107 protein-coding genes (2 of these 107 running past the window's edge) are annotated in these 115,343 nt (G+C 62.5%); 39 read left to right on the forward strand and 68 right to left on the reverse strand.

Annotation, left to right across the window (positions count from 1 at the left end; genetic code table 11):
• On the forward strand, positions 1-835 hold the 3' portion of the coding sequence (locus tag JQ627_RS01300; RefSeq protein ID WP_212482352.1) for a helix-turn-helix domain-containing protein. The gene continues 113 nt to the left of window position 1, outside the view; only the last 835 of its 948 coding nucleotides appear in the window; its start codon lies off the left edge, out of view; it ends in the stop codon at positions 833-835.
• 20 nt (positions 836-855) lie between these two features.
• On the opposite strand, the gene JQ627_RS01305 is transcribed toward JQ627_RS01300, so the two are convergent.
• From JQ627_RS01305 to JQ627_RS01325, 5 genes are all read right to left on the reverse strand, one after another.
• The gene (locus tag JQ627_RS01305; protein WP_212482353.1) at positions 856-1,434 is read right to left on the reverse strand and encodes a TIGR00645 family protein; all 579 of its coding nucleotides are present in this window, start codon (positions 1,432-1,434) and stop codon (positions 856-858) included.
• A 33-nt stretch (positions 1,435-1,467) separates the two neighbouring features.
• Complete coding sequence (locus JQ627_RS01310; RefSeq protein WP_212482354.1) at positions 1,468-2,103, reverse strand: TerC family protein; 636 nt, start codon at positions 2,101-2,103, stop codon at positions 1,468-1,470.
• Positions 2,100-2,462: a hypothetical protein gene (locus tag JQ627_RS01315; RefSeq protein ID WP_212482355.1), complete on the reverse strand. Its 363-nt coding sequence runs from the start codon at positions 2,460-2,462 to the stop codon at positions 2,100-2,102. The genes JQ627_RS01310 and JQ627_RS01315 overlap by 4 nt, the downstream gene beginning before the upstream one ends.
• A gap of 2 nt (positions 2,463-2,464) precedes the next feature.
• On the reverse strand, positions 2,465-2,938 hold the full coding sequence (locus JQ627_RS01320; protein ID WP_212482356.1) for a TerB family tellurite resistance protein: 474 nt from the start codon (positions 2,936-2,938) through the stop codon (positions 2,465-2,467).
• A gap of 402 nt (positions 2,939-3,340) precedes the next feature.
• Positions 3,341-3,721 (reverse strand): nuclear transport factor 2 family protein, encoded by a 381-nt coding sequence (locus JQ627_RS01325; protein ID WP_212482357.1) that lies wholly within the window; start codon positions 3,719-3,721, stop codon positions 3,341-3,343.
• Between the two features lie 177 nt (positions 3,722-3,898).
• Between JQ627_RS01325 and JQ627_RS01330 the strand changes: the two genes are divergently transcribed.
• From JQ627_RS01330 to JQ627_RS01345, 4 genes are all read left to right on the forward strand, one after another.
• Positions 3,899-5,656, forward strand: a complete 1,758-nt coding sequence (locus tag JQ627_RS01330) for an MOSC and FAD-binding oxidoreductase domain-containing protein (RefSeq protein ID WP_212482358.1) — start codon at positions 3,899-3,901, stop codon at positions 5,654-5,656.
• Between the two features lie 46 nt (positions 5,657-5,702).
• Positions 5,703-6,299: a redoxin domain-containing protein gene (locus tag JQ627_RS01335; RefSeq protein ID WP_212482359.1), complete on the forward strand. Its 597-nt coding sequence runs from the start codon at positions 5,703-5,705 to the stop codon at positions 6,297-6,299.
• Positions 6,300-6,350: 51 nt separating this feature from the next.
• On the forward strand, positions 6,351-7,817 hold the full coding sequence (locus JQ627_RS01340; RefSeq protein WP_212482360.1) for a PLP-dependent aminotransferase family protein: 1,467 nt from the start codon (positions 6,351-6,353) through the stop codon (positions 7,815-7,817).
• Between the two features lie 74 nt (positions 7,818-7,891).
• Entirely contained in the window at positions 7,892-8,521 is a 630-nt protein-coding gene (locus JQ627_RS01345) for an FMN-binding negative transcriptional regulator (RefSeq protein WP_212482361.1), read from the forward strand.
• Here the strand turns inward: JQ627_RS01345 and nhaA are convergent.
• Positions 8,518-9,753: a Na+/H+ antiporter NhaA gene (gene nhaA / locus JQ627_RS01350; protein WP_212482362.1), complete on the reverse strand. Its 1,236-nt coding sequence runs from the start codon at positions 9,751-9,753 to the stop codon at positions 8,518-8,520. The two genes, JQ627_RS01345 and nhaA, sit on opposite strands and share 4 nt — an antisense overlap.
• A 193-nt stretch (positions 9,754-9,946) precedes the next feature.
• Between nhaA and JQ627_RS01355 the strand changes: the two genes are divergently transcribed.
• From JQ627_RS01355 to JQ627_RS01370, 4 genes are all read left to right on the forward strand, one after another.
• Positions 9,947-10,774, forward strand: coding sequence for a class II glutamine amidotransferase (locus JQ627_RS01355; protein ID WP_212482363.1), 828 nt, complete (start codon positions 9,947-9,949; stop codon positions 10,772-10,774).
• Between the two features lie 19 nt (positions 10,775-10,793).
• Positions 10,794-12,020: a carboxylate-amine ligase gene (locus tag JQ627_RS01360; protein ID WP_212482364.1), complete on the forward strand. Its 1,227-nt coding sequence runs from the start codon at positions 10,794-10,796 to the stop codon at positions 12,018-12,020.
• Between the two features lie 110 nt (positions 12,021-12,130).
• The gene (locus JQ627_RS01365) at positions 12,131-12,268 is read left to right on the forward strand and encodes a hypothetical protein (RefSeq protein WP_249142816.1); all 138 of its coding nucleotides are present in this window, start codon (positions 12,131-12,133) and stop codon (positions 12,266-12,268) included.
• A gap of 346 nt (positions 12,269-12,614) precedes the next feature.
• Positions 12,615-13,754: a hypothetical protein gene (locus JQ627_RS01370; RefSeq protein WP_212482366.1), complete on the forward strand. Its 1,140-nt coding sequence runs from the start codon at positions 12,615-12,617 to the stop codon at positions 13,752-13,754.
• A 9-nt stretch (positions 13,755-13,763) separates the two neighbouring features.
• Here JQ627_RS01370 and gor read toward each other — a convergent pair whose 3' ends face one another.
• The 3 genes from gor to rpiA all read right to left on the reverse strand — a co-directional run bounded on the left by gor (position 13,764) and on the right by rpiA (position 16,563).
• Entirely contained in the window at positions 13,764-15,152 is a 1,389-nt protein-coding gene (gene gor, locus JQ627_RS01375; RefSeq protein WP_212482367.1) for a glutathione-disulfide reductase, read from the reverse strand.
• A gap of 131 nt (positions 15,153-15,283) precedes the next feature.
• The gene (locus JQ627_RS01380) at positions 15,284-15,835 is read right to left on the reverse strand and encodes a DUF2059 domain-containing protein (protein ID WP_212482368.1); all 552 of its coding nucleotides are present in this window, start codon (positions 15,833-15,835) and stop codon (positions 15,284-15,286) included.
• Between the two features lie 2 nt (positions 15,836-15,837).
• The gene (gene rpiA / locus JQ627_RS01385; RefSeq protein ID WP_212482369.1) at positions 15,838-16,563 is read right to left on the reverse strand and encodes a ribose-5-phosphate isomerase RpiA; all 726 of its coding nucleotides are present in this window, start codon (positions 16,561-16,563) and stop codon (positions 15,838-15,840) included.
• Positions 16,564-16,727: 164 nt separating this feature from the next.
• Here rpiA and JQ627_RS01390 point away from each other — a divergent pair, with 164 nt between their 5' ends.
• The 5 genes from JQ627_RS01390 (at position 16,728) to JQ627_RS01410 (ending at position 21,740) form a co-directional block, all read left to right on the forward strand.
• Entirely contained in the window at positions 16,728-17,402 is a 675-nt protein-coding gene (locus JQ627_RS01390) for an HAD-IA family hydrolase (RefSeq protein ID WP_212482370.1), read from the forward strand.
• Positions 17,403-17,555: 153 nt separating this feature from the next.
• On the forward strand, positions 17,556-18,032 hold the full coding sequence (locus JQ627_RS01395; protein ID WP_212483132.1) for a hypothetical protein: 477 nt from the start codon (positions 17,556-17,558) through the stop codon (positions 18,030-18,032).
• Between the two features lie 120 nt (positions 18,033-18,152).
• On the forward strand, positions 18,153-19,205 hold the full coding sequence (gene moaA / locus JQ627_RS01400; protein WP_212482371.1) for a GTP 3',8-cyclase MoaA: 1,053 nt from the start codon (positions 18,153-18,155) through the stop codon (positions 19,203-19,205).
• Between the two features lie 397 nt (positions 19,206-19,602).
• Entirely contained in the window at positions 19,603-20,142 is a 540-nt protein-coding gene (locus tag JQ627_RS01405; RefSeq protein WP_212482372.1) for a TRAP transporter small permease subunit, read from the forward strand.
• On the forward strand, positions 20,139-21,740 hold the full coding sequence (locus JQ627_RS01410; RefSeq protein WP_212482373.1) for a TRAP transporter large permease subunit: 1,602 nt from the start codon (positions 20,139-20,141) through the stop codon (positions 21,738-21,740). The genes JQ627_RS01405 and JQ627_RS01410 overlap by 4 nt, the downstream gene beginning before the upstream one ends.
• A gap of 200 nt (positions 21,741-21,940) precedes the next feature.
• On the opposite strand, the gene JQ627_RS01415 is transcribed toward JQ627_RS01410, so the two are convergent.
• A complete protein-coding gene (locus JQ627_RS01415) occupies positions 21,941-24,136 on the reverse strand; it encodes an autotransporter domain-containing protein (RefSeq protein ID WP_212482374.1) in 2,196 nt (731 codons plus the stop codon).
• Between the two features lie 468 nt (positions 24,137-24,604).
• On the opposite strand from JQ627_RS01415, the gene JQ627_RS01420 reads away from it, so the two are divergent.
• Positions 24,605-25,894, forward strand: a complete 1,290-nt coding sequence (locus JQ627_RS01420; protein ID WP_212482375.1) for a M20/M25/M40 family metallo-hydrolase — start codon at positions 24,605-24,607, stop codon at positions 25,892-25,894.
• Positions 25,895-25,898: 4 nt separating this feature from the next.
• Here JQ627_RS01420 and JQ627_RS01425 read toward each other — a convergent pair whose 3' ends face one another.
• The 4 genes from JQ627_RS01425 to JQ627_RS01440 form a co-directional block, all read right to left on the reverse strand.
• Positions 25,899-27,290: a HAMP domain-containing sensor histidine kinase gene (locus JQ627_RS01425; RefSeq protein ID WP_212482376.1), complete on the reverse strand. Its 1,392-nt coding sequence runs from the start codon at positions 27,288-27,290 to the stop codon at positions 25,899-25,901.
• A 1-nt stretch (position 27,291) separates the two neighbouring features.
• Positions 27,292-27,966 (reverse strand): response regulator transcription factor, encoded by a 675-nt coding sequence (locus JQ627_RS01430; protein WP_212482377.1) that lies wholly within the window; start codon positions 27,964-27,966, stop codon positions 27,292-27,294.
• Between the two features lie 179 nt (positions 27,967-28,145).
• A complete protein-coding gene (locus JQ627_RS01435) occupies positions 28,146-29,099 on the reverse strand; it encodes an ABC transporter substrate-binding protein (RefSeq protein ID WP_212482378.1) in 954 nt (317 codons plus the stop codon).
• A 132-nt stretch (positions 29,100-29,231) separates the two neighbouring features.
• Positions 29,232-30,995 carry a cache domain-containing protein gene (locus JQ627_RS01440; RefSeq protein WP_212482379.1) on the reverse strand — a complete coding sequence of 588 codons (1,764 nt, stop codon included), beginning with the start codon at positions 30,993-30,995 and terminating at the stop codon, positions 29,232-29,234.
• Positions 30,996-31,463: 468 nt separating this feature from the next.
• Here JQ627_RS01440 and JQ627_RS01445 point away from each other — a divergent pair, with 468 nt between their 5' ends.
• Positions 31,464-32,321 (forward strand): metal-dependent phosphohydrolase, encoded by an 858-nt coding sequence (locus JQ627_RS01445; RefSeq protein WP_212482380.1) that lies wholly within the window; start codon positions 31,464-31,466, stop codon positions 32,319-32,321.
• 103 nt (positions 32,322-32,424) lie between these two features.
• Here the strand turns inward: JQ627_RS01445 and JQ627_RS01450 are convergent, their stop codons facing one another.
• Positions 32,425-33,123 (reverse strand): GntR family transcriptional regulator, encoded by a 699-nt coding sequence (locus JQ627_RS01450; RefSeq protein ID WP_212482381.1) that lies wholly within the window; start codon positions 33,121-33,123, stop codon positions 32,425-32,427.
• A gap of 137 nt (positions 33,124-33,260) precedes the next feature.
• Here JQ627_RS01450 and JQ627_RS01455 point away from each other — a divergent pair, with 137 nt between their 5' ends.
• From JQ627_RS01455 to JQ627_RS01475, 5 genes are all read left to right on the forward strand, one after another.
• Positions 33,261-34,160, forward strand: coding sequence for a VOC family protein (locus JQ627_RS01455; RefSeq protein ID WP_212482382.1), 900 nt, complete (start codon positions 33,261-33,263; stop codon positions 34,158-34,160).
• A complete protein-coding gene (locus tag JQ627_RS01460) occupies positions 34,157-35,776 on the forward strand; it encodes a bifunctional 3-(3-hydroxy-phenyl)propionate/3-hydroxycinnamic acid hydroxylase (RefSeq protein WP_212482383.1) in 1,620 nt (539 codons plus the stop codon). Before JQ627_RS01455 ends, JQ627_RS01460 begins: the two co-directional genes overlap by 4 nt.
• A complete protein-coding gene (locus JQ627_RS01465) occupies positions 35,773-36,618 on the forward strand; it encodes a fumarylacetoacetate hydrolase family protein (RefSeq protein WP_212482384.1) in 846 nt (281 codons plus the stop codon). Before JQ627_RS01460 ends, JQ627_RS01465 begins: the two co-directional genes overlap by 4 nt.
• A gap of 203 nt (positions 36,619-36,821) precedes the next feature.
• On the forward strand, positions 36,822-37,799 hold the full coding sequence (locus JQ627_RS01470) for a tripartite tricarboxylate transporter substrate binding protein (RefSeq protein ID WP_212482385.1): 978 nt from the start codon (positions 36,822-36,824) through the stop codon (positions 37,797-37,799).
• Between the two features lie 174 nt (positions 37,800-37,973).
• Entirely contained in the window at positions 37,974-39,227 is a 1,254-nt protein-coding gene (locus JQ627_RS01475; protein ID WP_249142818.1) for an acyl-CoA dehydrogenase family protein, read from the forward strand.
• Between the two features lie 21 nt (positions 39,228-39,248).
• On the opposite strand, the gene JQ627_RS01480 is transcribed toward JQ627_RS01475, so the two are convergent.
• The 4 genes from JQ627_RS01480 to JQ627_RS01495 form a co-directional block, all read right to left on the reverse strand.
• Entirely contained in the window at positions 39,249-39,590 is a 342-nt protein-coding gene (locus tag JQ627_RS01480) for a hypothetical protein (RefSeq protein ID WP_212482386.1), read from the reverse strand.
• 372 nt (positions 39,591-39,962) lie between these two features.
• Positions 39,963-41,054, reverse strand: a complete 1,092-nt coding sequence (locus tag JQ627_RS01485) for a TRAP transporter substrate-binding protein (RefSeq protein WP_212482387.1) — start codon at positions 41,052-41,054, stop codon at positions 39,963-39,965.
• A 205-nt stretch (positions 41,055-41,259) separates the two neighbouring features.
• Complete coding sequence (locus JQ627_RS01490; protein WP_212482388.1) at positions 41,260-42,393, reverse strand: Mrp/NBP35 family ATP-binding protein; 1,134 nt, start codon at positions 42,391-42,393, stop codon at positions 41,260-41,262.
• Between the two features lie 90 nt (positions 42,394-42,483).
• Positions 42,484-42,921, reverse strand: a complete 438-nt coding sequence (locus JQ627_RS01495) for a VOC family protein (RefSeq protein WP_212482389.1) — start codon at positions 42,919-42,921, stop codon at positions 42,484-42,486.
• Positions 42,922-43,109: 188 nt separating this feature from the next.
• Here JQ627_RS01495 and JQ627_RS01500 point away from each other — a divergent pair, with 188 nt between their 5' ends.
• From JQ627_RS01500 to JQ627_RS01525, 6 genes are all read left to right on the forward strand, one after another.
• The gene (locus JQ627_RS01500; protein WP_212482390.1) at positions 43,110-43,982 is read left to right on the forward strand and encodes an NAD(P)-dependent oxidoreductase; all 873 of its coding nucleotides are present in this window, start codon (positions 43,110-43,112) and stop codon (positions 43,980-43,982) included.
• Positions 43,983-44,004: 22 nt separating this feature from the next.
• Positions 44,005-45,282 carry a sodium:proton antiporter NhaD gene (gene nhaD / locus JQ627_RS01505; RefSeq protein WP_212482391.1) on the forward strand — a complete coding sequence of 426 codons (1,278 nt, stop codon included), beginning with the start codon at positions 44,005-44,007 and terminating at the stop codon, positions 45,280-45,282.
• Positions 45,283-45,419: 137 nt separating this feature from the next.
• A complete protein-coding gene (locus JQ627_RS01510) occupies positions 45,420-47,015 on the forward strand; it encodes a HAMP domain-containing sensor histidine kinase (protein ID WP_212482392.1) in 1,596 nt (531 codons plus the stop codon).
• A gap of 44 nt (positions 47,016-47,059) precedes the next feature.
• Positions 47,060-47,263 (forward strand): DUF1289 domain-containing protein, encoded by a 204-nt coding sequence (locus JQ627_RS01515; RefSeq protein WP_212482393.1) that lies wholly within the window; start codon positions 47,060-47,062, stop codon positions 47,261-47,263.
• Positions 47,264-47,291: 28 nt separating this feature from the next.
• The gene (locus JQ627_RS01520; protein ID WP_212482394.1) at positions 47,292-47,846 is read left to right on the forward strand and encodes a TIGR02281 family clan AA aspartic protease; all 555 of its coding nucleotides are present in this window, start codon (positions 47,292-47,294) and stop codon (positions 47,844-47,846) included.
• 70 nt (positions 47,847-47,916) lie between these two features.
• Positions 47,917-48,309 (forward strand): hypothetical protein, encoded by a 393-nt coding sequence (locus tag JQ627_RS01525; protein ID WP_409363791.1) that lies wholly within the window; start codon positions 47,917-47,919, stop codon positions 48,307-48,309.
• Here the strand turns inward: JQ627_RS01525 and dusA are convergent.
• Positions 48,306-49,301, reverse strand: a complete 996-nt coding sequence (gene dusA, locus JQ627_RS01530) for a tRNA dihydrouridine(20/20a) synthase DusA (protein ID WP_212482395.1) — start codon at positions 49,299-49,301, stop codon at positions 48,306-48,308. The genes JQ627_RS01525 and dusA overlap by 4 nt on opposite strands.
• Before the next feature lie 131 nt (positions 49,302-49,432).
• On the opposite strand from dusA, the gene JQ627_RS01535 reads away from it, so the two are divergent.
• A complete protein-coding gene (locus JQ627_RS01535) occupies positions 49,433-49,723 on the forward strand; it encodes a hypothetical protein (protein ID WP_249142819.1) in 291 nt (96 codons plus the stop codon).
• Here JQ627_RS01535 and JQ627_RS39755 read toward each other — a convergent pair.
• From JQ627_RS39755 to JQ627_RS01565, 6 genes are read right to left on the reverse strand one after another with little or no spacing between them, the layout of a single operon-like run.
• Positions 49,701-50,027 (reverse strand): zinc-binding dehydrogenase, encoded by a 327-nt coding sequence (locus JQ627_RS39755; RefSeq protein WP_409363792.1) that lies wholly within the window; start codon positions 50,025-50,027, stop codon positions 49,701-49,703. The genes JQ627_RS01535 and JQ627_RS39755 overlap by 23 nt on opposite strands.
• 32 nt (positions 50,028-50,059) lie before the next feature.
• Positions 50,060-50,512 (reverse strand): hypothetical protein, encoded by a 453-nt coding sequence (locus tag JQ627_RS01545; protein ID WP_249142820.1) that lies wholly within the window; start codon positions 50,510-50,512, stop codon positions 50,060-50,062.
• A gap of 24 nt (positions 50,513-50,536) precedes the next feature.
• On the reverse strand, positions 50,537-51,346 hold the full coding sequence (locus JQ627_RS01550) for a carbohydrate ABC transporter permease (RefSeq protein ID WP_212482396.1): 810 nt from the start codon (positions 51,344-51,346) through the stop codon (positions 50,537-50,539).
• On the reverse strand, positions 51,343-52,263 hold the full coding sequence (locus JQ627_RS01555) for a carbohydrate ABC transporter permease (RefSeq protein ID WP_212482397.1): 921 nt from the start codon (positions 52,261-52,263) through the stop codon (positions 51,343-51,345). The genes JQ627_RS01550 and JQ627_RS01555 overlap by 4 nt, the downstream gene beginning before the upstream one ends.
• Positions 52,264-52,309: 46 nt before the next feature.
• The gene (locus JQ627_RS01560; RefSeq protein WP_249142821.1) at positions 52,310-53,587 is read right to left on the reverse strand and encodes an ABC transporter substrate-binding protein; all 1,278 of its coding nucleotides are present in this window, start codon (positions 53,585-53,587) and stop codon (positions 52,310-52,312) included.
• A gap of 38 nt (positions 53,588-53,625) precedes the next feature.
• A complete protein-coding gene (locus JQ627_RS01565; RefSeq protein ID WP_212482398.1) occupies positions 53,626-54,645 on the reverse strand; it encodes an ABC transporter ATP-binding protein in 1,020 nt (339 codons plus the stop codon).
• 251 nt (positions 54,646-54,896) lie between these two features.
• Between JQ627_RS01565 and JQ627_RS01570 the strand changes: the two genes are divergently transcribed.
• Complete coding sequence (locus JQ627_RS01570; RefSeq protein ID WP_212482399.1) at positions 54,897-55,679, forward strand: DeoR/GlpR family DNA-binding transcription regulator; 783 nt, start codon at positions 54,897-54,899, stop codon at positions 55,677-55,679.
• A gap of 206 nt (positions 55,680-55,885) precedes the next feature.
• Here JQ627_RS01570 and JQ627_RS01575 read toward each other — a convergent pair whose 3' ends face one another.
• Positions 55,886-57,187, reverse strand: a complete 1,302-nt coding sequence (locus tag JQ627_RS01575) for an ABC transporter substrate-binding protein (protein ID WP_212482400.1) — start codon at positions 57,185-57,187, stop codon at positions 55,886-55,888.
• A 101-nt stretch (positions 57,188-57,288) separates the two neighbouring features.
• On the opposite strand from JQ627_RS01575, the gene JQ627_RS01580 reads away from it, so the two are divergent.
• Positions 57,289-57,882: a MarR family winged helix-turn-helix transcriptional regulator gene (locus JQ627_RS01580; protein WP_212482401.1), complete on the forward strand. Its 594-nt coding sequence runs from the start codon at positions 57,289-57,291 to the stop codon at positions 57,880-57,882.
• Between the two features lie 18 nt (positions 57,883-57,900).
• Here JQ627_RS01580 and JQ627_RS01585 read toward each other — a convergent pair whose 3' ends face one another.
• The 3 genes from JQ627_RS01585 to JQ627_RS01595 all read right to left on the reverse strand — a co-directional run bounded on the left by JQ627_RS01585 (position 57,901) and on the right by JQ627_RS01595 (position 60,812).
• A complete protein-coding gene (locus tag JQ627_RS01585) occupies positions 57,901-59,124 on the reverse strand; it encodes an FAD-dependent oxidoreductase (protein ID WP_212482402.1) in 1,224 nt (407 codons plus the stop codon).
• A complete protein-coding gene (locus JQ627_RS01590; protein WP_212482403.1) occupies positions 59,121-59,477 on the reverse strand; it encodes a non-heme iron oxygenase ferredoxin subunit in 357 nt (118 codons plus the stop codon). Before JQ627_RS01590 ends, JQ627_RS01585 begins: the two co-directional genes overlap by 4 nt.
• 69 nt (positions 59,478-59,546) lie before the next feature.
• Positions 59,547-60,812 (reverse strand): Rieske 2Fe-2S domain-containing protein, encoded by a 1,266-nt coding sequence (locus JQ627_RS01595; RefSeq protein WP_212482404.1) that lies wholly within the window; start codon positions 60,810-60,812, stop codon positions 59,547-59,549.
• A gap of 59 nt (positions 60,813-60,871) precedes the next feature.
• Here JQ627_RS01595 and JQ627_RS01600 point away from each other — a divergent pair, with 59 nt between their 5' ends.
• Positions 60,872-61,750: an SDR family NAD(P)-dependent oxidoreductase gene (locus JQ627_RS01600; protein ID WP_212482405.1), complete on the forward strand. Its 879-nt coding sequence runs from the start codon at positions 60,872-60,874 to the stop codon at positions 61,748-61,750.
• Between the two features lie 20 nt (positions 61,751-61,770).
• Positions 61,771-62,280, forward strand: coding sequence for a cupin domain-containing protein (locus tag JQ627_RS01605; RefSeq protein WP_249142822.1), 510 nt, complete (start codon positions 61,771-61,773; stop codon positions 62,278-62,280).
• A 531-nt stretch (positions 62,281-62,811) separates the two neighbouring features.
• Here the strand turns inward: JQ627_RS01605 and JQ627_RS01610 are convergent.
• A complete protein-coding gene (locus tag JQ627_RS01610) occupies positions 62,812-64,281 on the reverse strand; it encodes a catalase (protein ID WP_409363797.1) in 1,470 nt (489 codons plus the stop codon).
• Positions 64,282-64,555: 274 nt separating this feature from the next.
• Between JQ627_RS01610 and JQ627_RS01615 the strand changes: the two genes are divergently transcribed.
• On the forward strand, positions 64,556-64,954 hold the full coding sequence (locus tag JQ627_RS01615) for a DUF3551 domain-containing protein (protein WP_212483136.1): 399 nt from the start codon (positions 64,556-64,558) through the stop codon (positions 64,952-64,954).
• A 44-nt stretch (positions 64,955-64,998) separates the two neighbouring features.
• Positions 64,999-65,808 carry a cyclase family protein gene (locus tag JQ627_RS01620; protein WP_212482407.1) on the forward strand — a complete coding sequence of 270 codons (810 nt, stop codon included), beginning with the start codon at positions 64,999-65,001 and terminating at the stop codon, positions 65,806-65,808.
• Positions 65,809-65,869: 61 nt separating this feature from the next.
• Here the strand turns inward: JQ627_RS01620 and JQ627_RS01625 are convergent, their stop codons facing one another.
• The 8 genes from JQ627_RS01625 to JQ627_RS01660 form a co-directional block, all read right to left on the reverse strand.
• Entirely contained in the window at positions 65,870-66,511 is a 642-nt protein-coding gene (locus JQ627_RS01625) for a hydrolase (protein ID WP_409363798.1), read from the reverse strand.
• A 179-nt stretch (positions 66,512-66,690) separates the two neighbouring features.
• On the reverse strand, positions 66,691-67,644 hold the full coding sequence (locus JQ627_RS01630; protein WP_212482409.1) for a cytochrome c: 954 nt from the start codon (positions 67,642-67,644) through the stop codon (positions 66,691-66,693).
• Positions 67,645-67,957: 313 nt separating this feature from the next.
• Entirely contained in the window at positions 67,958-69,205 is a 1,248-nt protein-coding gene (locus JQ627_RS01635) for a cytochrome c (protein ID WP_212482410.1), read from the reverse strand.
• Entirely contained in the window at positions 69,198-70,976 is a 1,779-nt protein-coding gene (locus tag JQ627_RS01640) for a GMC family oxidoreductase (protein ID WP_212482411.1), read from the reverse strand. The genes JQ627_RS01635 and JQ627_RS01640 overlap by 8 nt, the downstream gene beginning before the upstream one ends.
• A 1-nt stretch (position 70,977) precedes the next feature.
• Positions 70,978-71,757, reverse strand: coding sequence for a gluconate 2-dehydrogenase subunit 3 family protein (locus tag JQ627_RS01645; RefSeq protein WP_249142823.1), 780 nt, complete (start codon positions 71,755-71,757; stop codon positions 70,978-70,980).
• Positions 71,738-72,250, reverse strand: coding sequence for a Dps family protein (locus JQ627_RS01650; RefSeq protein WP_212482412.1), 513 nt, complete (start codon positions 72,248-72,250; stop codon positions 71,738-71,740). The genes JQ627_RS01645 and JQ627_RS01650 overlap by 20 nt, the downstream gene beginning before the upstream one ends.
• A gap of 75 nt (positions 72,251-72,325) precedes the next feature.
• Positions 72,326-73,408, reverse strand: a complete 1,083-nt coding sequence (locus tag JQ627_RS01655; RefSeq protein ID WP_212482413.1) for a LysR family transcriptional regulator — start codon at positions 73,406-73,408, stop codon at positions 72,326-72,328.
• Between the two features lie 304 nt (positions 73,409-73,712).
• Positions 73,713-76,706, reverse strand: a complete 2,994-nt coding sequence (locus tag JQ627_RS01660; RefSeq protein ID WP_212482414.1) for a winged helix-turn-helix domain-containing protein — start codon at positions 76,704-76,706, stop codon at positions 73,713-73,715.
• A 272-nt stretch (positions 76,707-76,978) separates the two neighbouring features.
• On the opposite strand from JQ627_RS01660, the gene JQ627_RS01665 reads away from it, so the two are divergent.
• Complete coding sequence (locus JQ627_RS01665) at positions 76,979-77,614, forward strand: HD domain-containing protein (RefSeq protein WP_212482415.1); 636 nt, start codon at positions 76,979-76,981, stop codon at positions 77,612-77,614.
• Here the strand turns inward: JQ627_RS01665 and JQ627_RS01670 are convergent.
• The 5 genes from JQ627_RS01670 to JQ627_RS01690 form a co-directional block, all read right to left on the reverse strand.
• Entirely contained in the window at positions 77,597-80,107 is a 2,511-nt protein-coding gene (locus JQ627_RS01670) for a two-component system VirA-like sensor kinase (RefSeq protein ID WP_212482416.1), read from the reverse strand. The two genes, JQ627_RS01665 and JQ627_RS01670, sit on opposite strands and share 18 nt — an antisense overlap.
• Positions 80,104-81,045, reverse strand: a complete 942-nt coding sequence (locus tag JQ627_RS01675; protein ID WP_212482417.1) for a cytochrome-c peroxidase — start codon at positions 81,043-81,045, stop codon at positions 80,104-80,106. Before JQ627_RS01675 ends, JQ627_RS01670 begins: the two co-directional genes overlap by 4 nt.
• A gap of 803 nt (positions 81,046-81,848) precedes the next feature.
• Positions 81,849-82,616, reverse strand: a complete 768-nt coding sequence (locus JQ627_RS01680; protein ID WP_212482418.1) for a response regulator — start codon at positions 82,614-82,616, stop codon at positions 81,849-81,851.
• Positions 82,617-82,906: 290 nt separating this feature from the next.
• A complete protein-coding gene (locus tag JQ627_RS01685) occupies positions 82,907-84,184 on the reverse strand; it encodes a thiamine pyrophosphate-binding protein (RefSeq protein ID WP_212482419.1) in 1,278 nt (425 codons plus the stop codon).
• Positions 84,185-84,191: 7 nt separating this feature from the next.
• Positions 84,192-84,380 carry a hypothetical protein gene (locus JQ627_RS01690; RefSeq protein WP_212483180.1) on the reverse strand — a complete coding sequence of 63 codons (189 nt, stop codon included), beginning with the start codon at positions 84,378-84,380 and terminating at the stop codon, positions 84,192-84,194.
• 326 nt (positions 84,381-84,706) lie between these two features.
• Between JQ627_RS01690 and JQ627_RS01695 the strand changes: the two genes are divergently transcribed.
• Positions 84,707-85,447, forward strand: a complete 741-nt coding sequence (locus JQ627_RS01695) for an SDR family oxidoreductase (protein WP_212482420.1) — start codon at positions 84,707-84,709, stop codon at positions 85,445-85,447.
• Between the two features lie 39 nt (positions 85,448-85,486).
• Here JQ627_RS01695 and JQ627_RS01700 read toward each other — a convergent pair whose 3' ends face one another.
• On the reverse strand, positions 85,487-86,239 hold the full coding sequence (locus tag JQ627_RS01700) for a sensor histidine kinase KdpD (protein ID WP_212482421.1): 753 nt from the start codon (positions 86,237-86,239) through the stop codon (positions 85,487-85,489).
• A 908-nt stretch (positions 86,240-87,147) separates the two neighbouring features.
• Here JQ627_RS01700 and JQ627_RS39580 point away from each other — a divergent pair.
• Positions 87,148-87,615, forward strand: a complete 468-nt coding sequence (locus tag JQ627_RS39580) for a hypothetical protein (protein WP_312015733.1) — start codon at positions 87,148-87,150, stop codon at positions 87,613-87,615.
• Positions 87,616-87,670: 55 nt separating this feature from the next.
• Here the strand turns inward: JQ627_RS39580 and JQ627_RS01710 are convergent, their stop codons facing one another.
• The 13 genes from JQ627_RS01710 to JQ627_RS01770 all read right to left on the reverse strand — a co-directional run bounded on the left by JQ627_RS01710 (position 87,671) and on the right by JQ627_RS01770 (position 103,447).
• Positions 87,671-90,451: a winged helix-turn-helix domain-containing protein gene (locus JQ627_RS01710; protein ID WP_312015730.1), complete on the reverse strand. Its 2,781-nt coding sequence runs from the start codon at positions 90,449-90,451 to the stop codon at positions 87,671-87,673.
• A 576-nt stretch (positions 90,452-91,027) separates the two neighbouring features.
• A complete protein-coding gene (locus tag JQ627_RS01715; protein WP_212482423.1) occupies positions 91,028-92,506 on the reverse strand; it encodes an aldehyde dehydrogenase in 1,479 nt (492 codons plus the stop codon).
• 88 nt (positions 92,507-92,594) lie between these two features.
• A complete protein-coding gene (locus JQ627_RS01720) occupies positions 92,595-93,398 on the reverse strand; it encodes an N-acyl homoserine lactonase family protein (RefSeq protein WP_212482424.1) in 804 nt (267 codons plus the stop codon).
• Positions 93,399-93,406: 8 nt separating this feature from the next.
• Positions 93,407-94,363 carry a tripartite tricarboxylate transporter substrate binding protein gene (locus tag JQ627_RS01725; protein WP_212482425.1) on the reverse strand — a complete coding sequence of 319 codons (957 nt, stop codon included), beginning with the start codon at positions 94,361-94,363 and terminating at the stop codon, positions 93,407-93,409.
• A gap of 108 nt (positions 94,364-94,471) precedes the next feature.
• Positions 94,472-95,359, reverse strand: coding sequence for an NAD(P)-dependent oxidoreductase (locus JQ627_RS01730; protein WP_212482426.1), 888 nt, complete (start codon positions 95,357-95,359; stop codon positions 94,472-94,474).
• A 35-nt stretch (positions 95,360-95,394) separates the two neighbouring features.
• Positions 95,395-96,102, reverse strand: coding sequence for an ABC transporter ATP-binding protein (locus JQ627_RS01735; RefSeq protein WP_212482427.1), 708 nt, complete (start codon positions 96,100-96,102; stop codon positions 95,395-95,397).
• Positions 96,095-96,856 carry an ABC transporter ATP-binding protein gene (locus tag JQ627_RS01740; RefSeq protein WP_212482428.1) on the reverse strand — a complete coding sequence of 254 codons (762 nt, stop codon included), beginning with the start codon at positions 96,854-96,856 and terminating at the stop codon, positions 96,095-96,097. Before JQ627_RS01740 ends, JQ627_RS01735 begins: the two co-directional genes overlap by 8 nt.
• Positions 96,853-97,839 carry a branched-chain amino acid ABC transporter permease gene (locus JQ627_RS01745; RefSeq protein ID WP_212482429.1) on the reverse strand — a complete coding sequence of 329 codons (987 nt, stop codon included), beginning with the start codon at positions 97,837-97,839 and terminating at the stop codon, positions 96,853-96,855. Before JQ627_RS01745 ends, JQ627_RS01740 begins: the two co-directional genes overlap by 4 nt.
• Complete coding sequence (locus JQ627_RS01750) at positions 97,836-98,705, reverse strand: branched-chain amino acid ABC transporter permease (protein ID WP_249142875.1); 870 nt, start codon at positions 98,703-98,705, stop codon at positions 97,836-97,838. The genes JQ627_RS01745 and JQ627_RS01750 overlap by 4 nt, the downstream gene beginning before the upstream one ends.
• 69 nt (positions 98,706-98,774) lie before the next feature.
• Positions 98,775-99,932 carry an ABC transporter substrate-binding protein gene (locus tag JQ627_RS01755; protein ID WP_212482431.1) on the reverse strand — a complete coding sequence of 386 codons (1,158 nt, stop codon included), beginning with the start codon at positions 99,930-99,932 and terminating at the stop codon, positions 98,775-98,777.
• 124 nt (positions 99,933-100,056) lie between these two features.
• On the reverse strand, positions 100,057-100,992 hold the full coding sequence (locus tag JQ627_RS01760) for an MmgE/PrpD family protein (RefSeq protein WP_212482432.1): 936 nt from the start codon (positions 100,990-100,992) through the stop codon (positions 100,057-100,059).
• A gap of 23 nt (positions 100,993-101,015) precedes the next feature.
• Complete coding sequence (gene tcuA / locus JQ627_RS01765) at positions 101,016-102,536, reverse strand: FAD-dependent tricarballylate dehydrogenase TcuA (RefSeq protein ID WP_212482433.1); 1,521 nt, start codon at positions 102,534-102,536, stop codon at positions 101,016-101,018.
• Between the two features lie 206 nt (positions 102,537-102,742).
• Positions 102,743-103,447, reverse strand: coding sequence for a GntR family transcriptional regulator (locus tag JQ627_RS01770; protein WP_212482434.1), 705 nt, complete (start codon positions 103,445-103,447; stop codon positions 102,743-102,745).
• A 205-nt stretch (positions 103,448-103,652) separates the two neighbouring features.
• Between JQ627_RS01770 and JQ627_RS01775 the strand changes: the two genes are divergently transcribed.
• Together JQ627_RS01775 and prpB are read left to right on the forward strand one after the other, a co-directional pair.
• Positions 103,653-104,831, forward strand: a complete 1,179-nt coding sequence (locus JQ627_RS01775) for a 2-methylaconitate cis-trans isomerase PrpF family protein (RefSeq protein ID WP_212482435.1) — start codon at positions 103,653-103,655, stop codon at positions 104,829-104,831.
• Positions 104,832-104,852: 21 nt separating this feature from the next.
• Positions 104,853-105,776 carry a methylisocitrate lyase gene (gene prpB / locus JQ627_RS01780; protein WP_212482436.1) on the forward strand — a complete coding sequence of 308 codons (924 nt, stop codon included), beginning with the start codon at positions 104,853-104,855 and terminating at the stop codon, positions 105,774-105,776.
• Positions 105,777-106,110: 334 nt separating this feature from the next.
• Here the strand turns inward: prpB and JQ627_RS39760 are convergent, their stop codons facing one another.
• From JQ627_RS39760 to JQ627_RS01830, 10 genes are all read right to left on the reverse strand, one after another.
• Positions 106,111-106,281, reverse strand: coding sequence for a hypothetical protein (locus tag JQ627_RS39760; RefSeq protein WP_409363799.1), 171 nt, complete (start codon positions 106,279-106,281; stop codon positions 106,111-106,113).
• Positions 106,282-106,415: 134 nt separating this feature from the next.
• Positions 106,416-107,819 carry an amidase gene (locus JQ627_RS01790; protein ID WP_212482438.1) on the reverse strand — a complete coding sequence of 468 codons (1,404 nt, stop codon included), beginning with the start codon at positions 107,817-107,819 and terminating at the stop codon, positions 106,416-106,418.
• A gap of 186 nt (positions 107,820-108,005) precedes the next feature.
• Positions 108,006-108,767, reverse strand: a complete 762-nt coding sequence (locus tag JQ627_RS01795; RefSeq protein WP_212482439.1) for an SDR family NAD(P)-dependent oxidoreductase — start codon at positions 108,765-108,767, stop codon at positions 108,006-108,008.
• Between the two features lie 47 nt (positions 108,768-108,814).
• The gene (locus tag JQ627_RS01800) at positions 108,815-109,540 is read right to left on the reverse strand and encodes an ABC transporter ATP-binding protein (RefSeq protein ID WP_212482440.1); all 726 of its coding nucleotides are present in this window, start codon (positions 109,538-109,540) and stop codon (positions 108,815-108,817) included.
• The gene (locus tag JQ627_RS01805; RefSeq protein WP_028158373.1) at positions 109,530-110,249 is read right to left on the reverse strand and encodes an ABC transporter ATP-binding protein; all 720 of its coding nucleotides are present in this window, start codon (positions 110,247-110,249) and stop codon (positions 109,530-109,532) included. Before JQ627_RS01805 ends, JQ627_RS01800 begins: the two co-directional genes overlap by 11 nt.
• 2 nt (positions 110,250-110,251) lie before the next feature.
• The gene (locus JQ627_RS01810) at positions 110,252-111,325 is read right to left on the reverse strand and encodes a branched-chain amino acid ABC transporter permease (protein ID WP_063982321.1); all 1,074 of its coding nucleotides are present in this window, start codon (positions 111,323-111,325) and stop codon (positions 110,252-110,254) included.
• Between the two features lie 12 nt (positions 111,326-111,337).
• Complete coding sequence (locus JQ627_RS01815) at positions 111,338-112,204, reverse strand: ABC transporter permease subunit (protein ID WP_028151201.1); 867 nt, start codon at positions 112,202-112,204, stop codon at positions 111,338-111,340.
• 98 nt (positions 112,205-112,302) lie between these two features.
• On the reverse strand, positions 112,303-113,520 hold the full coding sequence (locus tag JQ627_RS01820; protein ID WP_212483138.1) for an urea ABC transporter substrate-binding protein: 1,218 nt from the start codon (positions 113,518-113,520) through the stop codon (positions 112,303-112,305).
• 58 nt (positions 113,521-113,578) lie between these two features.
• Positions 113,579-114,577 carry an acetamidase/formamidase family protein gene (locus JQ627_RS01825; RefSeq protein WP_212482441.1) on the reverse strand — a complete coding sequence of 333 codons (999 nt, stop codon included), beginning with the start codon at positions 114,575-114,577 and terminating at the stop codon, positions 113,579-113,581.
• Positions 114,578-114,594: 17 nt separating this feature from the next.
• Positions 114,595-115,343, reverse strand: the 3' portion of a protein-coding gene (locus JQ627_RS01830) for an amidase (protein ID WP_212482442.1). Its footprint extends 652 nt past the window's final position; the window shows 749 of its 1,401 coding nt (coding positions 653-1,401); its start codon lies beyond the right edge, outside the window — the gene reads right to left on this strand; the stop codon is at positions 114,595-114,597.

Genomic DNA, 115,343 nt, shown 5'->3' on the forward strand with positions numbered 1-115,343 from the left:
TCCACGGGAATTCTCGCTGTCTCGCGCCATCCTGCCGCTCCGGGACGGGCTCTTCGTGCTCCAGCGCTCCTTTGCACGGAAGTTTGAGGCGGAGATCGGCACGGACAAAGGCGTCGGCCTCGTTGTCCCCCTCACCTTTCACTCCATCGCCAATGGCCGCGAGGTCGATAGTTCGACCATCTCCATCATGCGCGGCAAAGCCGCCGTAGAAGCGATCGAGCATCATCCCAACACTTACCTGATGCTGCGCTTCAACTCGGACATGCACCATCGCGGCTGGGCGGATTTCGACACCAGCCTCGCGTATGTTCGCGCGCAGGACGATCCGATGACGCGCCTGCGCGCTGCTATCCTGGAGATGTTCTCGCTGGCTTCGGCGTGCAACGATCCCCGGCAATTCGAGCCGCTCAACCGCCCGATCCAGGAAACGCTGCTCGCCGGCCTCGACGCCACCCTGCTGCCATCAGGCGCACTCGCCGCCCGCCGCGGTTCATTCGACAGGCACCGCAGGCTGATCGCGCATCTCGACGAAGTCGTTGCGCTGTTCGGCAGCAAGCCACTCTACAGCGACGACCTCTCCGCCGCGCTCGGCGTCTCCGTGCGTACGCTCCAGACCGCGACGCACGCGGTGCACGGCGTGAGCCTGCATCACTATCTGCGTCTCAAGCGGTTATGGTCGACCCGCATTCAGCTCATGACCGGAAGCGCCGGACTGAGCGTCAAGGCCGCGGCGCTCGGCAACGGCTTCTGGCATCTCGGCGACTTCTCGCGGAGCTACAAGATGACGTTCGGCGAGGCCCCATCCGAGACGCTGGCGCGGGGCCGTCGCCTGTAGATGCCGCCGCGATCGCACGCTCAGCCGTGAGGGGCCTCCTTGCGGTGGCCGCTCTCGCTGAGGCGGTCGACCCAGGCGATGCCGATCGCGGAGATGATGAAGGTCAGGTGGATCAGCACCTGCCACATCACGCCACTCTCGGTGAAATTGCTGCGCGTCGTGCCGAGATTGCCGGCCTCGATGAAGGTCCTGAGCAGCGAGATCGAGGAAATGCCGATGATCGCCATAGCGAGCTTGATCTTGAGCACGCTGGCATTGACATGGCTGAGCCATTCCGGCTCGTCGGGATGGCCGTTCAGGTTCAGGCGCGAGACGAAGGTCTCATAGCCGCCGACGATCACCATCACCAGCAGGTTCGAGATCATGACGACGTCGATCAGTCCGAGCACGACCAGCATGATCTGCTGCTCGCTGGCGTCGAACGAATGCGCAACCAGGTGCCAGAGCTCTTTCAGGAACAGCAGCACATAGACGCCCTGCGCGACGATGAGGCCGACATAGAGCGGCACTTGCAGCCAGCGCGAGCCGAAGATGAGCTGGGCGAACGGGCCGATTTGGGGCCGCGGCCCGGCCGAAAGTGCTTTGGGTTCAGACGACATGGATCACTCCGGATTGCAGGCAAAAGCGCCGCGTCAGAGACTCGCGATCACAGGCGCAAGCTCCAGCGAGCCGCGATAGATCATCTCGAAGGCGACGTAAACGATGATGGCGAGACCGACATAGGCGATCCAGCGCTGCTTCTGCAACACCCGGCCGAGCAGGTCGGCGGCGACGCCCATCATCGCGACCGACAGCAACAGTCCGAACGCGAGGATGTAGGGATGCTCGCGCGCGGCGCCTGCGACCGCGAGCACGTTGTCGAGCGACATCGAGACGTCGGCGGCGACGATCTGCAACGCCGCCTGCCCGAAGGTCTTGCGCGGCGCCGGCGCGCTGCCCGCGCTGCCGCCATGGCTCAACGCGAGCTCGGTGTGCGCAGACTGCTCGCGCAGCTCGCGCCACATCTTCCAGCACACCCACAGCAGCAGCACGCCGCCGGCGAGCAGCAGGCCGATCACCTGCAGGAGCTGGGTCGCGACCCCGGCAAAGACGATACGCAAGGCTGTGGCTGCGACGATGCCGACGATAATGGCGCGGCGGCGTTGCTCGGCCGGCAGGCCGGCGGCCGCAAGGCCGATGACGACGGCGTTGTCGCCAGCGAGCACGAGGTCGATCAGGATGACCTGGAGCAGCGCTGTCAGCGCGTCGGCGGTGATGAATTCAGTCATGATTGATCATTTTTCGATGCAGACGGATCGAGCCATTGCGGCTTCTTCCGCTCGACCCAATCCAGGACCTTGGAGCGCGAGGCGCGCAATGCCGGGACGTCTTCGGCGAGCAGTGCGAGGCCGAGCGGCAGCATCCAGATTCCGAGCACCGGCAGGAAGGAGAGCGCGCCGCCAACGATGAGCAGCGCGCCCGATGGGATCCTCACCCAGCGGCTGGACGGTTTCAGCAGATAGGCGACGGTATCGCCCATGCGCGGCGGCAGGCGGCGGACGAGCTTGTCGAGACGCGGGTCGCCACCGGCCATCTGGCGGGTGGCGACCAGGTTTCCTGTCGTACGCTCGTCCGATGCTGCACTCATGCTCACTCCTGCGTGGCGGCGCGCCGTTCCGTGCCTGCGCTGCCCGGCGCCACCGGCTTTGCGCGCGGCAGCACCAGCGTCAGCAGGCGCAACAGCTTGATCGCCTGCACCTCATGGGGATGCACGTCCTCGTCCGCAGCCGCGACGCGCTCCGACAGTTCCATCAAATGGGCTGACAGCGGCAGGTCCGAGACCGGACGCAACGTGTCGATCACCACATTGGCAAAGTCGGGCTCCTCAAGCCGTTCCGCCAGTTCGTCGAATATCGCAAACAGCCGGTCGTCGCTCATGTGCGGCGCCAGTCCGCGATCCCTGATGAAGCGGATCACCTCGTCGCGCTCGACCGGCGAAACGCGCCGGTCGGCAACGGCGACGAGCGCGCCGGCAATGACCAGCGCCACCGCCGCCTGCTCGTTCAGGCTGGACGGTTCCGTGATCTCGATCTCGGTCGGATTTGAAGTGGCTGCGTCGGACATCGTAGCTCCCTTACGTTGCGAAATGACCGCGCGGGACTGCGATGGGGACGATTGGTCGGAGGAAACAGAGAAGGCCCGACGATCGGCCGATCCATCGCATTCGCGCGGGACAGGTCATCCGACATCGCGAGGTTTTGCCGACATTGTCGGCGTCCTCGCCAGAGGGGCCCGGATTCTTGTTCGTGTCAGAAATAAAGATGCGTGAGCCGGAATCAAGCCAGCAGACTGCGACCAGCCGCCGCATCGGGTTCCGTGTTGCTGGATTTGGTTAAGTAGTCGTGCACGCGTCCCGGACATGCTGCTTCCACATCGTCATTGCGAGCGCAGCGAAGCAATCGAGACTGCGACTGCGGAAAGACGCTGGATTGCTTCGCTCCGCTCGCAATGACGGAGGGTGCCGAGCTACCCCACCCGCTCCACCAGATGCGCGCGCGACGGTGCCGGATCGAACCTCTCGCCGAAATACTGCGTCTCGTGCGCCACCAGTCCGTCGCGGAATTCCATGATGCTGACGACGTAGGACGGCACCCCGTCATAGGTCAGCACGAACTCGCTCACCCAGAGATCGCCGCCGCCGACGATCCGCCGGACCGTGAAGCGCTTCTGGTTTGGCTGCACGAAGCGGCTTTCCTGAATCGTCCTGCGGCCGCGGATGCGCTCGCCGGACTGCGGATAGTCGAGCACGGCGTCGTCGCGATAGATGTCATGCTCGGCCTCGAAATCATTCGCGTCCGAAGCGTCCCAATGGCGCTGCAGCGCCGCCAGTATCGCCTGATCATCCATCGCGCTCTCCCGTCTTGCGGTGTCTGCGCCCCAGATCGGGGCGCAGACAGCCCGCGACAAGACCGTCTAGCAACGTCTAACAACGACTAACGGGCCAAAAATCCGACATGGATGCAGATTGCCATTGCAGCGACCTGGAATCCGCCAGAGCCGCGCCCGTCACGCCGGGGAACCCCCATGGCCCGTTTGCTCTCCGTCAATGTCGGCCTGCCGCGCGACATCGCGTGGCAAGGCAAAACCGTGCATACGGGCATCTGGAAGACACCCGTCAGTGGCCCGCGCAGGGTGCGCCGGCTCAACATCGACGGCGATGGCCAGGGCGATACCGCCGGTCATGGCGGCGAGCAGCGCGCCGTCTATGTCTATCAGCAGGAGTCCTATCAATACTGGCAGGAGCACCTTGGTCGATCGAACCTCGTCCTCGGTCAATTCGGCGAGAATTTTACCGTCGAGGGCCTCGCCGACAGGGTCGTCTGCATCGGAGACCGTTACAAGATCGGCTCTGCCCTGTTCGAGGTGACGCAGCCCCGCGTCACCTGCTACCGGCTCGGCATTCGCATGGATGAGCCGGACATGGCCGCGCTGCTCGTCAGGCACGGCCGGCCCGGCTTCTATTTTCGTGTGATCGAGGAAGGCGACGTCGAGGCCGGCGACGAGATCGTGCAAGTCGCCAGCGGGCCCGAACGCATGAGCGTGTCCGAGATCAATGCGCTGCTCTATCTGCCCCCTCACCCGCGCGACGGCCTGGAGCGCGCGCTGAAAATTCCGGCGCTGAGCGGCGGCTGGCGTCATTCCTTCGCGGCGCTGCTCGAGCAGCAGCGCAAGGATACGACAGCGGGAAACGCCGGGCTCGGCCCGGCGTCGAGCCCGCCTCCGGCCTGGCGCGGCTTCCGGCCGTTTCGCGTGGCGCGCAAGATCGCTGAAAGCGGCAACGTGACGTCGCTGATCCTCGAACCCACGGACGGACATCCCGTCGCCGCCGCTCTCCCTGGGCAGTTCGTCGTCGTGCGGCTCGGCGCCTCCACCGCACCGGCGATGACGCGCAGCTATTCGCTGTCGAGCCGCTCCGATGCCGCATCCTGGCGCATCAGCATCAAGCGGGAAGCCCACGGTGCGGCGAGCCAATATGTCGCCGACGAGGTCCGAATTGGCGACGCCGTGCAGATCGGCGCGCCGCGCGGGCGCTTCACGCTGCGGCAAGATGCACGGCCCGTCGTCTTGCTGAGTGCCGGCATCGGCGTGACGCCGGTGCTTGCGATGCTGCACGCGCTCGCCGCGGAAGCAACGACGCGAGAGGTCTGGTGGCTGCACGGCGCCCGCAACGGTCGCGAACATGCGTTCGCCACCGAGGTGCGCGGGCTGTTGGCTGGGCTGGCTCACCATCACAGCCATGTCTGCTACAGCGCGCCCGACCCGGGCGATCGCCTCAATGTGGATTTCGACACGATCGGACATCTGGACCTCCGGGTGCTTCAAACCCTCGGCGTCCCGCGAGACGGTGATTTCTATCTGTGCGGGCCGGCACCGTTCATGACCGATCTCTCGCGCGGGCTTGCCGGACTTGGCATTGCACCGGATCGCATCCACACCGAGATGTTCGGTGCCGGACCATCCCTGACACCCGGCATAGCGGCCTTCCCGCAGAAGCGGGCGCACTTGCCAGCCGGCGCAGCCGGCCCGGGTCCGATGGTTTCATTCGCCCGCAGCGGCCTCAATGTCTGCTGGGGACCATCCTATGCCAGCCTGCTCGAACTGGCCGAAGCCTGCGACGTTCCCGTGCGCTGGTCGTGCCGAACCGGCGTGTGCCACAACTGCGAGAGCGGGCTCGTGGCCGGATCTGTCAGCTACGCGCCGGACCCACTTGACGCGCCGGCGGACGGCAATGTCCTGATCTGCTGTTCACGGCCCCAGGGCGATGTCGTGATCGATCTGTGAGTGTCGGCACCCACGCCCGACATGCGAGAAGATATGGGAGAGTTCAATGCGACCTGACATGATGCCGGGAGTAACCTTCCCCGATTACGAGCTCAGCGACCACACCGGCAAGCACCGAAAGCTTTCCGAACTCCAGGGTGGCGATCCGATGGTGCTCGTTCTCGGCCGCGGCGGCTTCTGTCCGAAGGACCGCCGCCAGGCCGAAGGCCTGCTGCAACTCCATCGCGAGATGGAGGTCGGCTATTGCCGTCTCGTCACGATCACCACCGACAACATCACCCAGACCAGCGAATATCGCAGCGGTGTCGGGGCGCACTGGACTTTCCTGTCGGATTCGCGGCGGATCGTTCAGAAGGATCTCGACATCGCCGAATACACCGATCCCGTCCACAATCCGATGATCCCGCACGTCATCGTGCTGGAGCCCGGCCTGCGCGTTCACAAGATCTATAACGGCTACTGGTTCTTCGGACGCCCGACTGTCGAAGAGCTGCGCCAGGATCTCCGAGCCGTCAGCATGAATTGCCGGCCGGACTGGGACATCACCGCGCTCGGGCTCAAGGCACTCTGGGATCAAGGCCGCAAGGAGCATTTTTACCCCTACGGCAAGGCTTTCGTCGAAACTCTCGGTGGACAGGATTAGAACCGCATTCCGGCATCGTCCGTTCGGACGAATGCCGGCCCAGGAATGTGGATGATCCAGATGAAGACAATTCCCGGCGACCGCGCCGGCCGCATGGGCGCGCGCCAGATCTATGAAGCCCTGAGGGATCAGATTTTGGCGCGGGTCTACGGGATCGACGGCCTGCTGCCGTCGTCGCGGGCGCTTGCCGGCGAGATGGGCGTGGCGCGCTCGACCGTGACCGTCGCTTATGAACAGCTCGCCGCCGAAGGCTTTATCGAGACGCGCCATGGCGCACGGCCGCGCGTTGCCCGCGCCGTCGTCGAGCGGGGGCGTGCGCGCGTTGCATCCCGACCGTCGGCGCGCAAGGCGCGGCTGTCGGCTTTCGGCGAGCGCTTGTTGAAGGACCCGCCGCGCTGGACCGAGCCGCCGCGCGGGCTCATCGCGAACTTCCGCTACGGCGAGCTCGCGCCATCGGATTTCCCGGTGCTGGCATGGAAGAAGGCCATGACTGCTGCGATGGCGCGCAAGCCCGACCGGCTGGCCTATGACGATCCCTGCGGTTCGCTTCGGCTGCGAACCGCGCTTCAGGGCTATCTCTGGCGATCGCGCAGCGTCCGCTGCGAGGTCGAGCAGATCGTCGTCGTGAACGGCTCGCAGCAGGGCCTCGACATCTGCGCGCGGCTGCTGCTCGATGCCGGCGATCGTTTCGTGATGGAGGATCCCGGCTACCAGATGGCACGGCATACGTTTGCAGCGACGGGCGCCGAGACGGTGCCGGTCCCTGTGGACGCCGACGGACTGGAGACAGCGCGGCTCGACGGCGTCGAAGCCCGCCTCGCCTATGTGACCCCGTCGCATCAATATCCGCTCGGCGGCGTCATGCCGATCAGACGCCGGCATCAATTGCTCGCCTGGGCGCGGAAAGCCGATGCCTATGTGATCGAGGACGATTACGACAGCGAGTACCGCTACGACACCAAGCCGATCCCCCCGCTGCATGCACTCGAGGGAAGCAGCAACGTGATCTATCTCGGCACCGTCTCCAAGACGCTCTCCCCGACCTTGCGGATCGGCTACCTGGTGGTCCCCGCCGGGCTGCGATCCCTGTTCGCCGCCGCCAAGCAGATCATGGACCGGCACACGCCGCTGATCGAACAGGAGGCGCTTGCCGCGATGCTGGAGGGCGGCGCCTATGAGAGCCACATCAGGCGCGTACGCCGGCGCAACGCCGAGCGCCAGCAGGCGCTGCTCGATGCACTTCGCCGAAGGTTCGGCGATCGCGTCCGGATCGAGGGCACGGCCGCCGGCCTGCACGTCGTGGCGTGGTTTGACGATCTGCCGCAGAAGCGTGAGGACGCGCTGATCGACGCGGCCCGCGCAAGGGGCGTCGGTATCTATCCCGTGTCCGCGCTGTTCGCCGGCTCCCGCCGGATGCGGAAGAGCGTCGGCCTCGTCATGGGCTATTCGGCGCTGGAGGCCGCACAGATCGAACGTGGCTGCAAGCTTCTCGCGGAGGCCATCAGCAAACTGGACTGATTAAATCTTCCTGATCTGGACGTTTTTAACAGACCAGATTCCGGCTATCTCCGAACCCGGAACGGAGACATGCCATGTACATCCCCCCGGCCTTTAAAGACGACGACATCGAGAGCATTCGGGCGACCATCCGCGGTGCGCGCCTCGCCAGCCTGGTGACGGCCACCGCCGAGGGCCCGGTCGCGACGCCTCTGCCGCTCTTCCTCGACGAGAGCGAAGGCCAGCACGGGGTGTTGTACGGACATGTCGCGAAGGCCAACCCGCAATGGACGCTGCCGCCCATCGGAGACGCACTGGCGATCTTCAGCGGTCCCGACGCCTATGTGACGCCGTCCTGGTACGCGACCAAGCAAGAGACGGAAAAGGTGGTGCCGACCTGGAATTACGTCGCCGTGCACGCTTACGGCCCGGTCGAATTCTTCCAGGAGCCGCAACGCCTGCTCGACGCGGTGACACGGCTGACCAACCGACACGAAGGCGCGCGCGCCAAGCCGTGGGCCGTCAGTGACGCGCCCGCCGATTTCATCGCCGCGCAGTTGCGCGGGATCGTCGGCGTGCGCATTCCCGTGGTGCGGTTCGAGGGCAAGCGCAAGATGAGCCAGAACCGCTCCGAAGCCGATCGCGTCGGCGTCGCAGCGGGTCTCGCGGCGAGCGAAAACCCAAGCGATCGCGAGGCTGCGGCCCTGATTCCGCTTCCGATCTAGTCTCCGATCTCCTTGCGCCGGCGCTGGGCGTATTCGGAGCCCCATCCGAGGCCAAGCGTCACGGAGATGAGCGAGCCAAGCAGCACGCCGAATTTCGCGGCGTCCAGCAGCTTGTCGTCGTTGAATGCCAGCATGGCGATGAAGATCGACATGGTGAAGCCGATGCCGGCCAGAAGCCCGATGAGGCAGATGCCGGCCCATGTCACGTCAGGTGCGAGCCGGCATCCACCCACGCGCACAGCAAGCCAGGTCGCACCGATCACCCCGATCGGCTTTCCCGCACAAAGGGCGAGCGCGACGCCGAGCGTCACGAACTGAGCGCCACCGGCGAGCTCCATGCTCGTGAAGCTCACTCCCGCGTTCGCCAGCGCGAAGATTGGCATGATCCCGTAGGCGACCCAGGGATGCAGCGCCGTCTCCACGCGGATGACCGGCGGCACGATCTCCGGGCTGGCCGATCGCACCGGCGTGATCAGACCAAGCACGACGCCTGCGAGCGTCGGATGAACCCCGGCCATGAGAAAGCCCGCCCAGACAATGAACGCCGGTACGATATAGGCATACGCGGAGCCAAGCCCGAGCCGCTGAAAGCCGAGCGCCAAGAGAACGCCGAGCACCGCAACGGCAAAGCCATTGAGATCGAGCCCGCTGGTGTAGAATAGCGCGATGATGAGCACCGCGATGATGTCGTCGATGATCGCAAGCGCCAACAGAAAGACCCGGACGTTGCCGGGAATGGATTTTCCGAGAAGTGCCAGCACGCCGACGGCGAACGCGATATCCGTTGCCGTTGGTATCGCCCAGCCATGCTCCCGCCCCGCAGCCGCGTTGAAGCTCAGATAGATCAGCGCGGGGACGGCGACACCGCCGAAAGCCGCCAGCACCGGCAGCATGGCCTGGTCGAACTTGCTGAGTGCGCCCTCATGGATCTCGCGGCGAATTTCCATGCCGACGACCAGGAAGAAGATCGTCATCAACGCATCGTTGATCCAGAAGTGCAGCGATCTGGTGAAGACGAACTCGCCAAGCCGAAGCCGGACCGGCAGGTCCCAGAGGTCATGATACGTATGGGCAAAGGGCGAGTTGGCCCACAGCAATGCGGCAGCCGCGGCCGCGAGCAACACCACGCCGCTGACAGCCTCGACATGCAGGAAATGCTGGAGCGTCGTGAGTGCCCGTTCGACGAAAAACGGAGATTTCGACAGGTCCCTGCCGGGCAGCTGATCGTTCATGGGCGCACGCTTTCCGCGTGGCGGCCCGACCATCGCTTGACCTGTCGCTGCGCAAATGCAGCGAGCACCCAAGGCTGTTCTACACAGCGATGGCCGTAAGGCAACCCCTGCTCAGTGCAGGGCCCGCGCCTGGAACTCCGATGCGTTGAGGATCGTTGGTGAACCTCAGGACATATCCCCGACAGGAACCCGCATGTGCCGCTGGATCGCATACCGGGGCGAGACAACCTCGTTCGAACCCTACGTCACCGAGCCCGAGCATTCGCTGATCGCGCAAAGCATCCGGTCGCTTCAATCCACGGCGGGCTCGAACGGCGACGGCTTCGGTCTCGGCTGGTATGGCGAGCATCCGGAGCCCGGCCTTTACCGCGAGACACGGCCGGCCTGGTCGGATGAAAATCTCCGTTACCTCTGCCGCCATCTGCGTTCACACCTGTTCTTCGCTCATGTGCGTGCCGCCACCGGCACGGCGGTGACGCGGCAGAATTGTCATCCCTTTGCCTGCGGCCATTGGATGTTCATGCACAACGGCTTCGTCGGCAGCTGGAATCGCCTGCGGCGAAAAGTCGAGGCGCTGATCCCCGATGCCTATTATCCCTCGCGCCTCGGCACGACCGATTCCGAAGCCGTGTTCCTCGCCATGATGGGCGCGGGCCTTGACAGCGATCCGCTTGCCGCGACGCGAACCGTGCTGCAATCACTCGTCGGCCTCGTCAACGAAGGCCAGCTCCGCGAGCGGCTGCGCTTCACCAGCGCGATCGCAAACGGCGGGGATCTCTATGCATTTCGCGTCGCGGTCAACGATGCCGCCAACACACTCTACTATCGCGAGGCCGGTGGTCAGGTCATCGTCGTGTCCGAGCCGTTCGACAAGGAAACGGACTGGACGGAAGTGCCGCCGAATCACGCGCTGGTCGCGCGCGCGTCCGACAGTGTCAAAATTGTTCCATTCGACCTTGCAATTTCCGGTGAGTCCGAAGCGGAACCCACCCCCGTCAGACGGATTATTGCCCGCAGGTAATACCACTGCCGGGTGGCCAATGACCCTTGCTTCAGACGTTTTGAAACTTCTGCGGCTCGATTCCTCTGCTGACAAGCAGCACCTCGTCATTCGCTCTGCCGGCGGACGCGGCAAGGTGGCTGACTATTCCTTCGGCATCGAGGAGGAATACTTCCTCGCCGATCGCCGCAGCCTCGAGGTCGCGATCGAAACACCCAACGCGCTGTTCGAGTCGGTGAACTGGTCCACCGGCGGCCAGGCGATGCGGGAGATGCTGCAATCCCAGCTCGAAGTTGCCACCAACGTTCACGTCGATGTCAATGACGCCCGGGAAGAGCTGCGGTTCCTCCGCCGCGAGGTCGCCAACGTCGCCGCGCAATACGGCTTCGTCATCATGGCCTGCGGCACGCATCCGACTGCGGTCTGGCGCATGTCGCAGCCGAGCCCGAAGCCGCGCTACGAGGAGATGATCGAGGATCTGCGCAGCATCGGCCACCGCAACATGATGTGCGGCATGCATGTGCACGTGCAGCTGCCCGATCCCGAGAAGCGGATGGCGGTGATGCGGGCGATGCTGCCCCATCTGCCGCTGTTCATCGCGCTGTCGGCCTCCTCCCCGTTCTGGAATTCCCACAAGACCGGCCTGAAGGGCTACCGGCTTGCCGCCTATTCCGAGCTGCCGCGCACCGGCCTGCCCGAATTGTTCGAAAACAGGCGCGAGTACGACGAATATGTCGGCGCGCTGCGACGCTCCGGCGTGATTCCCGACGAGAGCCACATCTGGTGGGCGATGCGGCCGTCCATGAAGCACCCGACCCTTGAGCTTCGCGCGCCCGACACCTGCACCTTCGTCGACGATGCCGTTGCCATCGCCTCGCTCTATCGCTGCCTGACGCGCCATCTCTACCTGCGGCCCCATCTGTCCAAGGAAGTCACCGCGGTCGAACGCGCGATTGCGGTCGAGAACAAATGGCGGGCCCAGCGCTACGGCACCGATTGCATCTTTGCCTCGAAGGACGGGCCGGTCACCATCTCGGAGCTGCTGACCCGGATCATCGACGACGTCGCCGAGGACGCAGCCGCGCTGAACTGCGCCGCAGAGGTCGAGCATTGCCGGACCATCGTGGAGCGTGGCAGCTCGGCGGAATTCCAGCTTCGCACCTATCGCGAGAATGCCGAGGACATCGGGGCGGTCTCGCGCTGGATCGCAGCCTCGACGATCTCAGGCGCGAGCGCTCCGACCGGAAGCGTTCGTGCGCCTTCATAGCGCCCGCGCAAGCTTGGCGGACGACAATGTCGCTCCTGAATTCGTTGATCGCAGAGGAAAGCATGAATCGCGTTACGTCTTGCGCCGGCTGCGGCCACGGACTTGTCCCGATGCTTTCGGCCAAGGGCCGCGCGGAGCTCACCTGCCTCTGGTGCGAAGGCATCGACGCGCGAACGGTGGACATGGCGAAGTGGGCGGACAGCCCGATCGGCAAGCCCGAGCGGATCGCCCGTCAGTCGTTCGAATGAGCGGTTTCAAATGCCCAGCCGCCAACCTTTGCTGATCGGCGCGGCCTGCGCGGCTGCACGCCCGCGCAAGGGCTTGCCGACAAATTAGACAAACCGCGCCCCGTAGTCGGGGTTGCGGGCTCGGCGATGAGGCCCAGGCAAGCCAGCCTACCGCGCCGTCTAACCTCAGGTGCAATCTCGATTTTTCATCGCGCCGCGCGGAGCCGCCGAGCCCGCGCGTCGTGCTGCATCTCGACTGGCCCAGAATTCGCAAGGCAGCGTCAGGCCTGATTCCCTGCTCCCACGAATTGGCGCAGCAGATGCGTGCGCCCGGAGACCGGATGAGCGGCAAAGATCGGAGAGTGCCATGAACGTGCATGCCGCGGGCGATCTCAAATTTACCGGCCTCACCCATCCGAACGGCGCGCCGCTACGCCTCAACGCTCAGGATTTCGTGGCGATCGATCGCGACAGGAATGCCAAGTTCGAAGCGACGTACCGGCCGCAAGCCCTCTACAACCGCGCAAACGAGGGCTTCCACGCCAACAACGAAACCTTCCTCCTGCACGAAGTCGCGACCAACCTCCCGATCTACCGCCCAGACACCGGCCCCACCGATTTCCATCTTCATCTTCCGCCGGGCGGCTTTCAGCTCGTGCTGGTCACCTCGGGCGCCTTCACCTTCGACTATGACGGGCGCTTCTACAATGTCGGCCCCGGCGCGGTGATGTTGCAAAGCGCGATCGTCCACCGCCAGCTGTTCTACACCTGGTCGGGACTGTCGACCGAAGAAAACCTGAAGACGCCGCAGACCGTGGTGCCCGACCCGATCTCGATGGGTTACTCCGGCAAATTCCTCGAAGCCTTCGTGACCGATCCGACGACCTTTCCGAACCCGACGATCGTCGGTCCGGACCAGATCAACGAGGCCGAAACGCCGCGCGTGGCCTGGAGCCACCCTCTGCATGACCGCCCGTCCAATGCAGGCTTCTGGCTTCAGGATCCCTTGGCGCTGGACGCGCTATTCAAGCCGCTCACCGACAGCCCCGTCAAATCGGCCGCGCCGGTTTACCTGCGCGATATCGGGATCGAAATTCCCAGCGGTCATCTCGTCACCGGCCACATCATCGCAACCGACCCGCGTGGCCAGTCGCTCCTGCCGAAGAGCACGTCGACCGCCGCAGACGCCACCTGTCTTGGCAAGGGCGAAGTCGCGATCTACCGCGTCATTCGCGGCACCGCTGAATTCAAGAACAACGCCGGTGAGGCGTTCGAGCTTGCGGCTGGCGACGTGGTGACAGCGGGCAAGAGCTCGATCAGCCTAGCAGGCCTCGGCGAGAACACCCAGGTCCTCAGGCTCGGCCTGCTGAAAGGCATGAACGACCTGCGCAGCTGGACGCCGACCCAGCGCGACGAGATCGACGGCCTCGCCGGTCAGATCATCACGCAAAAAGACGTCCGTCCCCTGCGCACTGAGGGCAAGCCGGTGGGGTATCTGTACGGGTAGGCGCGAACCCTATTCCGCCGCCTGACGGACGTGGCGCGCCGTCGGCGTGCGCATGGTGACGAGCTCTTCGGCCGCGGTCGGATGCAGCGCGATCGTCGCGTCGAAATCGGCCTTGGTCGCCTTCATCTTCACCGCGATCGCGACCACCTGGGTGACCTCGGCGGCACAATCGCCGACGATGTGGCAGCCGAGCACGCGGTCGGTCGAGCCATCAACGACGAGCTTCATCAGCACGCGGGTGTCGCGGCCGGACATGGTCGCCTTGATCGGCCGGAACGTCGTCTTGTAGATGTCGACGTGGCTGAATTGCGCACGCGCCTCGGTCTCCGTCAGACCGACCGTGCCGACCTCCGGCTGCGAGAACACCGCGGTCGGAATGTAGGAATGATCGACCTGCACCTCGCGCTTGCCAAACACGGTGTCGGCAAACGCATGCCCCTCGCGGATCGCGACCGGCGTCAGATTGTGCCGGTGGGTGACGTCGCCGATCGCATAGATGCTGTCGACCGAGCTCTTCGAGAAATGGTCCACCGCGATGCCGCCATTGTCAGGGTTGATGGCGACGCCGGCCTTCTCCAGGCCGAGATTGGCGACCGACGGATGGCGGCCGATCGCGAACATCACCTGGTCGGAGGCAAGGCTCGAGCCGTTCGACAGATGCGTGGTGAATTCCTCGCCGTGCCGATCGACCTTCGCCACCGTGCAGCCGGTGAGAATGGTGATGCCCTGCTTCTCCATCTCGCTGCGGACGTGGGCGCGAACGTCCTCGTCGAAACCGCGCAGGATGTTGTCGCCGCGGTAAACCACGGTGACGTCGGAGCCGTAGCCGGCGAAGATGCCGGCGAATTCCAACGCGATATAGCCGCCGCCCTGAATCACGATCCGCTTCGGCAGCTTCTTGAGGTGAAACGCCTCGTTGGAGGAGATCACGTGCTCGATGCCGGGAATCGAGGCGCCGTGGTTGGGCGCGCCGCCGGTGGCGATCAGGATGTATTTTGCGGTGATCTTCCGGTCGTTCTCGAGCAGGCGGACGGTGTGCTTGTCCTCGATCACCGCGCGGCTCTTGAAGACCTGCGCGCCCGACTTCTCGACATTCGTCGTGTAGGCCGCTTCCAGCCGCGCGATCTCCTTGTCCTTGTTGGCGATCAGCGTCGGCCAGTCGAAGGTCGCGGGCGGAACGGTCCAGCCGAAACCGGCGGCATCTTCCAGCTCGTGGCGGACATGCGAGCCGATCACGAACAGCTTCTTCGGCACGCAGCCGCGGATCACGCAGGTGCCGCCCATGCGGTACTCTTCCGCGATCATCACGCGCGCACCGTGACCGGCCGCGATGCGGGCGGCACGCACGCCGCCCGAGCCGCCACCGATGACAAAGAGGTCGACGTCGAATTCAGCCATTGTCCACTCCGACCTCTTCTTTCAGCGCGTGATCCGGAGACGTGTGCAGCGGTTCTCCGATAGGACCATGCGCAAATAACACCCTAAAGCGCGATGACGCGCTTTAGGGATTTCTGATCAGATAGGGACTGTCAGATTTCCTTGCCACGCTTGCGCATCTCGGCACGGAAGGCACCCATCACGGTCTCGGAGAAGTTCTGGGCCCAGGAGTTCATGAAGGCCATGCTCAGGCCGATGGCACGTGGCTCTGCATCGATCAGCTTCTGGCCCAGCGGCGACTTGTAGAAGGTGACGAGATCCTTCAGCTCCTGCTCGGTGAACTCGCTGGCATAGACCTGCGCCATGCCTTCGCCGATCTCGTTCTGGCGCCCGTTGAGCTGTTGGACGACGACCTGGGCAACCTCGTTGAGGTCCTTCTGGTAGTTCAGGTTCTGCTGGATCAGCGTGATCTTGGTCTTTTCGACCATGCCCGGCACCGCGCCGGCGTACATCGCACCAGCGTTCTTCATCTGCAAAATTTCCTTGGCCGCCGCAATCGCCGCCGGCGTGGCCTTCGGCTGGGCCGGCGCGGCAGCAGCCTTGGGCTGGGCCGGAGCCGGCTGCTGCGCGATGGCCGGAGCGGCCGAAAGCGCCACACCCACAGCAAGCGTCGCGGCCGGCAAGAATCTCAAAACGCTCTTCATTCCTAGTCTCCTTTCGGCTTACGCCGTTCAATCACGCGAATTCCCTCGCCGCCCGCCAAAACGGCCGAGCTGGCCAAGCCGATGAACAACCCATGCTCGACCACGCCGGGGATCGCGCTCAACGCCTTGGCGAGGGCAGGCGGATCCACGATACGTCCGAGCTGGGCATCGACGATCCAGTGGCCGCCATCGGTGACGAAAACGTGGCCATCCTTGTCGCCGCCTTTGGCCTTGCGGACCGCCATTTGCCCGGAAACGCCGCATTCGGCAAATGCCTTCTCGATCGCGCGGCGCGTCGCGCCAAGCCCGAACGGGATGACCTCGACCGGCAGCGGAAAGCGGCCGAGCGTCGGCACCCATTTGCTGTCGTCGGCAATCACGATCATGCGATCCGAGGCGGCCGCCACGATCTTCTCGCGCAGCAGCGCGCCGCCGCCGCCCTTGATCAGGTTGAAGTCGGGATCGATCTCGTCGGCGCCGTCGACGGTGAGGTCGAGGTGATCGATCTCGTCCAGCGTCGTCAGCTTCACACCGCAGCGCTCGGCATCGAGGCGCGTCGCCTCCGAGGTCGGTACGCCGATCACTTTCAGCCCGGCCTGCACGCGCTCTCCGAGCAGCTCGACGAAATGTTTGGCGGTCGAGCCGGTGCCGAGCCCGAGCTGCATGCCGTCACGCACCTCCTCGAGGGCGCGCGCCGCAGCCTGCCGCTTCAACTGGTCCATGTTCACGATGCGCCCGCCCCTGAATTTAGAGTGTGCCGCCGATAGGTTGCTTGCGGCGGCCTATGTAGCCTCGTTTTTCCCGCCGGAATAGGCCTCTGGGCCGATCTTATAAGGTGAACTTATGGCTACGGCCCTTGCGCGGGCGGGGCCGGCCCGATAGCGCTTGAACCATGACCTCGCCCTACACCCTCGTCTTCGATCTCGACGGCACGCTTGTGGATACGGCGCCCGACCTGATCACCGCGCTGAATTTCGTGCTCGACCGCGAAGGGCTGCCGCCCGTGCCGATGGCCTCTGCCCGCAACATGATCGGCGCCGGCGCCCGCAAGCTGATCGAACGGGGGGTGGAGGCCGAAGGCCGCACTGTCACGCCGGCTGACATGGACCGGATGACGGCGGACTTCATCGCCTATTACGCCGACCATATCGCGGTCGAATCGCGCCCCTTCGAAGGGCTCGAGGCCGCGCTCGACCAGTTTGCGGCCCAGGGCCACCGGTTGGCGGTCTGCACCAACAAGCTGGAATGGCTGTCGAAGCGGCTTTTGGACCAGCTCGACCTCACCCGCCGATTTGCCGCGATCTGCGGCGCGGACACCTTTGGCGTCCAGAAGCCCGATCCGACCATTTTCCGCGAGACGGTGGCGCGAGCCGGCGGAGCGGTCAAAGCCAGCATCATGGTCGGCGATGCCGGAACCGACGTCGGCGTCGCCCGGCGCGCGGGGGTGCCCGTGATCGGGGTCAGCTTCGGCTATACGGACGTGCCGATCGCCGAGCTGAAGCCGGACCGGCTGATCCATCACATGCGCGACCTGCCGGACGCGGCCCACAGCCTGATGACGGCCTGACGCCGACAAGCCACTGACATTTCTGCGATATTTCACGAAACCCTGCGTTAACCATCTATTATCTATGCGCCGTGCGCCGGTTGCCTGCCCGAAACGACACTTCTATGGTCCGGCCGGGGATGTGGCGGTTCGTCGCAGTAGAAGTGGATGGTCATGCGTCGTGTCATCGCGATTGCGTTAGCGGGAGCGAGCCTTGGGGGCTGCTCCTCGATGTCTTGGGACATGTTCAAATCGGCGCCGCCGACCGTCCAGGTCCGGCTCGAATCCAATCCGCCCGGGGCTGACGCCACCACCTCGCTCGGCCAGGGCTGCAAGACCCCCTGCTCCGTCTCGGTTCCCGCCCCCGACGCACCGTTCACGGTCGCTTTCGCGCTGCCCAAGTTCCAGCCAGCCAGCGTACCGGTGAATGTGATCAAGAATCCCGGGGATTTCACCTCGCCCGCCTCGGTCACCACCGATCCAAATCCGGTCTTCGCCGAGCTTCAGCCGGCCGCCCCGCCAAAACCGGTCCGCAAGCCGCACCGGCCGAAGAAGCCGAAATCTGTCGCGGCCGCGCCCGCTCCTGATCCCGTCGAGACCGCGCCGGCCGCAGGCTCACCGTTCCCCGATCCGAACGCCGGGAAACGCTGATTCAAGCGCCGACTTACGTATACCACCCGATTGTCCTCTGCGTGCGCGATGCTTAGATTGCTTCCAAGGCGCCGTTGAAGCAAAGGTGCGCCCGTCGCCGTAAGTGACAAGGCAGTTGGTATGAACGGACTTTCCGCGAGCCCTCTCGCTACTGCGAGCCCCCGCGACGCGCTGTCGAGCGCGATGACCGATCCGTTCGGGCGGACCATCTCGTATTTGCGCGTTTCCGTCACCGACCGCTGTGATCTGCGCTGCTTCTATTGCATGTCGGAAGACATGACCTTCCTGCCCAAGGCGGACCTGTTGACGCTGGAGGAACTAGACCGGCTCTGCTCGGCCTTCATCGCCAAGGGCGTGAAGAAGCTGCGGCTCACCGGCGGCGAGCCGCTGGTCCGCCGCAACGTGATGACGCTGGTGCGCTCGCTGTCGCGCCACCTTTCGAGCGGTGCCCTGAGCGAGCTGACCCTGACCACCAACGGCACCCAGCTTGCGAAACATGCAAGGGAGCTCGCCGATTGCGGCGTCCGCCGCATCAACGTCTCGCTCGACACGCTCGATCCCCGGAAATTTCGCGAGATCACCCGCTGGGGCGAGATCGACAAGGTGCTGGAAGGGATCGAAGCCGCGCGCGCCGCGGGGCTTGCTGTGAAGATCAACGCGGTGGCACTGAAGAACCTCAACGAGGACGAGCTTACCGACCTGATGCGCTGGGCCCACGGCAAGGGCATGGGGCTGACGTTGATCGAGGTGATGCCGATGGGCGAGATCGGCTCGGGCCGCATCGACCAGTACCTGCCGCTGTCGCTGGTGCGCGCCCGGCTCGCCCAGCAATTCACGTTGACGGATCTCGCCGAGAGCACCGGCGGCCCGGCGCGCTATGTCAGCGTTGCCGAGACCGGCGGCAAGCTCGGCTTCATCACGCCGATGACCCATAATTTCTGCGAATCCTGCAACCGGGTGCGCATCACCTGCACCGGCACGCTGCACACCTGCCTCGGCCACGAGGATGCCTCCGATTTGCGCAAACCTCTGCGTGCATCTGATGACGACATGCTGCTTGCGGATGCGATCGACCGCGCCATCGGGCTGAAGCCCAAGGGTCATGATTTCATCATCGACCGCCGCCACGACCGGCCCAGCGTCTCCAGGCACATGAGCGTGACCGGCGGCTGAGGACTCGCGCCACTCCGTCAACCTAACCTTTTGACGGCGCGTCAATTTGCCCATTTTCCGATTGACGGCGCACAAGCCCGCTGGTTTGGTGCGACCGCCTTTGCTTGCCCGGCAGCAATAAGCCGGCCCGCCCCTTTGGCGGTCGCGGTCAAGACGGCAAGGCACGAGGGGAGGACTGACGCCGCAATCGCTCCGGAAATACGATCCGTGCGCTCGCGTGCTTTTTGCACGCCGGCCCAGCGATGCGTGCTGAAGCCTCCCGCAAAGTGACCGAGCGTTTTCGAGCGAAGTGGATACCGGTTCGCGTGAAGAAAACGCGTCAAAGTAATCTGGAGTTAGGTCCTGATGTCGTCAGGGCCGAAGCTCCGGGCCGCGACGGCGACGGAGAGAAAATAAGATGCGTCCATTGCTGGCGGTGAGCAACGCCATCGACGCCCTCAATGAAAAGATTGGGTACGTCTGTAACATCCTGGTGCTGCTGGCGTGCCTGGTCAGCGCGGCGAATGCCATGATCCGCTATGCCTTCAGCAACTCCTCGAACGGCTGGCTGGAGCTGCAATGGTACATGTTCGCCATCCTGGTGATGTTCGGCGCGTCCTATACCTTCAAGCGTAACGAGCATGTGCGGGTCGAGATCTTCTATTTGACGCTCTCGGACCGCGGCCAGCTCTGGCTCGACATGATCGGCACGCTCTGCTTCCTGATCCCTTCCTGCCTGCTGCTCGCCTACCTGTCCTGGCCGTTCTTCATGCAGGCCTATAACGTCGGCGAGATGTCGGGCAATGCGGGCGGCTTGCTCCGCTGGCCCATCAAGTTCGTGATCCCCGCCGGCTTCGTGATGCTGGCGCTCCAGGGTGTTTCCGAAGTCATCAAGCGTATCGCGGCTCTCCAGGGCTATGTAACGATCGACGCCAAGTACGAGAGGCCGACCCAATGATTACGCTGGAGATGATGCCGCCGTTGATGTTCGGCGGCCTGGTTCTGGCGATGCTGATCGGCTTCCCCGTGGCGTTCACGCTCGCCGCGGTCGGCCTCTCCTTCGGCTTCCTCGCCATCCATCTCGGATTCTTCGACCTCAACTTCCTCCAGGCGATCCCCGGCCGCGTGTTCGGCAGCGTGCTCTCCAACGAGCTGCTGCTCGCGATCCCGTTCTTCACCTTCATGGGCGCGATATTGGAAAGATGCGGGCTCGCCGAGGACATGCTGGATTCGATGGGCCAGCTGTTCGGCCCGGTCCGCGGCGGCCTCGGCTATTCCGTGATCATCGTCGGCTTCATCCTCGGCGCCATCACCGGCACGGTGGCGGCGCAGGTCATCGCCATGGCGCTGATCTCGATGCCGGTGATGATCCGCTACGGCTACAACATGCGCTACATCACCGGCGTGCTGGCTGCCTCCGGCACCATCACGCAGCTGGTGCCGCCCTCGCTGGTTCTGATCGTGCTCGCCGACCAGCTCGGCAAGTCGGTCGGCGACATGTATCTCGGCGCCTGGGGCCCCTCGGTGTTCCAGATCATGCTGTTCGCCGGCTACACCTTCGTCCTCGGCCTGATCAAGCCGGGCCACGTGCCGCCGGTGCCGCTGGAAGCGCGCACGCTGACCGGCTGGGCGCTGTGGAAGAAGTGCCTGATGGGCATCATCCCCTCGGCCGTGCTGATCTTCGTCGTGCTCGGCACCATGATGATGGGGCTTGCGACCCCGACGGAAGCCGGCGCCATGGGCGCGGTCGGCGCCATCGTGCTCGCCGCGATCCACCACAAGGACTTCTCTTCGACCGACCGCAAGGTGCTGATAACGGGCGTGATCGCCGCCGGCATCGGCACCATCGTCGCGATGCTGTACAGCGAGAACCTGATCTTCAAGCTCGCATTCGCGGTGACCTATCTCGCGGTAACCTGGATCTGCATCCAGGCCGCGCGCATCCCCGACCTGCGCGACCTCATCAAGCAGGGCTACGAATCGACCATGCGCCTCACCTGCATGGTCACCTTCATCCTGATCGGCTCGACCTGCTTCTCGGTGGTGTTCCTCGGCGTCTCCGGCGGCGTCTGGCTCGAGCATCTGCTGACCTCGCTGCCCGGCGGCGTGTGGGGCTTCCTGATCTTCATCAACCTCTTCATCTTCTTCCTGGCGTTCTTCCTCGACTTCTTCGAGATCGCCTTCATCATCCTGCCGATGATCGCCCCGATCGCGCAGAAGGTCCTCGCGCCGGTGGTGGGACCGGACGCGGCGCTGATCTGGTTCGGCGTGATGCTGTGCGTGAACATGCAGACCTCGTTCCTGCATCCGCCGTTCGGCTTCGCGCTGTTCTACCTGCGCGGCGTCGCGCCGAAGGAAGTGAAGAGCTCCGACATCTATTGGGGCGCGATCCCCTGGATCGGCCTGCAGATGATCATGGTGCTGCTCGTGATCATTTTCCCGGTCACGGTGACGGGCCTGCTCGACAAGCCGCTCAACGTCGACCTCGACAAGGTCAAGATCGAAGTGCCGCAGATCGACCTGCCGCCGCTGGATCTGGGGCCACCACAGAAGTAGCGGCCGCGCTTTCTTCCTTCTCCCCTCATGTCCGCCGAAGCCTTGGCGAAGACGGATGTGGGAGAAGACGTTTTTGGCAGCCCCGCTAAGGGCTGCTCAACGTCCGCTAGGCCTCGCCAGCGACCAAGCTCCGTAGCGCAGCGAGATGACGCGATGGGCCATCAGACTGAAGTCGCTTCCTGAGAAACGGCGAGACCGTTTTACCAACTGTAGCGGATCGTGCCGGTGCCAGCGTAGGTGGACGAGTGCGAGGCGAAATCGCCGTCGAACTTGGCGAGCAGGCTAATGCCGTTCGCGAACCGAAGCTCCGCGCCCAACGACGCGAGCGCGCTGTCTTTCGCGGGTGTCGCGCCATTAACGATGAAGCTCGCCCCCGGCAGCGCCTGGAACACCGGCATAAGGGTGGGGTCGCTCACCCAGTCATGCGCCCACGCAAGCCGCCCGCGCAACGTCAGTACGGCGTTGGAATAGAGAGCCAGCGCCCGGTCGAAGCGCGCACCGAGCTCGCTCCTTGTGTCGGTCGCGTCGCGCGAGCCGAACGCGAGAGCAAACCCGTTGGGAATGGTGCCGATCTCGCTGTAGCCCGGCGTGTGGAAGCTCTGCGCCTGGATCGCGGCGTAGGGCGCAACCCCGACATACGGCGTGTCGAAATGATAGCCGCCTTCCAGTCGCCCGCCGTAGCTCTGCGCGTTGAAGTCAGCCGTCAGATGGTCGCCGCCAAAAGCGAAGCGGTCGGTTGACATCCAGTGATTGGTGAACGCGAAGTCAGCGGCGAGATAGGCCGCGCCCCAGCGGGTCGCGCCGTAGACGCCAGCCTGGAAGGCATCGCTTCTGCCGCCGCCAAGCCCCTGCGACAGGCTCCAATTGGTGCCGCCACCGGCAACCGCAAAGCCCACCACGGAATTGGGCGCAAGGCGGTAGTCGAACCCGCCCGCGAAACCCGCGGTGCGTGCCGAGAGATCATGGCTGCCCACAACGGGATCGCCGCTGGTCTTGTTGCCCCCGCCGTAGCCGCCCCCCCACACCGTCCAGCGCGGCTCATAGATCGGCGCTGGCGCCGGGGGTGCCTTGGTGTACATCGAGGCATAGGCGAGAGCCGGTCCCGACGGCCGAGGCTCGCAGTCGGGCCTGAAGCCGAGCGCCGGATAGTCAGTACGGCCAACACCGCATCGACCATCGACGAACGGATCGAGCATCAGGTTGAGAAACTGGCTGCCGAGCTGGAAAGCGGCTGTCTGTGCGCCGGTGGCAGCCTCCCCGGAGATCTGATCGAGGGCAGTGGTTAGATTGCTGCCGGCGAGGCCAAAGAGCGACACGAAAGCCGGCGGCAGCGCACCGCCGTTGTTGAAGAAGTTGTCGATGGCACGGCCAACGTTGAGCTGGTTGTCGGTGAAGACCTGCGGGGGCGGCAAAGGAGACGGCAGCCCCGGTATCGGCGGCTCCCCAGGTATCGGCGGCTGCTCGGGCGGGATAGGTTCGGGAACGAGTTGTGCCCTAAGGTTAAGTATTGCGTTGTTGCCGACGTAGGCCAGTCGAGTGCCGAAGCCAGCCGGCAAGCCGACGTTGACGAGCGCGTCGAAGGTGCCGGTGATGCCGCCCACAGCCGTCAAAATGGTGTATTGGCGCGAGACGTAACTGCCTGCCGCGAAGTTGGCCACTACGGTGCCGGCAAGTGCGGCGGTGCCCAACACATTGCTGGTCGAGGCCGTCGTGGGATTGACCTGTATGACGTAGAACGCGCCGGACTGGAATGCGAGATTGCCGATGAAGCGCATCGCGTCGGGCGTTCCCCCCTGACCGGGAACGATGTCCCGACCGGGAACGAGAAAGCCGCCAGCGTTGATCTGGGTCAGGGTCGACGACACGCTGCCGTTGCCGATCAGTGCTCCGGAGAAAACATCGCCGCCCCCACCCACGGTGATACGCCCCCCAACCGAGGTGCCGGACGGCGTGTCGCTGACTTGGCCACCGTCCGCGACTGTGAGCGTGCCAACCCCTGAGCCGCTCCCGACCTGGATGCCGCCGTTGACGTTTGTCCATTGCGAGCCCGGGCCGGTTACCGTGACATCGCCCCTGCCGAGTCCGCCGATGACGCCGCCCGCGAAGGTCAAGAGCGTGCCACCATTCTGGATCGTCAGATTACCCACTCCGAAGAACTGGCCAAGGCCAATAGCCTGCGCTACCGCGCCGGGGGCCCCAACCACCGTCGCATTCGGGCTTGTGGTGTTAATGTTTGCATTTGCTCCGCCAAGTACAGGGACGCCAGCGGTCCAGTTAGTGGCGGTAAACCAGTCGTTGGATGTCGCACCGGTCCAGCTGGTCTGGGCGCGCGTCGATCCTATCGACGCGGAAAGCAACGCCATCACCGCGGTGGTTGTCAGCAAAGATGTGCGCACCGATCGCTCCGGCAAACACGCTGAGCACTTTGAACGAACCCACGAAATGGTGAAAGCGCAAATCACCCCAATTGTGGCAAACAACAAACGCAATTACAGTTTGTGGCCTGCTGTTGTGAATTTGTCACGAGGGGGCCAGTGAGGCTGACCAATTCTGCATTCATAAGGTCGAGTACGTCGGCTCGCGGTCTCTTATTTGCAATCTCGCCGCATTAATTGCAGCGATCGTGGGGGCCAGCGTCAACGGTCACCCCGATCAATCCGTGAGAATGCTACCACGTTCGGCGCATCGTATTACGCCTCCATCTTCTTTTTGCAGTTGGCGTACACTTCGCTAAAGCGACGTTCTGAGTTGCACAACCTTTCCAGCTTATGAACAAACAGCGTCATCGTGCCAGCTCCGCGCGCGTGACAAGCACCGGAAACCCGGGCATACCGGACCATCCTCCAACTGATGGACCGTCGCGCATGTCCCGATCGCACCCTGCTCCGTTGCTCGTAGCTCCGCTGATCGCCTCGCTCTGGCTGGCATGTGCCGCAACGATGGCGCATGCGGAACCGATGACCGATGTCCATGCGCTGGCGCAAAAGGAGCAACAGCCGTTGCTCGACACGCTGCGCGATCTCGTCAGCATCGAATCCGGTAGCAAGGACGTCGAAGGTTTGAACCAGATCGCCGAGCGCGTTGCCGGCCAGCTCAGGCAGCTCGGCGGCACGGTGGAGATCCTGCAACCCACCGACATCTATCGCCTCGACGACACGCCCGAGAAAATCGGCCCGGCCGTGCACGCCGTGTTCAAGGGCACCGGCAGCAAGAAGATCATGCTGATCGCCCACATGGACACGGTGTACCTGAAGGGCATGCTGAAGGACCAGCCGTTCCGCATCGACGGCGACAAGGCCTACGGCCTCGGCATTGCCGACGACAAGCAGGGTGTCGCGCTCATTCTCCATACCGTGGCGTTGCTGCAGAAGCTGAACTTCAGGGATTACGGCACGCTGACGGTGCTTACCAATGGCGACGAGGAGATCTCCTCGCCCGGCTGGCGCAGCACCATCACGAAATTCGCCTCGGATCAGGACGTGGTGTTCTCGTTCGAAGGCGGCGGCACTGACGGCACGCTGCGCCTCGCCACCAGCGGCATCGGCTCGGCCTATCTCACGGTGCAGGGCAAGTCGTCGCATGCGGGCGCGCGGCCCGAGGGCGGCGTCAACGCGCTGTACGAGCTCTCGCACCAGGTGCTGCAGATGAAGGACCTGTCCAAACCCGAGCAGGGCCTGAAGCTGAACTGGACGGTCTCCAAGGCCGGCACCAATCGCAACGTGATCCCGGCTGACGCCACGGCCCAGGCCGATGCGCGTGCGCTCAAGGTGGCGGATTTCGACGAGCTGGAGAAGGCGCTCCAGGACAAGATCAAGAACCGCCTGCTGCCCGACTCCAAGGTCGATCTGAAATTCGAGGTGCGCCGCCCGCCATTGGAAGCCAACGACGCCTCGCGCCGCGTCGCGGCCTACGGCAAGACGATCTATGGGGAGATCGGACTGTCCCTCAAGGTCGACGAGAAGGCGACCGGCGGCGGCACCGACGCCGCGTTTGCCGCACTCAAGACCAACGGCGCCGTAGTGGAAGGCATGGGCCTGTCGGGCTTCGGCGCGCATTCCAACGATGCCGAATATGTACAGATCAACAGCATCGTGCCGCGTCTTTATCTGGCCACCCGCATGATCATGGACCTGTCCACCGGCAAGCTGAAATAGCCCCTCAGATTTGACGAAGGGAGGGAGCAGTAACGGCTCCCTCCGCCAGCCGAAACCGCAGCGTGAACTCCGCGCCGCCGCCCGGAAGATTTTCCACCGTGATCGTCGCGGCGTGATCGTCCGCCACCCCGCGCACGATCGAGAGCCCGAGGCCGGCGCCGTCGCTGCGCTGGCGGTCGGCGCGCCAGAAGCGCTGGAAGATCAGCTCGCGCTCGGCTTCCGCGATGCCCGGGCCGCAATCGCGCACCCGCACCTCACCGTCCTCGCGCACCTCGACATCGACGGAGGTGTCCTTCGCGGTGAACTTGATGGCGTTTTCGGCGAGGTTGAAGATCGCGCGCTGGAGCATCTCGGAATTGCCGTGGATCAGCACCGGCGCGTCGGTGCCCCGGAGTGCGATGTCCTTGTGCTGCGCGATCGCGAACGGCGCGATGGAGCCGACCACCTCGGCGCAGACGGCGCGCAGATCCGCGGTCTCGCCGGGATCGAGCACCAGGGTGTCGAGCTCGGCGATCTCCAGCAGCTGGGCGACGATGCGGCTCATGCTCTCGATGTCGGCGTGCAGCGCTTGCCGTGCCGCGCCATCGTGAAGCGTCTCGATCCGCGTGCGCAGGATCGTGAGCGGCGTGCGCAATTGATGCGCGGCGTCGGCGGTGAACTGCCGCTGCACCCGGAAGCCGTCCTCGAGGCGGTCGAGTGCCTGGTTGACGGCGGTGACCAGCGGCATGATCTCGCGCGGGATCTGCTCCGTCGGCAGGCGGATGTCGGTGCGTGCCGGGCCGATGTTGCTGGCCTCCTCGGAGGCCTTCCACAGCGGCGCGACGGCGCGGCGGAAGATGATGATGTCGGTGGCGAGCAGGATCAGCAGAATCGGAATGGTGATCCATCCGACCCGCCGGAAGAAGTTCGAAATGATGTCGTCGATGATCACGTCGCGATGCGCGAGATCTTCGGCGACGCGGATGCGCACGATCTTGCCGTCGATGATGCGGGTCACTCCGGCGCCGGAAATCGTCTCGGACAGCGGTGGCGCCTGGACCGCTGCGCCCGCCTTGCGGCGTGACGAAAACAGCAGACGGCCGTCGGCATCGCGGATGTCGTAGAGGTAGCGGCCATAGGCTTCCGAATAGAGACCGCGAAGACTGTCGGGCAGATTGAACGTCAGCAGGCCGTCCGGCTGCGCGACGATCCGCTCCGCCAGAACCTCGGCCTGTGCGCGCATGGCATCCCGGTGCAGTTGGTCGATCTCGGAATTGAGCAGCCAGAACAGCACAAGCGGCAGGAAGATCGCGACCACCGCGACCGCGACGATGTGCAGGAACACGATCCGCCAGATCAGCGATTTGAAGGTCGGCGACCTGCCATAGGACGCGGCATAGGATCCGGCCTCGGCCACGCTATTTCTCCTCGGCCATGAGATAGCCGACGCCGCGGATGGTATGGATCACGACCTTGGCGCCGTGCTCGGCGAGCTGCTTGCGCAGCCGCGAGACGTAGACCTCGACGGCGTTGGAGGCGACCTCGCCTTCGAGCCCGAAGATGTGGTCCTCGACGTTCTTCTTCGGCACCACCCGCCCCTGCCGGCGCAGCAGGATCTCCAGCACCGAGGTCTCGCGCGCGGAGATGATCCGCGGCTGGTCGTCGACGAAGATCTGGCGGCTTTCGGTGTCGTAGACGAGGTTGGCAAGGCGCAGCGAGCGGCCAAGCAGCTGGCCGGGCCGGCGCAAAATCGCCTCCAGCCGCGCCACCAGCTCCTCCATGGCGAATGGTTTTGCCAGATAGTCGTCGGCGCCGCTGCGCAGGCCGCTGACGCGGTCCTGCAGGCCGCCGCGCGCGGTCAGCACCAGCACCGGCAGCGGCTCCATCTGCCGGCGCAGCTCGCGCAGCACCGACAGTCCGTCGCCGTCGGGCAGGCCGAGGTCGAGGATCATCGCAGCGTAGCTGACGCTGCTGATCGCCTCGCGCGCCTCGGCCGCGCTGCCGACGATGTCGCTCTCATAGCCGGACGCCGCCAGCCCGGCGGCAACGAGCCGCGACAGTTCGGCATTGTCCTCGACGATCAGAAGGCGCATCGCATTCCCGCGGGATGTTCCGGAGCAACCATGCGGCTCGCGCCGCTTGTTGGATTTCTTCCACCATCCGGGGCGCTTCGGCCAGCGAAAAAGCACGTGGCGGGCTCGCCGCGCCCCGCTGTCAGGTTCGTGTAAGCTGATCCGGGCGCGTTCCCGCGCCTCCATTGGTGACGTCTGGTTTACTCGATCACCTCGTCGGCGCCGGCAATGACTGCGGCGGAGAACGGATAACCAAGCAGTTTCGCTGCCTTCAAATTGACGACGAGCTCCACCTTCGTGACGAGTTGAACCGGAAGATCAGAGGGCTTCTCGCCCGACAGAATGCGTCCGGCATAGACACCCGCGCGCCGGTGCGACTGCATGAAATCTCCTCCATAGCTCATCAAACCTCCAGCGACGGGAAAGTCTCGGGTCTGCGTGATTGCGGGTATTTGATATTTCATCGCGAGAGCCGCCAGCCGAGCGCTGCGAAATGCAAAATAGGGGTCGGAGGTAAACACAAGTCCGCTTGCCCCGTCCTTGGCTACCGCAGCGAACACGGATTCAAATTCATCCTCCTTGCTTGCGCTCAAGATCTGCAGTTGAACCCGCAGGGTTTCTGCAGCCGCGTGAAGCTTCTGCAATTGTGATGGTGCGGTCGGACTCGTCGGGTTGGCGACAATCGCCAATCTGGTCGCCGTGGGCAACACGTCGCGCATCAGCTCGAGCCGCTTTGGCGACACATCGACGCTCAGGCTCGAGACTCCCGTGATATTTCCGCCCGGCCGCGACAGGCTGTCCACCACGCGTAGCTGAACCGGGTCGCCGCCCATCTCGAACACGATTGTCTTGCTCGTACCTGTAGCCTTCGCGGCAAGTGCCACGGGAGCCCCGCCGGGAGCCACGATCACGTCGACATTTCTGGCGACCAATTCGGCGGCCAGGGCAGGCAATCGAGAATATTGTCCGTTGGCCCATTGAAAGTCGATCGCCACATTGCGACCCGCGACGAAGCCGGCTTCCTCCAGTCCCTGTCGGAAAGCCTCGAGTCGGCTGCCAAAGAGCTCGGGTGACTCCGGGCAAAGATAGCCGATGACCGGCATGGAGGGCTTCTGCCCATACGCGACGGTCGTCCACGTCGCGGCGCCTGCCATCCAAAGAAGAAAATCACGCCGTCTGGCGCGTCTGGGTGGCGTTGCTGCTCCAGGGTTGGCGCACCTCATGCCCACGAACCCGCTGCCGTCAGCCGTTTGGCCTGAGCATAGCCCCGGATACGCGAACAGTCTCTAACGGATTGTGCCGGACATCCCGCGGCCACTCGGCTGGAGAGCACCGAAGGATATTCCGAAGACTGGAATGGCTTCGTCAAATCCTTTGATTTCGCGGCCCCCGAGATCCGCAACGGGCCGCCTGCCCTTGACGTCGGCGGCGACTTTGGCGTCGATCAGGATTTCCCTGTCTGCGGCAGATGCGCACAGTCGGGCCGCGAGATTCACGACGCTGCCAATGGCGGTGTAGTCGAGCCGGTCCTTGTAGCCGATCCGGCCGACAGTCGCCGGCCCGCTGGCAAGGCCGATTCCGAAACCGACGTAGTAGCCACGCGATCGCCAGCCGGTGATGAGGGCTTGCACGTTCTTCTGCATGTCGACGGCGAGATCGATGGCTCTCAATGCAGGCTCTTCGACCGGGACAGGTGCGTTCACCAGCACCATCAGTCCGTCGCCGGAAAAATTGATCAGCGTTGCTTCGAATTTCGCGATGACCCTGCCAAGGCTTTCATAATATTCCGACAATACGCTCATGACCTCCTCGGGCGCGGCGCCTGCTGAAAACGCGGTGAACCCCCTCAAATCGCAGAAGACAACGACGACTTCCGTACGGCGGCCGTCCAGCACGCTGTCATCACCGGCTCGATCGACGAGATCGGCGACCTGGGGGGCAAGGAACCGCTTGAGCTTGGCGATGCGCTCCTGGTGCTGCTGCGCCAGCGCCAGCTCGGAAGCCATTCTGTTGAAACTGTTTGCAAGACGCTGGAACTCGTCCCCGGTGTCAATCGAGATGCGGTGGTCAAAGGACCCGGCACCAATCCTCTCCGTACCCTCCTCGAGCAACTTGATCGGCTCCGTCATCCGGTGCGCCAATGCATAGGCAAGAATCCCCGCGAGCATGGTGCTGATTGCGAGGAGCATTGCCGTCCGCCACAGGGCGGAATAGATCGGCGCGTAAGCTTCGGATAGCGGCTGCACGACCACGACTGTCCAGTCGGGGCCATGTACGGGAGCAGCGCTGGCGGCAACATAGTGTCCCTGCGCATCCCGGGTCGTTGCGAAGCCCGCTTTCGACCCTATCGCGTCCCGCACAGCCCGAAATGGTCTGGAGGTTGCTTCTTCCGCCCCGCGGAGAACGAGGCTGATGTCGGGATGGGCGATAAGGCGACCCGATCGATCCAGGACGAAAGCGAAGCCGGTCCTTCCGACCTTGATCGCCGAGATCACGTCCCAAATCAGCTTGAGGTTGACTTCGGCTACGACGGCGCCGACAGCCGGCCGGTTGCCGGTAATCGCAACCGTCAAGTACGGTTCGGAGCCTCGATTGTAGCTGACGTCGCTGAACCAGATCTGAGCTGCGCGGGCACCAACCAAGGCGGGATCGGCTGATCGGTCCGTGCGGCTCTCGATACGATTGAGGCCGATCCGCGAGATGTAGAGACGCTCCAGGCCATTGCCGTCGAGGAGCGTGAGGCTGGCGATGGCAGGCGCTTGTCGAAGCAGGCGCAACGCGTCGGTCCGCCGGCGTTCGTCGAACTCGTCGGTCCATGGAAGCTGGACCAGCCAGCCAAGCTGACTTGTGATGCCGTGGATGAAATCGTGTATTTCGGCGGCCGCGGATGCGGACTGGAGGCTAAGCCACTGGTCGAGCCTCGCGCGCTGATCGCGATAGCCGAACCACGATTCAATAACGCCGTTGAATGCGAGCGGGATTGCGACGGCCACGAAAAGCGCGAGCAGATATTTATGAAAAAGGCCGCGAAACCGATCCTGAGGAATCATGATCCGGTCTCCTGAAAATCACATAAATACAATGACCCTAGAATAACATGTCGCTCCGCCGTCGGGTGGAGTTCATTCGAATCCCGAACGTACCGGTGCACCCTTCGCGCTTTTTAGCGGCGGACCAGCCGCGCGGTCTGGCGACAAATTGGCGCCATGGCTGAATTGTCCGACGATGTCAGCCTCCGGCTGACTGGCCTTCGCGCCGCACCGCGGCTTTTGACCACCCTAAACGGAGGTTGCTGCCGGGCAGACGTAGCATGCGCCCCAGCCACGTTGATCTAGGTCAAGCATCACCCCCGCCTTTGGCCTCACGTCGTGTTCAGCCCCATTTGAGGCGGCGACGTCGCCCTTCAGTTCGCCGGCACCCAGCACTTCAAGGTCGGCGTCGCATTCTTCCAGTGACCTCCTCTCCCTCCTGATCCCCGCAGAAGGCTTACTGGGGGTTCGTCGACGAGGACCTTGCTCATGATCACGATTCCAGAACTGACGTCCCAGGCGCTCGGTGCGTTTCTCATCTCGGAGACAAAAGGCCGCTTCGGCTCATCGCATGCCAGCTTGCCGGAATTGCTCCCCTACGCAGCGAAGCTGGCCCTGGAATGTATCGGCAACAGCGATGCATTATATCACAACGTGGAGCACACCCTGTTGGTCACGCTGGTGGGGCACGACATCCTGATCGGCCGCTCTCTTCAGAGGCCGACGACGGCCAGCGATTATGCTCACTTCATCCTGGCCTGCCTGGTCCACGACATCGGCTACGTTCGAGGCGTCATTCACGGAGACCAGGAGGGAGCCTATGTGGTTGACGGTACCGGCCGAACGGTTGGGTTGCCGATCGGCTCCTCCGATGCAGCGCTTGCGCCCTATCACGTCGATCGCTCGAAATTGTTCGCCGTGGAGCGTTTCGACACAGTCGACCAGATCGACGCCGCTCGCGTCGCCCAGGCCATCGAATATACCCGTTTTCCCTACGCAGACGCACCAACGAGCGAACTCGAGGATGATCTGGACCAGGAGGAAGGTTTGCTGCTGCGTGCCGCTGATTTGATCGGTCAGCTCGGCGATCCGAACTACATGAAGAAATCAAATGCGCTCTTCTACGAATTCGAAGAGATAGGGCTCAACAAGTCGCTCGGATACGCCACGCCCGCGGACGTGGTGCACAAATATCCGCAGTTCTACTGGACCAAGGTCGCGCCGCAGATCCAAACGGCCATCCGCTATTTGAATGTAACCTCGAGCGGAAGACAATGGATCGGCAGCCTGTACGGGAATGTCTTTCGCGCCGAGCGCGAGGTTAGACTGTCTGGTCCGCAGTTGTAGATCCGTGGTCCTGAACGGCGGACTTCACGCAGCGCCGCCAGTCGTAGCGCGCCATCATGTAGCTGTTGGCGTAGTGACCGGGCTGCTCCAGCTCGCGGCGAAGCTACGTCAGCAACCCATCGAGATCGGAATAGATGACGTCGGCCGTGCGCTGATAGTGCTGCTGAAGCAGAAGCACGGCTTGCTCGTTGTCCTTGGCAAGAACCGCCTGAAGGATCTGGCTGTGCTCGGCGCCGACCTTGCGAGCCGGATAGGCCTTCGCAATCGACATCATGCGGTAGCGATAGAGCCGGTCGGCGAGTTGCTCGCAGAAGCCAAGCAGCGGCCGTGAACCGCACAGGCCGATCAGCGTCGCGTGGAAGGCGCGGTGCACCTTCTCCCAGTCCGGATTGTCCTCGAATGTGTCGGCCTTGAGCGAACGTGGCGTGCGGTCGAGCCGGTGATGCGCCACCAGCAAGGATTCTTCCCAGGCCTGGTTCGCATTCTGCAAGGACTCGCGGAGCGCCAGGCCTTCGACCCAACACCGCGTCTTGGTCAGCTCCTGGAGCTCGTCCTTGCTGACCTCTTTCACATGGAAGCCGCGCTGCTCCATGCCGACGACGAACTCTTCCGTCGTCAGACGGTTGAGCGCCTCGCGCAGCGGGGTCTGCCCGACATTGTATTGCTCCATCAGGAAGCGCGACTGCAGCTTGCGTCCGGGCGGCAGCCGCGTGGTCAGGATGTCTGCCTTGAGGCGCGCATAGATCGTGCTCGCCAGCGTTGCCGGCTGGTCCGCCTTCTGGCTTGGCAGGTCAGAGGTCATTCGCGTCCCATCGGAATCATCGCCTTTTTGTATATTAGCAGATATCAAGGCGGTATTTTATAAATTCGTTCTTTACGTATACTTTTTTACATATTAAGGACTTCCGCACAGTCGCAATATCCTGGCGAGGAAGCCCAATGTCCGATTTTCCGGTGGCGGCCCTGCGCAGCGTCGAGATCGCGACGCCGCACCCCGCCGGTTCGGTCGATTTCTACACCAGGGTATGGGGCCTCGACGTCGCGGCGGACATGGACGGCACGGTGTACCTCGCCGCAACGGGCCGCGACTTCCACGTGCTCGAACTCACGCCCGGCGCGGCGACGTCGCTCCGCAAAGTCAGCTTCCGCACCCGCTCGCAGGAGGACTTGCATCGCCTGTTCGAACGCGCGCGGCAGGCCGGCTGTGAGGTGATCAGTTCACCCGCGCCATCGCGTGCGCCGTCGGGTGGCGAAAACTTCGTGGTTCGCGAACCGCAGGGTTGCGCCATGGAGTTCGTCCATGGCGATCGCACCAAGGCGGAGCGCTTGGTTGCGGATCGGCCCGAGCGGCTGGCGCATATCAACATCAACAGCACCGATGTCGAAAAGCTCTCGGCCTTCTACCAGGAGACTCTCGGATTCCGCCTCTCGGATCGGTCGAAGCTAATGGCGTTCCTGTGCTGCAACAGCGACCACCACGCGATCGTGCTCGCGGAGGCCCCGCTCAACGGCCTCAATCATGTTGCCTTCCTGATGCCTGATCTCGAATCCGTCATGCGCGGCTCCGGTCGCATGGTGGATCACGGCTATCCGATCGGCTGGGGCGTCGGCCGGCACGGACCGGGCGACAATGTATTCGCCTATTTCGTCGATCCGACCGGCGCCGTCATCGAATACACCGCCGAAGTCTTGCAGATCGATGACAGCTACGTTCCCAAAGGTCCAGGCGAGTGGGTCTGGCCGCCGGGACGAACGGATCAGTGGGGCATCGCCCCGCCCAAGAGCGATGCCTGCAAGTCGGCGCAGCTTGCCATTCCCTTCGCGACGGCGCGCTCATGACGGATACGGCTGATACCACCGACTATGACGTGCTCGTCGTCGGCTTCGGGCCGACCGGAGCCGTTGCCGCGGGCCAGCTCGGCCGCCTCGGCCATCGCACGCTGGTTATCGACCGGCTCACCGGTGTGTATGACAAGCCGCGCGCGATTGCGCTCGATCACGAGATTTTTCGCCATTTCGACAATATGGGCCTCGCGGAAGCGGTCTCGCCCCATATCGAGCCTTTCACCGCATCGGAGCACTTTGGCGTCGACGGCCAATTGATCCGGCGTGTCGACATGGTCGCGAAGCCCTATCCGCTCGGCTACACGCCGAGCATGGTGTTCAGCCAGCCCGCGGTCGAGGCCGAGCTGCGCCGCCACGCCACCAGCTTTTCCAATGTGCGGGCCGAGCTCGGCGTCGAACTGCATGATCTCGTTCAGACCTCCGATCGCGTCGAGGCGAGATTGAGTGGCGCGGACGGACAGCACCGTTCCGTGACGGCGCGCTATGTCCTTGGATGCGACGGCGCTTCGAGCACCGTGCGAGAGATCGCAGGCCTTGCGCTCGAGGATCTCACCTTCGATGAACCGTGGCTGGTGGTCGACATGCGCGTGAATGCGAACGCGCTCGACCGCCTTCCGCAATGCTCCGCGCAATTCTGCAACCCGGCGCGTCCCGTCAGCTTCCTGATCGGCCCAAAAAATCATCGCCGCTGGGAGATCATGCTATTGCCCGGCGAAGACGCACGGCAGATGGAGCGGCCGGAGAATGTCTGGAAGCTGCTCTCGCGCTGGCTCGCTCCGCATGACGGGGAATTGTGGCGAGCAGCCTCCTATCGCTTCCACGCCCTCGTTGCAGCCGACTGGCGCAACGGCAAGATCCTGATCGCCGGCGACGCCGCGCATCAGCAGCCACCCTTCATTGGCCAGGGCATGTGCCAGGGCTTGCGTGACGCCACCAACCTCGTCTGGAAGCTGGATCGGGTGCTCACGGGCGTATCCTCCGACAGCCTGCTCGACAGCTACACCGTTGAACGCAAGCAGCACGTCATCGAGTTGACCCGCAGGATCAAGGCGATCGGCCAATCGATCTGCGAACGCGATACGGCTGCGGCCCGACGGCGCGATGCGCAGATTTTGGCTGACGGCGGCGGCAAGCCGCTGCTGATCACGCGGCAGGAGATCATTCCGCCGCTACGCGCAGGGTTCCTCGCGCATCAAGAAGGGCCGGCCCGCGGCAGCCTGTTTCCGCAGCCGCGGATCGCAAGCTCAGATTCGGTTCGCTTGCTCGACAAGGTGATCGGACCTGGCTTGCACGTGTTCATCGACGGCCGCAGCACCGATGCCGCCACCCTCCTCGCGCTCTGCGCCGCGCACCCGGACATGTCAGCAGCCGCAGTCGCACCTGCCGGTACGCCGGATGCGCTGGAAGAGACCGAGGGCGTGCTCGCGAGCTGGTTCGATCGTCACGGTGTCGTCGCCGCGATTGTGCGACCTGACCATTACGTCTTCGGCACGGCGCGCAATACAGCGGAGCTCGGCGATCTCCTGCGCGAGATCGACGCACGCCTTCGCGACGTCCCGGCCGAGCAGGCAAACCAAATTCCCGATCTGAGAATGGAGAGAACCTCGTGAAATTAGCAACTGTTGCGATCGACGGCCGCACCACTTGGGGTATCGTCGAAGGCGAGACCTTTTTTGATGTCGGCGTTGTGCTTGGGGCACGTTATGCGGATCTCAAGGCGGCAATCGGCTCGCGGCTATCAGGCGTTGTCGAGGCAAGATCCACGGCCGCTGCCGTTCCGATTTCCAAAGTCACATGGCTGCCGGTTATTCCGAACCCGGACAAGATCCTGTGCGTCGGCCTGAACTACGAGACCCATCGCAAGGAAACCGGCCGCTCCGAGGTCGATCACCCCACTATCTTCTCGCGCTACGCCAACAGCCAGACCGGACATTTGCAACCGATCGTGCGGCCGCGCGTCTCGACCGACCTCGATTTCGAGGGGGAGCTTGCGGTCATCATCGGCAAGGCTGGACGCTACATCTCTCGCGCAGACGCCATGGACTATGTCGCCGGCTATTCCTGCTACAATGACGGCAGCATCCGCGACTTCCAGCGTCACACGCATCAGTTCACGCCGGGCAAGAATTTTCCCGACACCGGCGCATTCGGTCCGTGGATGATGACGCCGGACGAACTCGGTGAGCTCGCCGAGCTCAAGCTGCAGACCCGCCTCAATGGACAGGTCATGCAGGAAGCGCGAATCAAGCAGATGATCTTCGATATCCCGCGCCAGATCGAATACTGCTCCACGTTCACGCGGCTCGAGCCCGGCGACGTCATCGTCAGCGGAACGCCCGGTGGCGTCGGCGCGCGGCGCGAGCCGCCGCTCTGGATGAAGCCCGGCGATGTCGTCGAGATCGAGGTCGAACGCCTCGGCGTGCTCAGGAATACCGTCGCGGACGAAACCTGATCGAGAAGCTGCAGCCCGCGGTGACACGCTGGCTGCGCTCTCAGGCGCGCCCTAAAGCATGATCCGGAAAAGCGCGAAGCGGTTTTCCGAAAAGATCATGCTCAAACAATAACCCAAAGCGCGATGATGATTCATTCCGATCTCATCGCGCTTTAGCGCAAACAATAAAGCCCGCAAAGCGGCGACCCTTCAGGAGGAACACGATGCCCGGACTATCCCGTCGTCTGCTGCTCGCCGGCGCTGCCCTTTGCCTCTCCTTGCCAGCGTTCGCGGAGTCATGGCCGCAAAGGCCCGTGACGGTCGTCGTGCCCCAGCCGGCGGGCAACAGCCCGGATGTGATGTGCCGTCTCATCACCGAGAAGCTATCCCGGGCCCTTGGACAGCAATTCGTCGTCGAGAACCGTCCGGGCGCCGCAAACCTCGTCGGCACGCAAGCGGTCGCCCGTGCCGCTCCGGACGGCTACACATTCCTGTTCGCCACCTCGGCGGCGCTCGTCACCAACCCCTACACGTTCAAGAAGCTCGCCTACGATCCCGTCAAGGATTTCATCCCGGTCGCCATGGCGGCCCGCAGCAACCACGTCCTTCTCGTCAATCCCGAGGTGAAGGCCAGGACGCTGCCGGAATTGATCAAGCTCGAGAAATCAGCGCCCGGCTCATTGAGCCTGGCCGTCGACGGTGCGCGCAACCTCTCGGGCCTGATCGCGCAAGCCATCAACAAGCAGGCGGGGACCGGCTTCGTCCTCATTCCCTACAACACGACCACGAATGCGGTGCAGGACGCCATCTCGGGCCGCATCCAGGTGACGATCCAGGCGGCATCCATTGCAGAGGCCTTCATCAAGGCGGGCACACTTCGACCGATTGCCGTTGCCGGCACCAAACGGATCGACTCCCTGCCGGACGTTCCTGCGATCTCGGAGACGCTGCAAAGCGCCGATCTGCAGGGCTGGTTCATGTTCATGGCGCCGGTTGGAACGCCCGCCGACATCGTGGAAAAACTGAGCACCGAGATTGCACGCGCCCTGGAATCGCCTGAAGTGCGCGAGCGAGCTCCCACCCTCGGCTTTGATGTCCGCATTGGCGATGCAGTGACGCCGGCAGGGGCAAAGCGCTTCCTCGAAGACCAGCTCGCCTCTACCGGCAAGATCATTCAGGGGCTTGGCGTCGAACCTGAATAGCGAAGGTAGAGCAACCATTTATGGGAGCAGTGATGCACGTCTTCAGGTTCACGCTCGCATTCGCCTTCTGCCTGATGGCAACGCTGGTCCAAACCGCGCTCACAAGCGTTGATCGCGGGTGTTGCTCAGATCCGGCCCACACGTCTATATAACGAGCTACCGTCACCGTGATCGATGGCCGCAATCTCCTGCGAGCGCCGTGGTCGAACCCAGGTGATCGAAAGCCAGCGTTCCGCCGAGGCGAGGTCGACCGGAGTTTCCTTAAGTATGTCCCATCAAGACGACAGCCTTGCCGCGAAGATCGAAGCGTTCATCCGCACCGATGTCATTCCCTACGAGAAGGATCCGCGTACAGGTCCACACGGCCCGAGTGACGAACTCGTGCAGGAGTTACGCGCCAAAGCGCGCAAGGCGGGCGTCCTGACGCCGCATATTCTTGCCGATGGATCTCATCTGACTCAACGCGAGACCGCAAAGGCCTTGATCAAATCCGGCCTCTCGCCGCTCGGGCCACTGGCGTGCAACACCATGGCGCCGGATGAAGGCAATATGTACCTGCTGGGCAAGGTCGGAAGCAGCGAGCAGAAAGTGCGTTTCCTCGAACCGCTCGTGTCGGGCAAAGCGCGCTCGGCGTTCTTCATGACCGAGCCTGCGGATGCGGGCGGAGCTGGATCCGATCCGTCGATGATGCAGACGACGTGCCGGCTGGACGGCAATCACTGGGTCATCAACGGTCGAAAGAAGTTCATCACCGGGGCCGAAGGCGCAAAGGTCGGGATCGTCATGGCGAAGTCGGACGACGGCGCGTGCATGTTCCTCGTCGATCTGCCAAATCCCGCGATCCGCACGCTGCGCGTGCTGGACACGATCGACAGTTCGATGCCCGGCGGACATGCCGAGATCGAAATCGAAAATCTTCGCGTGCCCGCCGACCAGATGCTCGGCGCGTCCGGCGATGGCTTCAAATACGCCCAGATTCGCCTGAGCCCCGCGCGCCTGTCGCACTGCATGCGGTGGCTGGGCCTGGCGATCCGCGCCAACGAAATTGCCACCGACTATGCCTGCCGCCGCCAGGCGTTCGGAAAACCGCTGGTCGATCACGAAGGCGTCGGCTTCATGCTGGCGGAGAACCTGATCGATCTCAAGCAATCGGAGCTGATGATCGACTGGTGTGCAGGCGTGCTCGACACCGGCTCCCTCGGGACGAGCGAGAGCTCCATGGCGAAGGTTGCCGTGTCAGAAGCGCTCATGCGCGTCGCCGATCGCTGCGTCCAGGTGATGGGAGGCACCGGGGTTACGACGGAAACGATCGTCGAACAGGCGTTCCGTGAGATCCGCGCATTTCGGATCTATGACGGCCCGACCGAGGTTCACAAATGGTCGCTGGCCAAGAAAATCAAGCGCGACTGGAAGGCAGGGCAACATTGACCGGCGTGCCACTTGGCCTGATCAGGTACGGCGCTCCTGAAATGCCGCTCTGAGCTCCGCCAGCTGGTCGCTTGTTGCACCCTGCTCCGCGTCGGCCCGATTGGTCGCCACGTCCATGTAAGCAATCGGCTGATCGAACTGGCTCGCCGTGAAGTCATACCGCTGCCCTTCGATCCGATTGTAGAAATGATCGCCGCCCGGCAGAGGCGTCTTCAGCAACTCGCCGCCGAAGAGTTCGTGGATCAGTAGCGCGGTGACGTTGCATTGCCCTGTCGCCGGATTGTCCGCCGTCCATTGGCTGGCCGTCGACAACGACCAGGCCTGGCGCAGCGCGCTCTGAACTTCATCGGGATCGAAGCGCATAGTCACTCCCCAGAGATCGGCGGCGCAGCTCACATTTCGGATTATGCGATTATTGTATTTTGCCCGTGTTTTGCCCGACGAGTCAAACGGGCTTCCCGGTTCATCGTTGGAAAGGATGGAGCAGGACGAAGCCCGTCACTCGGCTTCAGATCCGGATTTCAGCCTTGATTGCACGTTGATTGCCGCTTCGCGCTGATTTGCCTTGGCGTGCCAGGCTGTTGACCGCCTCCACCGGACATCGCCCCCTCGCCGCCCGTCTACTGTGCATGGGGTTGTTTTCCATATTTTTGCTTTGGCGTCCGCTTTTGGGCAAAGAAAAAGCCCGGCCTCGCATGAGGCCGGGCTCTGTCGTCTTGCGACGTTTTGCGAAGATCAGCCGCGGGTGCGCGAGCGGATCATGAAGCTGTCGTAGGTGTATTCGGCGACCTGCCACCACAGATATTCGTCGGAGCGGTAGGCCTGCATGGCGTCGATCGACTTCTTGAAGTCGGCGTTCTTGGCCGAGATCTCGCCCCACAGCTCGTTGGTCGACTTGAGGCAGGCTTCGAGCACTTCGTTGGTGAAGGGACGAAGCTGGGTGCCGCCGGCGACCAGACGCTTCAGCGCCGCCGGGTTCTGCATGTCGTAGCGCGCGGCCATCCAGCTGTTGGCGTTGGCCGTCGCGTTGGTGAGGATCGCCTGGTAGTTCTTCGGCAGCGCATTCCACTTGTCGAGGTTGGTGAAGGCGTGGACGGTCGGACCGCCTTCCCAGAAGCCGGGATAGTAGTAGTACTTGGCGACCTTGGCGAAGCCGAGCTTCTCATCATCATAAGGGCCGACCCACTCGGCCGCGTCGATGGTGCCCTTCTCCAGTGCCGGATAGATGTCGCCGCCGGCGAGCTGCTGCGGCACGACGCCGACCTTCTGGAGCACCTGGCCGGCGATGCCGCCGATGCGCATCTTGAGGCCCGAGAGATCCGCAACGGTCTTGATCTCCTTGCGGAACCAGCCGCCCATCTGGGTGCCGGTGTTGCCGCAGGGGAAGCCGATCACGTTCGACTTCTTGAAGAACTCGTTGCCGAGCTGCTCGCCGCCGCCCTGGTACCACCAGGAGTTCTGCTGGCGCGCGTTGAGGCCGAACGGCACCGAGGCGTAGATCGCCCAGGTCGGGTCCTTGCCGACGTAGTAGTAGGAAACGGTGTGGCACATCTCGACGGTGCCGTTCGAGGTCGCGTCGAGCGCCTGCAGGCCCGGGACGATTTCGCCGGCGGCGAACACCTGGATCTGGAATTTGTTGTCGGTCATCTCGGCGACGTACTTCGCCACCTGCTCGCCGCCGCCATAGATGGTGTCGAGCGACTTCGGGAAGCTCGACGTCATGCGCCACTTGATCTCGGGCGAGGACTGCGCGATCGCCGGCGAGGCTACCGCGGCGGTCGCCGCCGCGCCTGCTGCCGACACTTTCAGGAAATCACGACGCTTCATCTTCAGGTCTCTCCTTGCTGGGGCGTTTCCCCTAAACTTCCTCGTTGTCGCCGCTCGTTCCGGCGACGCGTTTGGGTCGCGTCGAACCGAAGGGGCTTGACTGCCGTGGCCTTTAACACGGAAGCCCAGCTTTCGGAACGCGACAATGGCACGATGGGGCTCTACGAAAGTCGCATGTCCCAAGATATTGCTGACCCAGACCGGCTCAGGCCGCGGCGATGACGCCTTTGAGCTGGTCACGGACCTGCCCCGCAATGGCGCGATAGATCGCCGCATGAGGACCGTCCGGCTCGCTGTCAACCACGGGATTGCCGGCATCCGAGGTGGCGCGAATCGCCATGTGCAGGGGGATCTCGCCCAGGAACGGTACCCCGAGCTTCTCGGCCTCGTGGCGCGCGCCGCCATGGCCGAAAATATCCGATTTCGTGCCGCAATGCGGGCACTGGAAGTAGCTCATGTTCTCGACGATGCCGAGCACGGGCACGTTGACCTTTTTGAACATAGCAAGGCCCCGCCGCGCATCGATCAGCGACAGGTCCTGCGGGGTCGAGACGATCACGGCGCCCTTCAGCGGCACGTTCTGCGCCAGCGTGAGCTGGGCGTCGCCGGTGCCCGGCGGCATGTCGACCACGAGCACGTCGAGGCTACCCCATTCGACGTCGCGCAGCATCTGCGTCACCGCCGACATCACCATGGGACCGCGCCAGATCATAGCGGTCTCTTCCTCGACCAGGAAGCCGATCGACATGATGGCGAGGCCAAAGCGCCTGAGCGGAATCATCTTGCGCTCGTCGTTCAGCGCCGGTTTGTCGCGCAGGCCCGTCAGCCGCGGCACCGAGGGGCCGTAGATGTCGGCATCGAGCAGCCCGACCTTGAGGCCGAGGTCGCGCAGGCCCAACGCCAGGTTGAGCGCGGTGGTCGATTTACCGACGCCGCCCTTGCCGGAGGCGACCGCGATCACGGCGGCGACACCCGGAATCTCGGACTGCCGCGCCATCGGCGATTGGCCGCCCTGCGGCGGCTTGTGGGCATGGACCGGCTGCACGCCCGGCGTGCCGCGGCTCGGCGCTGGCGGCGGCGGTGCGGCGCCGGGCTTGCGCTCGGCGGTCAGTGCCACCATCGCGGTGGTGACGCCTGGAATGGCGCGCACCACGGCCTCGGCTTCCGCCCGGACGGATTCCCAGGCTCGCGCCTCGGCGGCATCGACGTTGATCGAGAAGAACACCTTGCCGTCGGAGGCGCTGATCGCGCTCAGCACGTTGGCATTGGTGAGCGCGACCCCGCGCGGCGACTTGATCCGGGCGAGGCTGTCGAGAACCTGTTGCTGCGTCACGCTCAAAGCGCATCTCCCAAACGGGGCATGATCCCAAGAACTGTGATCATGCTCAAAGCTTCAGGATGCCCCATTAGAGCGGAAACGCCGAAAAGGCTACTGCCTGCCGATATCGTCAGCCATTTCGGCGGGAGCCGCCCCCTGCTCCATGGCCGCCTCGTAATTCAGCTCGATCATGACCCCGTTGGGGTCGTGGACGAAGATCTGCCAGAGGTCGCCGCCGGGCACCTGGCGGGAGTCGAACTTCATGCCCTTCGACGCCAATCGCTGCTTCATGCCGTCGAAACCGCGGCTGGCGAAGGCGACGTGGTGGACAACGCCCGAATCCGGCTTTTGTGGCTCCGAGGTCGGGGAAATATCGACGAGGTGCACCACCGGCTTGCCCTCGCTGTACATCCAGGCCCCCGGGAAGGCGAAATTGGGCCGGGCGCCTTTTTCCAGGCCCAGCACGTCCTCATAGAAGCGGACCGTCTCGGCCAGATTCCGGGTCCGGATGTTGAAATGATCGAGGACGCCAACGCTCACGCCGCCCATGCTTTCACTCCCTTTTCTTATGCAGAACCTTAAGTCCCGCCATCCTAGCACAGGCGGCTGCCAAACGAAGCCTTTGCCCTCTGGCCTCAAGGGTTTATGGTGCGCTCCTAATCCGCCCTCATAGCGGAACCAGGCGCCCCTCGCCCGGCAAAAACCGTAAAACCCAAACTACGGACAAGGTACCACACATGGCTAAAGTCGCTTTCCTCGGTCTCGGCGTCATGGGCTTCCCCATGGCCGGACACCTCGTGAAAAAAGGGGGCCATGAGGTCACCGTCTACAACCGCACCGCGGCCAAGGCGAAGGAGTGGGCGGACAAGTTCGGCGGCAAGACCGCGGCGACCCCGAAAGCCGCGGCCGAAGGCCAGGATTTCGTGATGTGCTGCGTCGGCAACGACAACGATCTGCGCGCAGTCACGATCGGCGCCGACGGCGCGTTCGCCGGCATGAAGAAGGGCGCGACCTTCGTCGACCACACTACGGCCTCCGCCGAGGTCGCGCGCGAGCTCGACGCTGCCGCCACCAAGGCCGGCTTCAAATTCATCGACGCTCCGGTCTCGGGTGGCCAGGCCGGCGCCGAGAACGGCGTGCTGACCGTGATGTGCGGCGGCGCGCAGGATGCCTATTCCGGCGCCGAGCCGATCATCACAGGCGCCTATGCGCGGATGTGCAAACTGCTCGGACCCGCCGGCTCCGGCCAGCTGACCAAGATGGTCAACCAGATCTGCATCGCCGGGTTGGTGCAGGGTCTCTCCGAGGGTATCCACTTCGCCAAGAAGAGTGGCCTCGACGTCGCCGCCGTGATCGAGACCATCTCAAAAGGGGCCGCGCAGTCCTGGCAGATGGAGAACCGCTACAAGACCATGAACGACGACAAATACGATTTCGGCTTCGCGGTCGAATGGATGCGCAAGGACCTCTCGATTTCGCTGGCCGAAGCCCGCCGCAACGGCGCCAATCTGCCGGTGACCGCGCTGGTCGACCAGTTCTACGCCGAGGTCGAGAAGATGGGCGGCAAGCGCTGGGACACGTCGAGCCTGCTCGCACGTCTCAATCGCTGACATCTGACCGATTGTCCCCACCTTGCTGATCGCGATCGCCGTCATCTTCGTTCTGGTCTATGCGGCGATCGCGCTTGAACACCCGCTCGGGATCAACAAGAGTGCCACGGCGCTGATCGGCGCCGGGGTGCTGTGGGCGATCTACGCGGCCACGATCGGCGACCACGCGATGGTCGGCCGGCAGATCGACGAATCCGTCGCTTCCACCGCGCAGATCGTGTTCTTCCTGATCGGCGCGATGACCATCGTCGAGGTGATCGACGCCCACGACGGGTTCGAGGTCATCACCTCCCGCATCGGCACGACGAGCCAGGTTCGCCTGATGTGGCTGATCGGCTTCGTGACCTTCTTCCTCAGCGCGATCCTGGACAATCTGACCACCACCATCGTGATGGTCTCGCTGATCCAGCGGCTGATCGCCAAGCGCGACGACCGCCTGCTGTTCGCCTCCCTCATCGTCATCGCTGCGAACGCCGGCGGCGCGTGGACCGTGATCGGCGACGTCACCACGACCATGCTGTGGATCGGCGGGCAGATCACGCCACTGAAGATCATGGGCGCAGTGTTCCTGCCCTCGCTGGTCAATCTGCTCGTACCGCTCGCCTTCATCAGCTTTCTGGTGAAAGACAAGACCATCGCACCGCCGCCGAAGGACGACGGAGTTCAGGTCGTCGGAGGGTTCGAGCGCAACCTGATGTTCTATCTCGGGCTCGGCGTATTGATCGCCGTGCCCGCCTTCAAGGCGGTCACGCATCTGCCGCCCTTTATGGGCGTGCTGCTCGGACTCGGCATCGTCTGGCTGGTCGGCGAAATCGTTCACCGCGACAAGGACGAGCATGTGCGCCGTCCGCTGACGCTGGCGCATGCGCTGACCCGGATCGACATGGGCTCGATCGTGTTCTTCCTCGGCATCCTGCTTGCGGTCGCCTGTCTCGAACATGCGGGCCTGCTCTCGATGCTGGCGAGATGGCTGGAGGCGACGATTGGGCGCCAGGACGTCATTGTCGTCGTGCTCGGCCTCCTCAGCGCTGTCATCGACAACGTGCCGCTGGTGGCGGCGACCATGGGCATGTACGACCTCGGCCACTACCCAACCGACAGCTTCCTCTGGGAGTTCATCGCCTATTGCGCCGGCACCGGCGGCTCGATCCTGATCATCGGCTCGGCCGCAGGCGTCGCCGCCATGGGGCTCGAGCGGATCGAGTTCCTCTGGTACGCCCGCCGCATCGCCATCCCCGCCCTCGCGGGCTATCTGGCGGGCGCGGTGGTCTATGTCGCCCAGCATGCGGCGCTCCACTGACCGGCAATGCCACAGCCGAAAATTAACGCACGGTTAACGTAATTCTTTAGCTCCTTAAGTCACCTCTTAAGGATTTCTTGCCAGAGATAGAGAATGCAGAAGGCCCGTCTCGCGCGGGCGGGAATTGTTGTTGTTCGATGAGTAAACCCGCTGAAAAGCCAGAGGTCGTGCAGCTTCCGGCCGAGCCGGTGAGCGCTCCGTCGGCGAGCAGCCGACGGGCTGCGTCGCAGCGGGTGCGCGAGGCGCGCGACAAGTTAACGTCGACCAGCGGAACCCGGCCGGCTTTCGACGCCGAGATGCTGCGCCAATATGCCCAGACGCGGCTGTCGGCCTCCTATGTCGTGATGCTGCTGGTGGTCGCCACCGGCGTGCTGTTCGGGCTGTGGATGCAGCCGATCCCTGCCGCGGCCTGGACCGCCGGCATGCTCTGCATCCACGCCGCGATGATCCGCAGCTGCCACCGTTTCCTGGCTGAGGCCTCCTCGCCCGCGGCAACGCGCGCATGGCGGACGCGCTTCGTCGTGCTCGACCTGCTCTATGGCCTGTGCTGGATGGCGATCCTGATCCATCCCGTGCTCGACATGGTCACGGAAACACTGATGATGTTCCTGATGCTGCTGGTCATCGCAGTGTCGAGCATGCTGGCCGCCAATCTGCCGATCGCCGCCCTTGCCGCCACCGCGCCGGTCGCGGTCGCGATGGCGCTGAGCTTCGTGATGACCGGCGCGCTGGACAATTACATCCTTGCGGCGCTCGCGCTTGCGGCCGAAGGCTATTTCGTGCTGCTGGCGCATCGCCTGCACTCCTCGACCTTCGCCACGCTAGAGGCACGCGCCGAGAAGGACGCGCTGATCGGCGAGCTCGAACAGGCCAAGGCGATCTCGGACGAAGCGCGCCACCGCGCCGAATCCGCCAACGTCGCAAAATCGCGCTTCCTCGCGCAGATGAGCCATGAGCTGCGCACGCCGCTGAACGCGATCCTCGGCTTCTCCGAAGTGATGAAGAGCGAAATTTTCGGCGCGCATGCGGTGCCAGTCTACAAGGAGTACTCGGCGGACATCCATAATTCCGGCGTGCACCTGCTCAACCTCATCAACGAGATCCTCGACCTGTCGCGGATCGAAGCCGGCCGCTACGAACTCAACGAGGAAGCGGTGTCGCTGGTCGGCATCGTCGCCGACTGCCATCATCTGATGAAGCTGCGCGCATCGAGCCGCGGCATCACGATCCACGAGGTGTTCGAGCAGGCCATGCCGCGGCTCTGGGCCGACGAGCGGGCGATCCGCCAGGTCGTGCTCAACCTGCTCTCCAACTCGATCAAGTTCACCCCGCAAGGCGGCGAGATCTGGCTCAAGGCCGGCTGGACGGCTTCGGGGGGACAATATCTCTCGGTGAGGGATTCCGGTTCCGGTATCCCCGAGGACGAAATTCCGGTCGTGCTCGCCTCGTTCGGCCAGGGTTCCAACTCGATCAAGTCGGCGGAACAGGGTGCAGGGCTCGGCCTGCCGATCGCAAAGAACCTGATCGACCTGCATGGCGGCACATTCACGCTGAGATCGAAACTGCGCATCGGCACCGAGGTAATCGTCACCTTCCCGCCCGAGCGCGTGATGAGCGCCCTGGCGCCGATGTCGGACGATTCACCGCCGCTCCAGCCGGAGAGTTCCGCGGTACCCGACGAGAAGCGCCGGCCGCGCCACAAGCCGATCATGAGCGCAGGTACGGGCTCTTAACGAGATGCTTGCAGACATGCCCGACGATCCGTCACTATGTCCACATGAGCAAAGAAACGCCGTGCGTCGCCGTCTGCATGATCGATCCCGGGACCAAGCTGTGCTTCGGCTGCGGCCGGACCTTGCCGGAGATCGCGCGCTGGCACGCCATGGAGAGCACGGAACGGCTCGCGGTGATGGCGCTGTTGCCGACGCGCATGGCGGACGCCGGACTTGCGCCGATCGCGGGATCGTCGAAGCGCGCCTGATCGGCCTGCGTAGCTCCCGAGGCGCGCGATGATCCGCTTCCTGCTCGTTCTCGTCATGCTCGCAGGCACGGCCGGCGCCGTCGTCGCCTATGGCGATCCCGACCGGATCGCGCGCGCCAGCAACAAGGTCTCGCACATCTTCCGTGGGGCGGCTGCGACGCCCACCCCCGCCGTGCAGATCCAGCGCGGCCAGGGCGGCGAATTCGCGCTGCGTGCCAAGATCAACGGCGTGACCGCGCCGATGGTGATCGACACCGGCGCGACCTCCGTGGTGCTGACCTGGGAAACCGCGAAAGCGATCGGACTGCCGCTCGAGATGCTCGAATATAACGTCGACCTCGAAACCGCTGGCGGCCACACCAAGGCGGCCCGCCTGACGCTCGACCGTCTCTCTGTCGGCCACCTCGTCGAAAAGTCGGTGCCGGCCCTCGTCGTGCAGCGCGGTCAGATGAAGACCAATCTGCTCGGCATGAGCTTCCTCGACCGCCTGGAGAGCTGGGGCGTGCGCTCCGACAAGCTGATGCTCACGGGCTATCCGGAGCTGCAAGGCGGCCATCGCCGCGCGCGCATAGCGGTCGACTAGACCGTCCACGAGAGCTGCGATCCATCCCGGTCCCGCGACATCAGGCAGTGCGCCGCGAAAGCGCGCGGGTGTGGCATCAGGCAGCGCCTGCGCCGCGGACCTGTCACCGCGCTATGCGGCGCCCTCCTCCGCCTATACGGCGCCGCAGCCGGTGTATTCGTGGACCGGCCTCTATGCGGGCTTCAACGCCGGCTATGCCGAGAGCGGCGACGACGCCTTCAACAATCTCGTCGGCACGAGCGCCGGCAAGGTCAAGGGCGCCGTCATGGGCGTTCCTGCCGAAATGGTCGGCCAAGGCCGAGTGTCTCTACACCGAATTCAAGCACGACGATTTGGCCGACTGGAACGCCGCGAAATTCCACACCTTCCGCGTCGGCGTGAACTATCACTTCGATCTGTTCCGCTGAGGCAGATCGGTGAAGAGCCGGATTTCACGATCCGGCTCTTCGCCTGCTTGCGCTAGGCCGCAGCCTCCGCCGGCGCGCGCGCACCGACACGCGCAATGGCGTCGCGCAGCACGTCCACACCGGCGCCCGGCTTCACCCCCTGCTCGGCAAGATGGCGGCGGAAGGCGCGCGCGCCGGGCACGGCGTGGAATGCCCCGACGAAATGCCGCGTGATCGCATGCAACCGCGTGCCCCGCGCAAGCTGCTGCTCGATATAGGGCATCATCGCTTCGAGCGCGTCCTGCATCGTCGCATGCGGCGCCGCCTCGCCGAAGATGTCAGAATCGACGGAGAGCAGCCGCCACGGCTCCTGATAGGCAGCGCGGCCGAGCATCACACCGTCAACCTGCTCAAGATGCGCTTTCGCCTCGTCGATGCCCGGGATGCCGCCGTTGATGATGACAGGCACGTCAGGCATCGCGCGCTTGAGGCGATAGACGCGATCGTAATCGAGCGGCGGGATGTCACGGTTCTCCTTCGGCGACAGGCCGTTCAGCCAGGCTTTCCTAGCATGCACGATCAGCGCGTCGCAGCCGGACGCAACCACTCCGCGCGCAAGCTTATCGAGCGCGACTTCCGGATCCTGATCGTCGATGCCGATGCGACATTTCACCGTGACCGGAACGGCGACCGCGCGCTTCATCGCATCGACGCACCTCGCCACCAGCTCCGGCTCCGCCATGAGACACGCGCCGAAGCGGCCGTCCTTCACGCGGTCGGACGGGCAGCCGACATTGAGGTTGATCTCGTCATAGCCGAACTCCTCGCCGATCCGCGCGGCCAGTGCGAGTTCGCGCGGATCCGACCCGCCAAGCTGAAGCGCCACCTTGTGCTCGACCGCGTCGAACCCAAGCAGCCGCTCCCGGTCGCCATGAATGATGGCGCCAGTGGTCAGCATCTCCGTATAGAGCAGCGCCCGCCGCGTCAGGTGACGGTGGAACACCCGGCAATACCGATCGGTCCAATCCATCATGGGGGCGACGGAAAAGCGATAGTCTTGCGATTCCAATGATTTACCCTACACTCTCAAGGGGATGAAACACGAACGTGTGCACTCCAAACTAGCCAAATTTGCACACGTTTGTACCTGTTTTGACCTCTCAGTGCACACATCGTGCACACGAAAGTCGGAGTGCACGCGTGGCGACCTTCACTCAATTGACATCGGGAAACTGGCGCGTCCAGGTCCGTCGCAAGACCCGCTATGTGGCCGAGACGTTCAGAAGACGCAAGGACGGAGAAGAATGGGCGCTCGAAATGGAGCGCAACATCGACCGCAACGGATCGTCCAAGCCCCGCGCGGTGGGCAATGTTCGCACGTTTGGCGATCTGATCGACCTGCACGACGAAGACATGCACGAAGTCGGAAAGCCCCCTCGCCGGTCAAAAGCTGCTGTGATGGCGTCTCTTAAGTTGAGCTCGGCAGTGTGAAGCTTCCCGCGCTCAATCGAGAACGATTGATCGAGTTCGGAAGGAAGCGCGCCAAACAAGGCGCTGGCCCCGCGACATTGGCAATGCGAGCGCACCGCGCGGCATGTTCGAAACCATGTGAAGAATCGGTCGTCTCGATGACGCGGTCGGCCCCGCGGCCATAAGTGAAACCGGCAGCCTCTTCGTGGCTGCCGCACCCAACATCGGCACCGAGGTCGCAGGCCAATCCTGTCCGCGCTTTGACTGGATCGATTGCAATGATTTTGCTGGCGCCGGCCAGCCGCGCCAACTGAATGAGCAGCAATCGTGTGCGGGCCGCCGGGACCGAGAGGTTCCTCAGCGCGAAGGCACGAATGCGACGACCTCGATCTCGATCCGCGTCCCAGAGCCGAGGAGTGCCCCAGCTCCGATCGCGGTGCTGGCCGGTGGCTCCTGGGCGTCCTGCAGCGCCAGCAGACGCGCGATCTGCGCTTCGCGCTGAGCGACTGAATAATACTCGAGATGCGTGTTGACGATGCGCACCGGGCCGAAGACCGCTTCGACCGTCACCTCCAGCGCATGGCGCCGCATGCTGCGTCCCGTGCCGGCGCCCGGCCAGGGCAGTATGTGATTGTTGATCTGAACGACTGGCAGGCGCGACAAGGTCATGTTGCCGAAGCGATGCAGCGTACCTGCCCGATCGACAGTTTCGATCGCCGGCCGGAAGACCGGCATGTAGCCCGGCAGCAGCGCGGCGAGCTCTGCGCTCTGGTCGCTCCCCCCATCACGCCGTCGCAGCCCTTGTCGCACTGAATGTTCCAGGTCAGAGCCGCATCAACGAATACCTGCACGCATGAAGGATTGGACGAACTGCCGTTGGAACAGCAGAAACGCGATCAGCAACGGCGCCATGGTCATCACCGTTGCCGCCGTAATGACCGACCAGTCCACCCCCGTCTCCGGCGCACCGAACACGGCAAGGCCCACGGTGAGCGGCCGCGCCCCCACCGAATTGGTGACGATCAGCGGCCAGAGGAAGTTGTTCCAGTGGTAACTGACAGAGACGAGACCGAACGCCACATAGGTCGGCCGCGCCAGCGGCACATAGACCCGCCAGAGAATCCCGAGCGGCCCCGCCCCTTCGACGCGCGCGGCTTCGACCAGCTCCTGCGGCACGCTCTTGAAGGTTTGCCGCAGAAGAAAGATACCAAAGGCACTGGCGAGATAAGGCAGCGCGATCGCGGAGATCGTATCCAGCAGTCCGAGCTTTGCGATCGCGCGATAGTTCTCGACGATGAGCACATCGGGCATGATCATCAATTGCAGCAACACCAGCGCAAAAGCGATGCCGTTGCCCCGGAATTTGAAGCGCGCAAAAGCGTAAGCCGCAAGTGTCGACAGGATGAGTTGCCCGATCAGGACCAGGGTCACGAGGACGATCGTATTGAGATAGTAGCGCGCGAACGGCGCCTGCTTCCAGGCCCGCGCGAAATTCTCCAGCGTCCATGGCGCGGACAGGCTGAACGAGGTCGCATAGCCGGCCGGATGCAGCGCACTCCAGAACGCGTAGCCCAGGGGCGCGAGCCACACCAGGGCGAGCAGCCACGCCGCGACGGCTTCGACAGGATGCGTCCGGCCTCTCATTGGTAGTGGATCCTGCGATCGAGATAGCCGAATTTGACTAGCGCCACGGCGCTCAGCAACAGGAGCAGCACCACGGTCAGCGTTGCTGCGTAGGACGAATCCTGGAACGTGAAAGCGACCTCGTAGATGTAATAGAGCAGCAACGTGCTGGCATTGTTCGGGCCGCCTTTGGTCATGATGACGAGGTGATCGACCAGCTTGAAGGAGTTGATGACAGCGTTGATCGCCACGAACAGCGTGGTCGGCATCAGCAGCGGGAACGTGATCCTGCGAAAGGTATACCAACGGCTGGCGCCCTCGATCGCCGCCGCCTCGTCGAGATCCGGCGAGAGTTGCTGGAGCGCGGCGAGATAGAAGATCATGAAGAATCCGGCCTCCTTCCAGATCACCATCACGATCAGACAGCCCATCACCGTGGAGGGATCGCCGAGCCAATTCCAGCCGCCTAGACCGAACACCCCGCGCAACTGATCGAGCAGGCCGTAATCCGGCGTATAAAAGAACAGCCAGATGTTGGCGACGGCGATCATGGGCAGCACGGTCGGGGTGAAATAGGCGAGGCGCAGAAAGCCTCGCCCGCGCATGTTGCGATTGACCCAGATCGCCATGACCAGCGCGAGCGCGATCGATGTCGGGATGGTACCGAGCGCGAACCAGAAATTGTTGATCAGCGCCTTCCAGAAGATCGGATCGGCCGCCATGCCTTGATAGCTGTCGAGGCCGATGAACACCTCGGTGCCGTTCCGCTTTGTGATGAACAGCGAATGCCGGATCGTCGCCAAGATCGGGTAGTGCGTGAAGGCGACCAGCAGCACAGCCGCCGGCAACAGCAGCAGCCACGCGTTCACGGCATTCCACCACGCCTGCGCGCCGGCGCGGCGTTGGGGAATTGGCGATGCGGCGGCGGTGTCTGTCATCCCTGAAGCGACGGGACGGCGGTGCGCCACCATCCCGCCCTTTCCTTTACTTCGAAGCGCGCAGCACGCGGTCGGACTGCGCCTGCGCGGCAGCCAGCGCCTCCTGCGGCTTCTGCGAGCCGGTGAGAGCTGCCTGCACCGCATCGTTGACGAATTTGTAGATGCGGCCGTTCTCGTGAACCGAGAGTTCGGGCACCGCATGCTCGAGCTGATCGCGCGCGACGGTCGCCTGCGGGAAGCCCTTGGCGTAATCTTCCATCGCCTTGGTCTTGTAGGCGGCCGGCGAAACGGCGACATAGCCGGTCTTCATGCTCCACTCCGCCGCGCGCTCGGGCGCCGTCATCCACTGAATGAACTTGACGGCCGCCTTCTGCTGCTCGGGCGATGCGCTCTTGAAGATGTAGAAGCTACCGCCGCCCGTCGGAGACCCTCTCCGCTCCTTTGCCGGAAGCATGGCGACGCCGAACGGAAATTTCGCGGCGTCCTTGACGGCCGTGAGGTTGCCGGTCGTGTGCCACATCATCGCGGTCTTGCCTTCGAGGAAATCGGTGCGCAGCGTGGCCCAGTCGATGCTCCCTGCAGGCATGACATTGTGCTTGCGGGACAGATCAACCCAATAATCGAGCGCGGCAACCGTCTTCGGTACGCTCAGGTGGACCTCGGTGCCGGCCTCGTTCATCATCTTCTGGCCGTTTTCGATGGCGAGCGCCTGCAGCATCCAGTAGCCATAACCGGTCGTGGGGATCTCGACGCCCCAGCGTGTGGTATTGCCGGAGCCGTCTTTCTTGATCAGCTTCTTCGACATCTCGGTCATTTCGTCCCATGACGCCGGCGCCTTCTCCGGATCAAGACCAGCCTCCTTGAAGGCATCCTTGTTCCAGTACAGCACGATAGTCGAGCGCTGGAACGGAATGCTCCAGGTCTTGCCATCGATCTGACCGTTGGCCATGAACGCCGGATAGAATTCCTTGAACCAGGCCTTATCGCTGACGAGGTCGTCGAACGGAACGATGGCATTCTCGTCCATCAGCGTGAACACGTCGGTCGACAGGAGCACCGACAGCTGCGGTGGCTGGCCGCCTTTCATGGCCGTCATCGCCTTGGTCATCGTATCGGTGTAGTTGCCGGCATAAACCGCGGTCACCTTGATGTCGGAGTTTTCCTTCTCAAAGCGCGCGACCATGTCGTCGACGATCTTAGTGACGGGACCACCGACCGCGACCGGATAATACATGGTCAGATCCACCGCAGCCGCCGGATAAGCCGCACCAAGCGACAGGGCAGTAAGCGCCGTGGCCATCAACAGTGTTCGTCGAGCAAACATTTTGGTCTCCTTCGTTGTCTACTTTGGCGCAGCACCTCTCATTGAGAGGATGCAGCCAGCCGGTCTTCGTTCGCGATGTCGTCGAGCCTGACTTCCGATTTCGAATCGAAATGGTGTTCACGCGCAGCATCCCAGGCGATCCTGACATCCTCGCCCGGCTGAACCTTGCTGAACCCCTCCAGCCGCACTGAGATCGGCTGCCCATAGATCTCGCAGAGAACGATGCTGTCGGCGCCGAGATGCTCCACGGCCTTGACCCGTGCGGCATGGTCGCCGCCAGCGACGATCTGGACGTGCTCTGGCCGCACGCCGATGAGGCGATCGTCCTGGCGCAGGAGATTCATAGGCGGCGTGCCGATGAATCGTGCGGTAAACGCCGTTGCGGGGTGGTTATAAAGCTCTTCCGGCGAGCCGCTCTGCTCGATGCGACCGTCTCGCATCAGCACGACGCGGTCGGCCATCGTCATGGCCTCCGTCTGATCGTGAGTCACATAGATCATCGTCATGCCCAGGCGTTGCTGCAGAGCCCGGATCTCGGTACGCATCTCATGCCGAAGCTTGGCATCCAGATTCGAGAGCGGCTCGTCCATCAAGCAGATGCGAGCTTCCGCGATGATGGCCCGTCCCAGCGCGACACGCTGGCGCTGACCGCCGGACAATTGCGACGGCTTGCGTTCAAGGAGATGACTGAGACCGACGATGTCGGCGACGCGCTTGAGCCGCGCATCGCGCTCAGCGCGCGATACGCGCCGCACGCGCAGACCGAACACGATGTTCTCGGCCACGCTTAAGTGCGGAAAGAGCGCGTAGGACTGGAAGACCATCGAGATCTTCCGCTGCGCAGGCGTGAGATGGGTGACATCGGCGCCGCCGAGGCTGATCGTGCCGGCATCGGCCTCTTCAAGACCAGCGATCAGGCGGAGCGTGGTGGACTTGCCGCATCCCGACGGCCCCAGCAGCACCAACAGCGAGCCTTCGTCCGCCGTCAGGCTGACGTCGTCGACGGCGCGCATCGCGCCCCAGAACTTCGAGACGCGGCTCAGCGTGATCACCGACATGACCGGCTCGCTTTCGACTGCCGTGATGTATGCAAAGAGATTCCGCGCAAACGCGTTGCGTCCTGCTCGCGCGGAGCAGCGCAAGGTCGGTCACGACACGCAGACCGATCCATCCGTGTCTCTCCCCATGACCACGCAACATTCATCGGCGTAGCGATTATTATGTTCATATGAACATAGTATGACGGCATATGAAATAGAAATTTGCGCCACAGACGTTCGAATGATACTTTGGGTGGTACGGAGAGCCCATGCTCAGCACGCCCACCGAACGTCAGGCCCACATTCTTGAGATTGTGCGAGGCGAAGGTTTCGCCTCGATCGAGCATCTTGCGACGCGGTTCGACGTCACGCAGCAAACCATCCGCCGCGTCGTCAACGCGCTCTGCGATCAGGGATTGCTGCGGCGACTCCATGGGGGCGTCAGCCTGCCCGTCCAGAACCAGAACCTCGCCTATGGCAGCAGGCAGGGATTGAACGCCGACGCCAAGCAGCGCATTGCTCGTGCGACCGCGCGGTTCATTCATGACGGAGCGTCACTGATGATCGGGCTCGGCACCACGCCCGAATATGTGGCGCAGGCGCTATCTCATCGTCAGGATCTTCGTATCATCACCAACAGTCTGAATGTTGCGGCCGCGTTCGCGCAGAATCCCGACGTGGAGATATCGATCGCGGGCGGCACGCTCCGTCCGCTCGACCGGGACATCGTCGGCGAAGCGGCCGCACGCTTCTTCTCGGGATTTCGCGCCGACTATGGCATCTTCGGCGTCGGTGGCGTCGACCAGGATGGCACGTTGCTGGATTTTCACGCCGATGAAGTTCAGGCCAGGCAATCAATCGTCGCCAACTCGCGCACCGCGGTGCTGGTCGCCGATACCACGAAGTTCGGCCGCAACGCGACCGTGCGAGGCGGCCATCTCGACGACTGTCACCATCTGTTCACCGACGGCCCGTTGCCGGCAGCGTTTGCGACCATTGCCGCGAAGTATGGCGACCGCATCCGCGCGACAGGTGCTACCCGTTCAGACTAGGTCCGGTCAGCGAACGTAGGTAGCGAGCGAAAAGATCAACAAAGACACTGATATTCGCTAACGATTGACCATCGTTATCGCCGTTTGTTGTGGGGTTTCGATGGTCAATCGGTGTCACCTTTTGATTTCACTGAACCATTTTGGCCTATCCGACCGGCAGGCGGCTCAAGTCAGCGGCCCGCTACCGAACCAGCAATGCTTCGCCTCTATCGCGCGGCCATGGTGCCGGACATCGGGACCCAGCGCTCACCATCGAAGCGTTGCGGCCGGAGTGACTTGATGAGACGGTAATCGTCAGGGGTGGAGTTCACGGTGATGCCGCTAATCAGGCCCGGAAGCGCAACGTTCTTCAGCGCAGTGGCCTGCTTCATGATGTTATGCCGGGAGAAATCCGTCCCGCAAGCCTCGAGTACCCTGGCCATGAGGACAGCGACGTTCCACCCCGTGAAATTGAGCTGATCCTCAATGTCGCCCTCGGGATAGTATTTCTTCATGAAAGCCAACCACTCCAGATAGGCGGGGTCGCTGGCCCATTCAGGATCGCCCACCGTTTTCGTCGGCGTGGCCGAAATCGCACCCTTGGCGTTTTCGAGCCCCGCCGGCTTGAGAATCGTCGCGACGAAGTTGCTTCCGATCGGTAAGAACTGTTGCGCGTGCCAGCCGAGTTCACCGGCCTTACGGATCGCCTGTGAGGTGAATTTGCCGGTCGAAGCGTTCAGAAAAACATTGGCATTGGTACTGGCCAATGAGACGACCTGGGACTCAACCGTCGGCGACGTCACCTCGTAGGGCGAGGCGGCGACTATCTCGGCTTGCGGATCGAGTCGCGCCAGATCGGCTTTGAAGCTGCGGAGATATTCGCGTCCATAGTCATCGTTCTGATAGAGCACCGCGATGCGCGCCCGCGGTATACTCTCGGACACGAGGCGCGCATAGATCGCGGCCTCGGTGCTGAACAGCGTCATTCCCGAGATCGTGTAGGGGCTGGTCTTCGGATCAGCAAAACGATCGCTCGCGGCGAAGACGAAGAGCTGCGGCACCTTCCGGCTATTGAGATACTTCTGGACTGCCGCATTCTGCGCCGTCCCCATGCTGCCGAAGATCGCGACAGCCTCATTGCTCTCGACCAGCCTTCGGGTCTGCTCCACCGCTTTTGGCGGGCTGTAGCCATCGTCGAGCGAGATCAGCTTGATCTTGCGGCCGTTGATTCCACCGCGCTCATTGATCATCTGGAAATAGCGCGTCTGCACCTTGCCGACCGCGCTCAGCGCCGAGGCTGGACCGCTATAGGGCATCGTCTGGCCGAGGATAAGTTCCTCTTCGCCACCCAGGGCTGCGCTTGAGGCAATCAGTGAAGCTGCGACAAGGAATGCCGAGCCAAGTCCCCGCATATTGTCCTCCCAATTGTATTTCTTACCTGGAATATTCTTCCTAGGAAGATAATTGTCAATATCGTACTGCGGCGGCAAATGGCCCCGTATCGGGGCCGCACGCAGATATTCGACCAATCGTGGGAACTTGCCGCGCGACACGTAACGTCGAAAGTGTTAGATTGAACCAACGTATGAATGCGGCGCCTTCTGGCGCGGACCAAGGTGAGTAGGAAGGAATGCGGAAGAAGAACGTGCCGGGCGGCGCAATGCCTGTCGGCAGAGCTGCGTCCAAGCTCGATAATGGCCTCTACGACGATATCGAAGCCGCCTGGCTCGAGCAGCGCCCCGACCTGGACCTGGCCGCAGCCTGCACCCTGTTGCGACTGGAACGGGCCAACCAGCTACATGAAGTACGCTTGCAGGAGATATCCAAGACCATTGGCCTGCAGACCGGCGAACTCTACGTCCTGCTGGCGCTGCGGCGCTCGGGAAAGCCGTACGAATTGCGCCCGACCGATCTGTTTCGTGCCCTGCTCGTCACGTCCGGTGCCATGACCAAGCGCGTGGCACGGCTGCAAGAGGGAGGCTTTATCCTCCGCGTCTCCGCGAACGACGATGGTCGCTCCGAATTGGTCCGCCTGACCGCGAAGGGCCTTGCGACCGCCGACCGCGGCATCACCGAGATCGCGAAGGTCGTGGAAAGCGTAACCGAAGCCAGTGGCCTGACCAAGGCCGAGATTGCGATGCTCGACCGATGCTTGCGCAAGCTTTTGTCTGTGAAGACGGTGAAGGCGACGAAGAAAACGAGCCGGCTTGCGGCGACGGGCTAGGATCGCGGCCCAGCCAGACTAGCTGGTCTTCAGCAGTGCTTTGATATCGAACGCGCCGTCTGCCGCCTGTTGCGGCGTCGGCGAAATGCCCGCCGCGATCAGGCGCCGCGCCGCCATCTGGTCGCCCGACGTATTGATACTGTCGACCGCGACAAGCCTCTCCCGCCTGTAATGAAACACGGAAAATCTGCCCTCATCGATCGAGCCGCGCGTCACCATCTGGTCGCAACGACCGGAGAGCCCCACGATCTGGAGCTTGAGGTCGTACTGATCCGACCAGAATCTGGGAACACTGTCGTAGGGCTGATGGCGATCCGCGATCGCGAGCCCCGCCGCCCTGCCTTGGTCCTGGGCGTGCTGAACCGACTCTAGCCTAAGCCACCCCTCCGCAAACCGACTGTAGTGGTTTGCGCAGTCGCCAGCCGCATAAACGCCGGGCACGTCGGTGCGGCCATGCTCATCCACAACGATTCCATTCGAGCAAGTCAGCCCGGCGTCACTGGCGAGTTCATCGCTTGCGATTCCGCCGATGCCGACGACAACGAGATCCGCGCTCAGTCGATCGCCGCGGCCAAGATCAATTCCCGCAACTCGACCGGCATCGCCGGTCATCGAAACGACCGTCTCGCCAAGCCTAACATCGACGCCCGCTTGCGCATGAACATCGAGCAGGAAGCGCGAGACGATTGGGGACACCGCCCGCTCCAGCAGCCGCGAGGCGGCCTCGACCAACGTGACCTTCTTGCCTAGCTTCGCCGCCGACGAAGCAACCTCAAGTCCAATGAACCCGCCGCCGACAATGACGACTTCATTCGTCCGCCCCAAGCGAGCCTTGAGATCGATGGCATCGGCGACTGTTCTGAGATAGCAGACCCCGTCGAGCTCAGCCCCGGGGATTGAGATCCGCCGCGCTCGCGATCCCGTGGCAATCACAAGCTTGTCGAAGCCCAGCCGCGTGCCGCCCGCCAGCGCGATCCGCCTTGCCCCCCGGTCAATCTTGATTACGCTGTACCCGAACAGCAGATCGATCTGCTCGCGCGCGAAGAACGCACCGTCGCGCAGGACGAGATTCTGCTCGCCGGCAGCGTCGAGCAAAAACTCCTTCGATAGCGGCGGCCGCTCATAGGGTAGCGAATATTCGTCGGCGACCATAGTCACCGGCTCGGAATAACCGGCTTGGCGGGCATTCAGAGCCGCCTGAACACCGGCATAAGATGCTCCGATGATGACGAGCCCGCTCACGCTTCGGCATCCAGCGCTTGATCGGGGGCACTCCCATTCGCAGCGTTTTCGTCGACATTCACGTAAACCTCGCCATCGCGAATCTCGACTTTGAATGCCCTTATGTCCATGTAGCCACCGGACCGGCACTTGCCGTCGCGAACATCGAACATCGCACCATGCAGCGGACATTCGACGACATGGCCTTCGAGAAAGCCGGTCGAGAGCAGCGCGAAGGCATGCGAGCATACGTCGTCCGTCGCGTAAATGTCGTCGTCGACCTTGTAGAGCGCGACACGCTGGTCACCGACGTTGAAACCCAGCGGCTCTCCGTCGGACAGTTTCGAGGCGGCGCACAAATGCTTCCAGGTCATGGCCACGATATCTCCAGAAATGGCGAACGGACGCGGACGGTACGTCCACGCCCGACGCCTCGAATCCCATCAGCGGGGAATCTGCCGCCAATCTTCGGCAGCGGACGCCAACCGGCCGCCGACTGCACGGATGTCCTTATAGGACATGGTCTCGCTCTGGCCGCTCTTCGGCGGCTTACCGTCCATGAAGCCGCGCACTTCCTCAAGCAACTGGCGACGCACCCTGACGATCGCCTGGTCCGCCGAACAGAGGTATTCCTGCGACCGGTCGACAATCGGGCCCATGCTGACCATCACCACGAAATCCTCGATGACGATCTCGTGGAAGCCGGTGCTGTTGCCGGCATCCATGATCTGGCGGTTCTGCCCCCAATTATTGGCTTGATCACCCAGGAGACCGCCGGCCATCGGCCACTGATTGGCCCGCTGCACCTTGCGCCAAGAATCCACTGGCTTCTCAGGATTGTAGTAGATGTACCACTGGATCAGGTTCTCATCGTCGATCGGTACGGCAATGATCGCAGTACGATCCTGCTGCGGCCCAGAGAAAATTGGCGCGATCAACCCGTAGTAGGGCATCACGAACTCGGTCACGCGCGCAAGACATGATCCCTCCGGGCCCGAGCGAAGCGCGGCGGCCCGAAATCCATATGGCTTCTTGTCAAACTGGTAGCTGACTTCGGTATTGACCCGTGTTGCCCCGAAGTCCGTTGCCGAGCTTGCGGTCCAGCTCTGGTGCAGGAGAGCGACATGTGAGGAATCGATAGTCGCTTCGACGCCTTGCAACCAGTTCGCGTTGAGCTCGATGCCGGCCGCGTAGACTTGGTCCGGCGGTAAATCCATCCATTCAAAGTCAGGCGCGGGTGGCGCCGTGCCTTCGCCGAGCCAGACCCAAACCAGGCCCGCGCCTTCGCGCGTCGGATAGGCGTTCGCCTTGACGGTCTTTGCGAACTCCTTGGGGTTGTTTGGCTCGTTGGGAACGTCAAGCACTTCGCCGCCGGCACCGATCTTCCAACCATGGAACAGGCATGTCAGTGAGCAATGGTCGACCCGAGCCAGCGCGAGCGAGGCACCCCGGTGCGGACAGGCTTCATCGAGGAAGCCCACAATCCCATCCCCGCCCCTGAAGGCCACGAAATTGCGGCCGAACAGCTTGACGCGCACCGGCGCCTCGCCCTTACGCACCCGCACCGAGAGGACGGCCGGCAGCCAGTAATGCTGGCGCAGCATGCGTCCCATCGGCGCGTCACCGGTGACGCGGCACAGTAATTCATTCTCTTCCCTGGTGACCATGGCGATCCATTCCTGGTTGACACGTTTCGTCGTCAGGCTCATTATCTTCCTAGGAAGATTGTTGTCAATACAACTTCCAAGAAAGATATAATGGAGGGCATATGGCCGAGCGACGCTTGAAGGACTGTGTTGCGCTGGTGACAGGAGGAAGCCGCGGAGTCGGCAAGGGCGTGGCTATCGGCCTCGCTGAGGCTGGAGCCACCGTTATCGTGACTGCACGCACCCGTAGCAGCAGCAGCGGCGCGGAATGGCCCGGTTCTCTCGACGAGACCACGGCGGCAATCGACGCCGCTGGCGGCAATGGCGTCGGCATCCTCTGTGATCATTCCAATGACGCTTCGGTCAGGGATGTCTACGATCTGATCCGGCGCAACTACAGACGTCTGGATGTGCTCGTGAACAATGTGTTCGCAGCCCCGAACGTCATGCCGGTCAACGTGCCCTTCTGGCAGCTCCCGATCTCGCTGTGGGACACCTTGCATCACGTCGGCTTACGCTCGCACTTCGTGGCCAGCCAATTAGCCGTCCCGCTGATGCTGCCCCAGAGGCGCGGCCTGATCGTCAATACATCGTCAGGCGGCGGCGTCCGATACACGTTCAACGTCCCGTTCGGCGTACAGAAATCGGGCGTCGACAGAATGGCGCGCGACATGGCGCATGAATTGAAGCCGTTCGGCATTTCCGCGGTCTCGATCTGGCCCGGCTATATCAAGAGCGAAAAGCTTTCGACGCAGCCCGACCGGGTGCCGGCGGCGCTCGCCAAGTTGATTGCCGAGAGAGGTGAGACGCCGGCCTTTGTCGGTCGCGCGATTGCGGCACTGGCCGCCGATCCAGATGTGATCACCAAGACCGGTCAGATCCTGCTCGCCTCGGAACTGGCCCAAGAATATGGCTTCACCGACATCGATGGGAAAGTCCCACCTCCGCCGAGCCGCGATCCTACGCCGCTTTCAGTATTCGTCCCTTCGGCGGCCACTTGAAGATCAAACAGGAGACGCCAATGACCGTTGCATTGGAAACGATGACGCCGTTTGCGGAGTACAACTGGCGCCGGCTGTCGCTGGCTGTTGTGGCCGGTCTCGCCTGCGCGGTAGCTATCGCGAGAACTTTGCCGTTGGTGATGGACGCGATATCGGCAGTTCCAGCGCCGCTGTGCGCCGACAATACGTCGGACTCATCGCTCAACAGAGTCGAGGTGATCACCTCGCACGCACTGCCTAATGTCCCGGGTAAGAGGGTCACGGTGGTCCGCGTGAGCTACGGCCCTGGTGGCTTCACACCACCGCATCGCCACGGCGGATCGGTCACGGCCTACATCACCAAGGGCCAGATACGCTCACAGCTCGAGAACGGCCCGCTAGAGACATTCGAGGTCGGGCAATCATTCTTTGAACCCCCAGGAGCGACACATCTCGTTTCTGCCAACGCAAGCAACACCGAACCTGCAGAACTGATAGCTGTCTTCGTCGCCAACGAGGGTGCGGAGCTGACGACTCTTCTCGCCCGTTAGCTGCGAGCGTTCAATGTTGCCGATTCGATCACGATAGAGCATCCGATCGCCCGTTTTTGCATGTGCAACCGGCCAACACAGAACATGGAGTACGCCAGTTGCAGGATTTGTTAGGACCGATCGCCTTCCGGAAGCCCTGCGCGGAGACACCGATCTGTTTCGTAGAACCGCAGCTAGCCGGGACAACCGATTCCGCTGACGCGACGGCATCAAGCTTCTTCGTGATCTACAAGATGGCTATCATCGAGATCCCTTAATCTTTCGGCTTCCGAGCAGGCTCATCACGTATCGCTCCGCAATCACTAGATCGAACATGTCCCGGCCATAAAATGCACCGCGCCAGCCAAGCTAGCGCGGTGGCTCCCCTCCAAGCCTGCTCCTGAGACGCTGGGCAAGTGATCTTTTCAGCTGAGATAGTCGCTCGCTGAGGAAACGGCTCGCCTGTCCGCGCGTTGCGTAGTGATGGCGAGCAGGGCCTGGACAAACGAGTAGTGCCGCCTAGGAATTACCACTACGGAGCGCATGCGCTGTTCACAAAGCTCCGGAATCCGATGTCAGACCAAGCGCTCGCGCCACGCCGGCACCGTAGGCTGGATCCGCCTTGGTGCAGTTGACGACGTGACGTTCCTTCACCTCAATGCGAGCATCACCCATGGCGCGGGCCGTGTTCTCGAACAGACGCCTCTGCTGCGCCAAGCTCATCTTCCGGAATAGATTTCCCGGCTGCTCATAATGATCGTCGTCGACGCGGTGGTCCCAATACGTCGCGCTGCCCTCAATCGAGAGAGGCGGTTCGATCAGATCCGCATCACGATCCGTCCACGCGCCCTTGCTGTTGGGCCAATAGGTCGGCGTGGCGCCAAGGTTGCCGTCGGTGCGCATCGCCCCGTCACGATGATAGCTGATGAATGGGCATTTCGGCGCGTTGACCGGAATGTGATTGAAATTGACGCCGAGCCGGTAACGTTGGGTGTCCCCATACGAAAAGAGGCGGCCCTGCAGCATCTTATCGGGAGAGAAACCGATTCCCGGCACGACATTGGCCGGCGAAAACGCCGCCTGCTCGACCTCGGCAAAATAGTTCTCGGGATAGCGATTGAGCTCCACAACGCCGGCCTCGATTAACGGATACTCGGTTTTCGGCCATACCTTGGTGAGGTCGAATGGATTGAAACGAAAACTTTGGGCCTGCGCCTCCGTCATTACCTGGATGAACAGCGTCCAGCGCGGGAAGTCGCCGCGCTCGATGGCTTTGAACAGATCTCGCCCGTGGCTCTCCCGGTCCCGGCCCACGAGTTCGACTGCTTCAGGATCCGTGAGATTCGCGATGCCCTGCTGTGTGCGGAAATGAAACTTGACCCACACCCGTTCATTAGCGGCATTGATCATCGAGAAGGTGTGGCTTCCGAAGCCGTGCATGTGACGAAAGCTTCTGGGGATGCCGCGATCAGACATGACGATCGTAACCTGGTGCAACGCTTCAGGGAGCAGCGACCAGAAGTCCCAGTTATTGTCCGCTGACCGCAACCCGGACCGCGGATCGCGCTTGATGGCGTGGTTGAGATCCGAGAACCGGAGCGGATCACGGAAGAAGAACACCGGCGTGTTGTTGCCGACGATGTCCCAATTGCCCTCATCCGTATAGAACTTGAGGGCGAAGCCGCGGATGTCTCTCTCGGCGTCGGCAGCGCCGCGCTCCCCCGCCACCGTCGAGAAGCGTGCGAACATCGGTGTCACCTTCCCGATCTCCGAAAATACTTCAGCCTTGGTGTAGCGCGTAATGTCGTGGGTGACGGTGAAGCTCCCATAGGCCCCCCATCCCTTGGCGTGCATCCGCCGCTCTGGAATCACCTCGCGATCGAAATGCGCCAACTTCTCGATCAGCCAGATGCTTTCCAGCAAAGCCGGCCCTCGCGGGCCGGCAGTCATGATGTTGGCGTTGTCCACGACGGGAGCCCCGGTGGCGTGGGTCAATGGGCGCGCGCGGTCGTTCATTTGCAGCCTCGTCTGGTTACGATGACACGGATCGACAGGCGGCCTCGTGGGCCGATCGACGTTGCCGGCATCGTGCTCAACTTCGAGCGAGTTCGGAAGTGAAATGCGTTCAGCTTTCGGATGAACAGGATGCAACGGCGGCCCGCTCAAACAGAGATTGAAATCGTTTCACTTCCGTACGCGGCCAAGCGAGGCAAATGATGCGAGCTGCCTGCTCGCACAAACTCGCACCATCCGGGTCGAGACACCGAGCATGATTCCGACTCAGAAGGACAACAACATGAAGACGCTTCCAAATCCCAAGCCCGCGCTCATCGCCGCCCGACTCCTCGCCGCCCTGCTCGCGGCGATGACTTCGCAATCTGCGTTTGCCCTAGAGTATTGCCGCAGAGACTCCTCATCCGACATGTGGAATTGCAGCTACGCGACCATGGACCAGTGTCAGGCAGCCGTATCTGGGCGAGGCGGCTATTGCCGGCACGACCCTTTTCTTGCCACGACGGCGGCGGCTCGCGTCGCGCGTTCGACACGCTCGACGGCCGAAGCCAATGCACGAATGATACTTGCGAAGGACACGGACAAGAATAGCCAGCCTTGCCATCTCACACCCAATATGAGCTTGTTCACGACAGGGCTGTGGGATCATCGTCCTCCTTGCCAGCATACGACAGAGCGCTGACCCCAATCCGCTCTTCGTCCAAGATCATACATCAGGACCCGATCATGCAGCATAACTTCCGCACCGTTATCTGCCGCCTGCTTGCTGGCGCCTACCTCCTCGCCTTCGCCAGCCCCGCCGCGGAGGCCGCCTCGCTCGACGAGATCTACAAGACGATATCGAAGGCGCGCTTCGTCGATCTAACCCACAGCTTTGGGACGGATACTCCGGTCTGGTCCGGCTTCGGCCAGGCCAAGATGACGGCGGCCAGCGACCCCGCCACCAAGCGACCTTACACCATCGCAAACGACGGCTTTCGTACCACCTATTACGAGATGGTCGGGCAATACGGCACGCACATCGACCCGCCCGCACATTTCGACGAGAACGGGATGACGATGGACAAAATTCCACTGAAGCAGATGATCCTGCCGCTCATCGTACTTGATGATACACCCTATCTCGCCAAGGATCCCAATCACGCCTTCTCGCCGAACGATCTGCGTGCATGGGAGCGCAAGAACGGCCGCGTACCGAGTGGGGCGTTCGTCGCGCTCCGGACTGACATGTACAAGGACTGGCATAGCAATCCCGAGCGTTTCAAGCGGGCACCCTTTCCCGCCTGGAAGTTGGAGACGATCCAGTTCTTATACGAGCAGCGGCATGTAACCGCCACAGGCCACGAGTCAATGGATACTGACACCACAGAGAAGATGGACTCAGAACAATACATCCTGAAGAACGGACATTATCAGATCGAGGTCATGGCGAATCTCGATCGGGTCCCGGCGAAGGGCTCTCTTATCGTCGTAGCCTGGCCCAAGGTCAGGGATGGCCTCGGCTTCCCAGCTCGCGCCTTCGCCATCATTCCGTAAGCATCACTCCGGCAGCCATGTGTCGCTGCCGGAGTATCGTCATTTCGGACCGTGCCGGAAGCTAGTGAGGCTCGAACATCGAGTTCACAAATTCGATCCCGACACCGAAGGCGCCGCCGTACTTCTTCGCGATGCCGGTAGTCAGGTCGTAGGTCTCAAGACGGGCCCAGTCGCGCTGCAGCTCCAGAAGGTAGGTCAGAGCCGTGATTGGCCGCGCACCGGCCTGGATCATGCGCTCCATCGCGCGCTCGTGCGCTTCTGGCGAGCAGTCACCGCAGGCATCGGCAACCACGTAGACTTCGAAGCCCTGATCCAGCACCGACAGGACTGGCCCGTTGCAGCAGACCGACGTCCATAGGCCGCAAATAACGGGGCGATCTTTCTTGAGCGCATTGACGCGCGCGATGAACTTCTCATCCTCCCACGCATTGGAGGTCGTGCGGTCGGTAACCTCCGCATTCGGAAGCGCTTCCGTGATTTCATCAAACAATGGCCCAGCGAACGTATCCCTGGAGATCGTCGAGATGATCGTCGGGACGTTAAAACCTTGGGCGGTCCGGGCCAGGATCCCGGTGTTAGTGCGCAAGTCGGTGATATCGATCGACTTGGTATTGAACGCCATCTGTGACTGATGGTCGATCAGGATCAGGGCGTGGTCGCTCGGACTAAGAAGCGTCCTGGCTGGCTTGGCAACGGCCTTGATGCTCAACTTGGTATCTCCTTTATTTCGTTGAGGTTGATGATCACTAGGATCGCGCAGGGCGGACCATAGGCCCGCCCATGCCGTATGGAGGTGAAACCTCTTCAGGCAATACCTGAGCCGAGGGCACTTCGAATCCACCGACAATAACGCGGCTCCGCCTTCCCAGACAGGCAAACGACCTACCTGCCGGGAATGACGTTCGTCACGTAGCTGTACATCGCGATGAGCCCGTCATCGCTGAGATGACCGATCGACCGCCATGGCATCTGCCGGCTCAATTTGTTGCCGCTCGGATCACTCCCGGTACGCATCGTTGCGATGAAATCGTGCAACGACCAACTCTTCATGACCGTCAGATCGGGACCGAGCGGCGTCATCTGACCCGGCACACCGCCGGTCAGATCGCGACCGTGACAGCCGCGACAGTCGAGATATGACACCAGATACTCTCCATATTGCGCAGTTGTTCCGGGCGGCGGCGACATGATGACGCCCGTCAGGATCGGCTTGCCGCCGGGCAGCAGGCCAGCGCCCAGCATGGCGAGGCCGAGGAGGTTGAACCGGTCCGGCGGCTCCGGTGACGGCGCTCCATCACGGGGAAGCGAGCGCAGATAGGCGATGACGGCCTCGATGTCGCTGTCGCTTAGCATATTCGCGCTGGTGTAGGACATGATCATCAGCCATCTTCCCTTCGCATCGACCGAGTTGCGGATCGCACGAAAGATCTCACCGTCGCTCCAGCGCGACAGCGCGCCGGCCGGCGTGAGGTTGGAGGGAATGAACGAGCCGATCGGCACCGGGATCTCGGCGGCGAAATCCTTTCCACCGGTCAGGGTCCCCGTTCTCGAATGGCAATCTGCGCAGAATGAATTTGAGATGGCCTCGCCGCGTGACGCTTGACCGGCATCGATCGCGACGGCCGGCGTCGGAAGATTTCGACCGCGCCCGTGTTGCTTGATCAAGCCGGCGATTACCGCTCCGCTCAGAAGCGACGTCAGCATAAGAAGCAGCCCGAGCGCCCCGGCGGCACCCCACCGCAGAACGCCGCTTCGTATTTTACCGACGATGCACAACAGCCCGAGCAACAACAAGAAGGAAACGATCAGAAGGGCCAGACCGATCCAGTTCGGCATGCTGGGCAGCGACTCCATAGGCACGATGGCAAATCATCCTGGGGCGAAGCGATGACGGAACGATTACCGGCTACGCGCACTACGTTACGGCCGTAACGGGATGCGCTAGCCACGAACCCGCCTACCTCGCCGCGACGAAGCGCGAGAGGTCTCGATTGTCTCCCCAGCCCTCATTGAGCATCAAATGCGCTTCGAACAATTGTCGATCTCTCGCGAGATTGGTAGGATTGCAAGATGAGCACATGCGGTCGAACACCAGATTGATCCAGCTGAGCGATGTCCGGCCCGTTCATTTGCGTCGTCGCGGCCTGGTTCAATCGCTGCGCGCGGTGGTTTCGGAACGCACACGAGCCACATCGCTCGGATCGACAGTGGCGGCCGGGCTGCCCCCGCTGTTCCTGACGTAACTGAGCACGTCGGCGACCTGGCGATCGTCCAGCTGCCAACCGTAAGAAGGCATGCCTGGCGCCGTCGGCTCGCCCCTGGTACCTACGCTGCGGGCGCCGCGCAGCACCATTCGGATCACCGTCGTTGGATCCTTCGCGCGCACCATCGTGGAGTCCACGAGGGAGGGAAAGAGATAAGGTACGCCCTTGCCTTCAATCCCGTGACAGGCTGAGCATTGATCGCGATAGATCGCGCCCCCTGCCGTCATTACCTTCGCGTCGATCGGAGCGAGTCCCGACGCGTGCTCTTTGCCAGGCAGCGACTTCAGGTAGATCGCGATCGCGGTCCTGTCGTCGTCGGTCATCTGCGAGGTCGACAGCTCGACCGCTTCCGCCATCGGCCCGGTTGCCGCCGTAAAACGGTTGTGTCCGGACTTTAGGTAGGACGCAATATCGTCGGTCGTCCAGTTGCCCAATCCGGTCGCGCGGGCGTTCGTAATGTCGGGAGCCGACCATCCCTGCAGATTTGCGCCCTCCAGATACTGGTCGGCGCGATCACCTCCGAGCTGCGTCTTCGGCGTGTGGCAAGCGCCGCAATGCGCCGGACCGTCAACGATGAACTTTCCGCGATTCCATTCGGCGGATTTGGCGGGATTCGGCTTGTAGTCCCCCGCCCGGAAATAGAGCGCATTCCAGACGGCCATGACAGAGCGGATGTTAAAAGGAAATGGAAGCGTGTTGGTGTCCCGCGTGTTTCGGACGGGCTCGAGTGAATTGAGATAGGCGCGGATCGCCAGCACATCATCGTGCGACATCATCGTGTACGCGTTATATGGCATCGCCGGATATAGGTGGGCTCCGGTTCGCCCGATGCCCCTTCTGACCGCGGCGTCGAACTGCTTGTCGCTCCAGGCTCCGATGCCGGTCTCGAGATCCGGCGTAACATTGGGTGAAATGACGTTGCCAAAGGGCGTTTCGATCGCTCGCCCACCCGCAAACGGCTTGCCGCCGGGGGCGGTGTGACAGCCCCCGCAGTCCGACAGAACCGACAGATATCGTCCGCGTTCGATCTGGGTGAATTCCTGCGGGTCGGACGCGCCGGCATCAACCTGACAAGTCGCCAGACATGAAAGTAACGCTGCGAAACCGAGTGCGCGGGTGAAGGCGCTAGGCATCGACCAGCCTCCCCGGCTTCCGTAGGTATTGGTTGCGAATCGCCGACGCGGACCAATAGGCCAGCGCCCCCACCGTGAGCGTCGGGTTGTAGCCGGGATTTTGCGGGAATGCGCTTGCGCCCATCACGAACAGGTTTGGAACGTCCCAACTTTGAAGATAGCGATTCAGAACGCTCGTCTTCGGATCGGTCCCCATGATGGCGCCGCCGTTGAGATGCGTCGTCTGATAGGTCGTGATGTCGTAGGGCGCGGTGCGATATTGTACCGCGAGTTTCTCGGCGCCCATCGCCTTGATGATCTCAGCAAACTTGTCGGTGAGAAACTTGTTCTGCTTGATCTCATTGTCCTTCAAATCCATCGTGATCCGCATCAGCGGCCGCCCGAAGCGGTCCTTGTAGGTCGTGTCGAGATCAAGATAGACGTCCCGGTACGAGTAGAAGCTGCCGTGCACGCCTGTACCGGGCTTCACCGTGCTGAGATAATTGTCCCTGACCGCTTTCTTCCACTCGGGGCCCCATTTCGGCGTTCCTGGCGGCACTAGCGTGCTTTCTATCGGTCGCGCGCCGGTCTGAACCTGGCCGACATAACCGCCACCGACGAAGCCGTGTGGTCCGTGATCGAAATTGTCGCCATTGAACTCGTCGACACACATTCCGATCGATCCCGATCCGATGAAGGGATTGAAGTTGAATTTCTTGCTGTCGAAGAAGCCGTTCACCGACGAAATCGTCTGGTGGGTGTAGTTGCGCCCGACCACGCCCGTGTTCGTTACGGGATCATAGGGCTGCCCGATCTGCGAATGCAGAAGGAGCTGGACGTTGAATAGCGCATAGGCCGACAGGATCACGAGATCGGCCTGCTGCTCCCACTGCTCGCCGCTCGAGTCGACGTACGTTACGCCGGTCGCGCGCTGACCCGAACGATCGACATTGATGCGGATCACTTCGGACTTGTCACGAAGCGTAAAGTTCGGCTTACGGATCAGATACGGCAGGATGGTGGTTTGCGGGCTCGCCTTCGAATAATTGCTGCAGCCAAACCATTCGCAGAAGCCGCAATAGGTGCAGGGGCCGAGGCGCAGGCCCAGCGGGTTGGTATAGGCCTGCGAAAGATTGCCAGAAGGCTGGGGAAACGGCTTGTAGCCGAGCTCCCGCGCGGCCTTTCCGAACAGCGTGTGGCTAAATGGCTGAGGCTGCGCTGGCGTCGGATAAGGACGAGACCGCGGCCCCTCGAACGGATTTCCGCCCTCCTGGATCTTACCGCGCAGGTTTCCCGCCGTTCCCGATGTTCCGCACAGATATTCGAAGCGATCATAGTGTGGCTCGAGCTCATCATAGGTGACGCCCCAATCCTGGATCGTCATATCTGCGGGCAGGAACGCAGCGCCATAACGTTCCGTCAAATGCGTCTTCAAGACGAAGTCCGACGGCAAGAAGCGCCACATCTCTCCATTCCAGTGCACCCCGCCGCCTCCTACGCCATTTGGCGGCATGAAGGCGCCCCAGCTTCGGATCGGCAGCGCCGTCTGGCGCATATTGTTTCGGAAGGTGAATGTCAGCTGATCCGGACGCAGGAACAGCTCGTGGCGAACGCGATAGCGCAACTCGTCTTGCATGTATCCCGGGGGGAATTCCGTGGGTGCGTCGCGCCACGGACCGCGCTCAAACGCAATGACGTCGAGGCCCTCGTCAGTGAGCTCATTGGCCATGATCGCGCCGGTCCAGCCGAAGCCGACGATGACAACATCTTTCTTTGGAAGCTTTCGAGCCATGCTATGACCTCGACCATTGCGCGTTACCGGTCATGCCGACGGGCGGCAGAGGAAAGCGCTCGTTGTGACGGTTCACCCAATCGAGGTAGTTGTAGCGTGCGCCTGGATAGCCGATCATCTTCCATCCGGACATGTCTCGGTTGCCGCCATAGATCGGATCCGCAAAGAGTCCCATCTGCACGTCCTTGACGACCTGCGCAAAAAATGACGCACCATCAACGCCCTCGAGCTTGAGATTGCCTTTCTCCAGTGCCGTCAGGACTGCGATCTTGTCCTCACCGGAGAGTTCGGCGAACGACTTCCCGTAGCGCTCCCGGCAGGCACGATCGAGCGCTGCCAGGCCCTCCCGATAGGACTGCGCAGGTCCCTTCTCCGATTGATGGCCCTGGTTCTTGGCGCCGGCTTGAAACGGCGGGCGAAGATAAAGTCCCTCCTGTTGGCCGTACGGCCCGGCCAGTTGCCGGTCGACGAACACAGCGCAGCCCGCATCCTTGCCTCCAAGTGTCTCCGCGTCAGGCGGAATGATGCAATCAGCGAGCGCATCCATGGCACGCCCCTCATCGCCGCTAAAAAATTCCCACGGCCCAAGCCTGACCTGCGGCGGCGGATTTCCGGCATTCGGCGCCCAAGGCAACCGCCCGGTGATCGTCGCCGCCCTCACCGTCGCCGCAGTGAACAGCAGCACAGCCGTTCCTGCCAGAAATTCCCTTCGGCGGAGATTGATCATGGCCTGGGCCTTCATCGTTGTTCGCGGCGCGCGGTCAATCGCGCGTGGCTTCATGCAAGAACCAGATCCGCTGCTCGGTTTCATCGATCCAGTTCTCAAGCACACTCGCGGAGGCCACGTCCTCCCGTTGGTCACAGAGTGAATGAACCTCGCGCATCAAACCGAGAAGCTGAAAGTTGCCCGCGCGCAACTCCGCCAGCATCGCGCCGGCCGTCATGTCGCTGCTGTCCGTATCTTTCAGCCGTTGCCGGCGCGCTAGATCGCCAATCGACTGTATGGTCCGACCACCGATCTTCCGAACTCGCTCCGCGATGGCATCCGTCATCGCGAAGACTTGGTTCGCCTGCTCGTCCAGCAGCAGGTGATAGTCGCGAAAGTGCCGCCCGGACATGTGCCAGTGAAAGTTCTTCGTCTTGAGATAGAGCGTAAAGACGTCCGCCAGCAAAATCGTGAGAGCAGCGCTGATCTCGTGCACGGCACCAGGGCCGAGATCGGACCAGCTTGCGACGACGGCAGCCGAATTGCGGCGCTCCAGTGCAGTGCTCATGGCGGTGTTCCTTTCATGATCTCTCTCCTCTGTTTCATATGAGCCACTCCTCGCCGCCCCGGAAGTGAAACTCCTTCACGGGCCGGATGAGCAGGCTGCAGCTGAACGCCGCTCGGCTCTTGCACCGACCGCAATGCGGGGCAGCGACGCGGTCGGCAAGGTCAAGGTGGTCCGCGCGGTATCGATCGCCGTCGGGCGAAGGGATGTGGTGGCCTCAGTCAACATCCTGCGAAGCCAATCCTGTGCGGCATCGCCGAGACTGCGTTCGGACCACAGGACCACGACGTCCGTGACCGCGGTCCCGTATGGCAGCTCGTGCATCGACAGCGGATGCACGCGGGCGAGCACCGCAGCCAGCGGTCGCGGCACGATTGCGGCCAGTTGGCCATCTTCGAGCAGGGAAGGAACCGCCAGGAAGTGCGCCAAGGAAAGCGTGAGGCGCGGCTTCCGCTTCGACCCGCGGAACGCCCGCTCCAGCGCCAGTCGATCGAACATCTCTGACCGCCGGCCCAGTCCACGCGCCGAGACGAACCTATCGGCCCCTCCGCCGCCACCATGCATTGAAACCGTGGCGATTGACAGCGTCGCCAGCGTGTCGCGCGTGAGCCGTCCAAGTCGGCGCGAACGATGGACTATGAGGACGTCGTCACATGAGAACAGTGGGCTTGCTCGGTAGCGATCAGGAATTTCGGTGAACGCTCCTACCGCCACGTCGATACGGCCGAGATCGAGCTGCTCGATCAGATCGAGTCCGTTGTCCGACCGAAGGGCAAGGTCGACCAGCGGAGCCTCCCGTTTCAGGAGACCGAGCAAATCGGGGACGACGACCGTGCTCACGAAATCACTCACCGCGACCGTGAAGCATCTGGTTGAACTGCGCGGATCAAATCTGGGCAATTCGATCGCGACCTCGAGCGATTTCCAGGCCTCTCGGATGAGGGGGGCCATCTGGAGTGCACGGGCCGTCGGTTGCATACCTGTCGTCGTCCGAACGAACAATTCGTCGCCAATCATCTCGCGTAGCCGTGCCAACGCATGGCTGACGGCCGATTGACTGAGACAGATCCTCTGACCAGCGCGTAGCACGCTGCGTTCCTCCATGACCGCGTCAAAGACACGCAGGAGGTTCAGATCGAGCCGATTGATGAGCGTGGACATTGCGAAACCCGCGATTGGCAACAATTTGCCATTGCACGCTAGTCCATCGTGGGCGCGACCTCTGGTTAATTCCCGAAAATCGGTGTTAACATCCGCGGGCGGCATCGGCCCTAACACCGTTTTACATGCAAGCCCTTTAGCTCCGATAGCGTCAAGCGGAACTGGCTGCACTGCCACCCACGGGCGCTGCCTGCGACCAGAAAGCTCTTGCAACGACCGCTTCACCAACCCCGGCTGAGCGCTACGCTCGACGGCAGTCTCAGCTTACCCGGCCCGCTTCACCGCACAGCTTCTTCCCCTCCGCCTACGCGCGGCTTCCTCTGCGCGGCTCTTCCTGGCCGCTGGCTTTCGACTTGGACTGAATCATCTGCCGCGCCGCTACGAGATCGGCAGTCTCGAAGCCTTCTGTAAACTTGGACACAATACGCTCAAGAAGGTCGGCTGCATCAGCCGCACGGTCTGTCCGCCGCCACAGCTGCCCGAGCGAGAGCGCGGCACGGAGCTCCCAACCGAGGGCGCCATCGATCCTGGCTTGATCGAGCGCCTTACGGTAACATTCCTCGGCACGGCTCCTCTCTTCCGGAAGCCCGACAAGCATGATATCGCCCTGCGTCCGCAGAAGTTCGGGCAGCAAATAAGTCGGTGAAGCCTTGGCCTGTTTGACGAGATCCGCGATTACGCTTCTTGCCTGCTCGACATTGCCCATGCGGGCGAGACCGTCAGCATAGGCTCGCATGGCTGGCATCCGCATGATCGTCAATTGCTCCGCTTGAAGGGGCTCTATCACTCCTCTAAGCAAAGCGACGCCTGCGTCTATCTGACCTCTGGCCACCAGCAACTCGCCCTTGAGCGCCATGCCGCCGGTTCTGTACGGCTTCAGCTGATGTTTGTGGGCAAAATCGATCAAGGTCTCCACCAGCCTTTCAGCCCAATCCAGATCTCGCGCCCACAGAACGACGACCGTGGTGTAGAGATAGGCGATGCAGGTGGAAACGGGATGGTCTTGCGCCTTCACATCGAGCACCTCGGCCGCCCGACGCAACGCCGTCTCCGGCAACCCGCAAAGCCAGGATGTCCATATGCGTCCGATCGTGCCCCTGCCCTTGTTGTCGTAGCCGAAATAGTACGTTTTCCCGATGCCCAGTGCTTCCGCGCGTGCGATACCTCGTGCGATCAACTCCAACCCAAGTGGCTGGTGACCGATCAGATTGTGCGTTGATCCCAGCATCCATTCCGAGGCCGCAATCTCGACGGAATTCTGTGAGTCCTGCGCCAGTTCCGCAAATCGCTCCGCGGCAGCCAGCGCTCCCGTATAGTCCGCCCGTCGCGTGAGGAAGAGATTGAGGCCGGCAAGCAGGTGCATTTCTGATTCCCGTTCCCCCAGCGCAACAGCCAGCTGAAGCGCCCGCCTGATCGTCTCGTCGACCTGATCGTCGTTTGCCATCAGGTACATCCGGCATAACGAAAGCGACTCATACAGCCGTAGGGCCGTGATTGACGACCGGTCCTTTTCACCGATCCGGGCGGCTGCGATTTCGCACCATCGAAGGCATTCCCTCAACATCGACCGATCGAGCAGCATCCGCGATGCAAATGCCGCCAGCGAGACGCCCAGCTGTCCGTCGCCGAGACCTGAGAAACACCATTCGAGAGCCGCGCGAACATTGCCTACATGGAGATCGCGCTTCATATCCGTCCGCCCGATCGTGTGACGCGGCCCAACATCAGCCTGACGCAACGCCTCGACGCTGTACTGTGCGTGCCGTCGCAGGGCTTCCTGACGCCCGCCGCTCTCTGCAAGCTTCATCTCCGCATAGAAACGCGTGATGTCCGGCATCCGGTACAGATAGGTATCATCGACCGGCAAGATCGCGATGAGAGACTTGTCCGTGAGCTCCTCGACCGCTCGCGCAACGGTCCATTGGTCATCGATCGCATCGACTGCAACGGCCTGAGCGGACTGCATGCTAAAGGGACCGATCAGGATCGACAGTCGCACCAACACACGTCGCTCGACGTCAGAAAGCAACCGGAAACTCCAGTCGAGCGTTGCTTCCAGCGTACGGTGCCTGGATTCATGCCTTCGGCCGGGCCATTGCAGGACGGCACGGCCGCGAAGTCCGTCGAGAAGTCCCTTGAATCCGTAGGTGATCAGTCGGCTGGCCGCAAGTTCAATAGCCAGCGGATTGCCGTCGAGCCGGCGACATATCTTGGCCAGCGCGACCGCGTGCGCATCCTCCACGCTTCCGACGTATCCGCTGGCGGTCGCGCGCTCCATCAAGAGCTGCGCAGACGGAGCGCGAAGAACCTCGCTCGCCGTCAGATCGTCACCATCGGCCGGCAGATCGAGCGGCTCGACGAAGTACACGGTTTCTCCAGCGGCGCGCAAAACTTCACGGCTGGTGGCCACGAGATGAAGTTTTGGTGCGCGCTGGAAGAGCCCGGCAGTGACGTCGGCGGCCTCCTCGATGACATGTTCACAGCAATCGACGATGAGGAGTAGGCGTCGATCCCCCATGAATGACGCCAAGGCGGTCAGCGGGTCGCCGGTATGCGCGGTGTAGCCCAAGGCGACAGCGATGGTAGGCAGCACCAGGTCGGCGGCCTTGAGAGCGCCAAGATCCACATACCGGATTTCATCGCCGAACTCGTACGCGAGCCGATGGCTGAGTTCAGCCGCGAGAGTTGTCTTGCCGATACCTCCCGGTCCAACGATGGTCACGAAGCGGCAGGCGAGCACCTGCGCGACAAGTGCGCTGATGGTGTCCTCGCGACCAATAACGTGCGGCGGCCGCCTCGGCATCCTGCGGTCCGCCGCAACGGGTGCGCCGCCCGCCGCGCCCGGTTCCGATAACGGAACGGTTTGCACTGGGGCGACGAATACGTATCCACGCCCTTGCACGTTCATGATGTAGGAACCATCGGAGTCCCCCGACTTCAAGGCACGACGCAGGTCGCTCATCTGAACCCGCAAGTTTGCCTCGTCGACCGTGAGATCCGGCCAGACGCGATCGAGGATCTCCCGTCGGCTGACGACCCGACCGCGATTCTGAAGCAACACAGTCAGGATATCGAAGGCCCGACTTCCGAGTTCGACCGGATTTTGTCCGACCAAAAGCAAGCGCTTGGACGGTATCAACTGGTACGGTCCAAACGTAAGCGCTTCAAACTGGCCGAATTCCTGTGGCAAATGAACTACCTCGGCTTCACCCGTTGGAGCCCGCCGCTTGATCAGGATACAGTCCGGCCCGACCGACGAGCATGCGAGCTTTGCATCGGGCGTCACGCACTGAGCCATCACGTTTCGTCACGGAGGGCCTGACAATTCTCGAAAGGCGGAACCTCGCCTGCCGATACTCGCCCCTCCGAACCTGGTCAAGTGGTGGTTCTTACAGCGGTGTCGCTCTGAAGATCGCTCATCACGAGATTGAAGCTCTTTCACTTCTGACCAAATTCGAAACGCACCAGAATGCGCGGCGCCAGCCAGCCGCGAACTCGCTGCGTTTCGATGACGCAAGCTGGCCGGACATTGCAGCTTAGCACAACTTCCCCACGGACGAGGAGTACATCATGGGACCGGCGGACTTCAACGCACCTGACACCAGAATATGCAAGGAGATACGGGAACTCGTTCGCGATACAGAATCCGAATTGCTGTTCAATCATTCCAGCCGAGTTTACCATTTCGCAGTGCTCGCAGGGCTGCGGCGCGGCCTCTCGTTCGACCGCGAACTGCTCTACGCCGGCGCGATGTTCCACGACATGGGGCTCACGCGGCAACATAGTAGCCAGACCGAACGTTTCGAGGTCGATGGTGCTAACGCAGCCCGCGACTTTCTGCGCGCCCGAAAACTCCCGCAGAGCGATATTGATCTCGTCTGGACCGCGATCGCGCTGCATACTACTCCGGGGATTCCCCAGCACATGCATCTCGTCGTCGCCCTTGTAACCGCCGGCGTGGAGATGGATGTTCTCGGGATCGGGTACGACGAGTTTTCGGACGCTCAACGCCGCGCCGTGGTGTCCGCGCATCCGCGCACACCGCACTTCAAGGAAGATATCATCCAGACCTTCTACGACGGCATCAAACACAAGCCTCAAACAACCTTCGGCAACGTCAAGGCCGACGTCCTTGCGGACAAGGATCCGCACTTCCATCGCATCGACTTCTGCAGCATGATCCGACAGTCACGCTGGGTGGGTTAGCGAAGAGCTGGCCCTAGCCGCGTCGAGGCCTCTCGTCGCGGCGGCCGGCGAACTCTGCGACAAGACGATCGCGACCTCCTCCGCAACGATGGGCCACTGCACCACGTCGGAAATACCTGCTGACAAAAGCGTGTCCGCGGCAATCTCGAACGGAACCCTGGTCGCCAGGACGATTGGAATGGAAGGGATCGATCGATGCAGTTGGCTGGCAAGCTCAAGTGACTGTTTAGGCGATCCGACCTGCCCCACGATCACGAAATCGAACCGATCCGGCGCCGCGTCGCACGCGGCCCGCGCGGAATCGGCGGTGGTGAAACCAACCGCCTCATAACCTAGCGCGGCGAGCATCTCTTCATCTCCGAGCAAGCGACCGCTGTCGCCACCGACAAGCATCACGACCTCGCCATGACCGATTCCGTCCGCGACCAAACGCTTTGCGGCAGGCAAGACCGCTGCCTCGACCCGCGGCAACCAGATATCGAAGCGCGTCCCCCGTCCCGGCAGACTACTTACACCTATTCCGCCGACGTGATCGTGGACAATGTCACGCACCGTCGCAAGCCCCAGCCCATTTCCGTTCTGACGCGTGGTGAAGAACGGCTCGAAAATCCGCTCCAGGATCATATCTTCCATACCGGATCCGGTGTCGACAACCGAGAGCCGCACGTAGTGACCCGCCTCGATCTTGTCGTGACTGAGGGGCATCGGCTCGAATGTCTCTTGCGGCTCAATCGAGACCTCGATCCGTCCTTTATCAGAGATCGCATGCGCCGCATTGTTGCAGAGATTCATGATCACTTGTTGGAGCTGGGCCGCTTCGCCGAGAACGATCAAACCGACTGGAGACGGCTTCACGACAAGTTCGATCCGGACTGGCAGCGAAACGCACAGCAGCGAAACCGTTTCGTCGACCAGCGCATTGATGCTGAGGGGGTTGCGGCGGATTTCGCGGCGGCGTCCAAAAGCCAGGATTTGACTGATCAGGTCGCGAGCCCGTTCTGCGCTGAGCCGTATCCCGGCGAGATGACGGACGAGATTCACGTTCCGACCGACGTGTCCTTCCATGACTTCGGCATGCCCCAGAACTCCACCAAGGATGTTGTTGAAGTTGTGCGCGATGCCGCTGGTGAAGGTACCGATTCGTTCCATGCGACGCGCATGCTGCAAGCGCCTTTGTAAACGACTTCGCTCTTCGTCGACAACCTGCCGCTCAATCGCGTGAATGAAGGTATCCAACGCCATGCGCAGCAGAAGCAGCTCGCTTGGGTGGGCGATGCGACACTTGCGGCCTACAGCATCGAAGCCGAAAGCAATCACACGCCCTTGACTGTCCGTGTTTACCGCGCATGCCCATCCTCCGAGCCCGAGGTCCGTCAGGAAACGCTGGTTCTCCCCCACCGGCATCCGACCGACCCTGGGCACGTGGACGATCCCGTTTCGATCGGGGCCAATCCGCGCTGCCAGGTCGGGCGCCTGCTCCGGCCAACCGGGCGGGAAGTCCTTGTCCGGCTGCTGCCACACATAGGAGCGCGTGGATACGCCGGAGACGACCAGGTAAACGCGATCGGAACCGGCGAAGGTACCAAAAGAGGCAATGGCACGGCGGATCTCGAGGTCGACGCTCTGCGGCGTTGCGTTGATGAAGTTCATCGAAATATCCGCGATCATGTGCTCCAACGCTGCACGCCGATGTAATATGTTCGCGCGCGCTCCGAGGCGGATACCGAGATGAACCAGAAAGGCCACCAGCGCGAGTGACGTGGCATAGAGTAACCGTCGAAACAAACGGGCGACATTTCTGGAGGCGATCTGCCTGTCGATAATCGTCGCCCGCAAGGCATCCTGATTCATCGTTCGCGGCAGCGTCATCATCGTTTTCAAGATACCGTCGACAGACGGCAGCAGCTTGCGCAACAGACGGCCATGCGCGAGGAATGGCTCGACCAGGTATGCCTGATTGGTTCGGAGAGCCTCCCATTCGAGATTGTCCAAGGACATTTCTGCTTCGCCGACAGACGTTGATGTCGTATCCAGCGTCAGATGAAGGATCGCCGCGGCCGCTGAACTGACGGCAAGGTCGAGCTCCCGTAGGTCCGAATGGGCTCTGAACCGAGCGAAGAAGGAGAGGGAGTTGTGGAGGACTGCATTCTGGCTCTTAAAGGCCTCGACCAGCTGCTCCTGCTGATCGACCAATTCCGCCAAGCGGTCGATCGCTTCGCTCGTCGCCCTGTCAATCGCAGCTGTCGCTCGCAGCCGATCCAACGATTTGCGGAGAGCGTTGATCTCATTCCCCAGCGGATCGTAGTCCCCCAGCATTCCGGTGCGTGCCGTGAAGACATCGCGGTATAGCGTATTCTCTATCACGCCAAAATGCTCGAGCTCGTTGAATGCGCGATCGAACAGTTCAGCGTCCGGGTTGATTGCGCGCAAGGAGAACCAGGTCAGAAGTGCCGCCAGACCGACGATGATGGCCACGGATCGAGCGGCTGTCATGGCGCACCTCCGGAGACTGGTTTCCCGCGAAAGCTTCCGGTCAACGTGTTCAGGAAAGCAACGAGCGAGGCGACCTGGTCGTCCGTCAACGTTCGGTCAAGCTGTGCGGCAGCCATTCGGCGCACCGCCACCTCAAGCGTGGCGGCGCTTCCATCGTGAAAATAAGGCGCCGTTGCTGCGACGTTGCGCAAACTTGGCACCCGCACCAGCTTGGGCCCGCGCAGAACCAGCGGACGGAAGATGCCCTGTTGGGCGATCAGATTTGCCCCCACGTTGACGCCCTGGTGGCACGAGCTGCAGCCAAACGCCTTGAACGTCTTATAGCCATCGAGTTCCGCCGGCGAAAGCGCCGAACTGTCTCCACCGAGCCAGCGGTCAAAGCGGCTACCGGGTGTGAGAAGTGAGCGCTCGAACGTCGAGATTGCATCGAGAAGGCTGTCGCGATCGACGTCGTGCCCATAGGCAAGGCGAAACGCTCTGTTCGTGGCGGTATCCGCCTTCAATCTCCGCACGACTTCCGGCACGCTGTCGCGCATGTTGGCCGGATTGGCGATCGATGCCTCCGCCTGATCGGCCAGACTGCGAAAACGCCCTTCCCAGCCCAGGCGAAAGCTAAGCGCCGCGTTGAACACGGTGAGCGTGTCCAGCGCCTTCGTTGCGCCCCGTCGTCCCTTCGCGCCGTCAGCCCCATTCGTGTCGACGTCATGGCAGGATGAGCAGGCAAACGTTTCGTCGGCCGACAACCGCGGATCGCTGAACAATCGCTCGCCGAGCGCCAATTTTCGCGGATCGGACGGAGGCGGCTGCGGAATCGGCGTGATGGGCTCGCGGTCTTGCTGGACCCGATCTGCCGAAGGCAAACTTCGCAACGGCACCTGCGCGGCCACGACGCCGGCAAACGAAGCCAGCCCGCAGACGATAACCAGAATCTGCCTCATCGCAGATCAAGGTCGCTCCGGATAGCACGTCCGCCGTCGAGGCGGATGAGCCCAATGTCACGCAAGGCTCGATCGTCGAGTCTCTCCAGTTCGAACATGGCGCTGCGCATGGCTCGACGATCGCGCATCCAATCCCGCAGAGATACCGCCATTGCGCTTATCGACCTGTACCAGGTTCGGATCGGATAGGGTCGAGCGGAGAAACTCTCCGCAACTTCGCGATGGACCAAGGCTGCCGGCCCACGCCGCCATGAGGGCAGACCGACCTCCGTACCCTCGATCCACAGTCCCGTCGAATACACAACGACGCACACGTTCCCGTCTGTTCCGGTAAATCTGCGGCCTGGCTCATCACGCTGATCCAGCGAAGGATACATCGCATCGGCGTAAGCGGCGCAGCCCGCAAGAAACTCCGCCGTCAGCGCAGAACAGGCGGCAAGCGTGCAGTTCGCAACTGCTCCTCCACCAAATATCTTCCGCGCTCGCGATCGCTCCGCGCGAGCGCCAGGATCAGGCCGGGCCGACACACCGCGTTGGCCGCCATCGCAAAGTGCTTGCTTCAGAGGCAGCATCGTCATCTCCCAATTCATTCCATGGGAAGATTCTAGGACTGCCATGTTTCCGAAGAATTCCGGCAGAGGGATAGACTGCTACGGCTGTAATCTTGGGGTGATTATAGTTTTTAATCCAGTTCGACTGCTCGACCCGCACCAGAGATGGGCAGGCCGCCTCGAAGACGTTGGCAGTAATTTTCAAGACGATCACGGCAACCGCCAAATTTGGCCATATCGTTCGCCCAGCCGTCAAAAGCACTCGACCGGAAGCGTGAAGACGTAGCCAATGCCGCGCTCGGTGCGGATGACGGATGGTGCACGCGGATCGTTTTCCAACTTGCGGCGCAAGCGGAGAACCTGGACGTCGATGCTGCGGTCGAAAACGTCCTCGTGGACACGTGTTGCCTGCAAGAGATGCTCTCGGGACAGCGGCCGCTGCGGCGCGTCGAGAAAGGCCATCAAGAGCGCGTACTCGCCCTTAGTCAGCGCAATGGGCCGGCCGGTTGAGTCGGTCAAGCGACGCAGCCGCCGATCGACCTGCCAGTCCCCAAAACGCCAGCGACCTCTTTCGGAGTCACGTCGATTCGATGCCGGCGTGGCTTCACGCCGTCTGAGAACCGCCTTTATGCGAGCCAGAAGCTCCCTTAGTCCGAACGGCTTCGTCAGATAGTCATCCGCTCCCAACTCCAGGCCGACAACGCGATCAATCTCGTCGCGTCGGTGGCCCGTTGTGATGATGACGGGAACATCTGATCCTGCTCTAATCTCACGAAGCAAGTCGAGACCGTCTTCTTGTCCAAGGCGGAGATCGAGCACCACAAGATCCGGTTCATCGCGGGCAAGGATACCAGGCACCTCTGCTCGCCGCGACGCCGAGATGGTGCGAATGCCGTGATCCTCGAGATAGTTTGTCACCAAGTGCCGCATCGTCAGATCGTCTTCAACAACGAGACATGTGGGTCCTTGGCGCTTCGTGTCGCTTCCGGGCAATGGTTCAAACGGTCTAAATGCGTCCATAGCAGCTTATCTGGCGATCGCGATCAGACTGACAGCCCTTTGCGCCAATTTCATGCTCCGACGCTTCCCGCGGAGATATAGGGATGGCATGCCAGAATTGCCTCATACGTTCTTGAGAGTGATTCTTAGAAATCGTCTAACCTCCGTACCAAACGCGCAGCTTCGTCCTCCGGCTGCGCTTAGGTCTACCGAACATTCCCGGCAGACCTCGATCCCGAGATCTCCTGCAAGCGAAGCGGCAGCGGCGGTGACTCGTACGGTGAGGTCGCTACCTCGATGTAGGCTCCGTTCTAGGGGAGCGAGGCCTGTTGAACCGCCTCGTCTGAGGAAAGCTGCTCAAGGCCAAGATCCACGGAAGTCGTGCCCGCCTCGGCAACCACGACATCGTCGGGCCGCAAGAAGTCGGCCCAGCGCGGGTATAACGCCGCCGCCGTGATCGCATCCGAGCCGCTACCGACCCGCGCCCCAACAGCCTCTCCGGCATGAGGCGGAATCTGAGCGTTTCGTCGCTTCATTCTCGGAGCGAGCGCGGCCAAGACATCCGCCATCTCAACGCCCGGAAACCTCCGACCGCGCACGACCATGTCGTGGAGATTTATCGAGATCAAACGTGCAGGATCGATCTTCGCGGTAAAGGCACCCATGTTCAGATCGCTGAAGAACGTCCCAACCGTCAGGACGGCAGCGTCGCTTTCAACAAACTGGCGCACGTCATCGTCCCTCAGTCGCCCTACATTCATGCCGAGATACGCCGGCTGACCTTCGTTCAGCACCGATTTGTCGGTGAGCCCCGTCGCGAAGGGAAGACCGGAGGAATCGACGATCACCTGCATGAGCGATTCCAGCCTGGCCCGCGCCACCAGAACGCCCGGAAGGATACACGCCGCTCTCGCGCTCTCCGTGTATCTAGGATTGCCTCGACAGCCCGTCCCAGCGCGGCTGGATCGCTTCCCGGACCTGCGATTGCCTGCAAGGGCCCCTGCGCAGGCTGCAATGCGAGGTCGGCGGGAAAGGCCCTGTAGACCGGCTGCAGATGATAGAGCGTCTCGAAGATCAGGCGTTCCATCTCCCAGACCACGTTCTGCGGCGTCATGACTGCGCTGGCACACACGACCGGCTCGCTCATGCGCCGAAACCAGTCGAATGCACCGTCTCCCAGCGAATGGTGCACCATGGCGCGCCCAATTGAGCTGACATCGCCGGTGTTCCGACCAGGTGAAATAACGGAAGCGCTCGGCAGCCGCACCCGCAATTGCATTCATCGCGCTGAGCTCGCCAACGCCAAACGTCGTTGCGATCGCTCCGAAGTCCTTCAGCCGTGCGTGACCATCCGCAGCATAGCCGGCATTAAGCTCATTGCAGCAGCCGATCCAGCGCAGTCCGGAAAGCGCGCTGATGCCGTCATTGATCGGAAAGGACCGATATCGCAGAGACGAGCCAAGACATGTTCGATGACGGTTGGCATCAGACGGCCCCTCGATGCGAGAAAGCCGACCCCGCGTCCAGATTGCAGAGATGTCACTGCGCCGGGGCATCCGGCTACATCGGTAACGATCGTTCCACGTCATGCGGTCCTCAAAAGCCGTCCGCGCCGTCGCGGGTCTGTCCACGCGCGAGCAACGTTCGCGTTGCGCCGCTCACGTCGTTCTGACGCATCAGGCTCTCTCCGACCAAAAAGGTTCCCATCCCGAGCCGCTCGAGCTTGGCTAGCGCGATCTCCTCACGCTTGTAGGACTCGATCTTCTTCAAGATGTCGGATGTCATACTTCGGACTCGCTTGATAGGATGGACACCGGTTGACTAGTCACAAGCATGCGGGCTGGCCAATCTCTTTTTGTTGAGCGCCGCGTAAGTGAGTGTGCGCACTTCCAGTGCCTCCGTACGCGATCGCACTGCGACGATTTACGGACTTTTGCAAAAACAGACGGCCGGCATTCGGCAGGCTCGGTAATACTCTTCCGAGAATTCCCGCCGAGCGGTGTGTCATCGCCTCGCCAAATAGAGCTGCGAGACCGAAGGAGCGACGGGACCGTGCACAATTCGATACCGTCCAGTGCATAGTGAAGCACTTGGCCCCAAGGAGCGCGCCGATGTCCAGCCCCCAAAGAAAAGTTGCCATCATCACCGGGTCTGCGCGCGGCATCGGCGCGGCGATTGCCGAGAGGCTCTCCCGCGACCGCTTTAGCGTCGTCATCAACTATGCAGCCAGCGCAACCGAAGCAGACGTTCTCGCCGACAAGATCGAGATGGCTGGCGGACGCGCCATCGTGGCGCAGGCCGATGTAAGTCAGCCCTCCGACGTAGAGCGCATGTTCGAGATGGCAGACGTCGCCTTCGGCGGCGTAGATGTGCTGGTGAACAATGCCGGCATCATGCAGCTTTCACCGATCGCCGAAGCCACCGACGCGCAATTCGACGCCCAGATCGCAGTCAACCTAAAGGGAGCCTTCAACACTCTCCGTGAAGCGGCCCGCAGGATCCGTCAAGGCGGCCGTATCATCAGCCTCTCATCCAGTCAGGTGGACCTCCTTCATCCGAGCTATGCCATCTATGCCGCTACGAAGGCGGGAGTCGAGACGATGACGCGCGTGCTCGCAAAGGAGCTCCGCGGCAGGAAGATAACCGTCAACGCAATTGCTCCGGGGCCGATCGCGACGGCACTGTTTCCTGAGGGAAACTCGCGGGAAGCAATCGATCATCGCCCAAGCCTCGCACCTCTCGATCGGCCTGGTCAGCCCGTCGACATCGCGGCGATCGTGGCTTTTCTCGCCGGCCAGGATGGCGCCTGGATCAACGGCGAGGTGATCAGGGCCAACGGCGGAATCATCTGAGGGATCCTCACGTACTTCGACAGCGACTTCACTTCGCCCTCAAGCCATTTCTGCCAGGATGGAAAACCGCGTTCCGTGTGACGGCGCGGAGTTTACATCGATACGATGGCCAATGATCGCGGTCGCACGACGCACGATGAAGAGACCGATTCCAAGTCCATCGGACTCGGTCGAATCAATCCGCGTGAACGCATCAAAGATCCTCGCCATCTCGTGGCTGGTCATGCCTATGCCGGTGTCGATCACATCGATCCGGATGCGGCTGCCGAAACGACGGCAACCCATTAGGATACGGCCTCCCGGTCGCGTATATTTGACCGCGTTGCCGACCAAATTGCCGAGGATCGCACCAAGCAAAAAGGCGTCGCTCATCACGAGTGATCTGCTCGGCACGACGCGAATCTGTATTCCTTTTTCGGTCGCGAAGGATTCATTGTCACGGCTAACTTGTTGCAGCAATGGCTCGAGGCTGACCGGCGCCAATTGCATATGGTCGGCGCGCTGGTGCAAGCGAACCGCCCCTATGAGCTGATCGAGCTGCCGCTTCAACTGATCGATAGCATTTTGGCCAATTTCCAAGAGGCGCAGCTCGGATTTTGTCCGAGAGCCATTCCCCAATCGCTCTTGCGCGCTCTGCAGTATTTGCAGCGGCTGCCTGAGATCGTGACCTGCGATGGCAAGGAGCACGACCTCGAAATCCGAAGGAGCCTCGCTCGAGACTGGATTCTTGCGCCGCTCCGAGCAAGGAGATGCAAAGGTTTCGGCTTCGACCCGGTTGTTGACATCGCACATAATAGGCTCTCCTGGATTGGTCTCCTTCAACTCAAGGAGCGTTGGCACAGTTTGCGCCTCCAGCGACAGCGAGCCAGTGCAGCGTTGTGAGTTGTTGCAAATTCTTGCGATTGGGCCGTTGGTGAATCATCTAACAGCTCCATCGAGAATGCCGAGACGACGCAGCACGAGATCCATCGCACCGGAAACCCGTCGTCTTACGTCGGGGTCCCCGACCCCGCATGCAGTTTGTGCCGCCGGGCCCGCCGGCTCCATACGGTGCGCGCGCCGAATAGCGATCATCGACATCTGCCAGGACGGTGCTCCGAGATCGTACGAAATGCGTCCAGCGGGCAAATAGAACAGCGCGATTACTGCACTTCCCTCTCCTCGGGGTAGTGGGAGCACCAGATTGGTTCCTCTCGATCACGCATCGTCGCCTCGCTCTTCGCTAAAGTCCTTGAGCACTGTACGTTCTGAGATGTCACGATTCCCGTCGTGCGTCGTCGGGACAGTGTCTCCAATATGGCCGGGTCTCGGCGAGGCAGAAGTGAAATTGCTGCAATATGATCCTGAATCGCACTCACAAAGGTGCGCCTCGGTAGGAGGGTGGATTGCGCAGCAACGCGGTTGGCGTTAACTGCTTCGTCTGAAGCAGCCGTTCGTTCCTGATGGATCCCAAATCGTGCCGATGTCCTTCAACACACTGGACCTGAACCTTTTGAAGGTATTCGATGCCATCATGGAGGAGCGAAGCGTTCTCAGGGCGAGCCACAAGGTCGCCCTGAGCCAGTCCGCGGTTAGTCACTCGCTCGCTCGCCTGCGTGAAATGCTGGAGGACGACCGGTCCGTACGGCAACAGGCATGCAGCCGACGGCGCGCGCGCTGGCGATGGCTTCGCAGATACGCGAAGCGCTGCGAACGCCAGAGTGGCCGTCGAGCTTCCTCACTTCGATCCCAAGACTTCGACGAAGCAATTTACCCTTGCTGCGAACGACTTCACCACGATGGTGCTCTGCGCGCCGCGGCTGAAGCTGTTGGAGGCCTCAGCGCCATCCGTCGATCTGACCATCAAACCGGTGACCCGGATTGATCTTGCCGAGCAGATTGACCTCGGCCGTATCGATGTGGCCATAGGCGTATTCTCGGCGCATCCTCGCCGGTTCAAGACGGCGCTGATGTTCGAGGATACCGGGCTCGCAGCGATCGTTCCGCGTCCACTCGCAAAGGCTTTTGAACGAAGATACGCAATAAGGACGCACGAATTGCCTTATGCAACGACGCCGGTTGAGATCAGGCTTCTATGGCACGAACGCGTCGATGATGAGCCGTCCCACGCTTGGCTTCACGATATCCTTCGGCGTTCGGCCGAAAGTCCGAGGCACGAAATCGGGTAATCCGCGACGAAGCGGGCTGGCTCCTCAGGTTAAGGCGCCGCCCGTCGGAAGATACCTATCCCCCAAACTCGCGCAATTGAGCTGCCGCCTCGCGCAGATCGGCCGTGTCAAATCCTTCCGTAAACCTGGCGAGAACATCCGCAAGCAGGGATCGCGCCTCCTCGTTACGCCCCCGATCCCGCCATATCCGACTGAGCCGAGTTGCCGAACGTAGTTCCCAGCCGATCGCCGACTGCCGCCGTGCCAGATCAAGCGAGCCCTTGAGCGCGGCCTCAGCTTCCGGCCAGCTATCGGGTGATTCCGCCAACAGCACCTCGGCGCGGGTCCGCAGCAATTCCGGCACGTCGAAGTGGCCGGAGCCACTCGCACCCTCGGCAAGGACCGCATCGATGATGATCATTGCTTCCGCTGCCCGGCCGCTGAGCGCCAAAGCCTCCGCTAGCGCACGCGAGCATGCGGATATAAAGAAGTACCGCCGCTCCGATTGCAGGATCGGCAGCGCAGTTCGAAGAATCTTGATAGCGACCTGCGTCTCTCCCCTCATCATCATCAGCTCCCCGCGCATGCCAAGGCCAGCGGCTTGGTAGGACTTGAGCGAGTACCTGTCGGCATGGGCGACAAGCTGCTGGATAAGGTCTTCCGCAACCTCCAGGTCACCCCGCCATAGAAACATCGGAGCGGCAAATGCCAGACCAAGGCAAACGGCAAACGACACCGGCTGCGCCTCTCGCCGGGCAAGTTCAATGCCTTCATGCGCGAATTGGACGGCCTGATCGGGAAATCCACGAAGCCACAGTGTCCGCGCATACCCGATCAGGGCTCTTGCGCGATGACTGTAGCCAAAGCAACGCACCTCGCTAACGCCGGTCGTCCTCGCATGCTCTAGGCCCCTTTCGTAACTTCTTAACGCCGACGCTTGGTCTCCGATCAGATGATGGCTCGATCCAAGCATCCACTCGGCAGTTACTATCTCTTTGGAACTGTCGCGATCCTTGGCGATGGAGGCATATCGTTCCGCCGCGGCTAGCGGAACACCGGCATCCGCAAGACGGGTCCCAAAGGCATTGAGGCCTGCGAGAAACTCCAGTTGATACGCGGCATCTCCAAGTGAGTCCGCGAGGGCAAGTCCGCGCTCCAGCGCACGTGCCACTTCCGCCGTATCGTTATAAGAATGGTGCGACGATATCGCTAATGCCAGCTGCAGCCCGATCTCGAGTGTATCTCCCTGAACGTCCCGCGGTAGCGCAGCAAGGACTCGCAGGCACCAGCGGCGGCACTCGCTTAACATTGAAATCGCAAGAAACAGCGGCACTGCGGCTGCGCCGAGCGCCACGGAGATCGAACGGTCGCCCGCTTCCGAAAAGCTCCATTCGAGCGCCGACCTGATATCGCCGACATATCGAGCATAATCGGCCAAACCAGACTCGCTGAGACTTTCGATCCGCACTTCCCCGAGATAGCGCCGGAAATGCAGAGCGTGTCGTCTCGCGATGACGTATTCGCCCCCCCGCTCCCTCAGCTTGACCGCCGCATGAGCGCGTGTCGTGTCAAGCAGCCGATATGAAGTTGCCTGCCCCGTTCTTGATATTGAAATCAGTGATTTGTCGACCAGACTTGCAACGACGTCCAGGACCGCGAATTCCTCGTGGTCCGCTTCGGATGCAACGGCCTGCGCCATGTCGAGAGTGAACGCCCCGACAAAGACCGATAGAGAGCACAGGACCGATCTCTCTTGCTCGGAAAGGAGCTTGAAGCTCCAATCGAGCATTGCGGCGAGGGTCTCATGCCGGGGCACGTTGCGACGTCCCCTCCAGAGCAGCATCAGGCGATCGCCCAAAAGTCGCGCGAGCCCGTGAACGCCGTAACTGCCCGCCCTGCTGGCCGCCAGCTCTAAGGCTAATGGGATCCCGTCCAATCGACGGCAAATTTTCACGACGATCGGGGCGTCCGCATCCGTCAGGTTGTGTCGATATCCCGAAGCAAGGGCCCGGTCCATGAAAAGCTTCACCGCGGCAGAAGTCAGCGCGTCGGCCGCGGTCGGGTTCGCCCCCATCGATGAGCTGTCAAGCGACTGCAGCGGATGAACGTTCTCGCCCTGAACCCGCAACGCTTCTCGGCTGGTCGCAATGATGTGGACCAGGGGCGCCTCTCGAAAGAGACTCTCTGTCAGCGCTGCCACGGACTCAACAACATGTTCGCAGCTGTCGAGGACGAAGAGAATCTTCCTGCCGGCGAGAAACGCCAAAAGCCTGGGCAACGAGTCCTGCGTCTCTCCAGCACAGCCGACCGCTGATGCAACCGCCGAGACGACCAGCGCACCGTCGCGGAGGGGGCTGAGATCAACAAAGCACACGTTATCTAGGAAATCCGCTGCCAAGTCGTGAGCCAGCGCGACAGCCACAGTCGATTTCCCCACGCCGCCGGGCCCAACGATGGTGACAAAGCGACGGGACTTTACCCATGCGCGCAGGGTCTCAACGGTATCATCCCGACCTAGCATGCGCTGCAAGCGCGCGGGAAGTTGTTGACGTTGAAGCCGCCCGATGGAGGCATCCGCAGATGAGTCACCTATCGCGATCCGCCGGACCGATGCGGCGAAACAATAGCCTCGACCGGCGACACTAGCGATATAGCCGTCGCCGAGCGCTCTGCGCAGATTACTAATATGGACTCGAAGATTTGCTTCTTCGACCACAAGGTCCGGCCAGACCCGCTTGATCAATTCCCTGCGGTTCACGACCTCTCCAGCGCGTTGGACCAGAGCGATCAGGAGATCGAGAGCACGGCCGCCAAGCGCCACCGGCTCGTTCTCTTTTACAAGCAACCTTTGGGGCACAACCAAACGGAACGGCCCAAATTCGTATGCTTCGCGCTCGTCAGCTCGTTGCCCCAGAGCAGCAACCTCGATTTTTAATGTTTCATTTCCGATCAGACTGGCATTCTAAGACGTTGGCTCGCGTGAGCCGCTCCTGCCTCAGCTGCATCTTGATTGCACCAATTTGCGGGACCGTATGAGATTCATCTGGGAAAGCAAGGGGCTACGCTGTGTCGAATGGTCCCAGCGCGACTGATCACACCTATGGCGAGGGTTCCAATTGTCCGGGAGGTGGAATGGCGGAGCGAAAGATGTTATCGGCATCATATGGTCGCTGGGCTCTTACCCGTCGCTCTGCGTTACTTCCATAGCTCTGTGCGACGCTAGCAAACAGCGGCGAGTGCCTACCATCCACATCGCCGGTGCGCCCCCCTCTCCCCTCCGGAAAAGAGAACTCCGCGGCCGCATCGGCTGCGGAGCTCAAATCGATGGAGGTAAACGCCTCAAGGGCGACGGCGATCAGATCAATCGCTGCCATTCACCAGCGTCGCTGGAGATCACGCGGAATTGCAGATTGGCGCCGGTCCATCGTCATTCTCACAATTTCAGCGCAAATGGATCACGCTCTTCGTTTGAAAAATCGATCATGACGTTCTTGGTCTGCAGGAACTCGTCCAGCGCCGCAACGCCGCGCTCCTTTCCGAAGCCGGACTCCTTGAACCCGCCGAACGGCGCCATCGCACTGGAGGCGCGGTATGTATTCACCCAGACCGTTCCGGCGTGGACAGCCCGCGACACGCGCAAGGCGCGCGACAGGTTTGTCGTCCAGATTCCGGACGCGAGGCCATACTTGCTGTCGTTGGCGATGGCGATGGCCTCCTCCTCCGTGTCGAAAGGAATGATCGAGAGCACAGGTCCGAACACCTCTTCCTGGGCAATCGCCATCTTGTTCTCCACGCCCGTGAAGATGGTCGGCTCGATGAACAGGCCGTTGCCAAGGCCATCGCCCGTCGCGGGCTTACCGCCACACGCGAGAACGGCCCCTTCCTTTTGAGCATCGCCGATGCATTTTAGGATGCGCGCGAACTGCGGCTCGTTTGCCACGGTCCCCATATCCGTCGCCTTGTCCAGGGGATTGCCGAGCCTGATCTTGTGCGCCCGGGCGACGAGACGCTTCACGATGTCATCGTGAACGGAATGCTGCACGAGGAGCCGCGAGCCGGCGATGCATGTCTGCCCGGTCGCGCCGAAAATGCCGGCGAGGGCCCCGACGGTCGCCTTGTCGAGGTCGGCGTCTTCGAAGATGACATTGGGAGACTTGCCACCCAGCTCCAGCGTGACCGGAACAAGGGACCGGCCCGCCTCCGCCGCGATCTGGCGGCCGACATTCGGGCTGCCTGTGAAACTGACACGGTCAATCCGGCCGTTCGAGAGCAGCGCCTGCCCCGTCCTGTAATCGCCGGTGACGACGTTGACCACGCCTGCCGGAAACCCCGCCTCGCGGACCAGCTCGGCGAATTCCAGCGTCGTCACCGAGGCATGCTCGGACGGCTTGATGACGACGCAATTGCCCGCCGCCAGTGCCGGCGCCAGCTTGTTGGCAAGCAGGCCCATCGGCGAATTCCAGGCGGTGATCAGCACAGCGACGCCGATCGGCTCCCGGCGCGTGAAGTCGAACACGTCGCGCTGGTCCAACGGAATCGTATCGCCGAAGATCTTGTCGGCGCAGCCTGCGAAGAACCGGTAGGCACGGGCAGCAAAATGCATCTGCCCGTGCGTCTCCCGGATGATCTTTCCGTTGTCGGTGCTCTCCATGATGGCGATGCGCTCGGCCTGGGCATCGAGCAGATCGGCGAGCCTGTTCAGCAAATTCGCGCGGGCAAGACCAGTGGTCTTGCTCCAGACGGTTTCATAGGCTCCCCTCGCCGCCGCGATCGCATCGGCCACCTGCGCGGGCGTTGCCTGCGGCACCAAGGCCCATTCCTCGCGGCTATAGGGATTTATGGCGGCGAACCATTCCTGGTTCGGTGCGCTCACCGTTTTGTTGGCAATGGCAATTCCGTACTTCTTCGGCATGGTCAATCATCTCCGCAACTGGCGAATTCAAGTGTCTGGTCCGGACGGCGCCCCCGCGCCGGCCTTCGGGTCTGGCTTCGCTCGATGCTTAGGCTGGACTTCCACGGGGATCGGCGTCCAGTCGCGCAATCCCGTCGATCCCCTCGCGCGCGGCGGGAAACAGCGAGACCACCTGCCGATCGTGCCCGGGAATAATGTGCGACGGGCTATCAGCCAACTTCTGGATCACCGCAAAGCCGTTCAGCATCTGGTTCGTGTCGAACAGCACCGGGAACGGCCGACGCTGCATGATGTTGGCGTAATAGTGCGAGGCGTCCGAGGCCAGCACCACATGACCGCGGCGCGTCTTCACCCTCACGACCTGAAGTCCCGCGGTATGGCCACCCAGCCAGTGCAGGGATATTCCGTCGTCGAAATCGGAGTTGGGATCGTGAAGGGTCACTCGCCCTTCGAAGTTCCGCCTGACAATATGGCGCACGTCTTCCGCGTTGTAGGCCTTCTTCTGCTCGGCGTCGCACATGCAGCGGCCCGTGCAGAAATGCATCTCGCGCTCCTGCACGTGATAGCGGGCTTGCGGAAACAGGTCGTGGTTGCCCGCATGGTCCCAATGCATGTGGGTGAGGATGACGTCCTTGACGCTATCGGGGTTGATACCGATCTGCTTGAGGCCTTCGGCGACCGGACGTGTGACGGCATAGTTGCGCGGCTTGCCCGCCTGCTCGTCGAAGCCGGTATCGACGATCACCGTGCGGTCCCGGCCGACCAGCGCCCAGACAAAGAAATCCAGCGGCATCGGCGTATCCGGCACATCGCTGTTGTCGATGAAGTTCTCCGATGCGCGGCGCTCGTCCTTTTTGGCGTATCGGATCGCGTATATTTCATACTCGGACATGTCGGTACCTACTGGCGTTCGATGCCAGCTTCCTTCGTTGTCGTGGCCCACAATTCGATATCGTCCTTGACGTGTTTGGCGAAATCCGCCGGTCCGATCCATTGCACCTCGAAGCCGATATCGGCGAGACGGCCGCGGATCTCGGGCTCCGCTAAAACCTCGCGTACCCCTTCCGAAAGCTTCGCGACGATCTCCGGCGGCGTGCCCTTCGGCGCGAACAGCCCGGACCATGCGGAGATATTGAGGAACGCGACCCCGCCCTCCTTCATGGTCGGAATGTCGGGGAATTGCGAAGCACGGGCCGGGTTCGTGGTTGCGATCGCACGCGCCTGGCCTGCCTCCACTTGCGAGACTGCAGGCGCCATATCCATGAACGTCATCGAGACGCGCTGGGCGATGATGTCGGTCACGACCTGCGGACTGTTGCGGTAGGGCACGGCGGCGATATCGATGCCCGCCCGGCGCTTGAATGCCTCGCCGGACAATTGGCCAAGCGCGTTGGCATAGCCGAACGTTAACGTGCCAGGCTTGCTCTTGGCCAGAGCCACGAGGTCCGCGACGCTTTTGACGGGCAGGCCGGGATCGACGATCAGGAAATAGGGAAACACGCCGAACTGCGAAATCGGAACGAAGTCGGCGATGGGATCGTACTGGATGGACTTAAGCATGCTGGGATTGGCGGCATGCGTGGAGGTGCCGCCAACCAGCAAGGTGTATCCGTCCGGCGCCGAACGGGCCGCCGCCGTCGCGCCCAGCGCTCCATTGGCGCCGACACGGTTGTCGATGACGATCGTCGTCTTGAGCAGCTCGGACAGCCGCTGAAACACGATCCGCGCAACACCGTCGGTTCCGCTGCCGGGTGCAAACGGCGCGATCACCGTGATGCGTTGCGAGGGATAGTTTTCCGCCGCCGCGTGGCTCCAGCCTGAAAGAAGCAGCGCGATCGTCAACACCAACACCCGCACGAATCCCTCCCTTGATTTTTTATCGTTTCTTGCACCAACCCCAATGTCGACGCGGGGATGGCCAGCCGGTCAGCATTGCCGCAGGCCACCCCACGCGTTTCTTCATCGCTATTTGGACGAACGCTCGATCACCTTCACGATCACCGGCCAATAGTTCGCTCCGAAACCGCTCCGCGAGGCCTCGGTCAGGAGACTGGCGCCAAGCGCGGCCTCCTTCGCATCGATTCCGGCATCCCGCGCCATGTCGAGCGCATAGGAGATGTCCTTGTGCATGTAGTCGGTCGAGAACACCCGCTCAGGAAATTCGCGCGCGGCAACCGCCTTGTAACCGTGGTTGCGCAGCGCGAAGCTGTCCGCGGAGCCCTTGGAGAAAGCGTCGAACAGGGTCTTGGTCGACACGCCGGCCGATTCCGCGATCGCGGCAGCCTCGCACAGCGCGGTCACAGTCCCGACGACGACCATGTTGTTGAGGATCTTTACGACCTGCCCCGATCCGACCTCGCCGCAATGGGTCACTTCGGAAGCAAAGCAGCGGAGCAGCGGCTCGATGCGGGTGAATACGTCCGGTGTTGCCCCAACCGAGATCGCAAGCGTCCCTGCCTCAGCCGCCGCCCGGGTGCGGGCAACTGGGGCATCCGCATAGTCAGCTCGCTTGGCGGCGAACTTGCCGGCGAGCTCGCGCGTCAATTTCAGCGGGCTGGTGGAGAGATCGACGATGGTCTGGCCGGCGCGCGCGGACTCGAGCAGCCCGCCGGGCATCTCGCAGATCTTTTTGAGATGCTCGCCGCTGGGCATCGAAATGAAGACGATGTCAGCCTTCGCCGCCGCGGAGACCGACCCGGCATCAACCGCGCCGAGCTGAACCAGGCGCGCCACGGGTTCGGCGTTGATGTCGTGAATCAGCACTTTCTGTTTCGTCTTCTCGACGAGGTGCCGGCACATGGGTTCACCCATGACGCCCAGACCGATGAAGCCGAAAGTGAGAGAGCCCGTCATGTCAAAACTCCGGAATTTCCAGACAGAGAGAACATTCAGATACCGAGATAGGCCCGCCGCACGTAGTCGCTGGCCAGCAACTCCTTGCCTTTCCCGCTCAGCGCGACCGCGCCGGTTTCGAGCACGAAAGCCTCGTTGCAGAGATTGAGCGCCAGCTTCGCGTTCTGCTCGACCAGGATGATCGACATGCCGATGTCGCGGTTGATCTCGACGATGATGCGCGCGATCTCGTCGACGATGATCGGTGCAAGCCCAAGCGAGGGCTCATCCAGCAGCAGCAGGCGGGGCCTTGCCATGAGAGCGCGGCCGATGGCGACCATCTGCTGCTCGCCCCCCGACAGCGAGCCCGCCATCTGGCTCCGCCGCTCCACGAGACGCGGAAAATATCCGTAGATCTGGTCCAGCGTCTTCCTCTGCTGCGCCGCGTCGCGCTGCGAATAAGCCCCCACGAGCAGATTATCGAGCACGCTCATCTGCGGGAAGACGCGCCGGCCCTCCGGCGAAAGCGCGATACCGCGGCCGACGCGCTGCGACGCCGGGACGCCTTCAACGCGTTCGCCATCGAGATAGATCTCACCGGAGCTGACGGCCTTGAGGCCGATGATGGCCTTCATCGTGGTGGTCTTGCCTGCACCGTTCGAGCCGATCAGGGAGACGATGGCGCCATCGGCAACGGTCATGCTGAGATTGCGGACCGCCGAGAGGGCGCCGTAGGCGACGCTGATGCCGCGAACTTCAAGCATCGACGGCCTCCTTGCCGAGATACGCCTCAATCACGAGCGGGTTCGACACGACCTCCGCGGGCGTTCCGTCCGCTATCAACGTGCCATGATCCAGCACCACGACGCGATTGCACAGGCCCATGACGGTCCGCATGTGATGTTCAACCATCACCATGGTGACGCCGCGCTCCGACTTGACCCGGCGGAGGACCGATGCGAGCTCGGCCGCCTCCTCCGGATTGAGCCCGGCGACGGGCTCATCCAGCATCAGGAGCTTCGGCTCGCTGGCGAGGGCGATCGCGACGCCGAGGCGGCGCTGCTCGCCGTAAGAGAGTTCGCGCGCCTTCAAATCCGCGCGGCGCCTCAGCCCGAACAGGTCAAGCACATGATACGCCTTCTCTTCGGCGTTGACCCGCCATTTGCGCGAGAGAAACCCGCTCGACAGGCCGGTCAGGCTCGCGCCCAAGGTGCCACGCGCGACATTCTCAATGACGGTGGCTTCCGGATAGAGGGTCGCGGCCTGGAAGGTCCGCGACAGGCCCTGGCGCACGGTTTGATTGGCCGGTTGCCCAGAGATGTTGCGGTTCAGAAACCGGATCGTCCCTGCCGACGGTCTCAGCACGCCCGAGATCACGTTGAACAACGTGGTCTTGCCCGCGCCGTTCGGGCCGATGAGGCCGAGGAAGTCTCCCTCATTGACCTCAAAGGAGACGTTGCGGACGGCGACAAGCCCGCCGAACGACCGCTTCAGGCTATCGACTTCGAGCATGCTCATGTCACTTCCTCGGCCACGACCGCGGTGGTGGTCCTCGCGACCCGCTGGCGCGAGCGCCAAGTCTGGACAAGGCTCGCCAGACCGTTCGGCACGAACATCAGGCAGAGCACGAGCATGGTCCCGTAGATGATGTGCTGCAGCCCTTCGGTGGATCGCAGCAGCTCCGGCAGGGGTGTCAGGACCAGCACGCCAACGACCGGTCCCAGCACACCGTCGCGCCCGCCGACGACCAGCATGGTCAGGTAGGATACGGACTCCCAGAACGTATATGAATCCGGCGAAATGAAGCGGAGATAATGCGTGGACAGTGCCCCCGCGAAGCCTGCGATGCCCGATCCGATCGTAAAGGCAATCACCTGGACCCGGTGCGTGTCGATGCCGCTCGATTCAGTCAGGCGCTGGTTCTCGGCGGTCGCCGCCATCATCGTGCCCAGCGGCGAGCGGTAGAGCAGCCAGGTCAGGAGCAGTGTCGCGAGCGCACAGACGAGCGCAAAGGGATAGAATTGCGGCTTGGCGCGAAGGACGTAGCCGAAGATCGAGATCGGGGGCACGCCGACGAGCCCGTTCGCACCGCCGGTGATCGAGCTCATGTCCAGCGCCAGCAGCACCGCAATCTGGCTGAATGCAAAAGCCACCAGCACGAAGTACACGCCGCGCAAACGCAGGATGATCCAGCCGAGAGCGGCGGCGATGACGGCCGCGGTCAGCCCCGCGATGAACAGGGTCAGCAGAGGCGGCCATCCCTTCATCGACAACAGGGCCGAAACGTATCCGCCGACCAGCGCAAAGCCGCCATGGCCCATGGACAACTGCCCCGCACGCGCAATGATGGCCAGGCCCAGCACGAGCATCAGGTTGATGCAGCCGACCGTCGCCAGGTGGATGTAGAACTGGTTCGGCGCGAACCACGGCAGCAGCACGGCAAGAATGACCGCCACCGCGACCGCGGCGTAAGACATCGGCTTTGTCGTGGACGGATTCATGCCTCACGCTCCTTTCGACCCAACAAGCCCTGCGGGCGCAGCAGCACGACCCCGATCACAACCAGGAATTGCAGGATCTCGGAGAGCGAGGCGCTGACGAAAGTGCCGGCGAAACTCTCGATCAGGCCGATGAGCAGGCCGCCGACCACTGCGCCGGGAACACTGCCAAGCCCTCCGATGACGACGATCACGAAGGCTTTCAACGTCGGCGCCAGACCGATGAACGGCGAAACCGATAGAACCGGCGCCATGAGAACGCCGGCGAATGCCGCGAGGCTGACGCCCAGCACGAATGCGGCGGGAAATATCACGTCGACGCGAATGCCCTGCACCTGGGCAATCTCGGAGTCCTGGGCCACGGCGCGCATGGCGCGGCCAATTCGGGTATGCCCGATCAGCAGATTGAGCGACACGACGGCGACGATCGCCCCGATGATGACGACTAGCCGCGACCACGGGAATACGATGCCGCCGACGGACAGAACCCCGGAGACGACAGGCGGCACGGTGCGGGCCGAGGATCCCCACAGCAGCAATGCGCTATTCTGCAGGATGAGCGCAACGCCGACGGACGCAATCATGCCGTTCAGCTCGTTGCCGCGAAACCGGCGGAAAACAACTCTCTCCATCAACAGCCCGAGCAAGGCCGTTGCGCCGATCGCGAGCAGAACGCTGACGGCGAACGGCATGCCGTTGCTGCCGTAGAGGATGGCGAACAGGAAAGCGCCGATCATGTAGAACTCGCCGTGCGCAAAATTGACGATGCGCATGATGCCGAACACCATGGTGAAACCAATGGCCATCAGCACATAGATCATGCCGACCATGAGGCCGTTGACGACCGTCTGGGCCAAAATGAAATCCATGCTCACGGGATGACGACTCCAATCGTATCGGCGAGGCGCGGAACGCGCCCCGCCCGTTTCAGCGATCGCTTACCGGCACGCGTTGACATCGCAAGTCGCCACCTTCGTGACAACGCCGTCCTTGATCTGCCCCACATAGAAGGGAAGATCGATCTGGTGCTTGATTCCGTATTTCTGCTGGCCGGTCCAACCCGCCTTGCCCATCGCGGTCGGGACGTCTGACAGTCCATCGAGCGTCGTTGCGATCTTCGTCGTGTCGTCAACGGTCCCGGCCTTCTTCATGGCCGTGAACAACATCTGCAGGCCGGCATAGAAGAACGGGCTGAAGCCGTTCATGTTCTGCCCGTACTTGGCCTTGAAGCGGGTCACGTAGGCCGCCGTATCCGGCAGGCCGATGTCGATAGGCAGATGAACGTAGACGCCTTCGGCCGCGTCCTTGCCCGCGACCTTGAGCATCTCGGCAGCCACATCGCCGCCGGTGACGAACACCGGACCGCGATATCCCAGCTCGCGGGCCTGCTTGAGGATGAGGCCGGCGGTGGTCGGCGAGTTGCCGCCGAGCTCGAGGCCATCGGCCTTCATCAGGATGCGCGTGAGAATTGGCACGAAGTCGACGCGCTCACGCTCGAAATACTCGACCTGCAGCTTGGCTCCGGCCTTGGCGTAGGAGTTGAAGTTCGCCACGCCGATTTGCTGCCCGGTCTCGTCGTTGGGAAGCAGCGACACGACTTGCTTGGCCGACGTGTTCTTCGCGAGCAAGGCGACCTGGGGGTCCGAGAACTCGCCGGTGGTGATCACCGGCCGATAGGCGAACGGCGCGTCAGCCCCAAGGGCGCGCGGCGTGAAAGCCAACGTCATGGTGATGACTTTCCCGGACGTGGTCTGATCCTTCGTCGCCACCGCCGCCGCCGAGCCCATCGGACCGACCACGAAATGGATTCCGTCCTGGATCATGAGGCGATCCATGGCCGTAACCGCGTCCGCAGCGCGATAGCGGTCGTCATATTGCTTGATCAGGATCTTGTAACGCTTGCCACCGACCTCGAGGCCGCCGTCCTTGTTAACGTCTTCGGCAGCAAAATCGGTGGCGGCGAGCATGCCTTCCGCAAACGCGGCGCCTGCACCGGAAAAGCTGGCGTGCACGCCGATCGTGACACTGTCTTCGGCCTGAGCGGCGGAACAGACGACGGACGCGGCCAACACGGCAACCAACTTAAAGCGCTTCATTCCAATCTCTCCCCAGATGTTGCTCTTCTGCCTTGCTCGCTTCTTGTCAGGCTCGGCTTATTGTTGTCAGGTGATGCTTGTCGTTTGCGATGGCGGCCTGACGCCATCGCCCTCATTCGCGGGCCTAAGGAACCCAGTTTGTCTCCTCCGGCTCATGCGTTCCGCGCGGAGCGAAGACGACCTTCTTTGGCGTCGCTCGCGCGCCGCGTCCCTGCAACAGACGCGAAACCGTCGTAAGATCCTTCACCTTGTCGATCGTCTCGAGCCGCTCGAACAGCGGAGCGATGTCATCGCGCGGCAAGATGGCGCCAGCCTGCTGATCGAACTGATCCCAGAGATCCGCACCCGGCGGCGATGGAACCGCTAGAAGATCGAGAGCTTCCGCTCCCAGCAGGCCACCGCCAGCGGCGCACTGCTCCGCTTCGATCATTTGATTGCAGGATGCCTCGTCCATCGCTTCGGCCAGCAGCGCGGCGAGCAACCCGTTTCTCAGGCTTTGACCGACCATGAGCGCTTCAGGTCCGCCCTGCCCGGCCGCAGGAGTGCCGGCATTGGCGACGCCCGCCATGAGCAGCGCGGCTGCAATTTTCGAGGGGCTCAAGCCGAGCAACCGGCCTGCGGCTGCAACGCTGCCCAGCAAGGCGAGGCCGAGCTGGCCGGCTGGCGGCGATAGCGCCGGCGCGAGAGAACGCGAGATCTCAGCGCCTGCAATCAGCGCGTCTATGAACTCTTGTCCCGTTTTTCCGCGCTCCTCGCAGAGCCCGAACAGCGAGACAACAAAGGCCCCGTTCGCAGCATCGGGTGATGCTGTGGATCCGGCCACGGCCGCCGCGGCGTTGATCAACGCGGCATCGACCGCGCTCGTGCGCCGTTCGGTGCCGAACACAAGCGAGGAGCCGCCGCTCACCGCGACACCGGGGGTCGCCAGCAAAGCTTTCGTGATGGCGTCCGGAGCGCCGGACAGCGTCCGGCCGAACGCCGTGATGACCGCCGCCCGTGCTCGTCCGACGGCCTTCGCATCTCGCGGCTGCGGATCGTAGGCACTGATCCGCTCCGCCACGGTCGACGTCGTGGGGCTGACGCTCATCGCGACGCCACCGCTTTGGCCGGCGCCACGCTCTGCCGGCTCGCGGCGTTTCGTCCGGCGATCCTGCCGAACGTCGCGCCCGAGACGAGGCCAGTGCCCGCGGGATAGTTGTCGTAGAACAGGCCGCCGACCAGTTCGCCGCAGCAATACAATCCCTTGATCGGGCGCCAGTCGGTGCCGATCACCTCGGCGTTCTCGTTGATCTTCAGGCCGCCGAACGTGAAGGTAATTCCGCCGGTCGCGCTGTAGGCATAGTAAGGCGGCTTGTCGAGACGGAGCGCCCAGTTGGTCTTTTCGAGATCGAGGCCCTTGGTCGAGAGGCCGTCCTTTTTCGTGGGATCGAAGCCCTCGTTCTCCGAGCGCGCATGATCATTGTAATGCTGGACGGTCTTGAGCGCCTGCGCCTTGTCGTCGATATCGAGTTGCACGATCAGGTCTTCGAGCGAATTGGCCTTGATCGGATCGCTGGTCGAATAGCGCGGCTCGAGCAGGTGGATCACCTTGCTGTCGAACAGCTGATACGCCTTGGCGCCCGGCTCGGCCAGAATAGCGCGGCCGAACTTGGCGTAGGTGAAGAGCGCGCCGTCTTCGCCCTCGTCGACGAAGCGCTTGCCCTTGCGGTTGATCATCACTGAATAGACATAGGACAGGCGGTTACTGCGGTCGGTCATCTCACGCGGTGCGAAGTCGCCCCAGTCCGCGCTGATCGGGGTGGCGTGGCATCCGCTCCATTGTCCCCACGGCATCGCACCGATGGCGAGCGCCATCCGCAATCCGTCGCCCTGATTGTGGGGCGTGCCGCGGACCTTCGCGGCGCCGACCAGCGGGCCGATGTGCTGCGTGCGCATCTGGACATTGGCTTCAAAGCCGCCGCAGCCGAGCACAACGGCCTTTGCACCGAGCGAACGAACGCCCTCCTCGTCCTTGGTCTTGACGCCGACGACGCGGCCATTGTCGTCGACAAGCAGCTCCGAGACGGCATTGCCGTATCGCACCTCGATGCCCATGCGCTCGCAGGTTGAGAACCAGCTGCGCGAGAGACCAACGCCCTCGTGCGCCGCGCGCACGACCAGCCCGCGCGCCCAGACCATGACATTGTCCTTCTTGACGGCGGACAGGCTGATCGCCGGCTCCATCTTGATGGCGCCGGTGTCCTTCATCCAGCGAACGGTCGCCTGTGAGTTCGACACGAGGAGACGGGACAGGATCGGGTCCGTGCGTCCGTTCGTGACGCGCATGAGATCGCCGTGAAAATCTTCCTGCGTGTAAGGCGAGATGCCGTCGTAGAAGTTTTCGAACTCGTCTTCGATGCCCGGCAGCAGCGCGCCGATCTCGCGCGGCTCGTCATAGGCAAAGCGCAGGACACCGCCGCTCCAGTGGGTGTTTCCGCCGCGCATTTCGCGGGGAGCCTTTTCGAGAACGACGACACGATCCGCGCCGTTTTCCTTCGCCGAGACCGCCGCAGCCAAAGCAGCGTTTCCAGCGCCAACGACGATCACATCGAACTCTTCGTGCATTTCCGTTCCTTCCCGCCTGGCCTGCGCCTTCTGAGTTTCTGTATTCCTATGGATACTAATGTATACATCGGAATGCAAGATAATTCGGAGGCGGCGGCTTTCAGGAGAAAAGTCCATGAAAACAGCGAGATACAGAATTCAATGCGGGTAGGCGTCCTCAAAGCTACGTTGCGAGCAGAAGAGTCAGCGCAGCTCGCAGCTCCGTTTCAGGCGCCGTCCTGTTCGAGGCGCGCTTCCAGCTCGCGCTCTTTCGCCAGGATCGCGCGGCGCGTCTCAAGCGCATTCAAGACATGCGTGCGCGCCAGGCGATCGGCCTTCTCGCCTTCCCTTTGCGAAATGGCCTGCACGATCGCAGCATGCTCCGCCTGAGCGACGGCGAAACGCCCCTTGTCAGCCAATGTCGTCGGCCCCAGAAGCGCGATCGCATCCTGAAGGGCGGACAAGCTCTTTTCGAGATAGCGGTTGTGGGCCGCGACCTGAATCGCGTCGTGCAGTTCCCTGTTGTGCCGATAAAGCTTCAACGGTTCATGATCGAGCCGTTCGCCTTCGGCGACAAGCCGCGCCAGCGCGGCGAGATCTTTCGGACTGGCGTGTTTCGCGGCCATCGCCGCCGCAGTGCCTTCGAGCGCTGCGCGCATCTCGTACAATTCTTCGACCGCATCCATGTCGAGAACGGAAACGACGAGCCCGGTTCGTGGCCGAAGGTCGAGCAGACCCTCGAGCTCGAGGCGCGTCAAAGCCTGACGCGTCGGCGTTCGGCTGATGCCGAGGTGTTCTGCCAACTCGACTTCGCGCATGCGCCGGCCCGGGGCAAAGCGCCCCTCAACAATCTCACGCCGAAGCGCTGCGTAGGCGTAATCGGCAGCAGATGCGAACTTCGTACGGTCCGGCAACACCATCTCGTCGTTCATAAAGTCATCCCGATCTCATTCGGCAGGAACTGCTCGTACAAGCGTGACGCGCCGAACAACGCGAACGACGCAGAATATGCGGCGGCGCGCTGCCTGTCTGGAACGAGACAATGAGCGTCCACCGAATAGAATAAGGGTAGCAGTCCGCGGCATGAATGTATACACTGGTATCCAAAGTATACAACAGTATGCAATGGATCGTTCAATGCCCCAGAACAAGCTCAACGCGACTTTCATGCGCGGCGGCACATCCAAAGCCGTCGTGTTCAACAGACAGGACCTGCCGGCAGATCCCGCACAATGGGATCCGATTTTCCTGTCCGTGATGGGCTCGCCCGATCCCAATGGCCGTCAGCTCGACGGCATGGGCGGCGGCCTGTCGTCCCTGTCAAAAATCTGCATCGTCGGCACGCCGACGCGCCCCGATGCCGACATCGACTACACCTTCGCGCAGATCTCCGTGAAGAGTGCGGTGGTCGATTACAGCGCAAATTGCGGCAACATGTCTTCGGCGATGGGACCGTTCGCGGTCAGCGAAGGGCTGGTGAAGGCGCCCGCGAATGGCGAAGCCGTCGTGCGCATTCACAACACCAATACCGGCAAGATCATCGTTTCTCGCTTCCCCATGACAGATGGAGAAGTCGAGACCGAGGGCGACATGAGCATCGATGGCGTCGGCGGACAGGGCGCGCCCGTCCGACTTGAATTCATCGACCCCGGCGGCACCAGAACCGGACGCCTGCTGCCGACCGGACGGGCTTGCGATCATTTCGACATCCCCGGTCTCGGCTCGGTTGAGGCGTCTCTCGTCGATGCCGCCAACCCCTGCGTCTTTGTCGCAGCCGCCTCAGTCGGCAAGGACGGCAGCGAGATGCCCGAAGCACTCGAGAGCGATCCGATCTTCCTCGCGCAGATGGAGGCGATTCGCTGCGCGGCCTCGGTGGCAATGGGCCTTGCGCCTGATGTCGCGGAAGCCGCCAAAATCCCGAGCGTTCCCAAGGTCGCGATGATCGTGCCGCCACGTCAGATGACGACGCTGTCGGGCCGGCGGCTCGATCCCTCGGACATGTCGCTCGGCATCCGGATGATCTCGATCGGTCAGCCCCACCGCGCGGTCCCGATCACCGGCGCGACCTGCCTTGCGATCGCGGTGCGCATCCGCGGCACGCTCGCGAACCGGATGGCGCGCCCTGGCGATGGTCCGATCACTATCGCCCATCCCTCCGGCACGACCGTGGTCGATGCCGCCGTCGAACAATCCGATGATCCCGCAAAGGCGCGCGCCATTCATGGCGCGGTCTATCGCACCGCGCGGCGGCTGTTCGAGGGAAACGTCCTCTATCGACCTGTCAAATCCACTGCGCAAGCACGGCGCAGCGCTTAAACGTCCCCGGAGCTATCCACGATGACTTATCTCGTTGCCGCCGACCTTCCCCGCGAATCCGCCGGCCGACGCTTTCGCGACCTGTTGAATCGGCCCGGCATCCTGCAGTTACCCGGCGCTCACAACGGCATGGCAGCGCTGCAGGCCAAAGCGGCCGGGTTCGACGCGCTTTATCTTTCAGGTGCCGCGATGACGGCGTCGATGGGCCTGCCTGATCTCGGCATCATCACTGTCGATGAGGTCGCCTTCTTCGTCCGCCAGATCGTTCGCGCGGCGGGACTGCCCCTTCTCGTCGACGCCGACACGGGTTACGGCGAGGCGCTGAACGTGATGCACGCGACCCGCGTCTTCGAGGATGCCGGTGCGGGCGCGCTTCATCTCGAGGACCAGATCCTGCCCAAGAAGTGCGGCCATCTGAACGACAAGAAGATTGCCGATGCGCATGACATGGCCGCGAAGGTCGCGGCCGCGGCGAAGGCGCGGCGCAATCTCGTGATCATCGCCCGGACCGACGCTGCCGCGAGCGAAGGCCTCGACGGAGCGGTCGCCCGCGCAAAGCTCTACATGGAAGCCGGCGCCGACGCGATCTTTCCGGAAGCGCTCAACACCGCCGAGATGTTCCGCGCCTTTGCCGAACGCATGCCAGGCGTCCCCCTGCTTGCCAACATGACGGAGTTCGGCAAGACGCCGTTCTTCACGGCCACGGAGTTCGAGGCGATGGGCTACGCCATGGTGATCTGGCCGGTCTCTTCCTTGCGAATGGCAAACAAGGCCCAAGCCGAGCTCTACGCGGCGATCTCGCGGGACGGTGGCACGCACAAGGTGGTCGAGCGGATGCAGACGCGCACGGAACTCTACGCGACAATCGGCTTGCACGACTACGAAGCGCTCGATTCGTCGATCGTTCAAACGATCGTTCCGGCCGGCATGCCACAACGACGGTGACCGTTGCGAGGGGGGCCCCCCTCCCTTGCAGATGATGAAGCTGCGAAGTTGACTCGTCCCGGCTGATCCGGAACCAAGAGGGAGCTGGTGCGCTGTCGGTTCATTCGATTACAAGTATGCTGACGTTCCCCCGCCTGTCGGACGACGCATCTGCACGAGCGTCGCCTTGACAACGAACCGAGTGCCCCATCTGCGCGCGACCCATTCGACTAAGGCAACGTCAGGGATGGCGATAACGATGCTCCGAGCCGAGCGCGCCCGCTTGACCATTCGCAAGTTCGTTGTAACGGAATGCGCTGAAAGCGGCCATGCGAATCTTGCCAGCGCAGACTCGTTATCGATAGCGCACTTCAAAGCCCGGCTTACGCAGCAGCACCCGCCGAAACTCACCGTATTCACCAAGCAGAATGCCTAGCTGGTTGTGCGCATCCAGATTGTCGGGCTGATGCAGCAACGCTTCCCGGTAGCTCGCGATGGCCTCGTCGCTCCATCCGACAGCACGCAGAACGTCGCTTCTGGTTTCCGCTCGCTACTTTGGTGTGTTCCAGGTAGGGTTCGAAAGCCTCGATCGAAATTTTCGAGGTCGGGTCAGTGCCCATAAGAGGAAGCCAGTGTTGCGATCCCTGAGGGGCAAGGGGTTCACCTGACGGGCGCCCGGTACGTATGCCAGTCCGTCACTGACTGGAAGGCATGCCCGGCGCGAGCGAGCACGTCCTCGGACAGATGCGGGCCGACCAGTTGCATGCTGAGCGGCAAGCCATCCGACGCCATTCCGTTCGGCAGCGTGATGGTCGGGCTGCCCGAGAAGTCGAACACCGCGGTGAAGCGCAGGATGCTGAGCAGCACGTTCGGATCGGCGCCGTATTCACCCATCTTGGTTAGCGTCGGGATCGGCACGGGCATGGTGGGGATAAGCAGCAGGTCGATATCATCGAACAATGCGACGAGGCTGCCGCAGAACTTCAACCGCTCGTGATGGATCTGCGCGATCTCGACGCCACTGACCGAACTGCCCTGCTCGATCAACTGCGCCAGATCGGGGCCGTATTCCGACTTCCGCGACGGATAGGTCTCCAAATGCGCCTCTGCGGTCTCGATCGAGCACATCGGAATCCACATGCTGACGAGCTTCTCGTAGGCCGGGAATTTGATCTCGCGGATATCGGCTCCGAGCGCCGCAAGTGTACGCTCGGCCTCCAGCAATGCGGCGACCACCTGCGGATCGATCCCGTCTTGAGTGTAGCTGCGGTCCACTCCGATCCGTAGGCCCCGGATGCCATCTCCGATCCCGGCTAGGTAGTTCGGCACCGACGCCTGAAGGGCGGTCGGATCATTGACGTCTGCGCCCGCGATGACGCCGAGCATGGCCGCCGCATCGGCCGCGCTCCGGCATATCGGCCCGACATGGTCGAGAGAGTCCGCCAGCGGAAAGACGCCATGACGGCTGACACGTCCCCAGGTCGGCTTGATCCCGGTCAGCCCGCACGTCGCCGACGGAAACCGGATCGAGCCGCCGGTGTCGCTGCCGATCGACCCGAAGCAGAGCCCCGCCGAGGTCGCCACGCCCGATCCACTCGAGGACGAGCCGACCCAATAATCGACGCCCCAGGGATTGAGTGGCGCCTGATCGTTCGGATGATGGCTGGTGTAGGCGCCTTCAGTCATCTTCAGCTTGCCGAGCGTGATGGCGCCAGCGAGCTCGAGGCGGTCCACGATCGTCGCATTGAAGGAGGGGACGAACTTGGCGTGGATCGTGGTGCCTCCCGCAGTCGGTGCGAAAGTCGTGTAGCAGAGATCTTTCAGTCCGATCGGCACGCCGTGCAGCGGCCCGCGCCAGATGCCTTTCGCAAGCTCGGCGTCACAGCGCTTCGCCTGCGCCATGGCGCGCTCAGCGAGGACGAGTGCATAACTGTGGAATTTGCCATCGAGCTTGCCGATCCGGCTCAGCATGGCCTCGGTCACCTTCGAGGGCAGGAGCTCACCCCGGCGGAACAGCTCGGAGAGTTCGGTGATCGACTTGTAGTGGGTTGGATCTGCTGACATCGGAGACTCGGCGGTTTTGCGAATGGATTCTCGATCGGGCGGCAGGCTGGGTGCACCTCTCCCGCTCGCTGGCGAGGTCGGCGCACTTGCGCCGGGTGAGGGTTCTCGTTTTTGGAGGCTCTAGCCTGCAGAGGTACTCTCTCCCCACCCCTCTCTCGCGAGCGGGAGAGGGAGCACACCTCACGCCTAGAACTGCACCCCGCGGGTAAGCGCACCATCGACCACGAGGTTGGTCCCCGTGATGAAGCTCGCCGCCTTGCTGGCAAGGAATACGGCACCGTTCGCCATCTCCTGCGGCGTGCCCATGCGGCCGGTCGGATTCAACGCCAGCGCGGTCTTGTAAAGCTCGGGATTGCCGTCCTTGATCTGATTCCAGACACCGCCCTCGAAATAGGTGTTGCCCGGCGACACCGAATTGGCGCGGATGCCTTTGCCGGCAAGCTGGAAGGCGAGACCTTGCGTATAGTGGATGATCGCGGCCTTGAACGTGCCGTAGGGGCCGCTCGCGAAGTCAACTTCGCGCCCTGAAACGCTGGAGATGGTCACGATCGCCGCGGCCTTGCTCTTCTCGAGATACGGCATCGCCGCATTGACCAGCCGCACGGTGCCCATCATGTCGGTGGAGAATTCCTTCTCCCAGCTCTCCTCGTCCTGTCCGATCGACAGCGCACTCACATTGGCGACCACGACGTCGATGCCGCCAAGCTTTGAGGCCATGTCCTCGACCCAGGCCTTGAGCGCCGGGCCGTTGGAGACATCGACCGAACTACCAAAGGCGGCAACGCCCTTCGCCTTGATCGCGGCGACCGCGCTATCGACGTCGGCCTGGTTGCGCGCGCAGATGCCGACATCCGCGCCTTCCGCCGCGAATGTGTCGGCGATCGCCCTGCCGATCCCCTTGGTGCTGCCGGTGACGAGAACCTTTGCTCCCTTGAGTCCCAGATCCATGTCCATTCCCTCCCTATTGACGACTTGAAAACATGCGATGCGGCCGTTCAGAGCAGGAGCTGCTCGCGGACATTGTCCTCGTTAACCTCGCCACCCGCCAGCGACTGCGCGATCCTGCCCTTCTCCATGATGTAACAACGCTCGGCGATTGCCAGGATCGTGTCGAGGTTCTGCTCGACGAAGATGATGGTGGTGCCGAGCTCGTTCCGGAACGATCTCAGCGCCTCGCAGATGTGCTGGACGATCGAGGGCTGGATACCCTCGGACGGCTCGTCCAGGATCATCAAGGACGGATTGCCGATCAGCGCGCGGCCTATGGCGAGCTGCTGCTGCTCGCCGCCCGACATCGTGCCTGCAGCCTGCCGCCGGCGTTCTTTCAGCCGCGGAAAATACTCATAGACGAGTTCAGGCAGCTTCTTGCCGCCGGGACCGCCGATCAACTCGCCGACCTGCAGGTTTTCCTCGACGGTCATCTGCGGAAAGACATCCCGCCCTTGCGGGATGTATCCGAAGCCCGCCCTCGCCCGCGCGTCGGCTTCGAGCTTTGTGACGTCCTGCTCCATGAAGCTGATCGTGCCACGCCAGGTTTGCAGCAAACCGATCAGGCACCGCATCAGCGTCGACTTGCCGACACCGTTACGGCCGATCACGCCGACAATCTCGCCGCGGGAGACCGACATGGTGACGCCCTGCAGAATCGGCGTCGCACCGTATCCCGCCCATAATTCAGATACGTCCAGAATCCGGTTCGTGGGATTGGCTTCAGTGAGCATGCGTCTTACCGAGATAAATTTCCGCGACTTTCGCGTCCTGCAAAATGCTTTCGAGATCGCCGCGTGCGAAAATCTTGCCGAGATGCAGCACCGTGACGCGCTGGGCGACCTGGCGCACGAAGGCCATGTCATGCTCGACGACAAGAACCGTCATGCCCTCTGCATTGAATGACTTGATCAGCTCGCCGGTCTTGAAGGTTTCCTCCGGCGACATGCCGGCAGTCGGCTCGTCCAGCAGCAGGAGCTGCGGCTTCAGCGCCAGCGCCATCCCGATCTCGAGCCATTGCTGCTGTCCATGCGACAGCGCACCCGCGAGCTTATCGCTGTCCGGCCCCAGGTTGAGCAGAGTCAGCAGGCGATCCTCCTCGGCGATGCGTTCCGCGCCGGACAGTCGCTCCTGGAGCGCGATCTGGATGTTCTGCCGGACCGGCAACTCCTTGAACACGCTCGGAGCCTGCATCTTGATGCTCATGCCTCGCTGCACGCGTGCGTAGGGACGCTCCTTGGTGATGTCGACGGTATCGAACAGGATGCTGCCCTGGCTCGGCGGATAGAGACCCACGATCAGCTTGAACAATGTGCTCTTGCCGGCGCCATTGGGTCCGATCAGGCAGTGGACCTCGCCGGCGTTGACCGTGAGGTCGACGTCGGAGACTGCGGTCAATCCGCCAAAACGCTTGGATACGCCTTTGACTTCGACCAGCGACATGATCAGGACTCTTCCGACTGCAAGCGACCAGCCTCCGCCATGACGGGGCTATCATCGCGTCGCCGACGCCCGCTCCACCAATCGGCAGCAAGCTTGCCGATGCCGAGCACAAAACCTTGCGGCGCCAGCATCACCGTGGCGAGCAGTAGCGCTCCCATCAGCACGAGTGCTGCCTGCTGGCTGTAGACCGTGATGGTCTGAAAGCCGAACAGCAGCAGGAACGATCCGACCAGAGTTGCGGTCAGATCGCTCCGTCCGGAGAAAGCCACCCATACGATGGGCATCGCCGCCGCAGGCAGGCCGATGCTGGACGGCGTGATGAATTGGCCCCAGGACGTGTACAGCGCACCACTCAGCCCTGCGAGGCCGCTGCCGATCACGAAGGTCAGGAGCTGGTATTTCCGGACGTCATAACCCAGCATCTCGGCGCGCTGCGGGTTCTCGCGCGTCGCCACGATGACGTTGCCGATGCCCGAATTCACGAGCATGCGCAACGCGAGATAGACGATCACGATCAGCGCGATCATGACGTAGTAGAGCGCCGATCCCTCGATATAGAAGTCGCCGACGGCGAGCGGGTCCATGCCCTTCATGCCATTGAAGCCATTCAGCCGCGCCGGGCCGATGTGCCATTCCGGCCCCGCTGTCTGGCCGAGGAAGAAGGCAAGCACCAGCGTCGCAGACAGCGTCACGATCCCGAAGAAGATGCCGTTGATGCCACCCCAGATCATGAAATAGCCGAGGATGCCGGCCGCCACCATCGCAAGGACAACGGACAGTGCAAGCGCGGCGATCGTCGCGGTGCCGCCGCCCATGTTGATCGCGAGCACGCCATAACCGTAACCGGCGATGCCGAAGAACAAGGTCTGGCCGAACGACAGCATCCCGCCATAGCCCCACATCAGGCAGAGGCCGAGCGCCATGAATATCCAGATCAGGAAATAGGCGAAATTCCCCACATCATAGGAGTCGGCGAATAGCGGATATGTCAGTGCGCCCGCGAGCACTGCAAGGAAGCAGGACCAGAAGATCTTGCCACGTCCGAGCGTCTGCGGACCTTCCAGCAGCTTGAACATCACAAATTCCCTTTAGCGCCCACGACGAACCAGGACGCTGGAGAGCCCCTCGGGCAACACCCGAATGATCAAAATAACGGCGACCAGCATGCCAATCTGTCCGATGATCTGGCCGTAGCTCGCGTTCAGCGCCATCCGGATCATCGCCAGGAACACAGCGGCCGGCGCTGTTCCGAGCAGCACGTTTGCCCCTCCGATTACGACCGTAACGAAGCTTTCGACCACGAAGGTGGCCCCCATGGTCGGGATCAGCGTCATCGTTGGCGCGTAGAGCGCCCCGCAAAGTCCGGCAAGGCCGGTGCCGATCCCGAAGCTGATCGAATAGATTCGGCCCGTTCGCGCGCCCAGCGCCTTCGCCATCGCCGCATTCTGCATCGTCGCCCGGGCGATCACACCAAAGCGCGTCTTCATGAAAACGATGTAGAGGCCGCCCAGCACGGCCACCGCGCAACCGAACAGAACCAGACGATAGGTCGAAAACGTATAGCCGCCGATTGCGAAGCTTCCTTCGGGCGTTCCGATGCCCCGCACGGCTGAACCGACAATCAGGAGCATCGATTGCGTCACGATAAGGCTGAGCCCCCAAGTGGCGAGCAGAGAATCCAGCGGCCGCTTGTAGAAGCGCCGCACGATCAGGAACTCGACGGCGACACCGATGAGCCCCGCCGTCAGCGCGGCCAGGATCTGGGCAATCGCGAGCGGAACGCCCAGATTAACCAGGCCGACGGTGACATAGGCACCGCACATGATGAACTCGCCATGCGCCATATTGATGACGCCCATCATGCCGAACACGATAGCGAGACCTGCGGCCGAGAGAATGAGAAACGCGAACACGTCGGCGAACTGATAGAATACCGAGAATACTTCAGCCGACATCTTGGCCCCTTTGTCTATCCCGGCGCCGCATCGTTGCGACGCCGGCCTTGTCCAAGAGCGCGACTCTCAATACGAGCAAAATCCGTGCCCGTCAGGCGTCACGATTTCTTCGGGAGATGGCTCGGCGTGTATTGGTCCTTGTCGTTCTTCTTGGTGAGATCGCAACCGATTTCGCCGAGCCAGTACGGCTGGATCGTCCCATAGTCCTTCTCGACCTTTACCTCATGCTTCGGCCCGACCGAGATCAGGCGCATGCGGTGCGAGGTGTGCTGGCTCTTCGGATTGATGCACACCTTGCCTTCAGGAGCGTCGATGCATGCATCGCCGGTCGCGATGACCTTGCGCATGTCGTCGAGCTTGATCGACTTCGCCTTCTCGACCAGCGCCTTGTACATGTAGAGCGCATTATAGGCATTGTAGCCCATGTCGTTGATGTAGAGTTCGTCAGGGAATTTCGCGTGCCAGCGCTTCTTGAAGTCGGTAGCCTCCGGCGTGTCGATCTCCTCGAACCAATTCGCAGTCGCATGCATGTTGTTGAGCGCCGGCGGCTTGAACCGCTTGTGCTCGAAGCCGAGCATGACCTTGATCGACGATCCCATCGGCAGGTTGAGGTTGGCCGCAGCCGCTTGTTCGAAGAATGAATCCTGCGCAGCGCCGACATTGATCGTGAGCAACCAATCCGGCTTCGCCTTCTGGATATTCTGGATCGTCTGCGCGAACTGCGACACGCCGAGCGGGATGAACTCCTCGCCGACGACCTCGCCGCCGAGATCCTTCATGATCTTGCGGTTCCACTCCGCCGAAATCTGACCGAAATTGTAATCGGCGGCGATGACATAGACTTTCTTGCCGAACTTCTCGACCATCCATGGAATCAGCGTCGAGAATTGCTGCTCCGGCACCGCCCCCATGCTGATCATGCTGGCGTCGCAGACGCCGCCTTCATACTGGTTGGTGTAGAAATACGGCGTCGAGGTGCGATCGACGATCGGACGCAGCGCCTCGCGCGAGGCCGAGGTGATGCCGCCGATCAGCACGTCGACCTTGTCGCGGTTGAGCAGTCGACGACCGAACTCCTGATAGCGCGCGTTGTCGCCCTGCGGATCGAGGTGAATCAACTCGATCTGCCGACCAAGGATACCGCCGCTCTTGTTGATCTCCTCGACGGCCAGCTGAGAGCCGTGCAGCTTCGGCATGCCCATGAAGGCGAGGTCGCCTGACACGTCCTCGAGCAGACCCACCTTCAATAGCGGTTCCGCCGCCCGAGCAACACCCACTCCCGCCGCTGTACCGAGCATAGCGCCGAGCAAGACCATTCCGAGCTTCCGTCCCGAATTCATCGTGATGTCCTCTGTTTCTGAAAGCGGCTGAATGTCATGGCTTGAGGTAATTCTTCAGGATCGATGCGCCCATCGTGTATTTCGGGTCGACCATGTTGCCGAGGCGCATGCGGCCGGCCTGGCTGAGCAGCATGTAGGCGTCGATCTCGTCGAAGCCGTAATCGGCCGCCATCCACCGCACGAGTTCGCGATAGGCGATACGGGCCGCGTCTTCGAGCGGGCGGGCGCTGCCGATCGTCATGATGAAGTCCTTTGTCTCGAGCCGCGGCCAGGCGAAGCTCCAGTTCTTGATCAGGTCGACCTGAAGCGTGACGGTCGCGCGCTGCTCCAGCGCCACGCCGGAGAGTTCGCCGTCGCCCTGCGTCGCGTGACAGTCGCCGACGTAGAGCATCCCGCCGTCGGTATGCACCGGGAAATAGATGATCGCGCCGGGGGCGACGTCGGGCAGATCCATGTTGCCGCCGTGGTAATCCGGCTGCAGCGAGGAGATCGCCTCGATCTCCGGCGAGACGCCAATGGTACCGATGAACGGCTCGTAGGGCAGCGTAATCCTGTCGTTCCAGCGCACGCCGTTCCTGTCGACATGCAGCTTCTTCACGCGCTCCGGCAATGGCGGATTGAGCAGTGCCGTCGAGCTAGTCCCGACGAGTCCGCCGAACTCAGGAATAATGCAGGTCGTGCCGGCCGGCTGCGCGCCGCGGGTCTCGACGTCGCGGATGTAGATCGCGAGGCAATCGCCCTTCTTGGCGCCCTTAACCGCGATCGGCCCGCACTGCGGGTTCAGATAGGGAAATTTCAGTTTGGCGGTGGGGCTGTCGCTCTCGCTGGTGAGCACACCGCCGAACGCATCCTCCGTCTCGACAACCACCACTCCGCCGGGGTCGATCGACAGGGTCGGCTTTGCATAGGGACCGTAAACGTAGTGGAAGCCGCCCTGCTCTTCGATCGTCAGGCTGTGCGTCGCCCCCGTCGCGCCTTTGGCGACCGCACGCTTGGCCATGATGGAATTCTTCAACCAGTCTTCTGCGGGCATATGATCGGCTCCTCAACTCAGATCCCTGGATGACGCTTGTGCCAGTCGGTAACGCGCTGGAACGCATCGCCCGCGCAAACGAGGCCAGCCTCATCGAAATGACGACCGACGAACTGGAAGCCAACCGGACCGCCATTCGCGGCGAAGCCGCCGGGTAGCGTCACGGTCGGGCTTCCCGTCATGTCGAACGGGCATGTGAAGCGAAGCAAGCCTGCGATCAGCGAGGCGTCCTCGCCGAGCGACGCCATCTTGGCGAGCGTCGGCGCGGCGAATGCCTGGGCCGGCACTGCGAGGAGATCGACCGATTCGAACAGAAGGCGGACCGCGCCACGAAACGCTTCGCGCCGGAGCACGATCTTCTGATAGTCCATGCCGGACTGCTGTCGACCGAGATCGAGCAGGCCGGCGAGTGCCGGGCCGTACTCGTCCTTGCGCGCGGGATAGGTGTCCTCGTGCGCGACGGCGACCTCGATGCCGCAGAGCGGGAACCAGTCGTCGATGACCGCCTTGGGATCGGGAAACGTGATCTCCTTGATCTTCGCGCCGAGATCGGCCGCTACACGCAGACCCTCGGTCAACACCTTGGCCGCATCGCCATCGGTGCCTTCGCTGGTCCAGCGCCGGTCGACGCCGATCGTCACGCCGCGAAGATCGCCGGACAAACTGGCGAGATAGTCAGGCACGGGCAGCGGAACCGACGTCGTGTCCTTGGGGTCCTGACCCGCGATCACGCCGAGGATGGCGCCGCAATCGACCGCGCTCCTTG

It is taken from the genome of Bradyrhizobium liaoningense (assembly GCF_018130785.1).
Lineage (GTDB): Bacteria > Pseudomonadota > Alphaproteobacteria > Rhizobiales > Xanthobacteraceae > Bradyrhizobium > Bradyrhizobium liaoningense_A.

Excerpts from the sequence above, each read along its gene's own strand:
- JQ627_RS01810 (WP_063982321.1), bottom strand. The coding sequence starts at position 111,325 with ATGTTCAAGCTGCTGGAAGGTCCGCAGACGCTCGGACGTGGCAAGATC.
- JQ627_RS01605 (WP_249142822.1), top strand. The coding sequence starts at position 61,771 with ATGACCGTTGCATTGGAAACGATGACGCCGTTTGCGGAGTACAACTGG.
- JQ627_RS01675 (WP_212482417.1), bottom strand. The coding sequence starts at position 81,045 with ATGAGGCAGATTCTGGTTATCGTCTGCGGGCTGGCTTCGTTTGCCGGC.
- JQ627_RS01590 (WP_212482403.1), bottom strand. The coding sequence starts at position 59,477 with ATGACCTGGAAGCATTTGTGCGCCGCCTCGAAACTGTCCGACGGAGAG.
- nhaA (WP_212482362.1), bottom strand. The coding sequence starts at position 9,753 with ATGAACGATCAGCTGCCCGGCAGGGACCTGTCGAAATCTCCGTTTTTC.
- JQ627_RS01485 (WP_212482387.1), bottom strand. The coding sequence starts at position 41,054 with ATGAAGCGTCGTGATTTCCTGAAAGTGTCGGCAGCAGGCGCGGCGGCG.
- JQ627_RS01600 (WP_212482405.1), top strand. The coding sequence starts at position 60,872 with ATGGCCGAGCGACGCTTGAAGGACTGTGTTGCGCTGGTGACAGGAGGA.
- JQ627_RS01745 (WP_212482429.1), bottom strand. The coding sequence starts at position 97,839 with ATGAATCCGTCCACGACAAAGCCGATGTCTTACGCCGCGGTCGCGGTG.
- JQ627_RS01570 (WP_212482399.1), top strand. The coding sequence starts at position 54,897 with ATGCTCAGCACGCCCACCGAACGTCAGGCCCACATTCTTGAGATTGTG.
- JQ627_RS01495 (WP_212482389.1), bottom strand. The coding sequence starts at position 42,921 with ATGGGCGGCGTGAGCGTTGGCGTCCTCGATCATTTCAACATCCGGACC.
- JQ627_RS01790 (WP_212482438.1), bottom strand. The coding sequence starts at position 107,819 with ATGTCAGCAGATCCAACCCACTACAAGTCGATCACCGAACTCTCCGAG.
- JQ627_RS01750 (WP_249142875.1), bottom strand. The coding sequence starts at position 98,705 with ATGGATTTCATTTTGGCCCAGACGGTCGTCAACGGCCTCATGGTCGGC.
- JQ627_RS01320 (WP_212482356.1), bottom strand. The coding sequence starts at position 2,938 with ATGTCCGACGCAGCCACTTCAAATCCGACCGAGATCGAGATCACGGAA.
- JQ627_RS01775 (WP_212482435.1), top strand. The coding sequence starts at position 103,653 with ATGCCCCAGAACAAGCTCAACGCGACTTTCATGCGCGGCGGCACATCC.
- JQ627_RS01305 (WP_212482353.1), bottom strand. The coding sequence starts at position 1,434 with ATGTCGTCTGAACCCAAAGCACTTTCGGCCGGGCCGCGGCCCCAAATC.
- JQ627_RS01360 (WP_212482364.1), top strand. The coding sequence starts at position 10,794 with ATGACCCTTGCTTCAGACGTTTTGAAACTTCTGCGGCTCGATTCCTCT.
- JQ627_RS01430 (WP_212482377.1), bottom strand. The coding sequence starts at position 27,966 with ATGCGCCTTCTGATCGTCGAGGACAATGCCGAACTGTCGCGGCTCGTT.
- moaA (WP_212482371.1), top strand. The coding sequence starts at position 18,153 with ATGAACGGACTTTCCGCGAGCCCTCTCGCTACTGCGAGCCCCCGCGAC.
- JQ627_RS01470 (WP_212482385.1), top strand. The coding sequence starts at position 36,822 with ATGCCCGGACTATCCCGTCGTCTGCTGCTCGCCGGCGCTGCCCTTTGC.
- JQ627_RS01680 (WP_212482418.1), bottom strand. The coding sequence starts at position 82,616 with ATGGACGCATTTAGACCGTTTGAACCATTGCCCGGAAGCGACACGAAG.
- JQ627_RS01800 (WP_212482440.1), bottom strand. The coding sequence starts at position 109,540 with ATGCTCACTGAAGCCAATCCCACGAACCGGATTCTGGACGTATCTGAA.
- JQ627_RS01380 (WP_212482368.1), bottom strand. The coding sequence starts at position 15,835 with ATGAAGAGCGTTTTGAGATTCTTGCCGGCCGCGACGCTTGCTGTGGGT.
- prpB (WP_212482436.1), top strand. The coding sequence starts at position 104,853 with ATGACTTATCTCGTTGCCGCCGACCTTCCCCGCGAATCCGCCGGCCGA.
- JQ627_RS01410 (WP_212482373.1), top strand. The coding sequence starts at position 20,139 with ATGATTACGCTGGAGATGATGCCGCCGTTGATGTTCGGCGGCCTGGTT.
- JQ627_RS01395 (WP_212483132.1), top strand. The coding sequence starts at position 17,556 with ATGCGTCGTGTCATCGCGATTGCGTTAGCGGGAGCGAGCCTTGGGGGC.
- JQ627_RS01660 (WP_212482414.1), bottom strand. The coding sequence starts at position 76,706 with ATGGCTCAGTGCGTGACGCCCGATGCAAAGCTCGCATGCTCGTCGGTC.
- JQ627_RS01335 (WP_212482359.1), top strand. The coding sequence starts at position 5,703 with ATGCGACCTGACATGATGCCGGGAGTAACCTTCCCCGATTACGAGCTC.
- JQ627_RS01665 (WP_212482415.1), top strand. The coding sequence starts at position 76,979 with ATGGGACCGGCGGACTTCAACGCACCTGACACCAGAATATGCAAGGAG.
- JQ627_RS01630 (WP_212482409.1), bottom strand. The coding sequence starts at position 67,644 with ATGCCGAACTGGATCGGTCTGGCCCTTCTGATCGTTTCCTTCTTGTTG.
- JQ627_RS01640 (WP_212482411.1), bottom strand. The coding sequence starts at position 70,976 with ATGGCTCGAAAGCTTCCAAAGAAAGATGTTGTCATCGTCGGCTTCGGC.
- JQ627_RS01635 (WP_212482410.1), bottom strand. The coding sequence starts at position 69,205 with ATGCCTAGCGCCTTCACCCGCGCACTCGGTTTCGCAGCGTTACTTTCA.
- JQ627_RS01655 (WP_212482413.1), bottom strand. The coding sequence starts at position 73,408 with ATGTCCACGCTCATCAATCGGCTCGATCTGAACCTCCTGCGTGTCTTT.
- JQ627_RS01700 (WP_212482421.1), bottom strand. The coding sequence starts at position 86,239 with ATGTGCGATGTCAACAACCGGGTCGAAGCCGAAACCTTTGCATCTCCT.
- JQ627_RS01815 (WP_028151201.1), bottom strand. The coding sequence starts at position 112,204 with ATGTCGGCTGAAGTATTCTCGGTATTCTATCAGTTCGCCGACGTGTTC.
- JQ627_RS01435 (WP_212482378.1), bottom strand. The coding sequence starts at position 29,099 with ATGGCAGGCGCCGCGACGTGGACGACCGTCGCGTATGGGCAGAAGCCC.
- JQ627_RS01795 (WP_212482439.1), bottom strand. The coding sequence starts at position 108,767 with ATGGATCTGGGACTCAAGGGAGCAAAGGTTCTCGTCACCGGCAGCACC.
- JQ627_RS01480 (WP_212482386.1), bottom strand. The coding sequence starts at position 39,590 with ATGCGCTTCGATCCCGATGAAGTTCAGAGCGCGCTGCGCCAGGCCTGG.
- JQ627_RS01730 (WP_212482426.1), bottom strand. The coding sequence starts at position 95,359 with ATGACGGGCTCTCTCACTTTCGGCTTCATCGGTCTGGGCGTCATGGGT.
- JQ627_RS01370 (WP_212482366.1), top strand. The coding sequence starts at position 12,615 with ATGAACGTGCATGCCGCGGGCGATCTCAAATTTACCGGCCTCACCCAT.
- JQ627_RS01755 (WP_212482431.1), bottom strand. The coding sequence starts at position 99,932 with ATGAAGCGCTTTAAGTTGGTTGCCGTGTTGGCCGCGTCCGTCGTCTGT.
- JQ627_RS01735 (WP_212482427.1), bottom strand. The coding sequence starts at position 96,102 with ATGCTTGAAGTTCGCGGCATCAGCGTCGCCTACGGCGCCCTCTCGGCG.
- JQ627_RS01340 (WP_212482360.1), top strand. The coding sequence starts at position 6,351 with ATGATCCAGATGAAGACAATTCCCGGCGACCGCGCCGGCCGCATGGGC.
- JQ627_RS01500 (WP_212482390.1), top strand. The coding sequence starts at position 43,110 with ATGGCTAAAGTCGCTTTCCTCGGTCTCGGCGTCATGGGCTTCCCCATG.
- JQ627_RS01595 (WP_212482404.1), bottom strand. The coding sequence starts at position 60,812 with ATGAGCCTGACGACGAAACGTGTCAACCAGGAATGGATCGCCATGGTC.
- JQ627_RS01355 (WP_212482363.1), top strand. The coding sequence starts at position 9,947 with ATGTGCCGCTGGATCGCATACCGGGGCGAGACAACCTCGTTCGAACCC.
- JQ627_RS01390 (WP_212482370.1), top strand. The coding sequence starts at position 16,728 with ATGACCTCGCCCTACACCCTCGTCTTCGATCTCGACGGCACGCTTGTG.
- JQ627_RS01615 (WP_212483136.1), top strand. The coding sequence starts at position 64,556 with ATGAAGACGCTTCCAAATCCCAAGCCCGCGCTCATCGCCGCCCGACTC.
- JQ627_RS01715 (WP_212482423.1), bottom strand. The coding sequence starts at position 92,506 with ATGCCGAAGAAGTACGGAATTGCCATTGCCAACAAAACGGTGAGCGCA.
- JQ627_RS01405 (WP_212482372.1), top strand. The coding sequence starts at position 19,603 with ATGCGTCCATTGCTGGCGGTGAGCAACGCCATCGACGCCCTCAATGAA.
- JQ627_RS01770 (WP_212482434.1), bottom strand. The coding sequence starts at position 103,447 with ATGAACGACGAGATGGTGTTGCCGGACCGTACGAAGTTCGCATCTGCT.
- JQ627_RS01455 (WP_212482382.1), top strand. The coding sequence starts at position 33,261 with ATGTCCGATTTTCCGGTGGCGGCCCTGCGCAGCGTCGAGATCGCGACG.
- JQ627_RS01460 (WP_212482383.1), top strand. The coding sequence starts at position 34,157 with ATGACGGATACGGCTGATACCACCGACTATGACGTGCTCGTCGTCGGC.
- JQ627_RS01515 (WP_212482393.1), top strand. The coding sequence starts at position 47,060 with ATGAGCAAAGAAACGCCGTGCGTCGCCGTCTGCATGATCGATCCCGGG.
- JQ627_RS01560 (WP_249142821.1), bottom strand. The coding sequence starts at position 53,587 with ATGTTTGCTCGACGAACACTGTTGATGGCCACGGCGCTTACTGCCCTG.
- JQ627_RS01580 (WP_212482401.1), top strand. The coding sequence starts at position 57,289 with ATGCGGAAGAAGAACGTGCCGGGCGGCGCAATGCCTGTCGGCAGAGCT.
- JQ627_RS01325 (WP_212482357.1), bottom strand. The coding sequence starts at position 3,721 with ATGGATGATCAGGCGATACTGGCGGCGCTGCAGCGCCATTGGGACGCT.
- JQ627_RS01720 (WP_212482424.1), bottom strand. The coding sequence starts at position 93,398 with ATGTCCGAGTATGAAATATACGCGATCCGATACGCCAAAAAGGACGAG.
- JQ627_RS01645 (WP_249142823.1), bottom strand. The coding sequence starts at position 71,757 with ATGAAGCCACGCGCGATTGACCGCGCGCCGCGAACAACGATGAAGGCC.
- JQ627_RS01690 (WP_212483180.1), bottom strand. The coding sequence starts at position 84,380 with ATGACATCCGACATCTTGAAGAAGATCGAGTCCTACAAGCGTGAGGAG.
- JQ627_RS01620 (WP_212482407.1), top strand. The coding sequence starts at position 64,999 with ATGCAGCATAACTTCCGCACCGTTATCTGCCGCCTGCTTGCTGGCGCC.
- JQ627_RS01670 (WP_212482416.1), bottom strand. The coding sequence starts at position 80,107 with ATGACAGCCGCTCGATCCGTGGCCATCATCGTCGGTCTGGCGGCACTT.
- JQ627_RS01420 (WP_212482375.1), top strand. The coding sequence starts at position 24,605 with ATGTCCCGATCGCACCCTGCTCCGTTGCTCGTAGCTCCGCTGATCGCC.
- JQ627_RS01550 (WP_212482396.1), bottom strand. The coding sequence starts at position 51,346 with ATGAGAGGCCGGACGCATCCTGTCGAAGCCGTCGCGGCGTGGCTGCTC.
- JQ627_RS01740 (WP_212482428.1), bottom strand. The coding sequence starts at position 96,856 with ATGAGCATGCTCGAAGTCGATAGCCTGAAGCGGTCGTTCGGCGGGCTT.
- JQ627_RS01330 (WP_212482358.1), top strand. The coding sequence starts at position 3,899 with ATGGCCCGTTTGCTCTCCGTCAATGTCGGCCTGCCGCGCGACATCGCG.
- JQ627_RS01450 (WP_212482381.1), bottom strand. The coding sequence starts at position 33,123 with ATGACCTCTGACCTGCCAAGCCAGAAGGCGGACCAGCCGGCAACGCTG.
- JQ627_RS01805 (WP_028158373.1), bottom strand. The coding sequence starts at position 110,249 with ATGTCGCTGGTCGAAGTCAAAGGCGTATCCAAGCGTTTTGGCGGATTG.
- JQ627_RS01685 (WP_212482419.1), bottom strand. The coding sequence starts at position 84,184 with ATGACGTGGAACGATCGTTACCGATGTAGCCGGATGCCCCGGCGCAGT.
- JQ627_RS01475 (WP_249142818.1), top strand. The coding sequence starts at position 37,974 with ATGGCCGCAATCTCCTGCGAGCGCCGTGGTCGAACCCAGGTGATCGAA.
- JQ627_RS01820 (WP_212483138.1), bottom strand. The coding sequence starts at position 113,520 with ATGGTCTTGCTCGGCGCTATGCTCGGTACAGCGGCGGGAGTGGGTGTT.
- tcuA (WP_212482433.1), bottom strand. The coding sequence starts at position 102,536 with ATGCACGAAGAGTTCGATGTGATCGTCGTTGGCGCTGGAAACGCTGCT.
- JQ627_RS01695 (WP_212482420.1), top strand. The coding sequence starts at position 84,707 with ATGTCCAGCCCCCAAAGAAAAGTTGCCATCATCACCGGGTCTGCGCGC.
- gor (WP_212482367.1), bottom strand. The coding sequence starts at position 15,152 with ATGGCTGAATTCGACGTCGACCTCTTTGTCATCGGTGGCGGCTCGGGC.
- JQ627_RS01520 (WP_212482394.1), top strand. The coding sequence starts at position 47,292 with ATGATCCGCTTCCTGCTCGTTCTCGTCATGCTCGCAGGCACGGCCGGC.
- JQ627_RS01650 (WP_212482412.1), bottom strand. The coding sequence starts at position 72,250 with ATGAGCACTGCACTGGAGCGCCGCAATTCGGCTGCCGTCGTCGCAAGC.
- JQ627_RS01365 (WP_249142816.1), top strand. The coding sequence starts at position 12,131 with ATGCTTTCGGCCAAGGGCCGCGCGGAGCTCACCTGCCTCTGGTGCGAA.
- JQ627_RS01345 (WP_212482361.1), top strand. The coding sequence starts at position 7,892 with ATGTACATCCCCCCGGCCTTTAAAGACGACGACATCGAGAGCATTCGG.
- JQ627_RS01440 (WP_212482379.1), bottom strand. The coding sequence starts at position 30,995 with ATGATTCCTCAGGATCGGTTTCGCGGCCTTTTTCATAAATATCTGCTC.
- JQ627_RS01310 (WP_212482354.1), bottom strand. The coding sequence starts at position 2,103 with ATGACTGAATTCATCACCGCCGACGCGCTGACAGCGCTGCTCCAGGTC.
- JQ627_RS01825 (WP_212482441.1), bottom strand. The coding sequence starts at position 114,577 with ATGCCCGCAGAAGACTGGTTGAAGAATTCCATCATGGCCAAGCGTGCG.
- JQ627_RS01565 (WP_212482398.1), bottom strand. The coding sequence starts at position 54,645 with ATGTCGGTGATCACGCTGAGCCGCGTCTCGAAGTTCTGGGGCGCGATG.
- JQ627_RS01555 (WP_212482397.1), bottom strand. The coding sequence starts at position 52,263 with ATGACAGACACCGCCGCCGCATCGCCAATTCCCCAACGCCGCGCCGGC.
- JQ627_RS01445 (WP_212482380.1), top strand. The coding sequence starts at position 31,464 with ATGATCACGATTCCAGAACTGACGTCCCAGGCGCTCGGTGCGTTTCTC.
- JQ627_RS01510 (WP_212482392.1), top strand. The coding sequence starts at position 45,420 with ATGAGTAAACCCGCTGAAAAGCCAGAGGTCGTGCAGCTTCCGGCCGAG.
- JQ627_RS01315 (WP_212482355.1), bottom strand. The coding sequence starts at position 2,462 with ATGAGTGCAGCATCGGACGAGCGTACGACAGGAAACCTGGTCGCCACC.